The organism is Paenibacillus sp. PvR098, assembly GCF_017833255.1.
Lineage (GTDB): Bacteria > Bacillota > Bacilli > Paenibacillales > NBRC-103111 > Paenibacillus_G.
In genome coordinates, this window is record NZ_JAFIBU010000001.1 from 3883186 (window position 1) to 3998528 (window position 115343).

The following is a 115343-nucleotide window of genomic DNA, read 5'->3' on the forward strand; positions in this document are numbered from 1 at the left end:
CCATCTGGACTTGCGGTTTGCCTAAATAGAGCAGTTCGTTGGTGATGGTCTCAATCCGATCCAGTTCCTCATACATGATGTCTAAAAAAGAGGGCTTAAACGTTTCTTTCTTCATTAATTGAATGAACCCTTTCAGTGACGTTAAAGGATTGCGGATTTCATGGGCAATACCCGCCGCGAGCTCGCCAACCATGGATAGCTTCTCGGTTTCTCGTATGAGTTCTTCTGTTTGTTTTCGTTCCGTAACATCCCTGCTAATCACAACGACCTTATCTATTTCACCTTTGATGCCAAGCACCGGCATGTAATGGGATTCAATCCAAACCCAATGACCGCTTTCATGCAGGTATCGGCATTCCGCTCGGGCCGCTTTTTTCTCTATGACGAGTTCCGTCCAAAGTTGAATCAGCTGAGGATAATCTTCTGGGTGTATCATTTCTTTGATCCCTTTTCCTATAAATTGTTCTGTTCTTAAACCGATGACCGGCAGATAAGAGGGAGAAAGATACACTGCGTTTCCCTCCACGCTCAGAACAGCAATTAAGTCCGAGGAATTTTCCGCAATCAACCGATAATTGGCCTCGCTGTGTTCTAACCTTTCTTTTGATTGGCGAAGTTCTTCCATAACTTTGTAAGATTGCCTAAGGGATTCTATAAAATGATAGGAGAAAATCGAACCCAAAATAAAAGCAACCGCAAAGTGTAAAAGTTCAGGATCAAACAAACTGGAGTAAGCTCCGAGGTACCATAAATAAGCATAAACTTCTATCATGACCGCTAAGGTGATCGTGTACCATTGCTTAGATCTTGGGATTTGTGACTTCATAATAATTTGAGTGATGGTTATCGTGCACATGAGACTCATTAGAAAAGCTACCGGAGAAGAATCGGTAAACATGAGAATACGAAATATAAAAAGCAGCAGGGAGGAAACCAGCGTAGGGATCCAACCCCCATAAAATAAAGCGAGAACAACGACGATTTGCCGCAGATCTGCAACATTGCCGTTGAGCGCCTTGCCAATATACATTAAACAAACGCCGATGACCCCGTAAAAAAAACCGATGATCAGTTTATCTGAGAGCGGAGAAAACCAATTCAAAGGCTTTCTGCGATTGGTAATATACCGTGAAATGAGAAAAAGGGAAGAAAGAAGCAAACTTATATAAATAATTAATTGTAGAACCACACTATTACCCTCCTAATGGTGTATGACAAAATGATGTATGAGCAACGGTAGAAAATTTAATATTTTTCCGATTTGAGATGTTGATAGCTTAGCTGTGTTGTGTATTTATTATATTACAGTATGAACAAGGACAAAATACCTAAAAATAAAGCCTACCCGCTCGAATTGGTATTGCGGCATACGCATAAAGCAATGTGAGCCCTAATGTCATAGTGGAATCAATAAAAAATATGTCTGTATTTTCCTGCTACGAGCCTTACTATGGACGGATAAGGAGAAAATGCCGGAAAGTGTTCATATGTATGTGATGTCGGGGATTTAATCATTCGTTCCTGAATTGCTACTTGATATTAGTAACACCAGCATGTTACTATGAGTTAGTCAATTTGTCGAAAATTGTCATTTTACCAATTGAAAAAGGCAAACCTGTCGAAAGGCAGGGACGCAAAGCCACGGGTCTAAAGTTTCATGCTATGGCAGCCGGGCCGTCAATGGGGGAAAAAGAGACTGCCCCGTTTTTTATAATGGGGACAGTTTCTTTTTTTATTAGGTATCAAAATCAGGGAGGTAATGCCGAGCGCGCTTAACGGAACTTCTGGAAACAAAGGTAGTATACAGTGTACAACTCAGAGGGGGAACACACAAGCATGTTGAAAATGAGCATTAAGTACCGACTAATGATCGCGTTTCTAGTGATTTTAATTTTGCCATGCAGCGCCATCGGATGGTCTTCATATCAGAATGCAAAGAGCCAGATTACCGAGCAAATTGAGCAAAATGCAAGCATCAGCGTTGATTTTACGAACAATCAAATTAAGGATATTATGGCCTCAAGCTTATCAAATATCGATTATTTGGGGAAAAATCTTAATGCTGATTTATCGGCTCCGGAGATCCGAAAAGTATTTGAAACATTTTTGGAGATAAACGCTGAATTTGAAAATGTACATTTTGCAACGCATAACCGTGCAATGTATACATTGCCTGAATTAAAGCTGGCCGCAGACTTTGATCCTTCCAAACGGCCGTGGTTTATTAAGGCCATGGAAAGTAAGGGGAAAGCTGTCGTTAATGATGCCATCGCCTCCGCGGACGGGTCAGGTAATGTAGTGGTAATCCAATCGAAAACATCCGATGATGGTTCTGGGATTGTGGGCGCGACATTGAAGCTATCAAAAATGGCTGAACAAGTGAAAAACATCAAGGTAGGCCAAAAGGGCTATGTCATTATTATGGACAAAGACCAAAAAATCATTATCCATCCGACGGAAAAACCAGGCTCCAAAAGCGAATCCGAATCGACCGCAAAGTTTTACGAGAAAGCCTCTGGAACGGTTGACGTTAATTTTAATGGTGAGCAGAAGAAGGCGGTATTCGTAACTAATCCGGACACCGGATGGAAAATTATTGGAATTGTTGATGTTTCGGAGATCACGGAAGCGACCCGAGGCATTTTCCTTACGACCATCGCAGTTATTGCTGTAGCTATGGCACTTGGAATCTTGCTCGTATTCTGGATTGTCCGTTCCATAACTACGCCTCTAAGAGAATTAATGAATTCGACTGAAGAAATCGCAGACGGAAATCTGACCGAGGAAATCGTAATTCGTTCCAACGATGAATTAGGGCAGCTATCTGTCTCCGTTAACCAGATGGTACATAAATTACGAGGTTTAATCGGGGGAGTGATAGATTCCTCTGAAAGAGTCACTGCCGCATCGGAACAAATTTCTGCAACGACGCAAGAGATTGCCGGCGGAAACGCATCACAGGCAGAAGCCGCGCAGAACATGCAGGAGCTGTTCAACGAATTGTCCGTGGCAATCAATTCCGTTGCAGAAAGCGCAGAGGAAGCGGCTGAAATGGCTTCTAAAACGACAGGCATCGCGCATGAAGGCGGAGATATAGTCAAAAAATCCATAACCGGCATGACCCAGGTCAGCTCGCAAATGACACGACTTGAGGAAGACTCCAATAAAATCGGGGATATTATCGAAGTCATTGACGACATCGCGGAGCAAACCAATCTGCTCGCCCTTAACGCAGCCATCGAAGCCGCACGCGCCGGAGAACAAGGCAGAGGATTTGCAGTGGTCGCGGATGAGGTTAGAAAGCTCGCCGAACGCAGTGGTGATGCAACCAAGCAAATTACAGCTATTATTAAAGGGATGCAGGAAAACACTCGTAAGAGTGTAATGGCTGTTTCTGAAGGCGTGAATCATTCCGAAGAGACAGGGAAAGCCTTTGAAAGAATTATTGAAATGATTAACGAAACGGAACGTAAAGTAGGCGAAATTGCGGTTGCGTGTGAAGAGCAGGCTGCCCAGTCCAACGAGGTGATGCATTCGATTGAAAACATCTCATCCGCAACTGAGCAGGCGGCTGCGGCATCAGAGGAAACGGCGGCGACTGCACAATCACTCTCGCAGCTTGCCGAAGGCTTGAATGAGTCTGTATCTATCTTCAAAATTAAATAAATAACATTGCGTATGGTTATTCCGCCATTGAACGCATATAGTTATCACCGCTTCCTATTGCCATAGTAGGGTTCCTCCTTGGTGACTTTAGCAATTACCAAGGAGGAATCCTATTTTTTGTTGTAAAGAGCTAGCGATAAGAGATTTCAAAGAAAAGTTGGTAAGTGGACTAAAATTAAATAGAAGTAAAAAAGGAGACCTCAGCCGGGTCTCTTTTTTCTTGGCTTACATTTCGGATGTTCCCTTGTATAAGAGGAAGGTAAATGGAAGTCCTGCTTCGTGAGTATCTAGGTCGTACCGTCGAAATCATATACGCCTTGACCGTGAAAACAAAATCATATGAATTCTAAATTATTTTTTAGGAGAAAAGCGTGATAATCACCGTCTCAGCTAAATAGAATACATACTGTTTGGTTAATATTTCCAACACGAAATAAATTGAAGAGAAGGGATGTAAAGCAAATGGCGGACGATATCCATTATGGGAGAATACCTGCTCAAGGAAAGACCAAGGGGAAGATCGGGGTGTTGGTCGAGTCCCATTATGATGAGACCGAGTTTCGGGCGTTTAATGAATATTTTCCTAAGAACGGTTATTCAGTCGATTATATCAGCCATTTGTGGGGGAAAGAATATCTGGACTTTGTGGGCAACGATGGTACAAGCTGTGTCAGGGTGGACGTGGAGGTATCCGACATCCGTACGGAGGATTACTGCGGTATTGTGCTGATCGGTGGTTACGCTATGGACCGGCTGAGATATGAGGCGAATCCGAAGCAAGGTCAGCTCAATCAAGCGCCGGCGGTTCAATTTCTGAGGGCGGCGGTTGAAGCATTGAACCGGGGACAGGTGAAAATCGGAACCATTTGCCACAGCCTCTGGCTCTTCTGTGCAGATCCGCAGCTGCTTGCCGGCCGAAAAGTGACCTGTGCGCATAATGTCATATCGGATGTACAAAATGCAGGGGCAGAGGTTGTTTTCGAGGGAGATCAGACCCAAGAGCTGGTCATTGACGGTAATTTAATCACCGGGAAGCATCCAGAAGTAGTTGAAACCTTTGTCCGTGTATTTTTAGAAGAAATAGAGAAAGCCGTGAACCGTAATCCACTTCCGGAGGAATGTCATCAAGAAAAGAGTCAATGACTACCTCGGCCTAACCGCAGATTACTCCAGGCGGGGTCGGGTATCCAACCCGCTGCCGGCCAGAATGATCGAAGACGGTATACAGTTTGCCGGGTTGAAGAATGCGGTACTTCCGCCGGTCAATGCGTCCTACGTTCGAGCAGATCGAACGGGAAAACAAAGAGTGGTGGCCGACCCACTGCGAAGCGCTTAGACAGGGGCGGGCGGATATTTTAACCGCTGATAATCGGGAGGACTTAGGCCGCAAACTCGTGTTTATGTCCAACAATGAGGTGAAACATTAGATGGCGTTCACAATTGATACGTATGTTGGAAGCTTATCGGTATACGCAGGAAGACCTCACCCGCTAGGGGCTACCCCGGATCAGAACGGCGTCAATTTTTCTTTGTTTTCCAGTCATGCCACTAGCGTAGAGCTTCTCTTATTCGAAGGCCCCCAGTCCGTCGAACCGTTCTTAACGGTTCCTTTCTATCCTATTGAAAACAAAACCTTTCATTTCTGGCATCTCTATATAAAAGGCGCAAAGCCCGGGATGTATTACGCTTATCGGGTGGACGGTCCTTTTGATCCGAAGCAGGGTCAGCGCTTCAATAAAAACAAAGTATTGATAGACCCTTATGCCAAAGGCAACAGCAACGTGCTGTGGAACCGGGTCGATGCATGCACGCCGGAGGATAACCTGACGACCTCCATGCGCAGCGCGATCATCGATGTTGCGGATTATGATTGGGAAGGCGATAAGCCCATCAACCGCCCGATGAGCGAAACGGTCATTTATGAAATGCATCCAGGCGGGTTTACAAAATCCCCTACTTCAGAGGTAGACCATCCGGGTTCATTTCGGGGCATTATTGAGAAAATCCCTTATTTAAAAGACCTGGGCATTACGGCAGTAGAACTGATGCCCGTGTTCGAATTCGACGACAAAGAAGTGTTACGAATGTCTCCGGAAAATGGGGAAATTCTTATGAATTATTGGGGTTACAGCACGGTCAGTTATTTTGCTCCGCACCGGGCCTACTGCGTGGATTCGGAAGCCACCGAGCACATCAACGAGTTCCGCGATATGGTGAAGGCGCTGCATAAGGCAGGAATAGAAGTCATCCTGGATGTTGTCTTTAACCATACGAATGAGGGCAATCATATGGGGCCCACGCTTAATTTTAAGGGACTGGACAACAGCACCTATTATTATCTAAGCGAGAACAAGGAATTTTATATGGATTATTCCGGCTGTGGCAATACCGTCAACTGCAATCACCCGATCGTGGAGAAGATGATCGTCGAGTGTCTGGAATTTTGGGTGCAGGAAATGCACGTTGACGGCTTCCGCTTTGATGAGGGCTCGATCATGACTCGGGGAGAAGACGGACGGCCCATGGTGCATCCTCCCGTTGTGTGGCATATTGAGCTTTCGGAGACGCTGTCCGATACGAAAATCATTGCAGAAGCTTGGGATGCGGCGGGTCTATATCAAATCGGGCATTTCCCAGGGTACCGCTGGGCGGAATGGAACGGCAGGTTCCGCGACGACATCCGCCGGTTCGCCAAAGGGGACCCCGGCATCGTTGGGGAAGCTGCCTCGCGAATCGCAGGGAGTGCGGATATTTATCAATCGAGCGGGCATCTACCGATTAACAGCATCAACTTTATTACTTGCCACGACGGCTTTACATTAAATGATTTGGTTTCCTATAACGGGAAGCATAATGAAGCCAACGGCGAGTGGAACCAAGACGGTATTAATGACAATCTGAGCTGGAACTGCGGATACGAAGGGGAGACCAACGACCGGGAAATTGAAGGTCTCCGCAACCGACAGGTTAAAAACATGGCATCATTCCTCTTGCTATCTCAGGGGGTTCCGATGATCTTGGCAGGGGATGAAATCAGAAGAACGCAGCACGGAAATAATAATGCTTATTGCCAGGATAACGAAATCAGCTGGTTTGATTGGCGTCTTACGGAAAAGAACCAGGACATCTACCGTTTCTTTAAGGAAATGATCGCCTTCCGCAAAAGGCATCCCGTACTGCATCGGAGAAGATTTTTCAACGGTGAATTGAATGACCGGGGGCTGCAGGACATGATGTGGCACGGATGTAAATTGTTCAGTCCAGGATGGAACGATCCGGAGTCTAGGGTGCTTTCCTTTACCTTGGGCGGACTGAATCATGATACCGATATTCACGTCATTCTTAATATGGATTACCGAGATCTTGATTTTGAACTTCCATCTATAAGCAATCGTTCATGGTATCGGGTGGCGGACACGTCGCTGGCGGCCCCCCAGGATATCGTTTCCGACGGCCAGGAAGTACAGTTTAACGGGTCAGTCTATCCGGCAGCAGGCAGAAGTGTTGCTGTTTTCATGTCCAAATAGATGGAGGAATCGAATGAATAACTTGAACTTTACTTTTTCGGATCTGGTTGCGGGCTATGTTACCTCGACAGATTGGAGTGCAAATAAATTTAAGCTTAAGACCACGGACGGCAGGGAATACGAAATTGAGCTGACTTCAACAACGTACGGGGAATTGGTGCGTAATTTCGGTGAGCCGTATTTGGATCGTACCGGCCAGATGCAGGAGCTCATCCAAGCAGGCAGCTACCTGTTTGCCTACGGCGTCTTCTATCCGGAAAGCGGGAGCACGCGTCTGGAAGCGAAGCATCTGGTCTTCAATGGAAAGCAAGGGTCGGAATTCCGCTTTGAGGAGCGTGACTGGTGGGTTCAGCAGCTGCAAAATTTAGCGGACTTTTATTTGCGCTCCCAATTTGAAGGCGGGGAAATCAATTACCGTAATTACCGGACGGCATTGACGCTTGAAGGAAAGAAGATCAATAACACGAACCGACAGGAAACGGATACGATCTCGCGCCTGGTGTACGGCTTTGCTTCGGCCTATATGCTGACCGGGGATGAACGGTTTTTGGAGGCGGCAGAGAAGGGAACCGAGTATTTGCGGGATCATATGCGCAATGTGGATACGCGGGAGAATATTGTTTATTGGTACCATGGGATTGATGTGAACGGCTATGACGATAAGAAAATTTTGGCCTCTGAGTTCGGTGACGATTATCATGCCATCCCGATGTATGAGCAAATTTATGCGCTCGCCGGTCCTACACAGACGTTTCGTATCACAGGAGACAGCCGTATATTAGATGACATTGAGAAGACCATCCACTTGTTTGAAAAATTTTTTCTCGATAAGGAAAAAGGCGGCTATTTCTCTCACATTGACCCGGTTACCTTCAATCCGCGCAGCGAGTCGCTGGATAAAAACCGTGCCCGTAAAAACTGGAACTCTGTCGGCGACCATGCTCCCGCTTATTTGATCAACCTCTGCCTTGCACTGAACGACGACAAGTTCAAAGAAATGCTCGCCTATACCGCAGATATGATTCAGCAGCATTTTCCCGATTATGAGAACAGTCCTTTCGTGAATGAGCGCTTTCACGAGGATTGGAGCCACGATCAGGAATGGAGCTGGCAGCAAAACAGGGCAGTAGTAGGACATAACTTGAAAATTGCCTGGAACCTGCTTCGGATCCATCATGTTCATCCGAACGGCGATTATGTCACTTTTGCAGAGCAAATCGCTCAAATCATGCCGAAGGTAGGAGCGGATCTGCAGCGTGGCGGCTGGTACGATGTCATGGAGCGCAGCCTTTCAGAAGGGCAGGAGAAGCATCGTTTCGTTTGGCACGACCGGAAAGCGTGGTGGCAGCAGGAGCAGGCGATTTTGGCTTATTTAATCATGGCGGGGTCTTTGGGCAATAGCGAATATTTAAAGCTGGCCCGTGAATCTTCCTCCTTCTATAATGCCTGGTTCCTCGATCACGATGCGGGAGGCGTATACTTCAACGTCCTGGCGAACGGTTTGCCGTATTTGCTCGGGAATGAACGGCAAAAAGGGTCTCATTCGATGAGTGGTTATCATTCCTTCGAGTTAGCCTATCTGGCGTCGGTCTATACCAATCTGCTGATCACTAAACAGCCGATGGATTTCTACTTTAAACCCAAACCGGGTGCATTCCGGGATCAAGTGCTGAGGGTTCAACCGGATTATCTGCCTCCGGGAAGTATTGCCATATCAGCTGTCTGGATTGACGGAGAGTCTTACATGGATTACGACGCCGAAGCATTGACCGTCAAGCTGCCTGATCTGAAGAAACCAGTTTCCGTTAAGGTCAGGATTGAGCCGAAAAAATAATAGTCATGAGGGGATGAGGAACTTTCCTTCCTCATCCCCTATCCGGCTGCATGTTAAGTTGTGGAGAAGGCGGATTCGGTGTTCTTACCAAACGAGCCGATGATGAAACAGCTGTTGAAAGAACTGTATTAGCTGAGTGCTATCGCAGCAGACTTGCCAGGCTTATTCTCGGAGTGGTTCCCATAAATGTAGCTTTTGAACGATGCCAAATCGCTAGGCGGTTTGTTTTTTCTCTTTGCCGACGACGGATCTTCTTTTTGGACTTTTTGGGTTTAGGCTCTGTAATAATACGCTTGTAATTTCATTATGTATATTTTTTTTGTAAGCGCATACACTATTTTGAGAAACAGTGAACCTTGGGATTAAAAGTTCGCCGGTCAGATCAGGAGTTTATTGGTTCCTTTGTTCTACTTTCTTTCTTTTGTGGCTACACAGAACGTAGAATGCGTTGACGAAGAGAAGGGAGAGATGATCAAGTGGCGATTCAAAAGAATGTGGGCGAAGATGTTTGTTTATCGGACGGGACAAAGGTAAGAGATTTGTTGGATTTGGATGAAGGGTATATTTCAGCACGAGCCATCGGTGATCCTGAAATTCATCAGATGGAAATTGAAAAGATTTTTTCTAAAGTCTGGATTCCAGTTGCTCATGAATCTGAGATACCAAATAAAGGCGATTATGTTTTAAGGTATATTGGAAATGAAGAGGTAATTGTTTCACGTTCAGAGAGCAATGTTATCAACGTCGTACTAAACGCATGTACTCATAGAGGATCTCCTGTATGCCGCTCGGAAATGGGGAATTCTTCTCATTTTCGATGTCCTTACCATGGGTTTACGTTTAAACAGAATGGAGACCTCATCGGAGTTCCGGCACATAAAGAGGCTTTCGGCGATGCCTTTGATAAAAGCCAATACAGTCTGGTAAAGGCGAGAGCTGCCACATATGCAGGGATTATTTTTGGTACCTTTAATGATTCAGCTCCTCCGTTAGAAGAGCAGCTCGGAAGCTTGAAGTGGTACCTGGATATGATGCTAAGTCATACCAATGGGGGAATGGAAGTAATCGGAGTGCCGCAGCGTTGGACCGTGAAATCTAACTGGAAACTAGGAGCCGACAACTTTGTTGGGGATGCTTACCATACATTTATGACCCACCAATCGGCGGTCCAATTAAAACTTGTTCCGAGTGGCGATCCGAAGTTTGCGTTTTACGGGGTTCATGTTTCTTGTGAGAATGGAAATGGTCTTGGACTGATCGGTGGTCCCCCCGAATATGAAATTCCGCCTTTTTACGGTGTTCCCCAAGATATCGTCGAACAGATTGAACAGAAATTAACACCTGAACATCAAAAAGCGTTTAGACGACTTGCTTATATCCATGGGAACATTTATCCGAACATGTCGTTTGGATACTTCTCTTGGGCAACAGAAGATGGAAAAAACCCGGGTTCATATTTGACATTAAGACAGTGGGTTCCGAAAGGACCACATGAAATGGAAGTCTTTTCATGGGTCCTTGTCGAAAAAGAAGCGCCCGATTGGTGGAAAGAGCTTGCAAGAGAGACGTATGTCCGAACATTTGGTTCGAGTGGCATGCTGGAACAAGATGACACAGAAATGTGGAAAAATATTACTCGGGCTACGAAGGGATATATAGCATCATCGAAATTAAAATTTATTTATCGTATGGGGATTGATCGAAAACCCGAACAAGGTGATTGGCCGGGTCCTGGAACGGTATATCAGGGGGATTATAGCGAGGCAAACCAATTGAACATTTGGCGCCAATGGCAGAAATTATTGACAGAGAACAGTGAATGAGCAATGAGATACTAAATTCCAAAAAAATGCAGAGGAGGAGAGTACATGCTTTCGACTAACATTAGAATTGGAAATCCTATTTATTTTGAAATCCTTGAATTTTTGCAAAGTGAAGCAGAAGTACTGGACAGTGGGGAATTTAGGAAATGGTTAGACATGTTAGATCAAGAGATGCATTACGTGATGCCTGTAAGGACGAATCGCGAGCGAATACGCGGAGAAGGCTTTATTGGAGATATGTATCACTTTGAGGAGAACTATGCTTCCATGAAAAAACGTATTGAGCGGGTTGAGACGGAATTTGCTTGGGCAGAAGATCCGCCTTCTCGCACAAGAAGGTTTATCAGTAATGTTCGTGTCGAGCAAACGGCTGAACATGAATTTAAGGTAAAGAGTTACCTTCTTCTAACCCGTAGTCGAGGCAACGAACCTGATTATAATCTTGTTACCTGTGTCCGTAACGATATCCTGACGCGTACAGGGCAAGAGTTTAAATTAAAAACAAGAGAAATACTGATCGATCAGACGACACTGGGGATGGACAATCTAGCAGTTTTTTTCTAAGAAAAGCATATGAGCACTATAAATTCGCTGCCATTGTTCAGCAGTGTTTCAAGAATTAAATAACCTACTGGGAGGAATCCGAAGTTGACAAAGCGCTTAGAAAATAAAGTCGCGTTTATTACTGGGGCAGCGGGAGGTATGGGGCGAGCAGCGGCAGTTGTTTTTGCCCGTGAAGGAGCGAAAGTGGCAGTAATCGATTTGGATGCAAGAAAAATCGAAGAAACCGCTAGCCTGGTAAACGACGCTGGTGGAGAAGCCATCGCTATTCAATGCGACGTTATCAATGAAGATCAAGTGAAGGAAGCAATTCAGAAGACGATTGATACTTTTGGGAAGTTAACTACGGTTTATAACAATGCAGGGATTGCTCATAAGAACTTTATGATTCCTGTAGAAGAAATAAGTGCGGAAGAATGGGATAAGATCCAAAACGTAAACACTAAAGGTATGTTCCTTGTGGTGAAGCATAGTATTCCTGAACTTATACGAGCTGGCGGTGGAACTATTATCAATAAAGCATCTACTGCTGCCTTAATCAACAGCCCGGGCGGTCCTTCCTATTCGGCTTCAAAGGGGGCCATTATTTCGTTTACCCGTCAAGTCGCTGCATCGTATGCGAAAAAAGGAATCCGTGTCAATGTCATTGCTCCAGGGTATGTGATTACGCCGATGACAAAGGAAATGGAAGAAATTTTACCTGAGTTAGACAAAGTGGCTTCCGATGCAACCCCCCTTGGTCGAGGAGCACAGCCGGAAGAAATTGCGAATATTGCTCTCTTTTTGGCATCTGACGAATCTTCGTTCATCACAGGATCAGTTATTGTCGCCGATGGAGGATTGACGATCATTTAAAACGGGCCGTTTATCAATGAGATTGTTGACTATGAGTATAAGGATTGGAATGCTGCTTTATCAACAAAAATTCAAATATAAAATATAGCAAGGGTGAGGAAAATGCCAGCCGACCCACAAATTATCATCGGTAATGAGTTTACCCAAGTGATTATTAAAAAGATATATACAAGATATGGGGAGAGGTTAGAAATTACTTCGCCAAAGTTAAATCTTTCGATTCTACTTGATCCTCTGGCCCTTGAAAGTTTGACCTGGCAGGAACCTGAAGTGTTTACGGAATTTTTAGCTAAGCCATTCGGTAAATAATTAGGGTTATAATAAAAGGAGTTAATTATGGAGTGTTAACAAATATCCGTGTCCTTTGGAGATATCTATATTTCTCCAAAGGGCACGTTTTCTATTATTAAATAAAGCATTTTTTAACGGGCAGTCTCGATATGAGGAAGTAGTTCAAAATGCCAAAATTACAAGTGATGCCCCAAAAAACCGCTATATAAAGCACATTAGGTTGTTTGCTTATGTATGTTCATGTATACTACAAGGGGTAGTCTCTAGAAAAATAGGGGGGGATACATATTGTATGGATCATATGATATTTGAGGTTGGAACCGCATTGATATTAGTTGCGATTGTTTCTGTAATTGCTGGAAAACTAAAGTTCTCCATCATTCCTTTTTTAATTATACTCGGAATGTTAGTCGGTCCGCATGCACCAACAATCGGTATATTTGACTTCACATTTGTAGAGAGTCAAGGAGTTATTTCATTTCTTGGACGAATCGGGGTTCTCTTTCTTCTATTTTATATAGGACTGGAATTCTCTGTTTCAAAATTGGTCAAATCCGGTCGCAACATTGTATTTGGAGGAACAGTATACGTTCTATTGAATTTTTCAATTGGATTAGGCTATGGGTTTCTGGTCAATTTCCCGTTGTATGAAACTTTAATCATCGCTGGTATGCTGTCTGTATCCTCCACTGCGATCGTGGCTAAAGTTCTGGTTGATCTCAGACGTACCGGGAACTCTGAAACAGAGTTAATTTTGGGCATGATTTTGTTCGACGACCTTTTTCTTGCCGTATTCCTATCGGTCATGTCAGGTCTGCTTCTTGGAGGCGCTACATCCATCGGAGGAATCCTTCTTTCCGTAGGGATGTCTATGGGGTATATGCTTTTGTTCTTCGTTATTGCCAGAAAAGGAACTCCTATACTAAACAAGTTGTTAAATATCTCCTCAAATGAGATATTTATTATTGTCGTGTTTTCTGCGTTGTTTTTCATTGCCGGATTCTCAGAAACCTTACATGTAGCGGAAGCTATTGGCGCATTATTATTCGGCCTTGCTTTATCTGAAACTGAGCATAGTAAGAGGATTGAACATCTTGTTGTTCCATTCCGGGATTTCTTCGGTGCCGTGTTCTTCTTTAGTTTTGGTTTAGGTATTGATCCTCTAACCCTTGGAGATGCTGCCTGGATCGCTATCGGAGCGGTATTGCTTACCATCTTGGCAAATATGATAGCCGGAATGATGGCTGGCCGAAAGGCAGGGCTGTCCCATAAGGCATCTACGAATATCGGGCTTACCATTATGGCGCGTGGAGAATTTACGATTATTGTAGCTAACTTAGGTATAGCCGCAGGGCTAATGCCGCTGCTTAAGCCGTTTTCCGCTCTTTATGTCTTAGTCTTGGCCATTGTTGGACCTCTGTTGGCGAAAGAGTCGAAGCATATTTATAATGGCTTAAATAAAATATTCAAGTGGAACAAATCACAGGAAAAACTTAAAAATGTGGGATAATTTGAACGGAGGATGTTGATAAATGAGTACGATTCGAGAATCCGATCTGCCGGGTATCGGAAAAAAGTTTCAGGTGGAAACAAGATCAGGAGATAAAATAGTTATTGTCATTCATGACGACGGCAGGAGGGAGTTATATCATTTTGAAGATGACGATCCGGAAGAGAGTATCTCTCAGGTTACCTTGGATGATGAAGAAGCCAGACAGATCGCTGCTATCATTGGTGGAATGAGCTATAAACCCAAAGCGTTGGAAACGAATGAAGTGGCCCTCGATGAATTGGTTATTGAATGGTGTAAAGTGGAGTCGTACTTTAAATCGATTAATAAAACCATCGCCGAATTGCAAGTTCGTCAAAGAACTGGAGCCACGATCCTTGCCATTGTGGAGAAACATAAACAGAAAATCAATCCAGGGCCGGATGACCAACTGTCAGCGGAAATGACACTTGTTATTGCTGGAGAAAGAAAGCAAATTAAGTTGCTTAAAGATCTCTTGCTGAACGGATAATTAAAAGTTATCAAGTGAAGTCAAAAAAAGACAGAAAAAGTGCATCCATTAACTTGTTTAACGGATGCACTTTTTCTGTCTTTTTGTTATACCCTATTACGGCCTCGGCATCGTCATCATTTTACGTAAAAGGAGCTAATCCCAATGGATCAGCTCCTTTTACGTAAAAACAATTAGCTTGGATAAAATTTAGACCGATTTGGGTACATTAGTCTGAATAGAAGGTGTTCCTTCCACCGCTTGTTCAGTAACGGTTTCGGGCTGCCCGCCCGGGTGAAATTCATTCTCCGATTTAGCGACGATGACAGTGGCTACACCGTTGCCGATCAAATTCGTAATGGCACGCGCTTCCGACATGAATCTGTCGACGCCGAGCAGCAGGGCCATACCCGCCAGAGGGATGGAAGGAAAGGCGGCCAATGTGGCAGCAAGCGTGATGAATCCCGAACCGGTGACGCCTGCAGCACCTTTGGAGGTCACCATCAGTATGCCAAGCAGCGTAAGCTGCTGCAAGATGGTCATTTCAACCCCGGATGCCTGGGCAACAAACATAGCTGCCATGGACAGGTAAATGGCGGTGCCGTCCAGATTGAACGAGTAGCCGGTAGGAACGACCAATCCGACAACCGATTTGGAACAGCCGTATTTCTCAAGCTTATCCATCATGCGTGGCAATGCGGATTCGGATGAAGAAGTGCCGAGCACCAGCATGATTTCTTCTTTAATGTAAGCGATAAATTTGAATATGCTGAAGCCGTAATATTTCGTAATTGATCCGAGAACGACAATAATGAAAAAGGCCATCGTAAGATAAACAGAACCCATCAGCTTTCCAAGAGAGGTAAGCGATTCAATCCCGAATTTGCCGATCGTATACGACATGGCGCCGAAGGCGGCAATGGGGGATACTTTCATGATCATGTTCACGACACCGAAAAAGGCATGTGAAAGTTTGTCGAACAAATCAATGACCGGCTTGGCTTTCTCTCCCATAGCCGTCAAAGATAAACCGAAGAAGATCGCAAAGAACAGAATCGGCAGCAGATCACCACCGGCCATCGCGGCGACGACATTATCAGGTACGATGGCGACAAGAAAGTCGACAAAGCCGTGATTGGATTGTTCCGCCGCTTTCTCCGTAAACGTGGAAATATCGCCGGTCGCCTTGGTAGCATCGATACCGGCACCCGGTTTGACCAGGTTAACGATCACAAGACCGATTGCCAGCGCGATCGTGGTTACGATCTCGAAATATAAAAGCGCTTTCCCGCCGATACGACCGACTTTTTTCATATCACCCATGTTTGCGATCCCGTGCACGACGGTAAAGAATACAATAGGAGCAATAACCATTTTGATCAACTTGATAAAGACATCACCGAGGACCTTTAGTTTTTCACCCGTTTCGGGGAAGAAATGTCCAAGGAGGATGCCCAGTATGATGGCAATAACGACTTGTACAGTTAAGTTTCTTGGATTGATCCGGAATTTCATGGGACAAGCCTCACTTTCTTTTTTTGAAAACGTTTTTTCTAGTCCCAAGTGTATTAGAGAATGCGGATCAAAACAATAATACGGTCATATTGTATGTTTAGTACTTTTTGGTCAATGGGAATTCTTTCATTAAGTCTTTCCCGATGATTGCGGTAAACTCTTCGTATAGGGGCTCAAAGCGTTCCCTCCAGAGCGCTTTTTCCGCATCGGTAAGTGTCCTAATCTCTAGCAATTGATTTTGAGACAGTGTTTGCAGCCGTTTTTCGTGTAATAAGGCTTCCCGGTTGTTCCAATCCGACGTTTCCGCTAACGCTTCTTCAAGAAGCTGCTGTACTTCAGGAGGCAGTCCCTCCCAGAACTGTTTATTGAATGTGACGATATATCCAAGATAACTGTGGTTGCTTATGGTCATATAACGCTGAACCTGGTACAGTCGTTTGCTGAGAATATTGGAAATGGTGTTCTCCTGTCCATCGACCCTGCCGGTCTTCAGACTGCGATAGATCTCATTAAAAGGGGTACTCATCGTCGAAGCATTCAGCGCTTCAAACTGCCGCTTTAACACCGGGCTTGGCTGAATTCGGAATGTCAAGCCTCGAAAGTCTTCAGGCATTCGCATCGGACGGACGTTATTAGTGACTTGCCGGAAGCCGTTATGCCAGAAGGCGGCCCCCTTCATGCCTTGAGGCTCCAGTGTAGCTAGCAGTCGTTCGCCTAATGCGCCTTGAAGGGCTAGATCCACTTCCTGTTGATTCCGAAAAAGGAATGGGAGATCCATCACAAGCCATATGGGATCAATCCGGTTCATATTAGAGAACGAGGGAGCGATCATTTGAACATCGTCGTGTTGAAGGGCAGCAATTTCAGTATCTTCCGTATACAGCATTCCGTTCGGGAACACCTGGACTTCGACCCGGTCTTGCGATTTCTCTTTGACGAGCTGGGCAAAATGCGCCGCGGCGAGTCCTTTGGGCGTATTCTCGGCGACGACATGGCTAAATTTGATTACAATTCGATCTTTTAGGCCGGTGTACTCCTCATCGTATGGAAATTCACCTCTGATATCAGGTTGAAAACCGATCAAATATGCGGCAAGCAATCCAAACACAAGAAAGATGCCGATTCCCGCAGCGGTTTTTATGTGAACTCACCTCCAGGTTATTGCTATTTCAGCCCTATTATTTCACAATGAAATAGAAAAATAAACCGCACGAAAGGACGGGGAAACGTGAATCGGCTTCGCATCTACTGGAAAATTATGCTTCTCTCGTTCGGATTGGTCCTTTTTTCCCTTCTGATCGGCGGTATCGTCTTGATCGGCAGCCTCACCCGGCTCAAGGAGGATGAACTGAGAAACCGGCTGACGATAACGGCTCAAACGGTCGCTAACCTGCCGGATGTCATCGCAAGCATCGACAATTCCGATGCCGTAGATCATATTGCTCCGGTAGCGGACAAGATCCGGATATTAAATAATGTTGCCTATATTAGCGTACTCGACATGAACCGTAAGCGGTTGTCCCATCCGTTATCGGATCGCATCGGAGGAACGTTTGCCGCAGAAGAGGATGATCCAGCGTTCGCCGAGCACACGTATGTTTCTAAGGTGAGAAGCGAATCTGGTGTCGGCCTCCGAGCTTTTGTACCGGTCATGAACGCCGCGCATGAGCAGGTCGGAGTGGTCGTGGCGGGCGGCTTACTGCCAGGCGTGGATCAGCTAATCCGTGAGGAGAAACGTTCGGTCGCCGTTACCTCGCTGTTATCGCTGCTGTTCGGTATTTTCGGTTCTGTATTACTGGCACGCCATATCAAGCGGCAGATGTTCAATCTCGAGCCGCAGGAAATCGCCAGAATGTTTCGGGAACGTACGGCGGCGTTCCAAGCGATGCACGAGGGGGTCATTGCTATCGACCGAAGTGGAGCCATCACGATTTTCAATGAACGCGCCAAACAAATTTTCGGAGTTGGACGCGATGTGACGGGGGTGCCCATCGGCGATGTCATTCCGGAAACCCGGCTGATGGAGGTGCTTGATTCAGGACAGCCCGCACTGGGCAGAGAACTGAAGTTCGGAGGGACAATCCTATGGAGTAACCTGATCCCGATCCGCGAGACAGGTGATATGGTAGGAGCCATCGGGATATTTCAGGACCGGACGGAAGTGACGAGGATGGCCGAAGAACTGACCGGCGTACGTGAGTTTGTTCACGCTCTACGCGCGCAAAATCATGAGCACATGAACAAAATACACACGGCGGCGGGACTGATTCAGCTTGGCAAACAGGAGGAGGCGCTAAACTACCTATTCGAAATCGCCGAGCAGCAGGAGGAAATCACGCGGTTTCTGCAGCAGAACTTTGACGATGACGGAGTGGCTGGACTGCTTCTAGGTAAAATCAGCCGCGGTAAGGAGCTTGGCATTGAGCTGCGGTTGGATCCGAACAGCAGGCTCAAACGCTTTCCAGAACTTCTTGACCGTCATGACTTCGTACTGCTGTTAGGCAACCTGATCGAAAATGCTTTCGATGCGCTTGTTGCTATGGAAGCTGAACATAAAGAGGTATATATCAGCATCGAGCAAAATGATGAACTGCTATCCATTGCTGTCGAGGACAACGGTTGCGGCATGTCGAAAGAGACGATTGATCGCATGCTGGAGCGCGGTTATTCCACCAAAGACGGAGAGAATCGCGGTATGGGCCTCTATTTGTTGAACGATATTGTAACGAAAGGAAACGGCAAGTTAATGTGTGACTCCTCGATCGGTTTGGGCACATCGATGGAAATCGTATTTCCGATGAAAGGTGGGAAAGGTGATAATGATGAGTAACATAGAGAAACCGCTTTTTCGTGTGCTGCTGATTGAGGATGATCCTATGGTTCAGGAAGTAAACCGCCATTTTGTGGAGCAGGTGGATGGTTTTCAAGTTGTAGGTATGGCAGCCAACGGTCTGGAAGGACTTCAGCTGATCGAGCAGTTGAAGCCGGATCTGGTCTTTATTGACATATTCATGCCCACGCTTGACGGGATTGCTACGTTGCAGCGCATCCGTTCAAAAACGCTTCCAGTCGATGCAATCGTCGTGACGGCGGCGAAGGATACGGAGACTGTGCGTACGATGATGCGCAGCGGAGCGTTTGATTACATCATTAAACCTTTCAAGATCGATCGGGTTCGGCAAACGCTGGAGCGATACCGTGCACAGCACGCGGCGCTTAAGCCGGGTGAATCGGTAACACAGGACCAGCTGGATGGCATACTGATTAGCGGTGAAACCGGGAATGAAGCGGGAATGAAGGAAGCACCGGTTGATACCTTGCAAGTTCCCTCGGACGATCTGCCTAAAGGGCTTAATGCGGCGACACTTAAGCAGGTGCTCAGCGTCATGGAGCTTCAGGGCGGCGGTCTCTCTGCAGAGGAAACGGCAGCAGGAGTAGGCATTTCCCGGGTAACCGCCAGACGATATTTGGAATTTCTTGAGAAACGCGGGATTGTGCGTATTAAGGTGCATTACGGCGGCTTAGGTCGTCCCGTCAACCGATATGAATTGCAGCGTGATCCAAATGACCGAAAATAACATAATGATCAATAGCTTCTCCATCCTTGGTGCCATGAAAAGAGTGCATGAGATTCGGTGGGGATGAATAAAAAAGAAGCCGACGATGTCGGCTACTTTCCTGTCTCTGAACAATGCGAATGAAATTGTTTGTTACGCATTGATTTCTTTACGGTTGGTGATTTCAGCCACAATTTCGAAGGATCGAAGACGTGCCTGGTGGTCAAAAACTTGGGCAATGGCCATGATTTCATCGGCCTGGGTATCGTTTGCAAAATTCTGCAGCTTTTCTTTAACGGTCTCCGCGCTGCCGACGATGGAGGAGCCCAGCTGCTGCTGCAAGCCCGCTTTTTCATAGTCGCTCATGAGATCATCCAGGTTATCGACCGGCGGCTGCAGGGGAACTTCATTACCCCGAATCAGGTTCAGGAATTGCTGCTGTAATGTAGTGGCCAGAATGCGCGCTTCTTCATCCGTATCTGCGGCTATGACATTGACACCGACCATTGCATACGGCTTGTCCAGCACTTTTGAAGGTCGGAAGGACTCACGGTATAACTGAAGAGCCGGCAGGGTGTTGTTAGGCGAGAAGTGGCTGGCAAAGGCAAATGGCAGACCGAGCTTTCCGGCCAGCTGGGCGCTGAATCCGCTAGAGCCAAGCAGCCAGATGGGGATGTTAAGCCCTTCGCCGGGAATGGCCCGCACCTGAGATTTTCCCGCTGCTAAGGACGGGTCAAAATACGCGCGAAGTTCATCCAGCTGCTGGGGGAAATCCTCGCCGTTATTGCCGCTGTCGCGTCTAAGAGCGCGTGCAGTACGCTGGTCGGAGCCTGGTGCGCGGCCGAGGCCAAGATCGATGCGGCCGGGAAACAGAGATTCAAGTGTTCCGAACTGTTCCGCTATGACGAGGGGCGAGTGATTAGGCAGCATAATGCCGCCTGAGCCCACCCGGATTTTTGAAGTGCCTGCCGCCACATGAGCAATGACGACCGAGGTGGCAGAGCTGGCAATGAAAGGCATATTGTGGTGCTCGGCGAGCCAGTACCGGTTGTATCCCCACTTTTCAGCGTGGCGGGCAAGATCCAGCGTATTTCGGAAAGAATCGGAGGGACTGCCGCCGACGACTATCGGAGAGAGATCGAGCACGGAAAATGGGATGGCACTAAGTTTTTTGTTTGTTTGATCGGACATGCTGTCATCTTCTTTCTATAATAATTTATATGGTTTTATTGTTCCCAATATCGGCTAAAATTTGATAAGAACGTAAACGGGCCTCATGATCAAAAATTTCGGTGTGTGCCATAATTTCGTCGGCTGCCGTTTTTTCAATCAGCTCAAGTAACTGCTGCTTAACACCGGATGGATCGCCGATGAGGGAGGTAAACAGCTGGTTTTCTACTGAACTGCGTTCATCCTCACTCCAAAGTGAGTCCATATTATCAACAGGGGGCTGTAATGGAGCCGTTTGTCCGCGGGTTAACAATAAAAACTTTTGATACATGGAGGTAGCCAGCCTTTGCGCTTCCTTCTCCGAATCTGCTGCAACGACCTGTACGGATAATAGGACATAGGGTTTATCAAGCACATTCGACGGACGGAAATTGTCTCTGTAAACGGCCAGCGCCTCCATCATATTGCCTGGAGAAAAATGTCCGGCAAAGGAAAATGGAAGGCCAAGCTTTCCGGCCAATTCCGCGCTGTAGAATGCGGATCCCAGCAGCCAGATCGGCACTTCCGTCTTTTCACCGGGAATCGCGTGGAAGGTATGTGCTCCATTTTCTGTCGCAGTTCCGGGTCCATACAAATAAGCGATAAGCTCTTGAAGCCGCTCTGCAAATTCAGGTTCGCCGGCTGTTCGCTGACGCAATACATTAGCGGTATACCAGTCGGTCCCAGGTGCGCGGCCTAATCCTAGGTCAATACGGCCTGGGAAAAATGTTTCTAGTGTACCGAATTGCTCAGCTACGGATAGAGGAGAGTAATGGGAAAGCAGCATGGCGCCTGAACCGACGCGTATTTTCTCCGTGACGGAGGCTACTCTTCCAATCACAATTGGGGAAGCGGAGCTGGCCATTCCGACCCAGTTGTGATGCTCCGCCAACCAAAACCGTTTATACCCCCATTCCTCAGCTTTTTTTGCTAAATCAAGTGTATGGATCAGGGACTGTTCGGCAGAACCGCCTGCAATAATGGGAGAGGGATCAAGTACGGAAAGTGGTACTTTCGCTAAGTTAGGCATAAATTATATGTCCTTTCCATATCAAATCGAGATTTTACAATAAATCGATAAATAACATCTGCCCAAAAAAGCTTTACATACTTCTCGAGCATAAGGGTGACGCAACTTCCTATCAAAACAAAGAGTTACAAATGTAAACTGATGTATTGTTCAAACTGTCTGATCGTTTCTTCATTTCGGCGGTAATAAGTCCATTGTCCGATTCTTCTCATTTCCACCAAACCGCTTTGCTGTAAAATTGAAAGATATTGGGAGGTGGTGGATTGTGATATTCCTGTTTTTTTAACAATATCACTTACACAAACCCCGCCCTCAAATCCTTCTTCTTTAATAACATGGGCTTGTGTCGACAAAAAAGTTTTCGGATCTTTTAGCATTTGAAGCATACTAACTCTGGTCTGATTAGAAAGTGCTTTAAAAATTTCTACCGCTTTTTTATCATCCATACTTTTATTCAAATAGTACACCCACTTCCTAACATAAGAAGATAGATATTTAGATATCGAGAAATAACGATATATAGATATTATTTTATTTATTATGGTGAGTCAAGTGTTTTATTTAAGTATAACCAGCATGATTGTTGCTTATTAACCAGCAAGGCGATCCGTGGAAAGAGCAGAGACGTGATTCGATTGAAAAGTAAAGTAAAAAAAGGAGAGGGATAAAACATAAAACCCCCATCCTTTTTTCGCTTGAAGGGCTTTTAGAGCAACCATTTTGTGCTGCAGCCCGTATTAGTGTTGAGGTTTCTGAATTTGTAATGGCATGCGGAATTCAATAACCGTTCCGTGTTCCGGAGAACTATCGATATGAAAATACGCACGGTCTCCATAAACAATGATAAAGCGGCGGTAAGCGTTATAAATCCCTGTATGCTTTCGGAAAAACGGATCTGTCGTTTCGCCCTTGCTATGAATAAGCTGCTGAAGCTTCTGCAGCACGTCGCCGGATATGCCCGTCCCCGTATCATGAACCTTCACTTGAACATATTCCTCGTGCAATACTTCAACTTTTACTTTCAGAATAAATTGTTCGTTGCTCATATAGGGACTCCAGCCGTATTTGATCGCATTTTCAATATAGGGCTGGATACTCAGCTTCATAACCGGGATTCCGAGGGCGTCAGGATCGATCTCGAACAGCGCATTCACATTTTTACCGTTGCGGTAGTAATGGATGGTCATAAAATTTCGGATGTATTCGATTTCTTCTTTTAATGAGGCCCATCCGTTATCGTTCTGCACGGTATACCTCATCATCCGAGACACGGATTGCACCATCTCCCCGACAGCTTCACCGTTGTTACGTACGGCATAAGATTCAATCGTCTCTAACGTGTTAAACAGAAAATGGGGATTGATTTGAGCTTGCAGCTGCAGCAGCTCCCGTTCCTTTTCCTTTATTTTGGCCTGGTATACCTCACGCTCCATGTCCTGCAATTTGATGAGCATTTGATTGTAGCTATGAATTAAATAGCCGACCTCATCTCCGCGATTGGTGATCGGAATCGGGACATACCTGCCTCGGCCCAGGTTATGCATGCCCTGTTGTAAGCTGTAAAGCGGCCGAAGTATTCTCTTCATAACAGGGAAAGCGATGATTAGTGCGATCCCTAAGCTGATTGCGGCAATGAAAAGGGTCAAATAGTAGGTTTGTCGTACCCCTTCTTTAATTCGGCTGAGGGGTGCGGTCCAAAGCAATTTCCACTCACTGTTTAGAAGATCCACATAGCTGGCCTCATATTCCGTTCCTCCAGATGTGAACAGAAATTGTTTTCGCTCCGGAGTACCGCTATGAAGCGTATTACGTAAATCCAGCAGAAGCTCATGATCCAACGGCTCATTGGAAACTGTAACTCCGGAAGCCTCATGGTATAAAGTGAGCTGCCCATCGGATTCATTTTTATTGGTGCTGAGCATATTTTTTAATTTGGCTTCGCGAATTTCGATAATAATCCAAGACATCGTCTCACCCGTATTGACGTTAATGATAGGTCTAATATAGGAGAAAGCGCGGTCCTTGGCATGCAAAATATAATTCAGAGGCCGCGGGGGGACAAGCTGTGGGGTATTCATAGTGAATACAGACTTATAGAAGGGGTCGGCATTAAAAGAAAACGCCGGATCCAGACGCTTCTGATACGAATCGAAATAGACTTTGCCCATTCGGTCTAAATAAAGTACGCCCAGCACTTCCGGATGAAATTGAAGCGAATTTTTAATAATAGGACGGAACTGGATGATATACCTGGCTTGCTCAGCCAAACGGTCGGCAGGGGTATTTAAGTATTTCTGGAATTGGGTGTTTGTAAACAGATTGTCGAACGATTGATCTAAACTTTGTAAATAACTGGACATTTCCCGCGAGACAAACTGCGCATATTGAGTGGAAATCGACGCGGAATAGTTCGTGCTGGAACGCAGCATAAAGAACTCAGAGCTGAAATTGACCAGAGAAACGGGAATAATGGATATAAGTAAGAGCAGTATGAATAATTTGAGCTTTAATGATAAATGGTTTAGTATACGCTTCAGGGATTGAAAGAACGACAACTTGATGTTCCCCCTCGGATTTATTCCATCCATGCAAGCTTAGGGTTGCTTGAAGGAGTTGAAAATATTTATGAAAATCTGTGTGGTTGACGATGAGAGGGAAGTACGGATCAGTATCATTCAGAAGTTGACTTTACTTTTCCCTCATGAGCAAATCTTTGACGTAGAGTTTGGACGTCAAGCGCTGGAGCAGATTGCTCTGGTTCAGCCAAACCTCGTGTTCTTGGATATCCGAATGCCTGAAATTGACGGAATCGAGATTCTTCGTCAGCTGAAACTAATGTATCCTACGATGTATGTAGTGATTATATCAGGGTATGATGATTTTGAATATGCGAGAAAAGCGCTGCATCATGGGGCCATGGATTATCTCTTAAAGCCTGCCGACCGCGTACAGCTGCGGGAGATCGTGGAGAAGGTTCAGCATCATCTCAAGTCGGCCTTTGAAAAAGAGCTTGACGTGCTTCTTTCCAAAACACCGAATGCCCTTAAAATTCTCAAAAATATACAGTTATTTAATGTGAGTCTCTGGTTTGATGAGCGTCAGTGGAAGACGATCATTTTCAGTGATCATTTAGACTTCCTGAAGCTTGAAGCCGCCCCACAGGATATTCTCCTTACATTCGGGGTGGATTCCGAGACGCAAGGAATGATTATGAAAGCCGATTCGGATCAAGGCAGAGGCAGCTTTCGGGAAAGGGAATCGTTCATGCGCGTATTCCTGCTCGAAAATCAAAGGAGACAGCAAGCTCAATTCTTTCAAGTCCCTGTTTCCGAATACATCACAAAACCTAATGATCAGAAGCATGGGGTGAAGCAGGCCGCTAAACTGCAGCGGAAGATGGTCAATCACGCCAGAGCGGGTGATTTCTCAGAACTGGAAAGCTCTCTGGACGCCTGGTTTAAGTGCTTGGAGAATATGGGTTACGGGGATTTGCAGAGAGAATGTGCTCTTCTCATGGCACTGCTTGATGAAGGGCTAAGTAAACATGAGGTCATCGTTCTGGAGGAAGACACACTGTATTATTGGTCGGAGTGGGTATCCAAACATAGAACCTGGAGCGAGCTCAAGGAAACCATCCGAAAACTCGTGCTCGGCGGAGTCAAAGCTTTAAAGAGTCTGGAGCAACAGGACCACGATACCGGATCCAATCATTGGTTTAAACAAGCATTACAGCTGATTGAAGCCTCCCATGATCCGAATCTCAGTCTGGATTCTGTTGCAGAGGCCGTGAATGTCCATCCGGTCACGTTAAGCCGAATATTCAAGCAGCAAATGGGGATGAATTTCGTAAGATATTTAACTCGCAAGCGGATGCAGCTTGCCAAAACCTTGCTGCTTAGCACGAATAAAAAAATCAATGAAATCTCGGAAGAGATCGGATATGCGGATTATCCGTATTTTCGAAGTTTATTTAAAAAGGAATTTGGCTATTCCCCGTCTGAAATTCGCAGAAACAACGGGATTACGTCGGATTAAAAGGAGCGTTAAATATGAAGGCTAAATGGGGTGTCCTCTTAACGCTTATTTTCATGATGATAACGACAGGCTGTTTGGGTTCAAGGCTAAATACGACAGCTCCGGACCAAGGACTCACTCAAGCTCCGCGCCCAACGATTCGTGTCCTCTATGCAACCAATGAAGCGGGTTCAGAGGCCGTTATCGCTGCAGCGGAGAAATATGAACTGAAAACTGGCATTCACATTGAAGTCAGCACGTTGCCCTATAACAATTTGCAGGAAAAAGTGTTTTCGGAGCTCGCGCAGAGGAGCGGCTATTATGATCTGATGGCCGTGGATACGCCATGGATGCCCAAAATTATAAAGCACCTGGAGCCGATGGGCGCCTATATTCAAAATACGAAATCGCCGTATACCATTCAATTGGATGATTTTATTGCCAAGGTGTTTTTGGATACGTCCGTTTATAAGAAGGATTCTCCTCAGCAGGAGCCTCCGCCGCTAAATACCATCAGCTTGGAAGCCATTACCTCAGCCGGGTTCGATGTATGGAGCCTTCCGATTCAATCCAATGTCCTAACGGTCAGCTATCGGAAAGACTTGTTTGACGATCCCCAATATAAAGATGAGTTTCAAAAGGTATATAACCGGGAATTGACCATCCCACAAACGCTGGAGGAATATTTGGCTATTGCGAAGTTCTTTACACGCGATACGGATTATGACGGGAAACCGGACTTGTATGGCACCACCTTGATGGGCAGTAAGCATGAGGCTAATTTTGTCGATTTCAAATCCTTTCTCAGTGTGTATGGGGGACAGATTTTTGACGAGAAGCTAAAGCCTGTTTTTCATAATGAAAAGGGAGTTCAGGCTCTAAAGACCTATGGAGACTGGATTCATCTGCATAAGGTAACTCCGCCGGACGTGTTAGACTATACTTGGGATGAGGTTCCCATTGTTTTTGGATTCGGACAATCAGCCATGGGCATGAATTATCACAACATGAAGCTCGATCCGCGGGTGAAGGGCGGACAAGTCGGCTACTTCATGTTCCCCGGCGTGAAGGTCGACGGTACCCTTGTAAGAGGGCCTCATTTCGGTTCTTGGGGAATCGCTATAAACCAATATTCATTGCGTAAGCAAGAAGCTTATGAACTCGCGGAATATTTGACAGGCCCGAACACCCAAAAGGAGTACTTACAATTTAACCAGCATGTCACCCGTAAATCAGCCTACGAGGCTTCGAGAAAAGTATCCGATGCAACCTTGCGGGAGTATTATCAGGTACTCGGTAATTCGTTAAGCGTCGGCGTAGGTCGACCGAGAATTACAAATTACGATGAGGTGTCGGAAGCGGTACAAGCGGCGATTCATGATTATTTGACAGGCAGGAAGGATGCGAAAACCGCGCTTACCGAGGGGGCTGGGCGAGTAGAAGCGTTGATGAAGCAGGCTGGTTATTACGATTAGGATAGATCAAATGAGGAGGGTGTCCCAAAAGTGAAAATTAAAGACCCGCGGGACACGGCTGATATTCAGGAAAAATGTTTGGTAAGCATCTTCGGATGATAGCTGTCTCGTCCACCTCCAGGGTAAGCCGTGTCAAAGATGGCGTCGTCGAGCCGATTCACGGCTTCATTCACGACGCGAACGAGGTGATTTTGAGGGATGCCTTCTTCTAAATCCATTGGAAGGCATAGTTGATCCATGGTATATTGAATGTACAAAGAAACCGCTCCTTTTGTTATGGTTGGTCGCACATCCATTTCACCAAGGAACGGTTTCTTTTTGTTGACTAAATTACAAAGAGGGTGCGGCTTTGGATGCAGTCGGATTAAAATCTTCCCCCTGCGGGTTAAATTATTCGGCTACTTCGGGTGAAAACAAAACCTTATACTTGGCTTATCCAAGTGAAACAAGCTTAGCTTGGAAGGGAATATAAAAATATTTTATTAAAGTGAGGGGCAGCAAATGAAGAAAAACATGACAACTGCGTTCATTCTAATGCTTGCACTGAGTCTAACGCTTATGGGCTGCGGGAAGCAAGGTTCCACGGGCACCGATAGCGCGGCGCAAACAAATACGAATTATGTAAACGTTTCCGGACCGCTGACCATCAACCCAAGCATTCCTGATTTGGAGGTTTTGGATAAAGGGCCTAATGGGGAGCAAGCCGTTTCCGCCAAGTCGCTGCAGCTTACGGAAGAAGAGCTCCAGAAGATCAAAGACGGAAAATACAAAGCAGCCATTGTAATGCACTATTCCGGAACGGACTATATGACCGCAGCGGTTAATGCAATGAAAGATACCTTTGCGAAGATGGGTATTGAGGTTGTTGCCGTTACCGATGCACAGTTTAAAGCGGAGAAACAAGTGAATGATATTGAAACGGTTTTGGCGAAGAAGCCTGACATCATGATTTCCGTTCCTGTCGATTCGGTCTCTACAGCAGGCGCATATCGTAAAGCCGTTCAGCAAGGGGTAAAGCTGGTGTTTATGGATGGCGCTGCAGACGGACTTGCAGCGGGCAAGGACTATGTCAGCGTAGTATCCGGTGACAACTATGGTAACGGTGTGCTGGCCGCTGACATTATGGCTGAAAAGATCGGCGGCCAAGGGAAAGTAGGCTTGGTTTATCACGACGTAAACTTCTTTGTAACGAAGAACCGTTCCGATGCATTCGAAGCGACGATCAAAGCGAAATACCCGAACATTGAAATCGTTGCTAAGGGCGGCATTACGGACCCGAATAAAGGGCAGGAAGTCGCGGCGGCTATGCTCACAAGAAATCCTGACATCAAAGGGATTTTTGCCCCTTGGGATGTCCCGGCTGAAGGCGTTATGGCTGCAGCACGTACCGCAGGCCGCAATGATCTTGTAGTTACAACCGTGGACTTGGGTACGAACGTAGCTTTATCCATTGCTTCTAATGGCATTGTTCAAGGACTCGGAGCTCAGCTTCCTTACGATCAAGGTGTAGCTCAGGCGATCCTGGCCGGTTATGGGATTCTTGGAAAAGAGGCTCCTGCTTATGTAGCTTCCCCTGCGATTAAAGTAACGAAGGAAAACGTATTGGACAATTGGAAGCTAATCTATGGCGTGGACGCTCCGGCAAGTGTTCAGAATGCTTTGAAAAAGTAAATTGACATTACGTAAAATAAATTTACAGATAGAGGCAGCTGATTGCTGGTCTGCGGCCTCTATCAAAAATGAAGAAGGTGAATGATTGTGGATCAGCCTATACTTGAAATGAAGGGGATTTGCAAAGCCTTCAATGGAATTACAGTGCTCGATCAAGTGGATTTCTCAGTGAAAAAAGGCGAGGTACATGCCTTAATGGGAGGGAATGGCGCCGGTAAATCGACATTAATGAAAATACTTACTGGCGTATACAATGCCGATCAAGGCGATATTTTTATCGAGGGAAAACAAGTCAGCATCAAAAGTTTCGAAGACGCGCAAAAAAACAAGATATCGATGATTTTTCAAGAGTTTAGTTTAATTCCGACCCTTACGGTTGCACAAAATATTTTTCTGGCTCGAGAGTCAAAAAACGTTTTAGGGCTTCTGAATGATAGGGAAAGTGAAAGAAAAACGGAAGTGCTGCTGAAGGAATTAGGCGTGAATATAAAGCCTACGGACCTGGTGCAGAATTTGGGCGTAGGTTACTGGCAGATGACCGAGATTGCTAAAGCACTGTCGCAAGAAGCCAAAATCTTAATTATGGATGAGCCGACCTCATCGCTCACCAAAACCGAAACGGAAGTTTTATTCTCATTTATCAACAAATTGAAAGCAAAAGGTTACTCCATCGTGTATATTTCCCATCGTATGGATGAAATCTTTCAAATATGTGATCGAATCACCATTATGCGGGACGGTCGATACATTACAACGGAGACTTGCGCTGAGACCGATCTGGATACCGTTATCCATCATATTGTCGGCATGGAGTTTGACAAAGCCTTTGAGTGGAAGGAACGGAGTTACTCAACTAACGTTCCCCCTGTTCTGGAAGTGAAGCGCGTTACCTCGGGAACAAAGGTGCAGGACGTGAGCTTTAACGTTTATCCCGGTGAAATTGTAGGGATCGCCGGTTTGATGGGAAGCGGAAGAACGGAACTGGTGCGAACCATTTTTGGAATCGATCCCAAGCAAAGCGGGGAAGTGCTGGTTAACGGTAGAAAGCAAAGCATCAAGGACGTGCAGGACGCGATAGAAGCGGGGATTGCCTTAATTCCCGAGGACCGCCGGATGCAAGGGTTAGTGCTTCAGCATAGCGTTAAAGATAATATGACCCTGCCCATTTTGTCCAAATTGAAAAAAGGGCTTCTGCTGGATAACCAAAAATCAAATGAGATCAGCAAGAAATTTGTTGAAAAATTAAATATTAAGACCGACCACATCTTTAAACAAGTAAACCTGTTATCCGGAGGGAATCAACAAAAGATTGTGCTGGCCAAATGGTTGGCTAACGACCCTACCGTACTTTTGCTTGACGAGCCGACGATCGGTGTCGACATCGGAGCAAAAACAGAAATCATGGAAATCATTCGGGCCATGGCCGACAGCGGCAAGGCGATACTCGTTGTTTCTTCAGAACTCCCCGAACTGCTTGCGCTAAGTGATCGAGTGATCGTTATGCATGAAGGACGTGTGAAAAAGGAGCTGAAGCGTAAAGAGATTCAATCAGAGGAGGAGTTGCAGTATGCAATCCAAGGTTTCTAGTGTGCAGCAGGCATCGAGCGGTTCATTCCTTAGCAAATTCGAATGGCGTAATTATATTGTCTACTTGGCCTTTATCGGCGTATTCATTTATTTTTCCGTTTCGTTGTTCGACGAAGGATTTTTAACATCAGGCAATTTGCTGAATATCGTCAGACAAACCACGACGATCACATTAATGGCACTTGCCATGACGTTCGTTATTAGCACAGGGGAAATTGATCTTTCGGTTGGTTCCATTACTGCGCTATCCGCGTTAACAGGCGCTTTGGCTCTCCAAGCCGGTTTCGGAATATTAGGCGGGTTTGTTGCCGGCGTAGGTACCGGCGTTCTTGTCGGGTTGATTAACGGTTTGCTGGTAACCAAAGTAGCGATCCCGTCCTTCCTGGTTACGCTCGGTACGATGGGAGCGGTCAAAGGAGCCGCGATGTGGATTACCGATACGGCGCCGGTGCCTATTGTTGATACGAATTTTAACTTTATTTTCGGCTCGGGTGACATTGGTCCGATTCCGGTGCTTCTGATTTGGACGATTATTTTTACGGTCATAGCTCATGTATTGCTTCGCAAGACTTCCTTTGGCCGACAAACTCTGGCTACAGGCGGTAATGAGAACGCAGCCCGATTCTCAGGCGTGAAGACGAAGAGAATTAAGCTTCTGGTGTTTCTAGGCACCGGCTTTATGGCTGGATTAGCGGGGCTTCTCTATGCGGGTCGTATGAACGCGGGAAGATTTTCCTTTGGTGAAGGCGATGAGCTTTCCGTTATTGCGGCGGTCATCTTAGGCGGAACCAGCTTGTTTGGCGGAGTAGGTACGGTGATCGGTACGGTTGTAGGCTCTTTGATGATCGGTACGATTAACAACGGGCTGATCATTATGGGGCTGGACGTAAGCCAACAAATGATCATTAAAGGGTTAATTATTATTTTAGCCGTTGCCTTCGGTAAGAAAGCGCTGAAGAAATAAGGAAAGATCGGAGGACGAAGCATGAAGGACACCATTAAAGTAGGCGTCATTGGCAGCGGGTTTATCGGACCTACCCATATTGAAGCCATTCGTAGATTGGGATTTGTAGAGGTCGTCGCTCTTGCTGAGCATGGCCTGGAAAAGGCTAAGAGTATAGCAATGAAATTAAGTATTCCCCGCGCTTACGGAGATTACAAGCAGCTGCTGAACGATCCCGATATCGACGTGGTCCATAATTGCACGCCTAATCATCTGCATTATCAAATCAATAAAGAGATCATCGAAGCGGGAAAGCACGTCTTGTCTGAAAAACCGCTGGCGATGGACCGCCGGGAATCCGCGGAGCTGCTTGCTTTAGCAAGAAAGCATGGGATTGTCCATGGAGTGAATTTTAACTATCGGCAATATCCAATGATGAAACAGCTCTCGGAAATGATTAAGCAGGGGGAGCTTGGCCAGGTGAACCTGGTGCATGGCAGCTACTTGCAGGATTGGCTCTTGTTCGACACCGATTATAATTGGCGCTTGGCTAAGGAAGTCGGGGGTAAATCCCGCGCTGTTGCTGATATCGGCTCGCACTGGTGCGATACGGTTCAGTATGTTACCGGAAAAAGAATCGTAGAAGTGTTCGCTGATCTTTGGACGGTTCTTCCAGAACGAAAAAAGCCAAAGGCGAACGCGGCAACGTTCGGAGCCGCTTCTCAGGAAGATGCAGGCTATGAATCTGTTGAAGTCAGCACGGAGGATTACGCTTCGGTTCTTGTTCATTTTAACGATGGAAGCAAAGGGGTATTCACCGTTTCACAGGTCAGCGCAGGCCGAAAAAACAGGCTCAGCTTCGAACTGAACGGAAGCCATAAATCCGCATTCTGGAATCAAGAAGAACCGGCGCAATTATGGATTGGCTACCGCGATCAGCCGAATCAATGGTTAATGGCGGACCCATCTCTTTTCTTAGAGGAAGTAAAGCCCTCGATTCACCATCCGGGGGGACACAGCGAAGGCTGGCCGGATTCTATTAAAAATATGATGCTGAATTATTACAACTTTATACGTAACGGCAAGAATCCTTTACAAGATAAAACCGATTTTGCAACCTTCGAGGATGGACATGTTTCGATGTGTATTACGGATGCGATATTGCAAAGCCATGAGGAGAAGAAATGGGTTAAAGTTCAGCTAAACGAGGAAGGTCATTCTAAATAACCATACTATTGGAGGAATAAACGATGACAATGAAAGCGGTATTGTTTCCGGGCGACAGAAAAGTAGAAGTGAAGGAAGTTCCCATCCCGACACCAGGCTCTCATGAAGTGCTCATCCGAATGAAGGCATCCGCCATATGCCGCAGCGATATGAGCTTGTACTATGGGAATCAGGGTGTAGTCGGAGATGCGGGCAAGTCGGGCTGCGTCCATCCGGGACATGAGCCGGCAGGAGAAATTGTCGAAGTAGGAGAGGGTGTCACCCGATTCAAGACAGGCGATCGCGTTGCCGTCTATTTGGCTATAGGCTGCGGAGAGTGCGGGCACTGCAGGAGCGGCTACAAAATGTTCTGTAAGGAATGGAAATGCATCGGTTTTGACCAGCATGGAGGAGATGCGGATTACATGGTGGTACCGGCTGAAAACTGCATGAGAATTCCGGATGGGATGAGCTACGTAACCGCAGCCGTTTCCACAGATGCTGTCGGCACTTTGTACCATGCCCAAAAAAGGCTTGCCATTAACGGTCGGGATACGCTCGTTATCTTTGGACTTGGACCGATGGGCGGCGCAGGCGTCATGGTCGCTAAAGGCTTAGGCGCAACCGTCATTGCCGTCGATATGCTGGATGAGCGTTTAGAGGTCGCTAAAGAGCTTGGAGCAGATTACACCATCAATGCCAAAACGAATGTATTGGAACAAATTATGGAGATCACCAAAGGACGCGGAGCCGATGCGGGAATTGATTGCTCCGGCAGCCCCATTGCGCAAAATACCGTATTGGATAGCCTTCGGGCACATGGCAGAGCCGCATTTATCGGAGAAGGCAAGGAAGTCACCATTAAGCCTAGCGAGCAGCTGATTCGTAAGCAAATTACATTGATGGGCTCTTGGTATTTCCCGATCTTCGAGTACGATGAAATCACGAAATTCATTATGGATAAAGGGCTTCCGGTAGAGAAGTTAGTATCTCACACCTTTAAGCTGGAAGAGGCGGAAACGGCGTTCCGCATGTTTGATGAAAGAAAAACGGAAAAAGCCGTGTTTGTTTGGGAATAATTTAACAAAAAGTAAAATAAACGAGGAGATGTTGTAGATGAAAGGCATTTCATTCAACACTTGGCCTTACAGCGGTTTTCCGGTGTGGGTACCTTCTTACCCGCTGGAAGAAACCATCCGCAGAATTGCTTCCTTCGGTTATGACGGCATTGAAATCGGCTGCGCCAGTCCGCACGCATGGCCTGATCATGTAACGAAAGAACGTCGTCGGGATATATTAACGCTGCTAAAAGAACAGAATCTTAAAGTTGCTTCTATGCTGCCTGCTCCCGGGGGCGGGCCTGGTAACAACCCGAGCTCGCCTCTGCTGGAAGAACGGAAATTTACCATCAACCATTATAAAGATGTTCTGCGTCTAGCCCATGATTGGGAATGCCCGACCGTGATTTATATTGCCGGCTGGGTCGTGTACGGCACTTCGCAATCGGATGCTTGGAACTACAGCTTGGAGGGACTCGCGGATATCGCGGGCTACGCGAAAGAGCTGGGCATCACGATGGTCGTGGAGCCGACTCCGACCGATAGCAATCTGATTGAAACAGCGGATGATGCTCTCCTGTTAAGCGAACAAACTGGCATGTCCAATGTTAAGGTGATGTTTGACACATTCCATGCCCTATACCGTAATGAAGTTGCCAGCGACTATGTATACCGGATGGCCGATAAGCTCCACCATATCCACATCGCTGACAGTGAACGATTGCCTCCGGGACAAGGCCGTTGCGATTTTACGGAAGTATTCAAAGCCCTGAAAGCGATCAATTATGACGGGTATTTGTCTATGGAGGTTGGCTTTCATACAAGACAGGCTGAGCCGGATTGGTACGCGAGAACCTCTATTGAGTATGTGAAAGCGAAATTGAAAGAACTAGATTGGCAAAAGTAATCTCTTCAGAGAGAAGTGCAATTCATGTAGTGGAAGGATAACCGGTTACACAAAAGGGGCTAATCCATAGGATTGGCTCCTTTTGCGTAAAGTGAACAACGACGATCAGAGAAGATTTATATGAACCGAAGACGGATGCTTGCCTAAAACTATGCTATGATACGTATAGTAGAAGCATGGATAAAGGGGATCTTGTGATGCAGCAAATCCAACAATTTAAAGCGGAGTTCTTCAAGGCGTTAGCTCATCCGATGAGGATCCGCATTCTAGAAGTGTTAAGCGAGGGAGATAAGAATGTCAACGAACTGCAGACGATACTAGGCTCTGAGGGTTCGGCCGTATCTCAGCAGTTGGCTGTTTTGCGAAATAAAAATGTGGTTTACGGGAAAAAAGAAGGGACTTCCGTTATTTATTCTTTACGGGATCCGTTAATCAAAGACTTATTGGCTGTAGCCAAACAAATTTTTGATAATCATCTGGTGGATGCGATATCCTTGCTGGAAGACATTCGGAAAGAATAAGACATTCATTAAACGAGCAAAAAATTCAAGTTGCGTGATGAGTATAATAAGAGACTAATTTTGCCCGGCTGTTGCTGACAAGCCGGTTATTTTTGTTGTTGACAATCGAAAGAAGGGAGGAGTAGTATTTCATATATATTCAAATAATCAAATATTCAGAGAAAAGAAGGTTGGTCCCATGCAGCGAATGGGCAGATTTAAAGGTTATACCCTGACTGCTTTTCGCAATGATATGATTTCCGGGCTGATCGTAGGGGTTATTGCCATTCCGCTTGGTATGGCATTTGCCATTGCATCCGGTGTCAAACCGGAGTATGGGATCTATACGACCATCGTAGCGGGAATATGCATTTCATTGTTTGGTGGCTCTAAATATCAAATTGGCGGGCCGACCGGTGCGTTCATCCCGGTACTTTTTGCGATTGTGATGGAGTACGGCTATGAAAATTTGCTGATTGCCGGCTTCATGGCCGGAGTTCTTCTCGTTCTCATGGGCATATGCAGGCTGGGTATTTTAATCAGATATATTCCCAGACCTGTAACGATTGGTTTTACCGCCGGAATAGCGATGATTATTTTCAGTGGTCAGATCGCCAGTTTTTTGGGATTACAGGATATCGAAAAGCATGAAGATTTCCTTTCTAATATGAAAGAAATCGCTGCCCATCTCTCGACCTTTGACGGGTATAGTATCTTGACAGCCTTCATTTGTTTGGGGGTCATTCTTCTAACATCCCGATATACACCGAAAATCCCGGGTTCTCTAATTGGGCTCATTCTTTCAAGCGCGGCTGCTATTTTATTTTTTGATGGTAAAGTGCCAACGATCGGTTCTGCATTCGGAGCGATCCCGGACAGCCTGCCTCACTTTCAATTTCCGCAGCTGACTTGGGAAAGGATCGAGATGCTGCTCGGACCAGCTCTTATCATAGCGATGTTAGGGGGAATTGAATCTCTATTGTCCGCGGTAGTTGCTGATGAAATGACGGGTAGCCGGCACAACAGTAACCGGGAATTAGTGGGTCAAGGAATCGCGAATATCGTTACCCCGTTGTTTGGAGGCATACCAGCAACGGGCGCGATTGCACGGACGGCAACCAATATCAAAAACGGCGCAGTTTCTCCCATGTCCGGCATCATTCACGGGTTGACCGTACTGGGGGTACTCCTTCTATTTGCGCCGTTTGCTTCCCGCATTCCATTGGCGAGTATGGCACCCATTTTGATGATCGTTGCATGGAATATGAGCGAGCGCAAAGCATTCGCCCATATCCTAAAGATGAAAAGCAGCGATACCTTGATCCTTCTCGTTACTTTTATATTAACGGTTCTCACTACGTTGACAACTGCTGTAGGTCTTGGTTTGCTGCTAGCCATTTTATTATTTTTGAAGCAGATGGGCGACACGACCTCCATAACGAAAGTCCTGCCGGGTTATTCCTCCAAGCGAGGGAAGAAGAAGCTGCATCGAACGAAGAGGCCGGATTGTCCGCAAATGAACATTTATCATGTGGAGGGGCCGCTTTTTTTCGGTATGGCTCATGCTTTGGAAAAAAGCATCCCGGGTATCCTGCAAAGTAAGAAGAAGATACTGCTGTTTGAGATGGGAAAAGTGCCTTTCATGGATGTTACCGGGGCAGCGGATTTTGGTCGTCTCATTATACATGTTAGGCAATCGGGCGGAGTGGTTCTATTATCTGGTGCAGGGGGACAACTCGTATCAACTCTGGAAAAAACAGGGCTGCTCTACGATATTGGTCGAGAGCATCTATTTAATCGGATGGGCGAGGCTGTCGCATTTGCGTTAACGCAAATGGATAGCTCCCGGTGTGCGGGCTGCAAACAATTTGCTTTCCGAGAATGCGCCGCTTTATCGAATGTTGAAGCGGGAAGGGTCACAACGGCATCTGGCGCCGAGGATTAGGGTCATCTATGGAATGAGCTGCTGTCTCCTTACAGATAAATAAACGAATGCTTTTGCCTAAACCAACCTGACGGGAGAGCGTTAGGTTGGTTTTTGTTTCTTCTTCTGATGCACAAGCGATGCTTTATAACGAGTATAACGAGCTCAAAGCTTGACGGAAGATTCGAATGAAGTTTGTTCGCAAATCATTAGCAAAGGCAGAGGAACAGCTTTTCTTTTTTTTTGCTATGAACTGTGTTAATCTCAATTATTGAAATCAATACAGTTACACATAGGAGGAGAAAAGAAGAATGTTCCAAAAAAGACAATCCTTTTTGGTATTAACATGTCTGCTGATCTCTTGCTTACTTGTGGCCGCTTGCGGTAATACACAGAAGCAGGATGCGGGCAAGGCGGCAAATCAAGCTGGGGAGCAGCAGGGTGAATTCTTGATCGGCGTCATTCCTGCGCAAGGCAGTAATCAGATGCAGCTCGGTGCGGAAAAGCTCGCCAGCCTTTTGGCGGAGAAACTGGGACGCGGCGTGCGTGCGGAGGTGTATCCGGATTATAACGGTGTGGTGGAAGCGATGGGCGCCGGTAAAGTACAGATGGCTTATCTGGGACCGCTTACGTATGTGGAAGCGCATGAGCGGTACGATGTCAGGGCGATTATGACCCAGCTGATCAACGGAAAGCCGTTTTACCATTCCTATTTGATAGCGCCGGCAGATTCTCCTTATGTGTCTATCGATGATGTCGTAAAGCATGCGGGGGATATCCGGTTTGCGTTCGGAGATATCAGTTCTACCTCAGGAAGTCTGATTCCTAGTATTGCCTTGAAGAAAGCGGGTGTGTTTAAGTCCCAACAGGAGCATAAATTTAAAAGCGTTACTTATACTGGGGATCACACGGCGACGGCGCTGGCTGTCCAAAACAAGCAGCAGGATGTCGGAGCGATCGACAGCGCGTATTACAACAATCTGGTGAAGCAGGGTAAGGTAGATGGAGCCAAGATCAAAACCATCTGGCAGTCGGAGGATCTTTTCCAATATCCTTGGGCGGTCGTGAACACCATATCGGATGCTGACATTAAAGCGATACAGGAGACCATGCTTGCCATTACGGACCCAGACATCCTTAATGCGTTTGGCGGAGCCAGCGGTTTTACGCAGGCCAGCAATGAGGACTATGCAGCGATCCGGCAGGCGGCCATTGAAGACGGGCGCCTTAAGCCGAAGCAATAAACAGTAATGAAAACCATGGTTCTTCTCGCAGTCATCGCTGTCCTTCTTCTGTGGTCGGGAGCGGGAGTGGGATTAACGGCTGCATCGTTTGGCGATCTCGGCAATACGTTCCGCTTTATCTTTGAGCATTGGTTCCCGATGGATTTCTCCGATTGGCGGGCCGCGCTGAAAGCAATGATCGATACGCTTGAGATCGCCGTGTTCAGTACACTTATCGCTCTATTGATCGCTCTTCCAGCGAGCTTTCTTGCGGCACGGAATTGGGCTCCCTATCGCTGGCTCTATGATTCCACGCGGTTCTTGTTTAATTCCATTCGTTCCATTCCGGAGCTTGTTCTCGCCCTTATTTTTATTCCGACGCTGGGACTGGGTCCCATGCCCGCTGTCCTGGCGCTGATCATACACAACGTAGGCGTATTCGGCAAATTGATATCCGAGATGATTGAAGCGGCGGATGAGGGGCCGCAGGAAGCGGTAAAGGCTCTCGGAGGCACACGGTTTCTCGTTGCGGTTTACGGGATTTTTCCGCAAATTGTTCCGCTCGTTCTCTCCCAGTATTTTTACCGGCTTGAGGTGGCCATTCGTACAACGCTGATCCTCGGTATCGTTGGTGCTGGCGGAATCGGTCAGATGCTTTATAATGATTTTAAGCAGTTTATGTATCAGAAGGTGACGTTTGAGGTTCTGCTTATTATGGTGCTGGTCATGGTTGTGGATTACCTGGGCGCGTTGATTCGAAAGCGGGTGAAGTGATATGCTGGAGCTAAAAGGGATAAGCAAAAGATATAAGGGAGAGAAGACACCCGCACTTGACCGAATCGATATGCGTATTATGCCCGGAGAATTTGTAGCTGTGCTTGGCCGCAGCGGGGCGGGGAAATCGACGTTAATCCGATGTGTTAACCGGCTTGTTGAGCCGGACGCCGGCGAGATCGTTTGGAACGGCCGGACGATCACCGGGATGAATGCACGAGAGCTGCGCACTGTCCGCGGCGAAATCGGCATGGTCTTCCAGCACTTTAATCTGCTCCCGAGGCTGTCGGTACTGACGAACGTGATCGCCGGACGTTTTGCGGAGATGCCCCGCTGGCGCAGCCTGCTTGGCATATTTTCAGCTGAAGATCAGGCCCGCGCACATGCAGCGCTTCGCGAAGTCGGGCTCGAGCATCTGGCTCGGCGCCGGGTAGAGGAGTTAAGCGGCGGGCAGAAGCAGCGCGTGGCGACCGCACGCGTGGTGATGCAGCAGCCCTCGCTTCTGCTTGGCGATGAACCGATTTCGAGCCTGGACACGGTTACGGCTGAACGGGTCATGACGTTTATCGCCAAGCTTCACCGGGAACGGGCCATGACGGTAGTGCTCAATCTGCATGATGTAACGATGGCCCGCGCATACGCCACAAGAATTGTCGGCGTGACCGCAGGCCGTATCTCATTTGACGGTGCTCCTGCGCAGCTGGGGGATCAGGAGCTTCACATGATCTATCCGCCTGACGACGAGGACGGCGGTCATATTATAACGTAGAAGGGGATGGCATATCATGTCTCAATCCGATCAAATTAAATTGACCAGCCTGTCGAGCAAAGGGGGCTGCGGCTGTAAAATCGGCCCGGCCGATCTTTCCCAGGTGCTTCGAAATCTGCCTGCAGCGGAGCCGAACCCCAATTTGCTTGTCGGGCTGGATACGAGCGATGACGCAGGCGTATACAAGCTAAGCGACGAACTGGCGATTGTGCAGACGGTGGACTTTTTCACGCCGATCGTTGATAATCCGTACGACTTCGGACAGGTGGCCGCGGCCAACGCCATCAGCGATATTTATGCTATGGGCGGCAAACCGCTCACCGTGCTTAATATTGTTGCTTTTCCGATACACACGCTGGACAAGCAGGTACTGGCCGACATTCTGCGCGGTGCTGCGGACAAAGTAAAAGAAGCGGGTGCAACGCTTGTCGGCGGGCATTCCATTGATGACAAGGAGCCCAAGTTCGGGCTTGCGGTTACCGGTCTTGTTCATCCGGACAAGGTGCGGACCAATGCGGGAGCGAAGCCCGGCGACAAGCTGATTCTGACCAAGCCGATCGGCGTTGGTATTCTTACCACATCCATTAAAAAAGACCAGCTTACCGAGGAAGAAGTTAAGCGGGTTACCCGGGTCATGACCACGCTGAATAAGACGGCGGCTGAGACGATGGAGCCTTTTGACGTGCATGCTTGCACGGACGTGACCGGCTTCGGCCTGCTGGGCCACGCATCGGAAATGGCCAAAGGGAGCGGTGTGGGCATTCGCATCTTCAAGTCGCTTGTACCGGTTCTGCCGCGGGTGCGCGAGCTGGCTGAGGCGGGTTTCGTACCCGGCGGCACGAAGAACAACTATGCTCATCTTGAGGGCTCGGTTACGTTCTCCGAGGAGCTCGACCAAATCGATCAATGGATTCTGTGCGATGCGGTTACTTCGGGAGGCTTGTTGATCTCTGTCGAGCCAACGCAGGGCGATACACTGCTCGACAAACTGCGCGGCGCGGGTGTAGAAGCACAGCTCATCGGCGAGGTTACCGCCGAACAGGCCGGACATATTCACGTCACCGCGTAGGATCACCTAGAAGGAGTGGCAACCATATGTTTCAAGATCTGACCGTAGCGGAACTTCTCGAGCTTCGACGCAAAGGAGAAGTCACGCTCATTGACGTCCGGTCGCCGTCCGAATTTGCGGAGTCGACGATTCCCGGCAGTATCAACATTCCGCTTTTCGATGATGCGGAAAGGGCGGAAGTCGGTACGCTTTACAAGCAGGAAAGCGTGAATGCGGCCAAAGATAAAGGGTTGGAAATCGTATCGCGCAAGCTGCCTGATTTTATCCGTACCATCGGGGAAACCGAACACCAGAGCAAGGTGGTGTTTTGCTGGCGTGGAGGAATGCGGAGTAAAACATCCGCTACCGTCGCTACCCTGATGGGTCTGCGGATGTTCCGACTGACCGGAGGGTTTCGCGCTTACCGCAATTGGGTTGTGGAAACGCTGAAGAGCTACTCGGAGCTGCCCCCCTGTTACGTGATTAACGGGTATACCGGCACAGGGAAAACGGAGCTCTTAGACCGGTTAGCAGAGCGCGGGTACCCTGTCATTAATCTGGAGCAGATGGCGCAGCACCGGGGTTCGATATTCGGCCATATCGGAAAAGCGCCGAACAATCAAAAATCGTTCGATTCACTGCTGGTCCATGATCTAATCCGCTGGGAGAACTCGCCTTATCTGATCATCGAAGCGGAGAGCAAACGGGTGGGTAAAGTGTTTTTGCCCGAGTTTCTTGTGAAGGCGAAAGAGCAGGGAACGACGCTATTCTTAGAAATCCCGCTGGAGCAAAGGGTTGCGAACATTTTAAATGATTATAGGCCCCAGGAGCACAAAGAGGATTGTATCCGCTCCTTCGAGCATATCGAGAATCGAATCCATACGCCCGTAGCGGCGGAAATCCGCAATTCACTTGCGACCGACCGGTTTGACGAGGTGGCGAGGCTATTGCTGCTGCATTACTACGATCCCCGCTATCAACACGCGACGGAGCAGTATGAGAAGGGAAGAATCACTGTCCGCGCGTCCAATGTGGATCAAGCTTTGAAGGAAATCATCCGGCAGCTGCCTCCGCTCCCGTCTCCGTCCTGAAAGAGTGAATAAGGCTCCAAAGGGCAAAGGGCATTCAACAGAAATGGCTATCCTATGAATGGTAGAAATACAACCGTTCATGAGATAGCCATTTTCATTCCTCACACGATGATGGGCATACCTTCCTTAGGCGTGGTGATTGATAAATACTTCTTGTTGTTTATCAACGGCGTTTTTTTGAAACTAGGGGGAACCTTCGAAACCTTCCATGGAGACGGGTTAGTTTAAATATTCTGCGAAATACGGACGGTTTGTTTAATTTGAGAAAAATAAATGGATCTGGTTGACTATTTACTTCAAAAATCCAGGGTGTTTTATGGCGGTCCATTCCGACGTCAAGGCCGATTTCTTTGATCCGCGGAAACCCGGATTGCATATGTTTGGCCACAACCATACCCATCAAAGAAAGCCGATTTTCCAATTGCTTTCGTTGTGGGCCTCGTAAATGAGGGGAGAGCAAAATCCGTAAAGCCAGGGGGGTCCCACCGCTGTGATAATTGGTCACGATCCGGTTCGGATGCGCCAGACGACCAATGGTGCCGGTATGTTCCCAGTGTCCCCGTTCGTTCTTTTGCACCATGATGCGGACATCGAACGGACGTCCCTTGTAACGTAACATTCGGATCCCTTTTTGAATTAAATACGTTTTTTTTCCAAAGACCCTTCGAAGCGAATGAAAAAAAGGGTCAAAAGAAGAAAAGTTACGCTGCGAGGTGTCCAGTTTATACCGATAGATACGTTTGGCTCCGGACTGGAACATTTCCGCTTTGACGATGCCTTTACCCCCGGTCCCTCTATTCGGTTTGATATAAACCATTCCGTATTTCTCCAGCATAATACGGAGCTGAAGGGCGTTTGCGTTTCTGGTGTCGGGTACATAGAATCGGAGACGCGGGTGGAGCTTCAATAAAACAGTCTTCCCGAGTTTGGTGTTCGGGTAACGGGGCATCTGCTTCAACTCCCAATCTTGTGTTAGTATATTCTATGGCTGGTTTACCGAAAGTTGCCATCCGCAATCTAAAAGGGCTGGAGCAGCTCCGGAGCTGTGGGTTTTTTAATAGCCTCGTTCATCCTTAAGCTTATAGTGGCGTTTGTCCTTGTACATTTCTTGATCGGCCAGCTCGATCATTTCATCAACTGAGACTTTCATGCCAGGTTGATACTGGAATAAGCCATAGCTGACCGAAACGTCATACGGTTTGCTGTCCGATTGATTGATGTGGTTCAAATCTCCGCGTATTCGTTCCCATATGTTGTAGACATCGGATGGGTTATTATGGAAAATAATGATAAATTCATCGCCGCCATGTCGGAAAAGAAAATCGTTCTGCCCCAGGTTATTTTTTAAGACTTGACTTGCGATAATGATCAAGTGGTCGCCTTCGGCATGACCGTATCGGTCATTAACCTCCTTCAGATTGTTGATATCTACGAAACAGACGATAAACTCTGTTCCTTGCTTTTGAGCGTGAATAAGCTCATTGTGCAGCAAATCCATCCCTTGTCTTCGGTTCATGACACCGGTCAGCGCATCGATGGAAGCGTGCTTTGTAAGCTCATCTTCCATTTTTTTGAGTTCCGTAATATCGGTTATGCCTGCCAGAACACACTTTTCGTTTTCGTAGTCCATGATTTCATAATTGATCATAGCCCATTTGTTCATGTGGGGGGATACTTTTAGTTTGCAAACATAGTTTTTAATACTGCCTGTTTGGGTTAACTCTTGAATGAGGGTAAGTCTCTCATCCCCATCAGGATAGGTGACCGTTGCATCAAGCTTATGGATCTGACTTGGGTAAATCCGGAAAAACTCTACAGCTTTCGGATTAATCAGAGCGATGGAGTCATCCTTTATTCTGGAGAGAACCAGAGGGTAAGGGTTAACAGTAAACAGTGTTCGGAAATTCTTCTCACTTTCTTTCAGTTTTAGATGCTGAATAAAATCTTTTCTTTTGTAATTATAGAAAGCATATGCGATGAAAAAAGCGATGACGGCCGTCGCTGTTGTATTAATCTGCTTCATTGTAAACGTATATTCATCTTTGCTTACTTTAGAAAGCAGCACCAGAAAAACCATGTGATTGAACAAAAGGATAATTAGAAAATTCCGCGGTTTTAAAGGAATAACCACGGCAACGCTAATCAGGATGATGATGTAGGCATCCACATTTCCTGTCAAGCCTTGGCTGTTAATGGAAGAGAGAACACCCATCAAAATATACATGGCGGCATAAGTGTTTATAAGGAAAGTAGGCCAGGTGGAATGTGAGAACGAGTCTTTATGTTGATAGATTCTGTATATATACAGGAATATGATGGACACAAGGGGACCGGCTATGTGTATGGTAATGAGCGTATATCGAAAGGCCGAATGTTCCAGATCTTTTAGCAGGATAAAATCGGTATAAAAATAATAAGGGTAAAAAAGAATTAGAATGATGGATACTATTCTGATTCGATCCAGTATGTGAAGAAGATGCGATTTTGTAAAAAGCAGGTTCTCTTCTGATGTTAATGAAGACGAGGAATGAAATAAACGCAATTCAATCAAACCTTTTTGTATGATGTATGTTGTATTTTATCATAAATATCATAGTATTGTGTGATTTTTCCAGCATTAACTAAAATATACCCAAGGACCGTCCGGAGACTCATAAACCCTTCTACGAACAGTTGAGACGAATTGCTCCTACAGTCATATTGGAATTTACGACAGACTGGCGTATCAATAATGAAACCGTAGCGCTTATGCGGTTATATAACCAAAAAATTAGAGTGCAGGGTTTAATCGATCACCCATTGAACGAATTGCTGTACTCCGATCTTGGATTAAGGCTGGGGAGCTGTGTGCCGTTAAACCAAATGAGCAAGGAATTTGAGCTGGATAGCCTGCCTCCTTTTCAGACCGACCATCTCTTTATTAGTCCACGTCAGGCTAAGGCGGGGGAAGACGATGAAGCCTATGCAAGCCTTCAACAATGCGCTGTATGGAACGCGACCAAAGCGGTTTGGAACAAACGGACTCGGTTGATTCCCAATTGGATCGGTATGAGCTGGTCACCGGTCGGAAGAAATCAGATTATGGATGAATTGTTGGAGTGGCAGGCTTAAGGCGTTACCGTTTCTAAGGCCGTGGGGATGTGTCCTTACGGTCTTTTTCGTGGTTGAACAGCGAAAACAAAAGGATTTTGGCAGTCATTAACGAATGCTTTATCAGAAAGGAAACCCATGTGATCGGTTTCTAAAAGACATGGACTTGGGAACAGCTTTTGCGACAATTTGTCCCCATTGAACTTAGATTGATAATGAGCGAGGTGAACAGGCACATGCTTGAGATTTTGAAAGGGCTGCAGCAATGCTGGATCAATAAAGGACGAGCCGCGTTAGCGACGATCGTGCAAGTGGACGGCGCGGCATACCGACGTGAAGGAGCAAGGTGTCTGGTCTTGGAAAGCGGAAGCATCTTCGGTATGCTCAGCGGCGGCTCTTTCTGTTCGCAGTCCGGACTTACGAGCAATACCGTAAACGGCGTTGCCGTAAAGGTGCTCGTGGAGGCAGTGAAACCGAGGCCTAGACAGCTTCACTCCCCTATCGGATTGGGTATCGGGGCCGAATCAACGGAGGATACCGCTTTAAGCATTCCTTCCAAGCTGGCTTGCCACAAGAATGCACGCGGCGGTCAATCTTTGCTAATACGTAAGGAGCCCTTGCAGGAACGGCCGCATGCGGATGGGCTTCTTGTGGTGAACCTATGAAACCATCGATGTGGTTAGTCGTTCTTGCTGCCGGTTATTCCAGACGGATGGGGACCCGAAAGCTCCTGCTTCCGATCGGGAAGGAATCGATGCTCCGTTACATGGCCCAAAAAGCCTTGCAGATCAAAGCTGCCGGGGTCGTGGTTGTCGTTAATGCCGAATTTCCCGAATTAGCTGCCGACATTCAAGATTTACCTCTAATTATACTTTCCAATCAGGAGTCCCATCTCGGAATGAGCTCTTCCCTCCGTTTAGCGGTGGATTACCTTACCCGCATTTCGGCGGATGCAGGGTGCGTTCTTCTGGCCGACCAGCCGGGCATCGATCCGTCCGTTATCGATCAGGTACTGCAGCGTTACGAGAATACCGGAGCGCCGATTGTCCAAGCCGCTTATCAAGGGAAGCCGAGCCACCCCGTATTGTTTGGACGATCGGTATTTCCAGAACTGCAGCAGATTTCCGGAGATCAAGGCGGGCGAGAGATCATCAAGAAGCATTCGGAGGAGCGGCAGCTCATCCATGTGCAGAAAGCCGAGCCGGAAGATATCGATGTATATGAGGATTACCAGAGATTGAAGGGACGTTTCTACTAAATAAAATAAGAATCGAATCGGTCATCCGATGTAACGTTTGGTGAGCATGGTAAATCGTAATTTGAAGAAAGCGAATGTGGATGTGCATACGAGAGCACTTGCTAAACATTCGGTAGAACAGAAGGGTGAGGTTAACGTCACATTCGAGGCGGCTGAGAATGCCATGGGTATAGGCATTCATTCGTCGTGAGAGCAGATGTAAAAATATGGATATCATAAAGGGGATAGCGTATGCTGCATCTCCTTTATGATATCATCTTATAGGTTCATCACTTTTGTTTCCTATGAGCTGGGTTTAGCTCAATCCCGGTGGGGCAAGAAGGGGGACGCGGCTCCACAAGGCAGCGTGAACCGGAACGTGGAGCCCTGATGTTCCACACTCTCAGCCCAGATGGTTCCATTCATTAACTCAACCAACTTTTTACATATGGCGAGCCCGAGTCCCGTTCCTCCATATTTACGGTTCAGAACCGGATGCAGCTGGGAGAAGGATTGGAACAGCTGTCCCATTTTGTGAGTGGGGATCCCAATTCCAGTATCGATCACCGCAAAATCCAGGATCAGCACTCTCTCGTTTGAAGCAGGATGCTTATCTATCGTGAGCTGGATACTTCCTCGGTCCGTAAATTTAAGCGCATTCCCGATCAAGTTGACCAGGACCTGACGAATTCTCAGAATATCTCCCGTCACCATCACAGGGAGATCGGAGTGAATACGGCAGCTTAATTCAATGTTCTTCTCATTGGCCTTCGGTCTAAGCAATTCGACGATTTGATTTATTGTTGGCCTGAGTTCAAACAATTCCATGTTTAAAGCCATCTTACCGGCTTCAATTTTGCTAAAATCAAGCGCTTCGTTCAAAATATAAAGAAGCGAGTCGCTGCTTTGGCGTATGATGTCGGCGTAGTCCCGCTGCTCGTCCGTAAGTTCAGTATCAAGGAGCAGATCAATGATACCTATGATACCGTTCATGGGAGTACGTATTTCATGGCTCATCATAGCCAGAAATTCCGATTTGGCTTGGGTGGCGCGTTCAGCCGATTCCATAGCTTTGATGATTTCTCTTTCGTTGGTAATGTCCTTGAACACGACCACCGCGCCCTTGATTTCTCCTTTTTGAATAATGGGATTGATATTGTATTCCACCAAAAAGCTTGACCCGTCTTTTCTCCAAAAAATTTCCTCCTGTACGGAGCGGGGGCGGCCGTCCTGTGTCGTCAGATAGATCGGGCATTCTTCGACGGGGTAATGGCTGCCATCGGGTTTGGTATGATGGAAGCTCTCATGGTTGATCATACCTTTAAAATCGGACGGAAGATAACCTAGCATGTCCGAGGCGGCCTGATTGAGGAAGGTGGTGTTTCCTTGAATATCGATGCCGTAAATTCCTTCGGAAACGGCACCAAGAATCAGGGCATGCTCCTTGCTAAGCTTCTCGATTTGATTTACGTACTGCTTTTGTTCGGTAATGTCATTGGCAATACCGTATACGCCCACGATTTCATGATCCACGATGATCGGCACATTCGTTACGCTGATGTGAATTCGTTCTCCGTTTTTGCGGATGATCACAGTCTCGTATTTTTGCGGGTAGCCCTGTTTGGCCAGTTCATAATACTTCATCGTTTTGGACAGATAGCTGTCATCAATGATCGGCTGGAATGTTACCCGTAGGAGCTCTTCTTTGTTGTATCCTGTCAGTTCCTCAAGATTGGAGTTAACCGTCAAATAACGTCCTTCCAGATCCAATGAATATACGCTTGCCGGATTGTATTCGAATAAAGATTTGTAGCGCTGTTCGCTTTCTTGAAGGCGCTGCTCCGCTTCTTTACGGTCTGTTATGTCTCTGGAGATCGCTACGATTTCTTTGATCTCCCCCATGTTCGTATATCTACCGGTGCTCTCAAACCATATATAACGCCCGTCTTTTCGGCGGATCCGATAACCGACCGTATACATCCCCCGAGACACGAGATTAGTTGATAAATAGGTGTTGACCGCATCGATATCATCAGGGTGAATATGATCATAGGCGCTGGTGCCGATAAGCTCCTCCGGTTCATAGCCTAGGAGCGTTAGTCCTGATGGCGAAGCATATAAGAAGGTCGCCTGCTTGTCGGCCGTATGTGTTGATATGAAGTCCAGGGAATTCTCCGAGATAAGCCGATATTTCTTCTCGTTTTCCCGGACAAGATCTTCCATGCGTTTGCGTTCCGTAATATCCCGGCCAATAGCCAGAATCTTCTCAATTTCTCCCTCCTCGTCCCGAATATGTTTTACCGTGGTTTCAAACCAGACGTAATGGCCTGATTTATGAAGAATCCGGGCAGTGGAGAGATATTCGTCGGAAGTGTGCGGGAAATTGGCCGCGGCGTCCTCCGGGTGGTAAATATCAAGAAAATTCGTTCCAATGACTTCTTCGGGTTCATAACCGAGCAGCTTGTGCACGGAAGGAGAAATGAATTGACAAATTCCCTTCGGTGAACTATATGTAATGATATCTTGTGCATTCTCTGAAATCAGCTTATAGAGACTTTCTGAATGCTTAAGCCTTTTTTCGGCTTCTTTCTGGAGCGTAATATCTTTGGCCAGTCCATAGGCGCCGACGATCACCGAGTTCAAGATGATCGGTACATAAGTAATCGATACATCGATGACCCTCCCGTCTTTGTGCATAAAATCAATTTCATAACTGGTTGGTTTACCCTGTAATGACTCATGAAAGCAGCACTCTCGTAAGTGAGCATTGCTATTGTTATGAAGAAAGAGATGCTCCTGCTTCAGATGTATAAATTCCTCTACGGTATATCCCGTGATCCGCTCGGTTGCGGGGTTTGCATCAATGTAATTTCCCTCCACATCCATCACATAGATGGCGTCGGGGTGGTTGATGTATAAAGACTTGTAGGTTCCGCCTTCTAAAATTGCTTGTTTTAGTAGTGACGTTTTGTCCTCTTCCAAAACCGACTTCCTTTCTATATGGTATTTGTTTATAGGAAACTGCAAGGGTATACATACCCACCCGGCGGCTTCTCTTCTATTCATCATACAATGATTCTTGCTTTGCGGAAAGATGAAATACGTCTTGGAGGCTTGTTGTCGATATTTTAATAAGATTCTGAAAATGATTGACTAAAATATCCCGTGGACGGTATAATGTACGGTGTATACACAAAGAATAGAAATAAAAGAAAGTGTGATCACAATGCCTCGTTTTAATTTAAAACCAATCGATAAACAAATAACAACAAAAGAGAGAGCATATAACGAAATAAAAGATGTAATTTTAAACGGGTATATTTCGTCAGAGGAAATATTCACCGAGGTGAAGCTGGCCGAATTGTTAAATACATCCCGTACGCCTGTTCGGGAAGCGCTTCAAGATTTATTGAAAGAAGGCTTAATTGTTACGATTCCCCGAAAAGGGATGGCAGTACGTAACGTAACGGAAAGTGAAGCTGAACAAATTTTCTTGCTGAGAACTACGATTGAAAGCGAAGTCATTAAGAAATTGACTGAGATGATTACTCCTGAGCAGCTGGAGCAGCTTAGACAAATTTATCAAAATCAAGAAGAAGCGATGCAGCAGGATGATGAAATTGCTTTCATCAGCTTGGACCAATCCTTCCACATCACATTAACTAAATTTGCAGATTATCATTTGATTGAGCAGGTATTATTAAACTTGCATAATTTATCCCAATTGATTGGTTTGAGAGCGATTAAAAAGAGGAATCGGATGAAGGAGGTTTTAGCAGAACACGAATACATTATCCTTTGTATGGAAAAGAAAAATTCTGATTTGGCGGCAAAGGCCATGATCCATCATTTGAGTAAAACAAAAGAATCGTTGAAAACGTAATCAAGTATAAAAACAGTAACACGAAACCCATATCATAATTTGTAAGCGCAGTCAATATGGGAAAAGACATAACATAGTTCGACAAAATTTTACAAATTTCTACTGTATGTTAGGTAACTTTACATGAAAACGAAAAATATGTTGACAAGACTTTCGTTCTATATTACTATTTATTCCATCAAGACTTGCTGTTACTGAATGCATATAAATCGACAAGTTTTGCAGTCATCCACAATAGGTCGAGCAATTCGATTCCGGATTTTTCCTTCAATACACGTTTTTATTCCAAATTACACTAGTAACTGATAGTCAATAACATAAACGCTGATATTCGATAAAGGAGAGATATACATGTCTAAAGTTTTAACAGAGTTAACTCCAGAAATAGTTGAAGCTTTGCAAGGGCAGACGATTGTGCTGCTCAATGTGGTGGAGAAGGAAAGCGGGGCCATTTATTCGACAGCATTGTCCTGGGTATTTGCTGTAAATGCATCAACCGTTCGCTTCGCAATCGATGCGAAATCCGACTTTATTAAAATTATTGAACAAGATCCGTCAGTGCTTATGAACTTTGTGGCGCAGGAATCGGTTTTCTCCTTAACTGGTAAAGCTTCTGTAAAGGTGGCTAAAACAGAAGAGCTTACTTTGAAGCTCGCCTTGCTGGAAGTTGAAGTAGAAGGTATCCGAGATATCATCTTCTACGGCGGTAAAATTACGACAAAGCCTGAATTTGTTAAGACGTACAATGCAGATTTGGCTAAAAAATTGGATAATGAAGTCAAGGAAGCCATTTATAGCGTTTAATTTTAATTTTCAATGTATACACGACACAGTGCACAAAAACCAAAATCCAATTTCACCTTCGGAAAGGAAGAATATAATCATGAGAAACGGTAAACAGTATGTGGAATCTCTGAAGGATAACAGAAACATCTATATCGGTGGAGAGCGCGTGAAGGATGTGATCACCCACCCGGCATTCGCAGGAATCGTGGGTACATTCGCCAAGCTGTATGATATGTCCTCTGATCCGGCTAATAACATGACATACACGACCGAGGATGGTACGGTTGCCAATAAAATGTTTATGATTCCCAGAAGTAGCGAGGATTTGGCTGCACGCCGTGAAGCGATGTACAAATGGGCAGAGGCAACCTGCGGTTTTGCCGGACGCAGCCCGGATCATGTAGCCTGCTTCTTGGCAGGTTTTGTGAGCCATTCTGAGGTATTCGGCGACCGGGCTCAGCAAGTTATTGATTTTTATAAATATGCAAGAGACAACGACCAGTTCGTCACATATGTCATCATTCCGCCGCAAATCGACCGCAGCAAAGCGGCTAACGAACAGGAAGAGAAATTCTTGCCAGTGGGTGTGTACGAGGAAAGAAAGGACGGTATTGTCGTACGCGGTTCGCAAATGCTCGGTACAAGCGCAGCAGTCAGCAACTATTTGTTCTGCAGCTGTATTACACCGCTTCGCCCGGGAGACGAGGATTACGCTATTTCGTTCGTAGTGCCAATGGGTACGCCAGGACTGAAGCTTTACGCACGACCAAGCTTTGCGGCGGACAAACCGAGCACCTTCGACTATCCGCTGTCGACGCAGTATGATGAGAGCGATGCTCTAGTCGTATTTGACGATGTATTCATCCCTTGGGAGCATGTATTCGCATACAAAGACATTGAAGCAACTCGCGCACAGTTCCACTCCACTCCTGCTCACATCCTGGGCAACAACCAAGCGCAAACCCGCTTGTCCGCGAAGCTGAAGTTCGTCATCGGCGTGGCAAGAAAAGTAACAGAAATGAATGGTACCGATAAATTCCCGCAAGTGCAGGAGCGTCTTGGGGAGCTGGCATCGCAAGCAGCAGTGGTTGAAGGCATGCTGATGGCATCTGAGTATCAGTGCAGTATCGACAAGAACGGGGTAGCTCGTCCGAATGCGCGTTATCTGTATGGTATTGTTGGTATGCAGGATACGATTTATGCGTCGGTCATTCGTATCTTGAGGGAATTGGTAGGCGGCGGCGTGCTGCAAGTGCCTTCATCCTATAAGGAAATGGTAAATCCGGAAACGAAAGACGACATGGAAAAATATATTCGTTCCTCCACAGGAGCTAAGGCAGAAGAAAAAGTAAAACTGTTCAAATTGGCTTGGGACATTATCGGATCTGAGTTTGGCGGACGCCATCAGCAATACGAAATGTTCTACAATGGAGCTCCATTTGTAGTTAAAGGGTACTCCTTCCGCAATTACGGATACGGGGAGCCGGTTGCTATGGTAGACCGCTTCTTGGCAAGCTATGGCCTGCCGGAGAATGAAGAGTTGAAGTCAGAAAAACAAAATATCGAGGTTGGCTAAGCCGTAACTACGGAAAAGAAAGGAACTGAGACCCATGAAAGTCGCTTCCATTCAATTGGAAATCAAAGATAGCGAAACCAAAGAACAAAGAATCGAACGGGCGGATGCTCTATTGGATCAAGCTAAAGGCAGCGATTTGATTGTTCTGCCTGAAATTTGGGCTACCGGTTATTTCTCATTTGACAAGTACCATTCTGAAGCTGAGCCTATGGACGGTCCGTTCATTAAACGGTTCTCGGCTAAAGCAAAAGAATTGAACGCGTACTTGTTTGCGGGAAGCTTCGTGGAAAAGGATCAAGATAACTATTACAACACCAGTGTGTTATTTGACCGTACAGGAAGCATCGTAGGAACGTACCGCAAAATGCATTTGTTCCGCTATGGTTCATTGGAAGGCGAATTGTTAACCGGTGGGGAAGACGTTGGGGTATTCGATACCGAATTCGGACGCGTCGGACTCACAACCTGCTATGATTTGCGGTTCCCTGAATTATACCGTAAGCAGGTGGATGCAGGCGCCAAGCTGCTGCTCGTTACATCGGCATGGCCGCATTCCCGCTTAACACATTGGCAGTTGTTTAACTCAGCTAGAGCCTTGGAGAATCAATGCTTCCTCATCTCATGCAATTGCGTGGGAACGACTAGAAACGTATTCATGGGAGGTCACAGCCGTGTTGTTGACCCTTGGGGAACCGTTGTCGCATCCGGTGGGGATCACGAAACAATTGTGAAAACCGAAATTCAACCCGAGCAAGTGGATCAAATTCGGGACGTCTTCCCTTCATTAAAACATCGCGTTCTATAAAGATTAAGCTGGGAGGCTCAAGGCATTCATGGAATTTCAGTACGAGAGAGCTCTAATCAACTGGGCACCGCAAAGACTTGTTATCGCGGGATATACGAATAAAGACCAGGAATCGGTTAGGCACCATATTGAAGAATTAAAAGAACTCGGAATACCGGCCCCACGGCAGGTACCTATGATGTACGACTTGGACCCGGAATTACTAAACAACACTGACGTGATCAGCGTTGTAGGCAATGACAGCAGCGGCGAGGCGGAAGTCGTATTGCTGGATATTGACGGCACTTGGTACATCGGTTTGGGCAGCGATCATACGGATCGTGTACTTGAAGCTGTATCGATTCAAAAATCAAAGCAAGTGTGTGCGAAAATGATTTCCAAACAGCTCTGGTCGTTTGAATCGATTGCTGAGCACTGGGATGAGATTGAGATGAACAGCTGGGTTCAGGTTAACGGGAAAGAGCTACATTACCAGTCTGGGGTGTTAAGCGCATTTTTGAATCCGATGGAACTGCTTGAAATTGTCAAACAACGCGGCTATGACAGCCCCGGAATTGCGCTTTTTTGTGGAACTTTGCCACTAAAAACCGATAAATTTTACTTTGGAGGTATTTTTAAGGCGGAGCTCCATGATAAGATAAACAATAGAAAAATTACCATAAATTATGAAACTAAAATTCTAAAGGACTCTGAGGTGGACTAACCATGGCTAAACCGGAACTGGAATTTATCGATTACACGAAATTTGAGGAAAAACCATTCACTAATGTAGAAGGATTGTCGGAACGGGTTATTGCAAAAGACCCTGAAACTGGCGTAGCAACACGAATTCTGATCTTTCAACCAGGTACAGACACCAGCCCGAACGGTGTACAAATTCACGATTTCTGGGAAGAGCTTTATGTGATTGAAGGTTCTTTGATCGACTTGTCGCTGAATCAGGAGTTCACTGCAGGAATGGTAGCTTGCCGTCCTCCAGGTATGAAACACGGCCCTTGGACATCTCCAAACGGCTGTAAAACATTCGAAGTACGCTATTATTCTAAAGGCCAATAATTAGAATTATTATATCATTGCTGTGGGTGAGGGAATCCCGTTGGAGGCAGCCGAAAGCATACAAATCGCTGCTGCATATAGGGGTTCCGTGCCCCTAAGCAATGATGCTGTCACATTTACCGCAAATCCCTTTAATTATCTTGCCAGCCACTGACGGTACCTGAAGAAAAGTCACGACCTTTGGATTCCATTCGGACTGGGTTACCAGCCTTGGACATAGAACTGTCTTACTGAAGCAAATCCATCTTTTCTAAATTGCTAGGAGGGTCAAATAATGAAAAAAATATTCAAAACGACAGCAATAGGGGTTATCATCGCATCGTTACTTGCAGCTTGCGGAAGCGGGGGCGGCGAGAGCGCTGGAGGGACTACAGACGGTGCTTCTGGTGGGGACAGTCAACAAAAAATGGTTTTGAAGTTCGCTAACATTACAAAAGAGGGAAGCGGACTCGCACGAACAGCAGAAAAAATCGGTGAAGAGCTTAATGCAAAAACGAATGGCAGAATTACTGTTCAATTGTTCCCTGGGGGACAGTTAGGTAACGAAACCGATATGATGCAGCAATTAAACACCGGATCTTTGGATATGGCGATCATTACCACGGCTCAACTGAGCAGTTCTTCCCCTGCTTTCGGCGCATGGTTAATGCCTTTCCCGGTGAATGACCATAAACAAGCTTACGAATTGTGGACCAGTCCGGAATCCATGGCATTATTTGATACATTAACCAATGATAATGTAAAAGGATTGGGGTATGCAAGTTCCGGTTTCCGTTACTTTTTGGCTACGAAGCCTGTCGTTGGATTGGCAGACTTGGACCGTTTTAAGCTGAGAACGACACCGAGCCCAACCATTCTTGACTTTTTGACATCCATCAAGGTTAGCCCAACGCCAATGCCGTTAACTGAGGTTTACACTGCATTGCAAACGGGTGTAATCGGTGGTGTCGATATTGATACGGAATCTATCATTTCCGAGAAGTTAACCGAGATTGCCAAAAACATGACTCCGAGCAAGCACATGTATTGGGCAGGAGGCATTCTGATAAACAAAGACAGATGGAATGGTTTGTCCGACGAAGACAAGAAGCTTATTGAAGAAGCGGTTAGCGTAGCTATGAAAGACAACGTGGAATATGTAACAAAGAATGAAGATGATCTGATCGCAAACGCCAGCACCAAATTTGGACTTACTACTCATCAATTAACCAATAAAGCAGAATTTGACCCATATATCAAAGCTGTTCAGGATAAGTGGATTGCAAAGTCTCCGGAAATCGGCAAGTTTTTAGAAAAAGCTAAAGAGATTTCGAAAGAGTAGGTACCTTCTATGGAAGAAATCCAACAAACTCCACCCAAACCAAATATCATTTCTACTATCGCTAACGTCATTGACAGATTTCTGATTTGGGTCAGTGTAGCCATAGGAGTCGCCTTAACGTTTAACATGATTATTGCTGTTGCTTTTCGATATGTGTTAAACAATCCGATTTTCTGGGCTGATGAATTGTCTTTGTACTTATTTTGTTGGATTACATTTTTAGGAGCATGTTTAGGGGTTAAACGTTCTGATATGGCGGCGGTCACCATCCTCATTGACCGCCTTTCCCCTAAGCTCAGACTGATTACGGATATTTTTATTCAATTAAGCACCTTACTGTTTGCATCGATCATTGGCTACTATTCTATACTATGGGTTAAGAGTCCCAGTGTGGTCAATCAAGTTTCGGCTACGATTCCCATCAATTTGTGGATTTTGTATTCCGTCGTCCCCATAGCTATGCTGTGCATTATTATCTTTACTATTGATCATATCAACAAACTAGTGCAGGCATATATTTTTAGGGCAAGGAGGGATGCAAAATGACTACAGCAATCGGTTTTTTTGCATTGATGTTTATTGGGGTGCCGATTGCGATCGTATTGGGTCTTACGACACTGATCTATGTGTTATCAACAGGCAATCTCAGTATTTTACAGTCTATGCCGTCCAAGCTGTTTAACGGATTACAGAATTTTGGGCTTGTAGCGATCCCGATGTTTATTTTATTGGGGGAATTTATGAATCAAGGTGGGATTACGATCCGCTTGCTTGATTTCGCTAAAGTCATTTTTGGACATTTTCGCGGTGGGCTTGCCTATGTTAATATCGTCGCAAACATGTTTCTCGCTACGATTATCGGATCATCTACCGCACAAACGGCGGTCATGAGCAAAACGGTGGTTCCGGTGATGGAAAAGGAAGGCTACAGTCGTGATTTCGCCAGTGCCCTTACCGCATCGGCATCCGTTGTAGCTCCGCTCATTCCCCCCAGCATGCCGTTCATTATTTACGGGGTAACGGCGGGCGTATCGATCGGCAGCTTGTTTTTGGCAGGGATTCTCCCCGGTATTATTTTTGGTCTAGGCTTTGGATTATATATCTACACCATTGCCAAAAAGCGCAATTTTCCTAGGTCCGATCGTTCCAATTGGTCTCAGGTACTGAAGGGTACTCTTTATGTGCTTCCTGCCTTGAGTATTCCGGTACTTATTATGGTTGGGATTACTACAGGTATCTTTACAGCTACGGAATCGGCGGCCGTTGCGGTTCTGACTGCATTACTGGTTGGTGGTTTTGTTTATAGAGAGTTGAAATGGAGCCATTTGCCCGGCATTCTGTTGCGAACCATCATCACCACCTCGTCAGTAACCTTTTTATTGGCAATGTCCGATATTTTCGGCTGGGTACTTAATTTCAACCAAATTCCTCAGTTGATTGCCGATGCATTCTTAGCCATAGCGGAAAACCAGTTTGTCTTTCTATTATTGGTGAATCTCTTGCTGCTGCTCATAGGTACCGTTCTGGAGGGTGTGCCGGCTCTGATCCTGTTAACTCCTATCCTTGTACCTATAGCTGTTACTTATGGGGTTGATCCTATACACTTGGGTGTGATCATGGTCATTAACTTAACCTTAGGGTTAATTAGTCCACCGGTTGGTTCCGTCCTATTTGTGACCTCGGCGGTTGCGAACGTCAAAATCGAGCAGCTTACTCGAAGCTTGATACCGTTTTTGATCATATCTTGTATCGTTCTGTTGCTTGTCACCTATGTCCCTTGGACTACTTTAGGCCTTCAAAAGCTGTTAGGCCCTTAAATATCCGAAACGAGTAGCCCGTCGGCTTAACGCCCGACGGGCTTTGTGCTGTTATTTCAGTACGTTCCGGAATTCCTGGGTGAGCAGGGGAACAACTTGGAATAAATCCCCGACGATGCTATAATCAGCCGTTTTAATTATAGGGGCTTCCGGGTCTTTGTTGATGGCAATGATGATGCGCGATTGGCTCATACCGGCCAAGTGTTGGATGGCGCCGCTGATGCCGCAGGCAATATAAATTTCTGGAGTGACGACCTTGCCGGTTTGGCCGATTTGCAAGGCATAATCGCAATAGCCGGCATCACATGCACCCCGCGATGCGCCAACGGCTCCGTTTAACACCTCCGCCAGCTCCTCGAGCGGCTTGAAGCCGTCGGCGCTTTTGACACCACGTCCGCCGGATACGACGATTTTCGCTTCCGTCAAATCGACCTTGCCGGATGTTTTGAGCACAACGTCTTTCACCACGGATCGGAGGGAAGGTGTAGGGGAGTAAGTCGTTCTCACGACTTGAGCCTGCTGTCCCCCTGATGCCTGGGCTGCAGGGATGTTGTTTGGCCTAACGGTCACGACCCATGGGAAATCGGCGAACACTTTTTTCTCAAAGGCTTTGCCCGCATGGAGCGGTCTGGTGAACATGATCTTTGCGCCCGATCGCTCGATTGAAGTCACATCTGACATTTGTCCCGCATGCAGCCTGGCGGCGATGGCCGGGGCAAGATCACGCCCGACCGCCGTATGTCCTATGAACACGGCGTCAGGACGAACTGTATCGAAAACACCGAAGAGTGCGGAGAGGTAAGCCTCAGCGTTATAATGCTGCAGGCTGTCATGTTCGATCAGATGGATATCCGACAAGGGATAGGCGGCTAGTTCCTCGGCTAATGACTCCAACTGGGTTCCCATGATAATGGCCGTAATGCGATCTCCCTCTAGCGAAGCAATTTGCGCTGCTTGAAGTGCTTCCAAGGTAACCTGACGCAATGTGCCCTCACGATGGTCTGCAATGATCGTGTACGTTCTGCTCATGATTCGATCCTCCTCCATCCGCTGTTTAGATAACCTTCGATTGAGTGCGAAGCAGCTCGACCAGCTTGGCTGCCTGTTCAGGCAGTTCGCCCTGCAATATTTGACCTGCCTCTCTAGCCGGAGGAAGAAATAGCTCGATCTGCGACGTTTTGGGTTCGAGCGCCTCTGCGGCTATCGTCAGATCATCGAGAGTCAGCTGCTGAAACGGTTTCTTCTTCGCCTTCATGATTCCTGGCAGCGAAGGATATCGGGGTTCGTTGAGCCCCTGCTGGGCGGTGAACAGGGCCGGAAGGGACACCTGAAGAACTTCTAGATCACCTTCGGCGTCTCGGGTTACATTGGCGTTTCCACCGGGGAGTTCCAGCTTGATGACAGAGGACACGTGGGGGATTTGCAGCAGCTCAGCCAAACGTACGGCAACCTGGCCCGCCCCGTTATCGATGGAAAAATGGCCGCCGAGGATCAAGTCGTAGGTCTTATCTGCGAAATAAGCGGCTAGTACGCTTGATACGACATATTCGTCCTGAGAGACCCGATCATCTGAGATCAGGACGGCTTCGTCGGCGCCCATGGCAAGAGCGGTCCTCAGCGATTCAGAAGAGCGTTTCGGCCCAACGGAGATAACAACCACCTGTCCACCGGACTGCTCCCTAATTCGGATTGCCTTTTCTACTGCATATTCGTCATAAGGATTGATGATGAATTTGACGCCCTCTTCCAAGACCCTTCCATTGGCTATGACAATCTTTTCCTCTGTATCAAACGTTTGCTTCAGTATCACATACACCTTCATACGGATTCCCCTCTCCAAGGTAGATGGTATATGAAATCAAGGCCTTAGGGCCTTAAGGAAAAACTCGACGGTTGGATCGATCTGTCCGCTGAGTGAATATTTGCGTCCTGAGATCAGCCAAGAGGTGACCGCTTCGTCCATCGCTCCGAAGATGAGCAGGCGCGTTAATTTGACATCCAGACCTTTGCGGAAGGTTCCTTCTTCCATGCCTTTGACGAGTACGGTCTCTATTAATTGAATATATGGTTTGACAGCTTGACCTATGGCTTTGCGGAGCTCCAATGAGCTCTGCCGCAATTCGATCTGGGTAACGTAAGCGAGGTCCGTGTTTTGCTCCAGCTCGGTGTAATGAATTTCGCATATTTTGCGGAGCGCTTCATCGGCCGTTGACGATGCTTGGACGCTTTCTTTGAACTTACCCACTAACTCGCCCAACCGTTCGCGAAAAAGCGACACAAGAATATCCTCTTTATTTTTGAAATATAAATAAATGGTTCCGTCGGCCACTCCGGCTTCACGAGCGATTTTCGACACTTGGGATCCGTGGTAGCCGGTCTCAGCGAAGACTTTGACAGCCGCATCCAGGATCAGGTCAAATTTATTTATTTTTTTACTTGTCATCTTCGCACCCCGGTGATAAGATTTATATAAATTATGAATGAATACTCATTCATTTTCTGATTCCATCTTATGAAATCCGCTCAGTGTTGTCAACCGTCCTGAATAAATTGAATAACAAAAGGTGTAAGGGGTTACATTTGAACCTTCGTGAAAGGATGGGTGTTCATGCTCTGGTTATGGATGCATTACCTATTGTTCCTGCTGGTTTTGGGGTATGCCCTTTCTTTGTTTTACCGGGCCGTTTACCACCGGTATATGTATTTGAAGCTCGGTCAACCTACAGGCTGGCCTTTGGACTGGAAGATGAGGGTAAGTGAGCTTGTCTCTCAGGGACTGGGCCGCGAAAAGCTGTTGAAAGACCGGAAAAGCGGAATGATGCATATGGTCATCTTTTACGGATTTATCATTTTACAGTTCGGAGCCCTAGATTTGATTTATACGGGCTTGTCAGGCGGACACCCGCTGCCGATTCCCGGTTACCCGGTATTCGCACTCTCGCAGGAAATTACGGTTGTTCTCGTACTGCTTGCCACTGGATACGCGGCTTTCCGCAGATATGGTGAGAAGCTGCAGCGGCTGAAAAAAGGCTGGAAGCCGAGTATTGTTCTTTTCTTCATTACCTTCCTCATGCTCTCTGTATTGTTCTCGCTCGGCTTCGAGCGCGTATGGTCAGGCCAAGAAGCGTCCGCCTACGCCCCCATCTCCTCCTTGATCGCTTCCTTGTTTACAGGACTTTCTACCGGCACAGCCAAAGCCATGTTTTTTGTATCCTGGTGGGTGCATCTGCTCATCCTGTTAGCTTTCCTCGTCTATATTCCACAGTCCAAGCATTTTCATATTGTAACCGCACCGATTAATATATTTTTGCGGCGCAGGGAGCCGGTAGGGCGTCTCAGCAAGCTCGATTTGGAGAATGAAGAAGCCGAATCGTTCGGGGCAGGCAAAATCGAGGATTTCACCCGGAAGCAGATGCTTGATTTCTATGCCTGTGTGGAATGCGGCCGCTGCACGAACGTATGCCCCGCGTCGAACACGGGCAAAACTCTCTCTCCGATGCACCTGATCGTTAAGCTCCGCGATCACCTGACAGAAAAAGGCGCAGCCATGACCTCCAAATCGCCTTGGATGCCTGCTTTTGCATTCCATAAAGGCAGTGCACATAGTGTCGATTCTGCAGAGATGGAATGGAATCCTCCGCAGGCAATCACGGACATCGGTCCAACACTGGCATGGCAGAAAGCAGCCTGGCGGCAAACAGAGAAAAAACCGGAGGAGATGGAGCTGATCGGCGATGTCATGACCGAAGAAGAAATTTGGTCATGCACGACCTGCCGCAACTGCGAAGATCAATGCCCGGTCGGCAATGAGCATGTCGATAAAATCATCGATCTCCGCCGTCATCTCGTTCTTATGCAGGGCAGTGTTCCGCAAGAGGGGCAGCGGGCCATGCAAAACATTGAACGGCAAGGCAATCCGTGGGGCATTAGCCGCAGCGACCGAAGCCAATGGACGAAGGATATCGGGCAAATTCCCGTGCCGACCGTCAAAGAGAATCCAGATTTCGAAATCTTGTTCTTCATCGGTTCCATGGGCTCCTATGATAATCGCACGCGCAAAGTATCGCGGGCACTCGTTCGCCTTCTGCACGAAGCAGGTGTGAAGTTTGCGATTCTGGGCAATGAAGAGAAAAATTCGGGAGATACGCCGCGCCGTATGGGCAACGAATTCTTGTTTCAGCAGCTGTGCATGGAAAATATCGAAACCTTTCAGAAATATGGCGTCCGCCAAATCGTTACCACATGTCCACATACGTTCAATACATTGAAAAACGAATATCCCGAATTCGGGATGGAGGGGGTGGAGGTGCTTCACCATACGCAGCTGCTCGACTGTCTGGTCAGAGAGGGGAGGCTGACGCCGAAATACGCCGTGAATGAACGTATCACCTATCATGATTCCTGCTATCTGGGGCGTTATAACGATGTGTACGATCAGCCGCGGGATATTTTACGGGCGATCAAGGGGGTGGAGCTGGTCGAAATGGAGCGGACACGGGATAACGGGATGTGCTGCGGCGCAGGCGGCGGGATGATGTGGATGGAAGAAGCATCGGGTAAGCGCGTCAACATAGCGCGTGTGGAGCAGGCGCTGATCACAAGTCCGACCGTCATCAGCAGCGCATGCCCTTACTGTCTGACGATGATGGAGGACGGGACCAAGCTGAAGGATGTGGATGACCGCGTGAAGGCGCGGGATATCGCGGAGATTTTGGAGCAAGCGGTATTCGGTCATGCCAAAGCCCCAGAACAAGAACAATAACAGGTACAGGAGGTATGAAGGCTCATGGCAACAAAAATCACCAAAGCCGCCGTGATCGGATCGGGAGTTATGGGTGCCAGCATTGCCGCTCATCTTGCCAATGTGGGCATTCCTAGCCTGCTGCTGGACATCGTTCCGACAGCATTGACGCCGGATGAAGAAGTTAAAGGATGGACGTTTGAGCATCCGGCAGTTCGCAACCGTCTGGCGGCAAATGCGCTTGCCAGGCTGACCCAACTCAAACCTTCGCCGCTGTATGATCATACCTTCGTCAGCCGGATTACCCCTGGTAACCTGGAGGACGATCTCGACAAAATCCAGGATGTCGATTGGGTCATCGAGGTGGTCGTGGAAAACTTTGAGGTGAAGCAGGAGCTGCTTGCTAAGATCGAAAGTCACTGGAAACCGGGGATTATCGTCAGCTCAAACACGTCAGGCATTTCCATCGACGCTATGACCGCTAGCTGCGGCGAAGCGTTCAAAAGGCATGTTCTCGGGACTCACTTTTTCAACCCGCCGCGTTATATGAAGCTGCTGGAAATCATTCCGGGTAAAATGACCGATCCGGAAATCGTGAAGCAAATGACGGATTTTTGTGTTAAAAGGCTCGGCAAAGGCGTCGTCCTAGCCAAGGATACTCCGAATTTTATCGCGAACCGGATCGGGACTTACGGCTTGTTGGTCACACTGCAAGCCATGCTCGACAAAGGCTATACGGTTCATGAAGTGGACGCCGTTACAGGCCCAGCCATGGGCCGGCCGAAAAGTGCCACCTTCCGTACCTTGGATATTGTCGGACTGGACACCTTCGTGCATGTGGCGAACAACGTGTTTGAAAAACTGGATGAAGGTCCGGAGAAAACGATCTTTGAAGTGCCGCAGGTGCTGAAGGATATGGTGTCCCGCGGGTGGATCGGCGAGAAGGCCGGTCAGGGCTTTTATAAGAAGGTCAAGGGAGAGCAGGGCAGTGAGATCTTGTCCATCGACTTGAGTGAGATGGATTACAGTAAGGGCTCAAAGCTTGCCGCTGCCTCGCTTGAGGCAGCCAAAATGGCTAAAGGAACCAAGGAAAAGACCAAAGCGCTGCTAAGCGGCAAAGATCGCTATTCGGAGCTCACGTGGGACATTTTGAAAAAAACGCTGCTTTACTCCGCTGAGAAAGTCGGTGAAATCGCGGATTCGATTCTGGATATCGACAAGGCGATGAAGTGGGGCTTCAATTGGGAGCTTGGGCCGTTTGAAACGTGGGATGCGATCGGGCTTGTACAATCGGTCGAGCGTATGGAAAGAGAAGGCGAGACCGTGCCGGCATGGGTCAAGGAATGGATTGCATCGGGGAACGAGTCGTTCTATCACCATGCTAACGGGACGGTCTCCTACTTATATAAAGGGGAATATAAAACGGTCGATCAACCTGCAGAAATTATTTCCCTGAGCAGCTTGAAGGAACAGAGCAAGGTGATCCGCTCGAACAGCGGCGCCAGCTTAATCGATGTGGGTGACGGCGTGGCCTGTCTGGAATTCCATTCGCCGAACAACGCGATCGGTGCCGATATCCTGTTCATGATCCAGCAGAGCGTGGAAGAGGTGCGTATAAATTACGATGCGCTGATTATTGCCAACCAGGGCCGCAACTTTTGCGTAGGCGCCAATATTATGTTGCTGCTAATGGAAGCGCAGGACGAAGAGTGGGATGAGATCGACCAAATCATCCGCATGTTCCAGAACACGATGATGAAGCTGAAAACCTTTGAGAAGCCGGTGGTGGCCGCTCCACACCACATGACATTAGGCGGAGGCGTGGAGGCTTGTCTGCCAGCTGACGAGGTATGCGCATACACGGAGACGTATTACGGTCTGGTGGAAGCCGGGGTCGGATTAATTCCGGCAGGCGGGGGCTGCAAAGAATTGACGCTGCGGCTAAGCCGGGCGAATCCGAATCCGGAAGTGGATTTGCAGCCGCACCTCAACGAGCTGTTTATGAATATCGGCACGGCCAAGGTGTCGACCAGCGCCCATGACGCCCAAAAAATCGGTTACCTTCGTTTGTCCGACCGGGTTGTAACAAACCAGGATCACCTGATCCATGAAGCCAAGCACTCTGCACTTCGGCTTGTTCAATCGGGATATGCGCTGCCGCCGAAAGAAAATATCCGAGTGGTGGGAAAGAACGGCAAAGCCGTGCTGCAGCTTGGTGCGTATTCTATGCGGCAAAGCGGGTATATCAGCGACCACGATTTGCTGATTGCAAATAAGCTGGCTCACGTGCTTGCCGGTGGAGACGTACCTTCGGGAACCTTGGTGACCGAACAATACATGCTGGATCTGGAGCGAGAAGCGTTCCTGAGCCTTTGTGGCGAACCGAAAACGCAGCAGCGTATGCAACACATGCTCTCCAAAGGCAAACCGCTGCGCAACTAAGCCTATCCAAGTGAGGTGAACGTTTATGAGAGAAGCCGTGATTGTTTCCATTGCCCGCACTCCGGTAGGCCGGGCGAAAAAGGGCAGCTTTGCCCAAACCCGAGCGGAAGATTTAGGAAAAACGGTGCTTCAGGCTGTCGTTGACCGAGCTCCGGGCGTGAAGAAAGAGGACGTCGAGGACATTATCATCGGGTGCGCGATGCCGGAAGGGGAGCAGGGCTTGAACTTCGCCCGAATCATGTCGCTGTACGCCGGATTTCCTTCATCAGTGCCGGCTATGACGATCAACCGGTTCTGCTCGTCCGGCCTGCAGTCGATCGCTCTCGCGGCCGAGAGCATCATCACAGGGAGCGCCGACATGATCATCGCAGGCGGCGTAGAAAGCATGAGCCACGTGCCGATGACAGGCTTCAAGCTGGCGCCGCACCCGAAGCTCATGGAGGAGATGCCGGAGGTCTACATTGGCATGGGCCATACGGCGGAGAATGTCGCTGACCGTTTCGGCATCTCTCGCGAGGCTCAGGATCGCTTCGCGATGTTGAGCCACCGAAAAGCGGCAAGAGCCATCCAGTCGGGCGCTTTTAAAGAAGAAATCGTACCGGTCCACACAACGCTTGGGGGCTTTGGCGAACACGGCAGGCCTTGGGAAAAGCCGGTCGTTCTGGATATGGACGAAGGGGTCCGCCCCGATACCACATTGGAGGGACTGGCCAAGCTTAATCCCGCGTTCAAAGCAGGCGGCTCCGTCACTGCAGGGAACGCTTCACAGATGAGCGACGGTGCGGCTGCCGTGCTTGTCATGAGCAGGGAGAAAGCGGAGGAGCTGGGACTTAGGCCGCTCGCCGCCTTCCGATCGTTCGCACTGGCTGGTGTGGCCCCCGAAATTATGGGGGTCGGACCGGTAGAGGCGATCCCTAAGGCGCTTAAGCGCGTGGGTCTCGGCTTGGAGGATATTCGTCTCTTCGAAATTAACGAAGCGTTCGCTTCCCAATGCCTTCATATTATCCGCGAATTAAATCTGGATGAGAGCTTGGTGAATGTCAACGGAGGCGCGATTGCTCTCGGTCATCCGCTCGGCTGCACGGGCACAAAGCTGACAGTCAGCCTGATCTGCGAGCTGCGCCGTCGTGGCGGAGGGTATGGTGTTGTGTCTATGTGCATCGGCGGCGGCATGGGGGCGGCTGGAGTGTTTGAAGTGTACCCGGAATAGCGGTATGAAATTTTATACGATGGAGGAGAGATGGATATGGCAGACAAAGTGATTGGCGGAAGCTTTGTCATTGACGACTTGGATTTTCAAGCGGTTGTCACACCGGATGATTTGACGGATGAGCAGCGCATGATTGCGGAGATGACCGCTGATTTCGTGGAAGGCGAAGTGCTCCCGGTCGATGAGGAAATCGAAAAGCTGAACTACGACTTGACCTTGAGGCTGTTGAAACAGAGCGGCGAGCTCGGACTTCTTGGAGCAGATGTGCCGGAAGCGTTGGGCGGACTCGGACTTGATAAAGTCAGCACTACGCTGATTAATGAGCGGCTGTCCAAAGCTTCTTCATTCGCCCTATCCGTGGGTGCCCATGTCGGCATCGGTACGCTCCCGATCGTCTATTTCGGTACACCGGAGCAGAAAAAGAAATATTTGCCTGATCTGGCCAGCGGCGCGCTCATCGCAGCCTATTGCCTCACAGAGCCGACATCCGGCTCGGATGCGCTTGGCGCGAAAACGACGGCACGTCTTTCAGAGGATGGCCAAAATTACGTTTTGAATGGGACGAAGCAATTCATCACTAACGCGGGATTCGCGGATATCTTTATCGTTTATGCGAAAGTGGACGGAAAGCACTTCAGCACCTTTATCATAGAGCGGACAATGGAAGGCGTAAGTATCGGCCCGGAGGAAAAGAAAATGGGCATCAAGGGCTCGTCAACCTGCCCGCTCATCCTGGAAGATGTAAAGGTCCCCGTGGAAAATCTGCTTTGGGAAGTAGGCAAAGGCCATTTAATTGCCTTCAATATATTGAACATCGGTCGTTTCAAGCTGGCTGCCGGCTGTCTTGGCGCGTCGAAGGAAGCCATAGAAATATCGGCCAAATATGCCAATATACGCACTCAGTTCGGCAAGCCCATCTCTTCCTTTCCGCTCATTGGGAAGAAGCTGGCCGAAATGAATGTGCGCACCTATGCGCTCGAAAGCATGGTGTACCGTACGGCAGGCTTGATGGATGCAGGCTTGAACGAGATCGACCACGCCAGCCCGGAAGCGGGAGTTCAATCCGCCAAGGCAATCGCTGAATATGCTCTGGAATACTCCATCAACAAGGTGTTTGGGTCGGAAACGCTTGATTTCGTGGCGGATGAAGGTGTGCAAATCCACGGCGGCTACGGTTTTATCCAGGAATATAAGATCGAACGCATTTACCGTGATTCACGGATCAACCGCATCTTTGAAGGGACGAACGAGATCAACCGGCTGCTCATTCCCGGCACACTGATCAAACGCGCCATGAAAGGCGAGCTTCCGCTCATGCAGAAAGCCCAGGCGCTTCAGTCGGAGCTGCTGCAGCTCGTTCCGGGACTAATGTTCGAAGGCGCGTTGGAGGAAGAAACGCACCTCGTTTCCATGGCCAAAAAAATATTTCTCATGGCGGGCGGCTATGCCGTACAAAAATTCCAAATGCAGCTCGAGCAGGAACAGGAGGTGCTCAGCCACTTGGCTGACATGATGATTCAAATTTATGCCATGGAAAGCGCGCTCCTTCGAACCCGTAAACGTATCGCAAAGCAGGGCGAAGATAAAGCGGTGTGTGCTATCGATATGACACGAGTCTTCGTTCACGAAGCGTTCGAGGCGATGGAATCGCTTGCCAAAGAGACGTTATCGGCCATAGATAGCGGAGATATGCTGCGTACTCAGCTCTCCGTATTAAAGAAGCTGACACGCCGTACGCCGGTCAATACCATAAAGCTGAAGCAGCAAATTGCCGCCCGTGTGATCCAGTCGGAACAATTCGTGTTCTAACCCGATTTCATACCAAAGAGGTGATCGGTCGTGACACAAAAGCCATGGTTACTGCATTACCCAGAGGAAGTGCCCCCGACTTACACATATCCCAAACAAAATCTGGCCGATTTTCTGGTGCAATCGTCAGCCAAGTTTCCGCATCAACCTGCCTTGCATTTTATGGGCAAAGAAATGAATTACGCCGATCTGCTTGAAGCGGCATACCGCTTTGGTCATGCGCTTCGCAAGCTGGGTACAGTCCGGGGGGATCGGGTGGCGATTATGCTGCCCAACTGTCCACAATTGGTTATCGCCTATTATGGAGCACTGCTCGCAGGTGCAATCGTTGTAATGACCAACCCGCTGTACATGCAGCGGGAGCTTGAGCATCAGCTGAACGATTCAGGCGCCATATTGATGGTTACCCTTGATTTGTTGTTTCAGAAAGTGAAAAGCGCTGTAACCGGGACGAAGGTTCGTCATGTCATCGTCACGTCGATTAAGGATTACCTTCCTTTTCCGAAAAATATGCTTTATCCGATAAAAGTGATAAAGGAGGGGTTAAACCGCGAAGTGCAGTATGGCGAGGGGGTTCATGCTTTTCTGAAGCTGATGCACCTTTCCTCGAATAAAACTATTCATACGGATGTAGACGCCGACAATGATATAGCCCTGCTTCAGTATACGGGAGGCACGACAGGCCTTTCCAAGGGGGTGATGCTGACTCACTATAACGTCATCGCCAATACGGTCCAAACCAGCTTGTGGGCGTATAAAAGCATACCCGGCAAAGAACGTTATTTGGCTGCGCTACCGTTTTTCCATGTGTTTGGTCTGACCGTACTGATGAACCAGGCAATCATGCTGGGCGGCTGCTTGATTCTGGTCCCCAAATTCGAGGTGAACCCTATTCTTTCGCTGATTCACAAGCTGAGACCGACGGTGTTTCCCGGTGCGCCGACGATGTACATTGCGCTGATCAACCATCCGGATGTAAGTAAATACAATCTGTCATCGATCCGAATGTGCATCAGCGGGGCGGCGCCTTTGCCTCTTGAAGTACAGGAACGGTTTGAGGCAATGACTGGTGGAAGGCTTATTGAAGGCTATGGTCTGACGGAATCATCGCCTGTCACGCATGCCAATAATATATGGGAAAAGCGAAAGATGGGCTCGATTGGCATTCCTTTTCCCGATACTCAGGCTAAGGTGGTTCACCCGGTAACGGGAGAGGAACTTCCGGTCGGTGAGATCGGGGAGCTTGTGGTGAGCGGTCCGCAGGTGATGAAAGGCTATTGGAATAATCCCGAGGAAACGGGCCGCGTGCTGCGGGAGGGCTGGCTGCATACGGGAGATATGGCGCGAATGGACGAGGACGGGTATTATTATATCATGGACCGGATGAAGGATGTGATCATTGCGGGCGGGTTCAACATCTTCCCGCGGGAGATCGAAGAGGTGCTGTTCGAGCATCCGGATATTGAAGAAGCCGTGGTCCTAGGCCTGCCGGATCCCTATCGGGGGGAAACGGTCAAAGCTTATATTGTCCTGAAGGAAGGGGTATCCTTAAAGGAAAAGGAACTTGAGCATTGGTGCAGGGAGCGCTTGGCCGCTTACAAGGTCCCGCACAGGTATGAGTTCCGCAGCGAATTGCCCAAAACATTGGCCGGGAAAGTGCTTCGAAGAAAATTGGTTGAGGAAGACGCTCAGCATCAAGATTGGAAGAACAAGTAGGAATCTGTTCCTGCCGGAAGCCCAATAAGGAGAGAACACAATGAACATGGAACAAACCAAGAAAGAATTCGAACGCATGCTGGAGCAGGCGCAGCATACCTTTTGGGGCTATCTGGGTTGCGAATTGATTGAGCTGGATGAACGCAAGATTATTATCACGTTGGATGTACAGGAGCACCATCTGAATTTCATCGGCATTCTTCATGGAGGCGTGCATACGAGCCTGCTGGATTCCGCAATGGGACTCATGGCTATGGCCGCCCGCCCTGGCAGCGATATAGTGACCTCGGGATTAAACATGCATTTTACCGCGCCTGCCGGGAAAGGTAAAGTGACGGCGGTTGCGGAGATCGTTCATATGTCAGCCAGAACGATTACGACCAAGGGAACCCTCATGAACGAAAATAACATCCTATGCTCGATGGCTACCGCGTCGTTCCGGGTCATCGACAAAAAATGAAGTGTCAGCCACTTGGTTTGAAGGGTCAAACTGGAAAGTGGTATAATATGGATTGTAGACCGGGACCTTAAGCGGAACGGTCTATTTCTTTGTGTGGGAATATAACATGTCGGACGGGAATGACTTAAAGGAGGGAGAAGTCTATTGTTCATTTTAACGACCTTGAACCTGCTCGATAATGAATTGGAGAGAATCGGACTGGCGTTATCCCGGCTTTCGGACGAGCAGCTATGGCACAAGCTGAAGGACGAAACAAACAGCGTCGGGAATTTGTGCCTGCATCTGGCAGGGAATGAGTATCACAGTATTGTAAGCAGTATTGGAGGAGAGCCTTATGTGCGAGAGCGCTCGGCTGAATTTTTGATGGAAAACGGATATACGCGCAGGGAACTCTCGGAGCGCCTGTACTCCGTGAGGGAGAAGTCGCGTGAAGTGCTTGCCGCACTCTCCGAGGAAGATCTTTACCGCGAGGTTTATGTTTATTATCCTCCCGAAGCGGGGATTGCATCCTACACCCGGAAAATGATGGATCTGCTGTACCATGTCACGGCACATTATGCTTATCACACCGGGCAGATCGTATATATCACCCGAATGCTTCAGAAACATAATGAGCATTTACTGAAATGGAGACATTAACATCTGGCACACATCATAAATTTCGGGGAAATTCGACTCCGTTGTAAAAAAGATCAGAGTCTTAGAAGGAATTTGGTGAAGGATGTCGAATGTGTATGGGATTTGGCTCAATTTCAACACAGAGAAACTGGAGGGTTAACCAATGAAAAAAGCATCACTCTTCGCATTAACTGCGCTCCTGTTCGTAACCACTGCTCTTGCAGGCTGTGGGAATAAGGAAGCGGCACCAGGCAACGCAGCAGAACCTGCAAAAACAGAAGCCGAAGCGGTATCAGTAGAAATTGGCATGCTCAAGCTGGCCAGCTCCGCGCCGTTGTTTATCGGAATCGAGAAAGGATTCTTTAAAGAAGAAAATATTGACGCGAAAGCCAAATGGTTCGAAGCAGCGCAGCCGATTGCTGTGGCTACCGCTGGCGGAAGCGTGGATGTGGGCGCTACAGGGATTACCGCAAGCTTGTATAACATGGTGGCTGGCGGCCAAAAGCTCGTTATTGCTGCGGACAAAGGCAGAGAGCAGAAAGGCTATTCTTCTACAGCCTTGATGGTTCCGAGTGATTCTCCGATCAAGGCGATCGAAGAATTGAAAGGAAAGAAAATCGGAATTACACAGACCGGATCAACCTATCATTATATGGCAGGCCGGCTGCTTGAAAAGCATGGTTTAACGCTACAGGATGTTCAATTGGTGCCTCTGAACAGCATTAAGGGCTTGATGGAAACGCTCAAGAGCAAGCAGGTGGATGCGGTGATGCTTAATGAGCCGAACATCACCGCTGTAGTGAAGGAAGGTTACGGTAAAATCGTAGCGCAGGTAGGCGACGAAATCGAGTATCAAACATCCGGTATTTTCTTGTCTCCTAAGCTTGCAGGCAATCAGGATGCGGCTGTACGTTTTATGAAGGCGTATGCCAAAGCTACACGCTACTACTATGATGCAGTCCTGATCAAAAAGGACGGCGAGCTCGTACCTGGAGCCAATTATGACGAAGTCGTTAAAATCGTCGCCAAATATACGGATCAACCCGAAGAGAACGTGAAGCAAGGACTTCCTTATATCGACCGTGACGGAAAGCTTCTGGCAGAAGATATCAAGACGCAGGTAGATTGGTATGCCAAAGAGAAGCTGATCGACAAAGTGATCGATACGAATGAAATTGTGAATACCGCTTTGCTGGACGAAGCTCTGAGCAAGTTGGGGAATTAATGCCATGAGAATCGTAGTGGACAACGTGGAAAAGCGGTTCGTCGACTCGAAGAAACGAGAGGTAACCGCTCTTCGAAACATTAATTTTACGATTGAAGAACAAGAATTTGTGGTACTTGTCGGCCCCAGCGGCTGCGGGAAATCTACTCTTCTTAATATTGTCGGCGGGCTGTTATCTCCTACCGGCGGAGAGGTTTACTTTGAGGGTTTATCTTCTGATGAACCTCCTCGGCTAGGTATCGTCTTTCAGGAAATCGCACTTTTTCCGTGGCGGACGGTCTACGAGAATGTCGTGTTCGGTCTGGAAGAGCAGGGCGCGAGTAAGCAGGAGCAGCAGGAAAAGGGCAAGCATTATATCGATATGGTCGGGCTCACGGGGTTTGAATCGGCCTATCCGAAGCAGTTGTCGGGCGGTATGCGTCAACGCGCGGGTATCGCCCGGGCGCTTGCTGTCGAGCCGGATTTGCTGTTGATGGACGAGCCGTTCTCAGCACTGGACGCGCAGACGCGCACCCTGATGCAGGAGGAGCTGCTCTCGATCTGGAATCGCACCCGGTTAAGTACATTATATGTCACGCACAATATACAAGAGGCGGTATATTTGGCTGACCGGGTGATTGTACTTTCACGTCACCCTGGGCAGATCAAAGAAGTGATTCATATCGATTTGCCTAAGACCGGAAGGGATCAGGAGGAGCATCGAGTCGCTTTTGAGCGGTACGCAAATGAAATCTGGCAGCTGATCCGGCATGATGCACAGGAAGCGCTGAAGGAGGGATAAGGCATGACTCAAACATCAAGTGAATCGATAACCGAAGCGCCTTCCCATGCTTCGGCGCAAGGGCAGAAGCGGCATATTATACGAAATCGCGTTTCCTTCTTGGAGCAGAAGGTACCGGGGTACGCTTCCGTACTAGGTATTTTCAGTCTACTGTTGCTGTGGGAATTGATTTGCAGGCTGGGGCTCGTGCCTCCGCTGTTCCTGCCGGCTCCGTCGTTGATTCTATTGGCGGGCTGGGATATGCTGTCGAGCGGTGAGCTTCACCAGAACATTCTTGCCAGTATGTCCAGGATTGTTATCGGGTATGGCATAGGTGCTGTATGCGGCATCGTGATCGGCCTTATTCTAGGCTTTTCACGCTGGGTGGATGCCGTACTTTCGCCTATTGTGTATTCCATTTATCCGATTCCGAAAATCGCACTCCTGCCTTTGATTATTTTATGGCTCGGGATTGGGGAAGCGCCGAAGTTCACGATGATCGCCCTTGGTGTATTTTTCCCGGTTGTGATCAATACGTTCTCGGGAGTCAAGAACGTAGACCCCATTTGGATCAAAGCAGCGGTTACATTCGGGGCCAGTCATCTGAGCGTCATTCGGAAGGTCATTCTTCCAGGAGCGCTGCCCATGATCTTCGCCGGTCTAAAGCTTGCGGCTGGGACCTCCCTGCTGCTATTGGTATCTGCAGAAATGATCGCAGCTCAACAAGGGATCGGTTCGATGATTTTGCATTACGGGAATCTGATGATCACGACAAAGCTCATGGTTGGGGTTCTGATCTTGTCCTTGTTAGGGCTTTTCTTTAACCGGGGACTTCAGTGGCTTGAAGGCAAGCTGCTGCCGTGGAAATAAATCGATAGTATGTAAATGAGCACTCCATAAGCACCGCCGAGAGGTTTTCTTATCGGCGAGTGCTTTTTTTGTTGTTCACGGTATAGGTCATCAAATCGCGACTTTGAAATGTTGACCATGGAGCTGTTCACAGGCATGGCATGTGCCGGATACTTCAAGATAAGCGCTCTGGGGACGGAAGCCATCACTGATTTTTTCCAGGTCTGGAACAGCTGCCGCAAAGTCTGTGATCGTCCCGCAATGTACGCAATATAAATGATGATGCGGGGCGGTATTCGTATCGTACCTTGTAACATCGCCGTGAAGGATATGAAAATCCTTGAGCAGCCCCAGTTCTTTTAATGTGCGCAGATTTTTGTAAATGGTCGTCATGCTTACATATTTCGGATACTCGGCATAGATCGATTCGAATAGTTCTTCAGCCGTGGGGTGAGATAATTTCAAATATAAATGTTCCAGAATGAGCTGTCGCTGCGTTGTCATACGAATGTTGGCTGTTTGTAAGTGCCGGGTGGCATCGTTAATTGTAATGATCATAGTGTCCTCCAATTAAATTAAAATTAGACTTAATCTAACTATTAATTTAACTTTATCAGCATATTGACAGATGATCATGAAATTACCATGAAGCTTTGATGAAGAAAGAATGAAGGGCAAAGGCGGAAGCTGTCCAATTCTGACTGGGACATTTGGCATAGATAATGTCGAAAGCGCTTTCTATTGAAGAGTGGTTCGCTCGCAAAAAAACATACTCGAAAATGAGATGCCGTTGCGTTTTGATTTGAACGTTAGTCAATTTATTTGCGGCTCATGGAGTCGTTAAGTGTGATATGGATACTATCTCTTTATACTAAACGAATGATCCTTAAAATTGTTGATGACCTTTGTATGAATGGTTCCTTATTAAAAAGCTTCATTGGAGCGAGTGACAGGTTTGTTCAACAGTAAGTTATTAGATAGGTGAACATATAAGGAAATTTATGGATAAATATGGTTGTTATTAAATATAACATAAAATATGTAGCTATCAAATTGTAAGCGTAAACACCATGAGAGTCGATCAGATTTTTCGCCTAAAATCGACAATATGTTACAATACATTACATCATGATGAAAAATATATTGACAATGACTATGACCTGTAATACTATTTATTCAAATTTAAAAACCGTTATTGAAGCATAAAACAGATTACTATTTCAGTGCATTTATGTATACACAATACAATAATTTGTGAGCCATTTTTAACTTTATTTATGTATACACAATCCACAATACAGTATTTTCCACCATCGGCATGATATTGAAGCCCCGATGTAATGAAAATAAATGGTAACCCCGAACCAAATGATGACATGCACAAATCTATTCCTTTTTTGAACTAATTTGTGGAGGTGAAGCATCGTGGGAAACTGAAGTGATTTGTTACTTAACGGTAATTCATAACCTTTGATGCCCGCTAGAATTCCAAACCAACAATTAGCACAGTAAATACAAAATGGGAGGATTCACTTTTATGAAAAAGCTCGGAGTGTTTAGCTTTATATTAGCCGTTGTTTTGTTTATTACTGCCTGCGGGTCAACTGGAGGAGGAAACACATCGGGTTCCTCTAATGCTTCAACAGATTCTCAAAAACCGGACTCCGGCAATTTATTGTTTGCGACCAATACGCAGGGAAGCGCTTGGTATATTTACGGAGCGACGATGGCCGAGCTTTTACGTCCTGTAATGAACGGTCGTACGGTTGACGTGCTGCCATTTGCCGGTGGCATCGGCAATGCGAAAATGCTGGATGAGAGGAAAGCGGATGTCGCCTTCTCCTTCTCGATTACAAGTAAATGGGCTTATGAAGGAAATGTGGCATACCAGAAAAAACAAGAAAATTTACGGGGTTTGGTTGGAGCGCTTGATCAGTACTATATCGGAATTGTCGCTTCAAAAGCATTTGTTGATAAACACGGAATCAAGACGGTAAAAGACATTGTTGATAATAAAGTTCCTGTAAGAATCTATACCAATAACAAGGGAAGCCTTGCGGAATTTTCGACTAGTCAAGTATTGGAAGCCTATGGGGTTAACTACGACACCATTAAGCAGTACGGGGGGAAAGTAGAGTTAACGTCGAATGATGTCATCCAATCCTCCTTCCAAAACGGTGAAGCTGATCTTCATATTTTGGTTATGCCGAAAGGGCACCCGACGATCAGTGAATTGTCGATCCATACACCAATCGTGTTCCTGCCAATGGAAGATGAAACTGTAAATAAATTTAAGGGCTTTGGATATACTGATGTCCATTTTCCAAAAGGATTGTACAAGGGCCAGGACTATGATGTACAAACTGTAGGCTTCTCCACTATGATTTTGACGACATCCGACCTGAATGAAGAAGCGGCATATAACATTACCAAAACGGTTATTGAAAACAAAGAAAAGCTGGATGGTGCTCATGACGCTTTGAAGGATTTCAACCCGGAAAATGCAATGAAGCCTGAAAGTCTCAATGTACCGCTGCACCCGGGTGCAGAGAAATACTATAAGGAGAAAGGCCTACTTAAGTAACTGTAGGCAAAGGATGACAACCTATGAAAAAGTTTGTTAACTTAACTTCTGTTATCGCGATTGGTTGGTCATTATTTCAATTGTACACAGCGAGTTTCGGAAGCTTTACCAGTATGACACAAAGGGCCATTCACGTAGCTTTTGCCTTAGCGCTTACGTTTTGCCTAATGAAACAGGGTGAAAAAGAAACCGGGAAGCTTATCAAATATTTCAATTGGCTTCTTGCCATGGTGTCCCTTGGCATAGGTGCATATATTGCGGTGTCAGCTGAAAGGCTGACCTCCCGTATTCCTTACGTCGACGAGATGACTTCAACGGATTGGATTTTGGGTGTCGTATTGATCGTTTTGCTTCTCGAAGCTTCCAGAAGAACCGTTGGTGCTGCTATGACGATCTTGGCACTCATCTTTATTGCCTATGGGCTTTGGGGGCAAAATATGCCCGGGCTTTTACAGCATCGCGGGATGAGCTTCGAAGATATGGTCAATCTTCAGTTTTTATCGATTGACGGTATTTTTGGGGCTCCAGTGGGAGTTTCCGTGGACTTCGTCTTTTATTTCATTCTGTTTGGCGCCTTCTTGGAAGTCTCCGGAGGCGGTAAATTGTTCATTGATATTGCCCATAGTGTTACGAGGAAGTTAGTCGGCGGATCCGCCAAAGCGGCAGTAGTGGCAAGCAGCTTGATGGGTACGATTAGCGGAAGTGCGGCGGCCAATGTGGCGAGTGTAGGGATATTCACTATCCCGCTAATGAGAAGAACGGGCTTTAGCGCCAAATTTGCGGCGACCGTAGAGTCACTCGCCTCCACTGGTGGTCAGATCCTGCCGCCAATCATGGGGGCTGCCGCTTTCATCATGGCTGATATGCTCGGGATACCGTACGCCGCAATCTGTCTGGCTGCTTTGATTCCGGCCGTACTTTATTATGTGGCGATTTACATTACGGTAGATTTGAAGGCAAAGAAGGAAGGTCTCGGCACGGCGGAAGAAGTCGAGGAATTTGCTGAGAAGAAAGAAAAGATTTCTAAACGATTGCATTTATTAATTCCGCTGCTTGTTTTAGTCGTGTTTATCTTTCTTGGTTTCACTCTTCAAAAAGCGGCATTCTGGTCTATTATTGCAATTATTTTAGTCTCTTGGCTCAGAAGAGATACTCGAATGACCCTGATTCAACTGTTCGAAGCTCTCGCAAGCGGGGCAAAACAATCCATTCAAGTGGCCATTCCGTGCGCTGTCGCGGGGGTTATTGTCGGAGTCATTGTATATACCGGACTTGGGCTCAAGTTCACCAGTCTTATCATTCAATTTTCCTTCGGCAACTTTGTGATTAGCTTGCTGCTCATTTCCCTTGCGTGCATTATTCTGGGCATGGGAATGCCGACAACCTCCGCTTATATTATGGCGGCTGTATTGATGGCCCCGGCCCTGCAGGAATTTGGTGTAGAGAAGCTTACGGCGCATATGTTTGTATTCTACCTGGCCTGCTTGTCCATGATTACACCACCGGTCGCTTTGGCTACATATAGCGCTGCCGGAATTGCAGGAACCAAACCGTTTCAGACGGGCCTGTATGCTTTCTACTATGCGATACCATTGCTCCTAATTCCGTTTGCTTTTATCATGAGTCCGGAACTATTAATGATGGGAGAATGGTACGAAATCGTGATGATTACTGCCTTTACTTGCGTAGGGATTTACTCCCTGTGTGTTGGCGTCGTCGGATTTTTATTCGAGAAAACCAGTATGGTGGTAAGGCTTGGTTTCTACGCAGCATCCATTTGCTTAATTGTGCCGGAAATCACGTCCAGTATCATCGGTTTAATCGCATTCATCGCTCTTTCTTTCCTGCAAAAATTTCGTTTTAAACAACAGAGGGCACAAACTAAAATGATCGCATAAGGAGATGCAACAATGAATAATGAATCATTAAGATCGTGGCTTCGTCATATGAACGAGACAGGTCAACTGGCCGTAGTGGATCAAGAGGTGTCCACCACCTTTGAAATTGCTGCATTTACGAAGCGTTTTGACGGTGAAAAGGCTGTGTTTTTTCCAAAGGTTGAAGGTCATGATATGCCTCTAGCCGCAGGTATTGCCAGCACCAGAAAACAATTCGCTGAGGCAATGAATTGTAAAGAAAACGAAATGATCCCTAAATTTTTAGAAGCTATTGATCATCCGCTTCCTTCCAAACCGGTTAGCAGTTCGGAGGCTCCGGTTCATGAGGTAGTCATAGAGAATGATATTGATCTACTGGAGATGTTCCCTATTCCGCTTCATCAGGAAAAGGATTCCGCTCCTTATATTACAGCCGCACTTGCGATTGTACGGGATCCCGAAACAGGGAATCAGAACGTTTCGATTCACAGATTGCAGGTTTCCGGCAAAAACCGTTTAGGTGCCTTAATTCTGCCTAGACATACATTTAACTTCTATAAAAAAATGGAGGAAAAAGGACAGCCTTTAGAAATCGCGCTTGTGATCGGCGTAGACCCGATTTTGATGCTGGCCTCCCAAGCCATCGCTCCTCTGGGCCAGGATGAAATGGAGATCGCCGGAGCGCTCAAAGGCTCACCGATTCCGGTAGTGCGCTGTAAAACGGTCAACATTGATGTTCCTGCGAACGCAGAGATTGTTTTGGAGGGTAAAATTCTGCCTCACGTAAGGGAATCGGAAGGACCCTTCGGCGAATTCCCGGCGTATTATGGCTTGCAAAGCGACAAAGAAGTCATCGAAATTCATTGCGTGACTCACCGTAAAGATCCCATTTACCAAACCTGCTTGGCCGGTTCCATTGAAAACCTGCTGCTCGGCGCTATCCCTCGGGAAGCCTCTCTGCTGCGTTCCATGAAAAATACCGTTTCCACGGTAAAAAATGTGCATTTGACCATGGGCGGAAAGTGCCGGTTTCATCTGGTCGTTTCTATGAAGAAACGCAATGAGGGCGAAGCCAAGAATGCGATCTTTGCCGCTTTTGCCGGGCATTACGATGTGAAAAAGGTCATTGTGGTCGACGAGGAAATTGATATTTTTAACATGGAAGAAGTGGATTGGTGTGTAGCAACAAGGTTTCAGGCCGCCACCGATTTAGTTGCTGTTCATGGAGCGCTGGGGTCGAAATTAGATCCGTCTACGGATAACGGAGTAGGCTCCAAGCTTGGATTTGATTGTACCGTACCATTAGACGCTGAGCCGATGGATTATGAGGTAACACGTATACCTAATTATGAAGAATATTTGAAGGATGCCAAAATCTCTGATAAGCTGCCTGCCGGTATCTTACAACCAAGATTACTAGAAGTATAAAGAATCGGGGTAGACAACATGAATAATAAAATTATTGTCGGAATTACGGGCGGCTCCGGAGCAATTTATGGCATTAGAATGTTGGAAGCCTTGAAGGAGTTGGGAGCCGAAACGCATCTCATCATCAGCGAATGGGGAGAAAAAACGATCCAGATGGAGACGTCCTATTCTCTCCAGCAAGTGAAGGAAATGGCCGACGTTTACCACAGCATTAAAAACCAAGCCGCTTCGATTTCTTCAGGGTCATTTCGCGTTGATGGCATGATTATCGCTCCCTGCAGCATGAAGACATTGGCCGGGATCGCCTCCGGCCTTGCTTCCGATCTCATTTCCCGTTCGGCGGATGTCATGCTTAAAGAAAGAAAAAAGCTCATTCTCTTAACTAGAGAATCGCCGTTAAATTTGATTCATATCCGAAATATGGAAACCGCGATATTGGCAGGAGCTATGATATTTCCGCCAATGCCCGCATTTTATAATAAGCCGCAAACTTTAGACGATATCGTCAATCATACCGTCGGGCGTGTACTTGACCAATTTGGCTACGATCCGGAATGGGTCAAAAGATGGGGTAAGTAAACACAAACTGGGAGGATAAAGGTAGATATGGAATTTCAGTGCGGGAGAACTCCGTTGAACTGGGCACCACAAAGACTTGTCATCGCAGGATATACAAATAAAGATCAGGAAGCGGTCAAACACCATATCGAAGAATTAAAAGAGCTGGGGGTGCCGGCTCCCCGGACGGTTCCCATGATGTATGATCTTTCGCCGGAATTACTAAGTAACTCTGACTGTATTAGCGTTGTTGGCAATGACAGCAGTGGCGAGGCTGAGGTTGTTCTATTGGATATCGATGGTACTTGGTATATCGGTTTGGGCAGTGATCATACGGATCGGGTGCTTGAGACCGTATCGATTCAAAAGTCAAAGCAGGTTTGCGCGAAAATGATTACCCGAGAGCTATGGACATTGGAATCGATTGCGGAGCACTGGGACGAGATTGAACTTAATAGTTGGGTTCAGGTTGACGGGGAAGAGGTATTATACCAGTCCGGAGCGTTAAGCGCATTTTTGAACCCGATGCAGCTGCTTGAAATTGTTAAACAACGCGGGTATGACAGTCCCGGCATTGCACTTTACTGCGGCACATTGCCTTTGAAGAGGGAATTTCACTTCGGAGGTATGTTCAAAGCGGAACTGCACGATAAGAAAAACAATAAAACACTTACCTTAAGCTATGAAACTAGAGTCTTAAAGGATTCAGAGATGGACTAACTTATGTAACCGGATACGCCCTTTTGTTGGCTATTATGGAGCAATCCCTTCTAGTCACTAAGGGGTGTTTTTGTTTTTCGACAAGATCTTTCTATGTCTCTATTGTAATTTATAATTATTTCAATATAATAATAGTTATTAGAATGACATCGAGGTGCTGCTGTATGACGATATATGATTTTGAGGTTGAAAAAACAAATGGGGACAAAGTATCTTTGTCAAATTATAAAGGAAAAGTGCTTTTAATCGTAAATACAGCAAGTAAATGTAAATTCACGCCGCAATTTGATGATTTGCAAAAGCTTTATGAGCAGTATCGTGAATATGGATTTGAAATTCTCGGCTTTCCTTGTAATCAATTTGGCGAGCAGGAGCCTGGAAGCAATGAAGAAGCCGCTTCCTATTGCCAGATTAATTATGGCGTGAAATTTCCGGTGTTCTCCAAAATTGAAGTAAACGGAAGTCAGGCGAGCCCGCTGTTCGAGTATTTAAAAAAGGAAGCTCCCTTTCAAGGGTTTGATGAATCGAATATCAATGCAAAGCTGCTCAAAATGATGATTAGTGAAAAGAATCCGGAGTGGTTAGTCGGCGATTCGATTAAATGGAACTTTACGAAGTTTCTAGTGAACCAGGAAGGAGAAGTTTTGCGAAGATACGAGCCTTCAGAAGAGCCGGCTGATATTACTAACGATATAGCAAGGTTGGTTCAAGCATAAATGGCCCCCGGTTGACTGCAAAAGTGTTAGAAAGTCATTATCATTTCAGCGGAAAGTCTACCACAATTCCAAGGCAGGCTTTCTTTTTCATCACATCCATTATAGCGAAACAATAACTCGACGAATTTCCCGGGAAATGGACATCCTTCCATAGACTTTCACTTCATTGTCGAAAAATCGCAACTTTATGCGCATAAATAGAGAAAATTCGAAAGTTGTTGACAATTTGTAAAACTATTTTAAGCTTATTTTAATAATCGTAATTTATCCTATCAATATATAAGTAAAATTGATATGTAGGGACGGTGTTAGGGATGAAAGTGTTCGTCACTATTCAAAACAAAGAGATCCCCGTTTTCGCCGACAGCTTGAATAAAAAAACATTAAAACTTTTGAAGACGGCGTTGGACAATAAGGTGGAGACAGGAAGACATGCTTTGAAGAAATGCCTTCAAACGTTAATTAGCATTGAAGTAGTGGGATGCGAAGCCATCCTTCATTCGCTGAACGAAAGGGATTCGTTGGCTCTCTCGCTTTATTAACATAAGATCATAGTCATGTAAAAGGTCCTTCGCTTTGTGCGGAGGACCTTTTTTGGCGAAATTTTCTCTGCAGGAGCCCGCCGCGACGTTCTTTCTTGTCCGCTGCCGCTGCGATAAACCCCAGAGGATACACCGTAATGCTCCTTAAATACTCTATGGAAGTAAGAATACCCTCCAAAGCCGCAGCTCTCGGCAATCTGCTCTAAAGTTATCGACGTGTACTTCATCCGTTCCATGGCGGCGGATAAGCGGATTTCAAGGGCATACTCCATGATTGTCTTACCAAACCTTGAACAAGTGAACGGCTCTAGATACGCTTAAGCCTGCGTACCGGGCCACTTCCTCCACTTTGAACGTTATGGTCGCGTTCTCCTCAACAAACCGTTTCATTCGAAAAGCAATGAAGGAGCGACCGTATGCCGGAACATTTTCCTTTACAGCTCTTTCAAGATATAAGCACAAGGCCCTCAGCAAGTAGCCGGACAGCTCGTTGGTATCGCCAGGGGGGTGGCTCCGCTGTTCAACAATGATCTGCCGCCATAAGCCCAAGAGATGCTCGTCAAGGCCGATGCGGGCTTTCTGTGATTTGCCGGAACGGCTCCATCATTCATCTACCTGTGGTGCGAGAACGGTGTGATCAAAATCGGCACGCATCCGGAGGATCAGGTCATATCGAGCTGCGAGACGGTTCGGTAGAGCGTTATAAAGTTGGAGCTATCGCAACCAATGAGAAGCAGACGAGCAGCGGAGTAATTGATGCTTTTGTACAGTCCATTATGACGAACACCCCTCCGAGCATTTCCGGAGAGGAAGGCATGCGTTCGTTAAACGTGATCCTGGCTGCCTTCGAAGCGCAGGTTAGTGGTAAAGTAGTGTCTCTATAAAGAACCCAAAGGCAGCTTTCCGACTTCGGAGGCTGCCATTATTTTAGGACTATGGTTTCTAGTTATGGGTTAGCGGGTAATTGATTACATATTATCTAATCCTAACCCGAATGAGGTGAAGCCCTATGCCGTATTCGCATATTTTGGTCGCTTTTGACGGATCCAAAGAAGCGGACAAAGCGTTGGCTTCGGCGATGCAATTGATTAATGTTATGCCGGGCGCGAAGCTTGAGGTCATTCACGTGTTTAATATGCCGGTCATTATTTTTGGCGAAGCCATGATTACCCCACCGGCGGATTCAAGCCGAATTGAGTATGAGCATGCCGAATTGATCGTAGAGAAAGCGAAGCAGACGCTTTCCGGATTAGTCCGCGGGGAAGTCTTTATGAAGCAAGGAGAACCGTCCAAAACCATCGTAAGCTATGCCCAGGAAAGCAACTGTGATTTAATCGTGATCGGAAGCAGGGGACTAAGCGCAATCGGAGAATTCATGCTGGGCAGCGTAAGCCACTATGTATTGAAGCATGCCAAGATTCCGGTACTTGTAGTAAAGTGACAGAAGCCTCCAGACTATAGAGGACGGGATTCCGCATACGGGTCCTGTCCTTTCATTTTATTGAAGGTTTTTTTACCTGAAATTAGTTTTTTTTATATTTGAATAGAAGGATAAAGTGCACCGGACATAGAATGTTATCATTATTCATAACCAGTAGTTGGAAAAGATGCAGGAGGCTTGGAATGGCTAACGACAATCTTATTAATCACCCCTTGTTTCTCCTAAGCTTCCATCATTCGCCGACAGGCATGGCTCTTGTGGCTTCTTCAGGCCGTTGTCTGGCAGCCAATAAGGCTTTATATGGGCTTTTAGGTTATTCAGAACCGGAATTAACCGGACGGATGATGGTTGACTTATGCCACCCTGACAGCTTGGATCATATGAGTGATTTTTGGAATAGCCTGCATTTGCTCTCAGATGAAAGCGCTATCCATCGAGCTGAATTAAACTGGCTTCACCGCGAAGGATATCATGTACCGTTAAGTATAACGGCTTCCAAATACATAGGGGAACAAAATAGTTCGGAAGCCTATTACATTTTATATTTGAACAGGTTCGAGGTTAATCATTCGCTGCAGAGTGAGCGGGGGGACTTCTCCAGAGAACACGGCAATAGCCTGAACAGCTTGAAGCAAGATCGGGGATGCCAGCAGCTTTATGAACTGATCGCGGTTAATTCGCAAGATATTATTACGTATTGCGATTTGGATGGCGTAATCCTTTATACCTCTCCGGCGGTGTACCACCAATTGGGGTACCAGGCGGAGGAGCTGGTCGGGAAAAGTTCTTGTGATTTGATTCATCCAGAGGATCTGCTGCAAATACAAAGCGCATACGATAATGAGGATTCGGATGAAAAAATACATATTTGTCGGGCCTTGCATAAACAAGGTCACTATATTTGGATGGAAAGCTCCGTCAAACTGGTAAGAGACCCAAATGGCCAGGTAAGTAACATATTGACGGTGGGGCGCGATATCTCGACCAGAAAACAGTCGGAGGAGGCGCTTCTAAAGAGCGAGGAAAAATACCGGATGCTCATTGAAGAAATGCCGGAAGCGCTCCTCATTCAGCAGGACGGCAAATGGGTCTGTGTGAATGAAATGGCTGTGAAGCTTCTGGGCGCCGCGGATCGAAGCGACCTGCTGTATAAACCGATCAACGATTTTATCGATCCCGACGTTCTTGAAGCAGCCTACAACCTGAGCGATACCATTAGAAATGGTGCATTTGTTCCGACATTCAAAGGAAAGTTTATGAAGGTGCAGGGAGAGTCTGTCGAGGTGGAGTTCTCGGCCGTTCCCACCTGGTATGAGAATCAATTTGCTGTCCGAATCATAGCAAAAGATATAAGTGAAGCCCGCAAGGCGCAGGAGCTTCTGCAAAATTCGGAGAAGCTGTCGCTCGTCGGACAGCTGGCCGCGGGAATTGCCCATGAAATCCGCAATCCGCTGACTGCGGTCAAAGGCTTTATCCAGCTTTTGAAATCGGGGGTGGCAGACAAGCAGCTATATTATGACATCATCTCATCGGAAATCAGCCGGATCGAACAAATCCTGGGCGAAATGTTGATGCTGGCCAAGCCGAAGGCGGTTCAATTCATGCCGGTGGACATTCACCGTTTGCTGGCGCACGTCACGACCTTGATCGAATCCCAGGCGGTGATGAACAGTATCGAAATCGATAAAGAATGCGAACAGGGCCTTCCATTCATCGATGGTGATGAGAATCAACTCAAGCAGGTGTTCATTAATCTGATGAAAAATGCGATTGAAGCGATGCCGAGTGGCGGTAAGCTTACGGTTCGGGCGAACAAGAAGGGCGAGAACCGGATCGTCGTCCGGGTCATCGATCAAGGCACCGGCATACCTGCCGATCAGTTGGAGCGGATCGGTCATCCGTTCTTTACGACCAAGGAACACGGAACAGGGCTTGGGATGATGGTCAGCTTCCAAATCATTGAAAGCCACGGCGGCCAGGTATCCATCTCAAGCGAGATAGGGCAAGGGACCACGATCGAAATTGTTTTGCCGGTATCGGTCAACGGCGGTAAGCCATAGGCTAGGAAATATGAAGAGCGGATCGGGTTTCCCCGATCCGCTCTTTATATTTCCTCTATCATCTCAAACTCCCCTTCGGCGTAGCCTTCCGTCAAGATCCCCCCGTAAGGCTCCAGAAGTGAAAGAGAATAAACGGCAAGGGGCTCCTTGCGATCCAGCTTATAGTAAGCGTTGAGCGCTTCAAGCAACTCCTTGCTTAATCCGGGGTTAAACCGCTCTAGGCCGCGGTACATCCATTTTCCGTCGCCGAGCCACTGTCCTCCGGTGCGCAGCGCGAAGGCGGCAAGGCCTTCGGCCAGCTTGGCTGCAATAAATATGCCTTCGCCGCGATGGTCTGTGCCTAGCAAATCGTGCAGGGCTTCACCAATTTCGTACCGCGCCCGGTCCAGCTCCTGACGCGTCCAAGCGGGAGGACCTGCTATTAAGTCCCGCCTAGCCTCATCAGCCAAGCCGCAAACGGCTTCGTGTCCGCGAAGCACTATGCCTTCCGCGCACATTCGGAGCAGAGATGGAATGGCGCTTTCAATGGCTTGATCAAAGAAATAACGGTACGTCTCTCCCGTAAGTACGAACGCCTCGATGACCCAACCGAATGCTTTGTACGTCCTGCGAAAGGGGCCTGGACCGGATTCGTCAATAATGACGATATCCAGGTCCGAAGTGTCGGTCGATCCGCCTTGTACGACACTTCCGGCCAGAATGGCTGCTTCGCAAGCCGGAAAATGCAATGCTATAAACCGCTCTGCGGCTTCCATATAAGATGTTTTCATCATGGTCCCGCCTGACTGATAAATTTCAATCCCTTAGCATGATTTGCTTGCGATAAACAGCGCGTAGCTGATATAGTCCCGATTGTTCAAGATCAACTCATCATGCTCCAGAGAGGTGCGCCAAATGGAAGCGTCGAAGATGGCTTGCTGATCAATGATTTGATGAAGGTCCGGATGGATTGACTGGTCTTCGGTCAGATGCTCTTGGAATGCTGATCGGTCTTGCACCTCCGATTTTTTAAAACGAGCTTCAAGCAAATCCATCCATGCCTCTTCCGTAAGCAGTCCGCCGAAACTGAAAAATGTGGTCAGCTTCATGTAAATATCGGCTGGTATATTCCCGGATACGATGACTTCGCGGTCATAAAGCACGCCGCCGGGTTTCAGTACGCGATGGTATTCTTTTATCGCTGCGGGAATATCAGCAAAATTCGTTACGGATTCTGCAAGGACAATATCAAAGGTGTCATCGTCAAAGGGAAGAGCTGTGATGCTGCCCTCCGCAAACTCAAGCTGCAGTCCTTCGTTCGCGGCGCGGATCCTTGCCTTGGCCAGCATTTCGGGCCGAATGTCCAGCCCTGTGACGGAATGTCCCTGCTTAGCCAAGTGACAGGATGTTCTGCCGGTGCCGCAGCCGACTTCGAGCACCCGGCTTCCTGGAGGAAGCGGGTACCGGCGAAGCTGTTCCAATGTGGCTGTGAATCCGCCCGGGTGTGCGCTTCCAGCACCCAAGCGGGTTAACATATCCAAATACTGCACCCGTTCATCACCTACCCATCTAAGATATGGTTTTATTTTATGAAAAAAAGGGAAAAGGGATATGGATAGATGTCCCCCCTGCCTCCACTTTTTCATCGGTTGTACAGGAATATTAGGGATAAAAGCGGAAAATGCTAAAGCTTGTATTTTCTGATAAAAGGAACGGAGGAGCAGCTATGAACAACCTCATGCTTGTCTGTCTAGCGGTATGGATTAGTTTGGGAATATCCCCATCGAACTCCCCTGCTGCGGCCATTCGTCCGCCAGACTATTTGACTGTCATTGTGATGGCTACACCGCAATCGGAGATGAGGACGGAATTAACGGTGCAGTCAGGCCCGCTGATGAAACAGCTTCGCCGCTTGACGGCGAAGCTGCAGCATCACTCGGTGCTGACGGACACCTATATTAAACTGCATGGACCGGGAGGTGAAGCCCTGTACGCAGTCGACGATCAGGGTGACTGGTATGATGCGAACCGTAAGGAAACCGTGCAGCTGAAGCCCGCCGTAAAGGAGAAGCTGCTTGGGTATATCCGTGCAGCACGAGAGGCTCATTACGGAAAGCTGGTGCCCTGGGAGGAGGCCAAAAAAACCGTCTTCAGAAAGTCCGTCGCCCAAGTCGTGGATCTCGAAACGGGTCTTCGGTTTCAGGCGCAGCGCCGAGCAGGAAGCAGCCATGCGGATATGCAGCCGCTCACCAAAGCGGATACGGAGGTTATGAAGCAAATCTACAATGGGGAGTGGAGCTGGAGACGGAGAGCCGTGCTTGTGCAAATCGACGGCCATTCACTTGCCGCATCGATGCATGGCATGCCTCATGGCGGTGACGGCATACCGGACAACGCTTTCTCCGGACACTTCTGCATCCATTTCCTCGGCAGCTCCACGCATGGTTCGAGGAGTGTAGACCCTGACCATCAGTGGATGGTCTACAAGGCGGCGGGCCGTTTGGACGAGGCGTTCAGGCAAGCGACTCCTTATGAGGTCATCGACAGCTTTTTCATTGCGCTGAATCAGCAGGATTCCGAGCTGCTTAGAAGATCGTTCGCAGATCGGGAGAATCCCGCGCTGAACTATTTTCTGCAAACCATGAGCCAGATCAAGTCGATCAGGAAGACGAAACCTTTTACTGAAAAAGACACCAATGGGCAAAATGGGTTCGAGCTTCTGGTCGAAGTGACCGTGAACGCGTTAGGAAAGCGGCCGGAGAAGCAATCGTTCTCTTTTGTACTGAACAAAGCCTCCGCCGATGGTCCTTGGCAAATTGTATCCGTCACATGGACGGCGCAGAGGCTCAACTAAGTGAATTAAATATAGGTCTTTAGAATGATTTTTTTGTACTATTTGTTGTGTTTTGTCAGTTGACAAAAATGTTTGTTTATGGTAATTACGTAACATAGTGGGACTAAGAACGTAAACCGGGGAATGGGGTATGATACGGGAGGATCTACCGGGAAAAAGGAGCATAGGTCAGGTAATCTTCCCTTACCCCATGAGAACAGGGATAATCTGGAATATAGCAAGGATATCCGGCATGACCGACAACTGATATCATGTTAGCATTATTAATGATAGCGATCAAAATCATTGGAGGGATGTGGGACGACTTGAGGCAATGGTTGAAAATTCCGCTCATTCTTTTGTTGTTTGCGGCAGTGGCAGGATGCGGAACTGTAGATGATGCCGGAGCTCCGCAAGGAGACAGCCCGGCTGCCGCCGGAGGCAACAAAGAGGGTACATTAGCCAAAGCGCAAGAACAAGGTTATGTCACAGTAGGATTTGCGAATGAAAAACCGTATGCTTACCAAACGGCGGACGGGGAACTGACCGGTGAAGCGGTCGAAATTGCAAGGACGGTATTAAAAAATTTAGGAATTAATGAAATGCGCGGCGAATTAACCGAATTCGGTTCGTTGGTTGCAGGCTTGCAAGCCAAACGATTCGATCTGATTACCGCGGGAATGTTCATTAATCCTGACCGTTGTTCGGCTGTCGCTTTCGCCGATCCGGAGTACAGCATCGGGGAAGCGATTGCCGTCAAGAAAGGAAATCCTTTAGTACTACATAGTTACAAAGATATTGCCGAGAACAAGGATGCCAAGGTGGCGGTCATGGCCGGAGCGGTGGAACTCGGGTATTTGGAGGCATCCGGCGTACCGAAGGAGCGCATGCTGATCGTCCCTGATCAGGCATCCGCCATCAGCGCACTGCAAGCAGGCCGCGCGGAAGCGATTACAATGACAGGTCCTGCACTTCAGTCCATGCTGGATATGGCGAATGACAGCAATTTGGAACGAGTTGCCGATTTCGAACAGCCGACGGTGGATGGCAAAAGCGTCAGGGGTTACGGGGCTACCGCCTTCCGGTTGGATGATCAAGCGTTTAAGGACGCTTTCAATACGGAGCTGAAGAAGCTTAAGGATTCGGGCAAGCTGCTTACCATCTTGCAGAAATTCAGATTCACGGAGGATGAGCTTCCGGGAGACATGACGGCCGCGGAGCTGTGCGGCGGGTAACATGGACGTTACCGTAATGAGTATGCTGCCGCTGCTGCTGGAAGGGGCTAAGGTGACGGTCCTGGTGGCCGTGCTTTCCGGAATCGTAGCTTTTGCGGCAGCGGTGACGGCGGGGCTTTGCAAGCTTTCCAGATGGTGGGTCGTACGGACGGCAACGGCGGTTTACGTTGAAGTGTTTCGCGGAACTTCACTCTTGGTGCAGCTGTTCTGGCTTTACTTTGCACTGCCATTCCTTGGGGTGGAGCTTCCGAAGCTGCTGGCGGCTGTGCTCGCGGTCGGGCTCAATTACGGCGCATACGGATCGGAGATTGTCCGAAGCTCAATTCTTGCGGTCCCCAAAGGGCAGTGGGAGGCAGCGATCGCGCTGAATATGACACCTTATGAGCGGATGACGCGAATTATTTTTCCACAAGCTTTTCTTCGTATGCTGCCCCCGTTCGGCAATTTGATGATCGAACTGATCAAGTCAACTTCCCTGGTATACTTCATCACGCTGGCCGATCTGACTTACCAGGCGATGCTGCTTCGTAACAATTACTACCCGATGACGCCGTACATTTTTTCGCTGCTGCTTCTGTTCTATTTTGTCATGGCCTATACCGTGTCCTTATGCACCCGGTGGGTCGAACGAAAAGCGGCGGCGGGGAGGATGTAGCGATGTGGAATTGGGAATATAGTCTGCAAATCTTGCCGGAACTGCTGATCGCTTTAAGGATGACGATTACGGCAACAGTAGGGGGATTTGCCCTAGCCTGTGTAGGCGGTCTGCTTCTGGCTTTGGCTGCCAGATCGCGCCGGAAACCGCTCGCTTTGGCGGCAAAGGTTTTGACGGAGTTTGTGCGAAATACGCCATTACTGGTGCAAATATTTTTACTGTATTACAGCCTGCCTTTAATGACCAATATCTCGCTATCGGCTTTTACCGTTGGCATGATCGGCTTGGGCCTTCATTACAGCACTTATTTGTCCGAAGTGTACCGTTCTGGCATCGAGGCCATCCCCAAGGGGCAGTGGGAAGCGGCCACTGCGCTCAACTTCTCTAAAGCGAGAACGTGGTTCTCCATCGTACTGCCCCAGGCGATTCCGCCTATCGTGCCGGTGATGGGCAATTACTTGATCGTGATGTTTAAAGAAACGCCTATCCTTTCAGCGATTACGCTGGTGGAACTATTGCTTACGGCCAAAAATATCGCTTCGGTTTCGTACCGCGTGTTCGAGCCCTATACAATGGTTGGCATACTGTTTCTGCTGATCAGTTTTCCGGCTTCCCTGCTGGTTAGAAGGTTGGAAATCAAGCTGAATCGTCAAAGAGGGCTTTGACCTCAGGCGAGAGACAGGAGATGAAACCAGATGACGGGTTGTCCTATAGTAAGATATTTGAATATTCGAAAAAATTTCGGTGATATCGAGGTACTAAAGGGAATAGACCTGGATATCGCGCCTGGCGAGAAGGTAGCCATCATCGGCCCGAGCGGTTCGGGCAAAACAACGCTTGGCCGCCTGCTGATGACATTGGAGGAACCTACCTCCGGGTCGATTGAGATTGGCGGCGAACCGCTTTGGCATATGGAATCGGGCGGTAAGCAGGTTCGCGCGAATGAGAAGCATCTGCACCGGATGCGCAGCAGCATCGGGATGGTGTTTCAGCATTTTAACCTGTTTCCTCATATGACGGTGCTTCGCAATGTGACGGAGGCCCCGATGCGGGTGTTGAAGCTTAGCGCGGAGGAGGCGCGGGAGCGCGCGGTGTTCATGCTGCGGAAGGTGGGGCTGGAAGAGAAGCTGGAATCCTACCCCGCGCAGCTTTCAGGAGGACAAAAGCAGCGCGTGGCGATTGCACGGGCTCTGGTCATGCGACCGAAGGTCATGGTGTTCGATGAGGTGACCTCCGCGCTTGATCCCGAGCTGGTGGGCGAGGTGCTTGAGGTCATCAAAGAAATTGCGGAAGAGGGCGAAATGGCGATGATTCTTATTACCCATGAGATGGAGTTTGCCCGCGAGGTGGCCGACCGCGTCGTGTTCGCCGCCGACGGCGTTATCTTGGAGGAAGGAACGCCCAAAGAGCTTTTTGAGAATCCGCAAAGTGAACGGCTTCAAGCTTTTCTTAGACGATTCCGATCAACTGTAGGTGTATAAAAAGGAGGGATTGGATGCCGCAAACGGGCGCGAGCATCATTCGATACCGAAAGCCTGACAAAGAGGACGGAGGTAAAGTGTGGGAGCTGATTCGCTCCGCGGGGACGCTGGATCTCAATTCGGCTTACTGCTATATCATGCTTTGCGATTATTTCCGCGATACTTGCATCGTGGCGGAGCAGGACGGGAAGCTGGCGGGCTTCGTATCTGCATTTCGTCCCCCCGGCCATGAGGATACGCTGTTCGTCTGGCAAATTGCCGTAGCTTCAGAGCACCGCGGCAGGGGGATCGGTAAAGCGCTGCTTCAGGAGCTGCTGGCTGGCTGCGGAGACCATGCCATACGATTCGTGGAAGCGACCATAAGCCCCTCGAACCAAGCTTCCCGAAGTCTTTTCGGTAGTATAGCCAAACTGTATGGTAGCGTTTGCAAAATGGAGGAAGGTTACCCGGCCGAGATTTTTCCGGGAGGCGGCTCTCATGAAGAAGAATGCATATATCGCATTGGACCGCTTCAGATCAAATAGATATCGGTTTAACTATAACTAGGAGGATGATGAATAATGACGCAAACAATGACAGAAACGACGGAATTGACTTCTATGCACGTTTTTGAAGAATTGGAATCGGAGGTGCGGAGTTATTGCAGAAGCTTCCGTACGGTATTTTCGAAAGCGAGCAACGATAAGCTTTGGGATGTCAATGGACGGGAATATATCGATTTTTTCGCCGGTGCAGGCGCATTGAACTATGGGCATAACAATGAGCAGATTCGACAAAAGCTGGTTCAGTATTTGTTAGAGGACGGCATCACCCATAGCTTGGACATGGCTACTAAAGCAAAAGAGGATTTCCTTACCCGTTTCCGTGATGTGATTTTGAATCCGAGAGGCTTGCAATATAAAGTAATGTTCCCGGGACCAACGGGAACCAATTCGGTGGAAAGCGCAATGAAAATCGCCCGTAAGGTGACGGAACGTGAGACGGTGCTTTGCTTTACGAACGCGTTCCACGGGATGACGCTGGGGTCGCTCTCCGTTACGGGCAACAAGTTTAAGCGAAAAGGCGCCGGCGTGGCCTTGGGCCATTCCGTGTTCATGCCCTACGACGGTTATTTCGGTGCTGATACGGATACAGTTGCTTATATCGAGAAGCTGCTTGATGATCCAGGCAGCGGCGTTCCGCTTCCGGCAGCCGTCATCGTGGAGACGGTGCAGGGCGAGGGTGGATTGAATGTAGCCTCGCTCCCATGGTTGAAACGATTGGAAAAGCTGTGCGAAAAACGGGGAATTGTGTTTATCATCGATGACGTCCAGATGGGCTGCGGCCGGACGGGGACGTTCTTCAGCTTCGACGAAGCGGGGATTCGTCCGGATATCGTTTGTTTGTCCAAATCCATCGGCGGCTACGGACTCCCAATGGCCTTGACGCTAATCAAGCCTGAGCTGGATATATGGGCTCCGGGAGAGCATAATGGCACGTTCCGGGGGAACAATCTGGGCTTTATCGCCGCAACGGAGGCGCTGTCCTATTGGGAATCCGATGCGTTCTCGATTCAAGTGAAGCGCAAAGCTAAACGGATGCGTACGTTTCTGGAAGAACAGGTGGAGGCCTATCCACAGCTGCAAGGGGAAGTGCGAGGCAAGGGTTTCATCCAAGGGATTGCCTTTGCGAAAGCAGGAACAGCCGAATTGCTGTGCGAAGCTGCTTTCCAGCGCGGAGTCATCATGGAAACTTCCGGACCCGACAGCGAAGTGGCGAAGCTGATGCCTCCGCTGACGATTGAGGATGAGGTATTTGAACAAGGGCTGCAGCGGGTCGCTGAGAGTATGAAAGAGCTGGCGGCCGGGATTCGGAATTCGTCTCAAGGGAAGGGAGCGTAAAGAGATATGATCGTAAAACATCTGGAACAGGTTCTAAATACGCAGGACGATGTCGACACGCCGACTTGGACTTCCCGCAGATTGCTGCTTCAAAAGGACGGCATGGGGTTTTCAATGCACGACACCGTCATTAAGGCGGGTACGGAAACGTTGATCTGGTATAAGAACCATGTGGAAGCAGTTTATTGCATTGAAGGCGAGGGAGAAATTGAGGTGATCGGCGGACAAACGTACCCTATCCGGCCGGGAACGCTCTATGCGTTGGATGAGCATGAAAAGCACTACCTTCGAGGGAAGACGGATATGCGTATGGTTTGCGTATTTAACCCTCCATTAACGGGGCGCGAGGTTCATGACAAGGACGGCGTGTATCCGGTGTCTGCCGAGGTTGCCGAAACGAGAGGCTGAAGGTGAGCTCAAAATAATAAAAGGAGCTGATAAACGTGGCTTATAATGGGGCAAATGTTCGGACGGAAGATCAGATGGTAACGGTGAATACCCGTTCTACCGGAAGTATAGAGGATGCGTATCCCTCCAGAATCAAGTCGGCTGTGGAATTTATCAAACGCAAGGATCCTGTAATCTATTCCGATTGGACGAAGGACAGCCCGGTTGCCCGGGAGCAATCAAATTTCTACGAGAAGAATGGTTACTTGTTCCTCGAGAGCTTTTTCACGGATGCCGAGGTGAATGATTGGCGTGAAGAGCTCACAAGGCTGTGGGAGGCAGGCCGACATTCGGATGCGGAGGAAGTGATTCGTGAACCGGGGAGTAATGAAGTGCGCTCGGTGTTTGCGGTCCATCGCGACAACCCAGTGTTCAGCTCGCTATCCCAGCATTCCAGGCTCCTTGAAATCGTTCGGTATTTGCTGGGAAGCGACGTGTATATGCATCAGTCCCGCATCAATTTTAAGCCCGGCTTTAACGGTAAAGAATTTTATTGGCACTCCGACTTCGAAACATGGCACGTGGAAGACGGCATGCCCAGAATGCGGGCGCTTAGCTGCTCGATTGCGCTTGAAGACAACAGTTATTTTAACGGTCCGCTGATGGTAGTGCCCGGCTCCCACCGGACGTTCGTTACCTGCGTGGGCGAGACGCCGGATGACCATTACCGAAGCTCGCTTCGCCGTCAAGAATACGGAGTGCCCGATCAAGTAAGCTTGACCGAGCTTGTCCGCCAAGGCGGCATTGAGGCCCCGGTTGGCAAAGCGGGTTCGATCCTACTGTTCGACTGCAATCTTATGCATGGCTCTGGCAGCAACATTACACCGATGCCGCGCAGCAACGTATTCTTGGTGTATAACAGCACGGAGAACCGGATTGTCGAGCCGTTCTCCGGCCAAAAGCCTCGTCCGGATTATATCGCCGCCCGTTCATAGTATATCAGGGTCTGTAAATCGACCGATTCTATTGCCTGATGGCCCCCTGTAAGTTATAGTAAAAAGAAATCATCCACGCAGAGGGGGATGACCGTTGAATTGGGCTGAACGGTTGAAATTTGCTTTTGGACTGCTGGTGGCATTATTCGGGCTCATCATGCTCGGCGGGTCGGTCGCAAGTGAAGATATGGAGAGCGGACTGCTGTCGGAGCTGGTGCTGGTGCTTCTGTTTGCGGTGCTGCCCTTAACTCTCGGCGTTTGGTACGCGGTACGGGTCGTCCACAAGTCAAAAGCGCGGAGGCAAGACGAGTTGGAGAATGAAATTTTGCGACTCGCCGCCAGGCACTCGGGCCGATTGACCGCTTCTGAGGTAGCGATGAATACACGGCTGTCGGTGACCGAGGCGCAGAAACTTTTGGAGGGCTATGTGAAGAACAAGCTCGTTACCTTGAAGATTTCCGGCACCGGGACGTTGGTGTTTGAGTTTAGCGATTTGATCCCCGAGGAAGAGAAGCGGGAGGCCGCTCGTGTGGCCGATTTGTTGTAGCGATTTGAATGGTAATGGATAAAAAGCAATGATGGACAAAAGCAGCCTGCGGGCTGCTTTTTCTGTTATCTTCTATTGGCACAATATCGAACTAATATTCTTGGCCTTGTAAATTAAGGATATTTTTATGAAGTAAGTTCATATATGACGGATCCTGTCAGGGTAAGTCCGTATACTGGAATTTAGGAGGAGAACATGGTCTGCACCGGAAATTTCTTATTTAACAAAGTGTACCCGATAAGCGATGGGCATCGTTGTGCTAAGATGAGGTAACGGATGATGGAGAAGAACACAGATAGAAAGTGGAGAAATGAAAGGAGAAAAAAATGATAGAAGCAGCAACAGCTTCAAAACCGCCTGACGCCGCGTCTATGGAGCTGCGCAGAACGGCGCCTTGGATTATGTTCATTATCTTTTTTAGCGTGTTGAATGAAACGTTGTTTAACGTGTCCACGCCTAGCATCGCTGCACAATACGGCCTTACGCCGTCGGGAGTCAGCTGGATGTTGACGACATTTATCATCTTTTTTGGTATTGGTTCTGTCATTTATGGGAAGCTCTCGGACATTTACAGTTTGAAGAAGCTGATTGTAATTGGCATCCTGATTTATAATGTGGGGTCGGTGCTCGGTTTCGTCTTTCAATCTTCTTACGCACTTGTTATTTTTTCGAGAGCGATTCAAGGAGCGGGAGCATCGGCCATACCGGCGCTCATCATGGTGGTCGTAGTAAGATATTTTTCCATAGAGGATCGGGGAAAAGTATTCGGCATTTTGAATTCAACGATCGCTTTGGCCATAGGCGTAGGACCCGTGATCGGCGGTTTCGTGTCCGCTGCATACCATTGGTCGTTCTTGTTTCTGATCCCGCTGTGTACGCTGATCTCCATCCCGTTCTTCCGTAGGTCGCTTCCCGAGGAAGAGGTGCGTGAGGGGAAGGTGGATGTGCCCGGAGCGATCTTGATCGGACTTGGGGTGGGCGGCATGATTCTGTTTTTCTCTGAGCTCCGCTGGTACTGGCTGGCTGCCGGGGGGGGGGCTGCTCGCTTGGTTTGTTATTCACATCCGACGGGCCAAGCATCCGTTCATCGAGCCTTCTTTGCTGCGCAACCGACTGTTCCGCAGCGGATTGATTGTCGGTTTTATTATTTTCTGTACGGTTATGGGTATTATGTTTGCTGTCCCGCTTATGCTGAGCGGCGTCAAAGGACTGAGTACGGATATGATCGGCTGGGTGCTGTTTCCTAGTGCAATCAGTGCGGTCTTATTCGGACCGATTGGCGGAGGCTTGGCGGACAAAAAAGGAAATCCTTTTGTCGTAACGATCGGCGTTGCTCTGCTCATCAGCAGTCTGCTGCTCGTTTCCACCTTGATTTCGTTTCAACCTTGGCTGATTTCCATTTCCATGGTGCTCACTTACATTGGTTTTTCTTTCATTCAGACGGCGATTGCGAACAGTGTATCCCAGACGCTATCGCCACAGGAAACGGGTATCGGAATGGGGCTGTTTAATCTCGTCGGCTTCATTTCCGGAGCGGTCGGAACAGCCGTGGTTGGCCGGGCGCTGGATGAGAAGCTGTTCAGCTTTCCCTTGAACCCGCTTGTGACGGATTCCGGTGCTTGGATGTATAGCAACCTGCTGCTCTTGTTCTCGCTCATCATTATGGTCGGAGCCACTGTGTATTATCTGAGCTACGGCAGAGCGGCAAAAAGTTAATATGACAAAAGCAAGAGCCCTGTGCGTGGCGGCACAGGGCTCTTGGTCTTACCTGAAACAGAAAAATGATTCTACGCGGCGCAAATCAAGTCCGAAGTATACCCAGAATCCGTAAGGCCCGTAACCGTACCAACGGTAACCGGCCAGAGAGTTACGGTCCACACGTGTAAGATATATCCAATATTGTTCCCCGTTGGTCTGCCAGATGTAGACGAACCGGAACCGGCATCTGCGGATTCCGCCGGGGTCCACCGCATATAGTTGAACCGGTTTTTGCGGTATGAAGGAAGGAGGGGCGGATTGGGGAGCGCCGGTTTGGCCTGCTCCAGGGCCCGGCATCCCGCCTGGGAATCCGCCCGGCTGAGTACCCGGGAATCCGCCTGGGAACCCACCCGGCTGAGTACCGGGCATCCCGCCTGGGAATCCGCCCGGCTGAGTACCCGGCATCCCGCCTGGGAATCCGCCCGGCTGAGTACCCGGCATCCCGCCTGGGAACCCGCCCGGCTGAGTAACTGGCATCCCGCCTGGAAATCCGCCCGGCTGAGTACCCGGCATCCCGCCTGGGAATCCGCCCGGCTGAGTGCCCGGCATCCCGCCTGGGAATCCGCCCGGCTGAGTACCCGGCATCCCGCCTGGGAATCCGCCCGGCTGAGTACCCGGCATCCCGCCTGGAAATCCGCCCGGCTGAGTACCCGGCATCCCGCCTGGAAATCCGCCCGGCTGAGTACCCGGCATCCCGCCTGGAAATCCGCCCGGCTGAGTGCCCGGCATCCCGCCTGGAAATCCGCCCGGCTGAGTACCCGGGAATCCGCCCGGCTGAGTGCCCGGGAATCCGCCCGGCTGAGTGCCCGGGAATCCGCCCGGCTGAGTGCCCGGGAATCCGCCTAGGAACCCACCCGGCTGAGTACCCGGCATCCCGCCTGGGAATCCGCCTGGAAACCCGGGGATACCTCGGTACGGATCGTAATAAGGATCGAAATAAACCATTTGCACATCTCCTTTTATCTTAACTAGGCAGGCGTCGTTATGTACGAATGCCTATTGACAGTACCAATATATGTCATGGGTACTTAAAGGTGACTAAGAAATGGGAGATGCTCGGTTCTTTTCAACTGCACTCGTCCTTACTGGAGACTGCGTCTGGGAACTTCAGATGATAAACATAGCTACGATTGTCGTTACGATCAATCCTAACACAACTGGCTTCAGGTTCCGCCTTGCCAATTCAAAAGGATCCACGCCGCAAATCGCGGCAGCAGGAATGAGCGCCCAAGGAATGAGCGTGCCCCCGCCGACCCAGATCGCTGCGATCTGACCGAGCGCAGTCAGCGTGGCAATACCGCTGCCGATGGCGGTGGAGAACAGGTTGGCGATGGAGCCGGCCAAAGAGATCCCGGAGAAGCCGGAGCCGTCCAGCCCGGTGATAGCGCCTACCGTTGTCAGGGTAATGGCGCCGACCGCTTGGTTCAGCGGAACCGTGTTTGCTAATGCATAGCCGAGGTCGTTCACGATTCCATGGGAGCTTTCTGGGAGTACTTTACCAAAGATCTCTGTGAACGCTGAATCACCCAAGTAGAAGAAAGCTGCTATTGGGATGACGGGCCCGAATACCCGAAAGCCGAACAGGAAGCCCTCAATGAGATCAGCGGTCGCTCGCTCCAAGCCTTGCCCGCGGTGAGCGAGCAGCGAGATGAGCAGCATCGCAAGCAAGGCTGTGCCGCCAACCAGAGCGGTAGCGTCCCCCCCCTGCAGATCGAATGCGAACATCGCCGCGACGTCGGCAACGAACAGAAGCGGAATCAGAATAGCCAGTACCCTCCGGCTAACAGGAGTAAGCTTTGAAGCTAGCTCTTCCTTGGGAGTCGTGCTAACCGCTGCCGGCGCTTCTGCCAAGCTCCCGGGTGCAAGCTTACCGTTTCGCATGTCGCGCCGCAGCATCCAAAAAGCGGTGATCGTCGTCACAGCACCCATCACAATGACAAGGGGCACGCTAGCTTCTAGTACATCGGCTACGGGAATGCCCGCCGCATCGGCGGTCAGCTTCGGCGCTCCTTGAATAATGTAGTCACCCGACAAAGCGATACCGTGCCCGAACAGATTCATCGACATCGCTACGCCTAGCGCTGGAAGACCCACCCGCAGGGCTACGGGGAGCAGAACGGCCCCTACTAAGGCTACTGCTGGAGAAGGCCAAAAAAAACAAGAAATCACCATCATGAGGATACCGATGACCCAGTAGGCCAGCGAGGGCGTCCGGATCAACCTGGTAAACGGCGAAATCATCACTTCATTGATGCCTGTGTGAGTCAGTACTTTACTCATCGATACAATGATCGAGATGATCAGAATGGTGCCGAGCAGCTCTTGAATCGCATAAATAAAGCTGTTGAACACTCCGCTGACCGAAGCGTGCAGAGATTGCGTAGAGAGCAGACCAAGAACCAAAATACCCGTAATACACAAAATACTTGTGTCCCGTCGCATCACCATAAAACCGATGATCAACAAAATAAATGAGAGATACACCCAATGCAGCGAAATTAACGAGACGTCCACACTCATCCACCTCCATTAGACAAAAGCCTACTGCTTTTGTAATACAGCGTATGCAGAGCGGGGGAAAGGGTGAGAACATGCTCTAATGAGAAGATAGCTTGGGATGAGCGAGATCTTATACAACGACAAACAAACCCAGTCTCACTTTCACTGGAATATCTTTTCCAATTTAGTGGGGCCAGGTTCGTTATGGGCAAGCTAACTGATAATTTTTTAAACGGTTTGCAAAATAAATTTCTCTACGACATGCTTGATTCCGTCGTCATTGTTGCTCAGCGTGACGTAGTCGGCGATTTCCTTCAGCGCGTCAACGGCGTTCCCCATCGCGACACCGAGTCCGGCTGCCTCCAGCATCTCGCGATCGTTCCAGCTGTCGCCGATCGCGATGATTTGCGATAGCTCCAGTCCAAAATGCTCCGCCACATGAGATAAGGCGTGTCCCTTGGTCCCCTCCGCATGTACGATCTCCAGAAAATGAGGCTTTGACTTCGTAATATGCACTTTGCCGCCAAGAAGCTCGCGCAATTGCAGGGCCACACGGTCCAGCACCTCGGGGTCGTCGATGATCAGCAGTTTGGTGGACGGCATCGAGATGAGTTTTTCAAAATCGGGGTAAACGGAATACGGAATATTAGATAGTGCTGCGTACGCTTCTGCCTTCTCGTTGTTTTCCTTCACGTACAGCACATCGTCCACATAAGTTTGCAGATGGAGGCCATGACTACCGCAGAACTCGAAGATGGTTCTGGCAGCATCCACGGGCACGGTCCTTTTGTACAGGACCTGACCGTCGATCGCGTTCTTGACAAGCGAGCCCTGATACGTGATCAGCGGCACATTCAGCGCGAGCTGGCCGGCCAGCTGCTTGGCGGAAGCATACATGCGGCCGGTAGCCAGCGTAACGATAACGCCTTGAGACATAGCGGCGGCGAGCGCCTGCCTGGTTCCTTCCGTAATTTGTTTCTCATCGTTAATCAGCGTATCGTCTATGTCGATAGCAAGCATTTTGTACATCGTCTTACCCACTCCCGTTTTCTATAATAGCCCTCATTATATCGCAACCTAAGGTGGATGGAAACGGATGGTTTTGCTGCTGATCGCATGAACACCTTGTGTTGACAATAAACGAACGAAGGAGTATATTTATCTTAAATTAAAGAATATTAAATTTAAGATATATGTTTTGGGGATGAATAAAATAAAATGAATGATCTGAACGGGTTGCAAGCACTGGATAATCGGGAGCTATCATTAAAATTGCTGGTTGTGCTTTCTAAGGCATACAAAGTGGTGATGGACCGCGCGATGAGGGATATGAAAAAATACGGTCTTTCCGCGACGGAATTTACTGTGCTGGAACTGCTGTATCATAAGGGAAGAATCCCCCTTCAGCAGATCGGTGACAAAATTTTGGTGACCAGCGGAAGCATCACCTACAATATCGACAAGCTGGAAAAGAAAGGATACCTAAACCGCGTTCCGTGCTCCGAAGATCGCAGAGTGACGTACGCCGTCATCGCTGATAAGGGAACCGATTTGTTCCATACGATTTTTCCGGATCATGCGAACGTGATTGAGTCTATCATGCAGGGGCTCGCGCCCGAGGAAAAAAGGGATGCCATCGAGCTGTTAAAAAAACTGGGGCTGGAAGCCCAGAAAATCGAGTGAAGGTGTTTTGATCTATCTGGTGGACAGGTAAAAATATAGAGGAGTGGATCATATGCCGCAGCAAACTGCAGGAATTCATCATATTACAGCTTTTGTAACAGACGCACAGGAAAACGTTGATTTCTACGCCGGGGTGCTTGGCCTCAGGCTCGTCAAAAAGACGATTAACTTTGACGCGCCGGAGGTGTACCATCTGTATTTCGGCAATGAGACGGGAAGCCCGGGCACAGCGATCACTTTTTTCCCATGGGCTAATGCAAGACGGGGCCGTATTGGTGGAGGTCAGGTCGGAACGACCACCTTTGTCGTTCCGCCAGGCGCATTGGGCTTTTGGGAGGATCGCTTGCAGAAATTGAATATATCGTATTCACGGACGGAGAGGTTCTCCGAAGAATATCTTCAATTTAAGGATAGTGACAGCCTTCAACTTGAGCTTGTAGAGCGGGAAGAAGGTCCCCGGAGTCAATGGTCGTTCGGGGGTGTTACGCCGGACAAAGCGATTAAAGGCTTTGGAGGTGCCGTGCTCTTTAGTACTGCTCCTGACCAAACCATGAACCTGCTTGAGCATGTGATGGGGCTTGAAAAGGAAGGGGAAGAAGGGGGCTTTGTCCGGTTTCGGGCCGTAGGCGATCTGGGCAACGTGATTGATGTCAATGCTGTGGCTATGGGCTCAGGCCAAGGCGGTGCAGGTACCGTTCATCATATTGCATGGCGTGCGAAGGATGACCAGGATCATCAATTATGGAGAAATCATATTTTGCAGAGCGGGTTTCAACCGACCCCTATTGTGGACCGGCAATATTTCAATGCGATTTATTTCCGTGAAGAAGGGGGAATCCTTTTTGAAATCGCTACGGATCCCCCAGGATTCGCGCTGGATGAGGATGCTGACGCATTAGGAGAAAAGCTGATGCTTCCCGAATGGTTTGAACCGCAACGTGCCGCTATTGAACAGGGGCTGCCGCCTATTCAAATTCGTGTTTTGGGAGAGGATAAATAATGAAGCATATTTTTCAAAAGGGAACGGATCTTGCTGCACCAACACTAGTGCTCTTACACGGAACGGGCGGTACAGAAAGCGACCTGCTGCCGCTGGCTGAGATCATTGCGCCGGCTGCCTCCGTACTCAGCGTACGGGGCAATGTGCTTGAGAACGGCATGCCGCGATTTTTCAGACGACTCGCGGAGGGCGTATTTGACGAAGAGGATCTGCTGTTGAGGACGCAGGAGCTGGGCGATTTTCTGGACAAAGCCGCAGATGAATATGGATTGGATCGTCTAAATATGGTGGCCGTCGCATACTCTAATGGAGCGAATATTGCGGGAAGTCTCTTATTTCATCACAAAGATTCGTTAAAAGGAGCCATTCTTCACCATCCGATGGTGCCGCGCCGCGGCGTCGAGCTGCCGGATCTGTCCGGAACACCCGTCTTTATCGGTGCGGGAACAAACGATCCAATCTGCACTCCTCAGGAGACGGAAGATTTACAAGCGTTACTAGCAGGCGCAGGCGCATCCGTTACGCTGCACTGGGAACATCGGGGCCATCAGCTTACGAGCTCGGAAGTGCATGCTGCTGCGGCTTGGTACAACCAGCATTTTGCCAAGTAATACGAAAGTAACAATGAGCCGAAAGGGGAATGGACTTTGATATCTATTGATCCGGCAAGCCAGAGCGATAAGGATAACTATAAGCTGCTTATTGGGAGCATTATACCTAGGCCAGTTGCGCTTACCACAACCCTCTCGAAAGAGGGGGTCTTGAACGCGGCGCCATTCAGTTATTTTAATATTGTTACATCAAGTCCCCCCATGGTATCCGTCTCGGTGCAGCGCAATAAGGGTCTGCTTAAAGATACGGCTAGGAATGCGCAGGACACGGGCGCTTTTGTCGTTCATATCAGTGACGAAACGTACGTTGAGGAAATGAATCAAACGTCAGCGAGCTTAGGGCCCGAGGAAAGCGAGGTTCAATATGCAGGTCTTACTCCGATCCCAAGCGAGAAGGTGGCGGTCCCGGGTGTAGCCGAAGCGAAAATCCGGATGGAATGTGTGCTTGAACGATCCATTCCGCTGGGGGGGACAGAAACGGCTCCCGCGTGCGATTTGTTAATTGGCCGGGTCGTGTGCTTTCATATCGCGGAGGAGATCTTTCAGAACGGACATATTGATCCGGAGGGGCTTAAGCCGGTAAGCAGGCTCGGCGGCAGAGACTATGGCAAGCTGGGAGACATATTTTCGATTGAGCGGCCCGTTTAAGCTAACGAACGAGAATGAAGCGGACAAAAAAAGAGACCCACAAGCAACGGGCCGTGGGTCTAAAGTGTATATATTAAAAAGGGGGGTCACTAATAAGTATAGCCGAATATTATTATAGAAAGATGTTTATTAGATTTCAGTTGTGTTACAAATTTCATTCCGCGTAAACAGTTGACTTTCTAATATGTTGAAACTATAATGGTTACAACAAGAGGGTGAAACATATGAAAAAAATCAGCAGTCGCTTTTCCATCGCAGTTCACATCTTGTCGCTTGTATCGCTGAGCTCATTACCATGTACATCCGATTTCATAGCATCAAGCGTCAATACGAACCCGGTTATTATTCGAAGAATTATTGGACAGCTCAAACATGCCGGCTTGGTTTATGTTAAGGCCGGAACCGGGGGAACATACCTGCGAAAAGAACTGGATCAAATTACGTTACTTGACGTCTATAAAGCGGTTGAAGTCGTCGAGAAAGGCGATCTTTTTAATTTCCATGAGCATCCTAACCCGGTTTGTCCGGTTGGAGCTAATATCGAATCGGTTCTTCGAAGCAATATGCTGAGGGCTCAGTCTGCAATGGAACAAGAACTGGCTCAAGTTACTTTGAAGCAGCTGGTGACTGAACTTGGCGAGAAAAAAGGCTCTTGAACGAGCTCATTTTTTTCATATGTGTTGTAACCGATCTGGTTATAATATACTCACTCCTATTAACTACAATCCACTGAAGGGAAGGATTTTCTCATGTCTATTTTTATTACCGGCGCTACAGGTGAACTCGGAGGTCTCGTGATTGAGCACCTGCTCAAAAAAGTATCTGCCAACCAAATTGTTGCTGTTGTCCGCAATATGGATAAAGCCTCAGCTCTTGCCGATCTTGGAATTGAAGTTCGACACGGGGATTACCTGAATCCGGAATCTCTTCAAAAAGCGTTTGCCGGTGCCGACAAATTGCTTTTTATCTCCAGCCCGGACTCGGATGATACGCTTCGCATCGTTCAGCATGCGAATGTTGTCAAAGCAGCCAGAGATGCAGGCGTCAAACATATTGCTTATACGAGTTTTGCCTTTGCCAAGGAGTCCAATATCCCGCTTGCTCAGGTTCATTTGGCAACAGAGCATGCGATTCGGACAACGAAAATTCCTTATACTTTCTTGGGCAACTCTTTATATACCGAAGTTTTTGTGAATCCGGGGTTAGGCGCATCCTTAGAGCATGGCGCCATTGTTACAAATACCGGCACCGGGAAGCTGAATACGGCTACCCGCAGCGATCTTGCCTTGGCTGCCGCGGCAGTTCTTACAGGGGAAGGACATGAGAATAAGACATACAATCTAGTTTCGGGCCAAACCTGGACTTATGATGAGCTGGCTAGCATTGTTTCTGAAGTTTCGGGCAAACAAATTGTGCATAAGGCCGTATCCTTCGAAGAGGAAAAAAACATTCTCTTGGGCGCTGGGTTCCCTGAACCGGTTGCCAACCTGTTTGCAGGTATCTACCATGCGGTTTCCGTAGGTGAAACGTCCAAAACGTCTAATGATTTGTTGGATCTGATCGGCTCTACGACACCACTGAAAGAAACCGTAAAGCAAGTATTGCAAGGATAATAAATATTCATTTAAAAGGATTGGAACAAAAACAGGTCACCGCTCGTCTGATAGTGGTGACCTGTTTTTGTTTATCGCTTTTTCAATTCGAAAAATTCACAGACATCCCGCTGATGATACGTCACGTCGCTTACTCCGGATTGGGTCACAATGAATGTATCGGTAAAACGTATAATGATTCCGCCTGAATCCACGATATGGTCATCTTGGAAAACGCGAATAGCGACTTGCCGATCCATCGCTTCCTGAAAGTCTTGTTCGGTTAATAATCTGCGTTGAGCCATTCGTTTGAGCTCCTTCATTATCAGTATTAATTACGCTAGGTTTTGCGCATAAATAAACGGAGCAAATTGTCAGGGGCATTTTTTCCGTCGAAGGGAAGTCCTCTTGCTTCCGCAAGGATCATCGCTTGGACGTACGTTAAAAAATAATAAGCAAGCTCCCTTGGATCTCCTTCGATAAAATGACCGCTTGCCTGACCTTCAGCAAATATAGAAGCGACGAGCTCTACATTCGCGGCCATAACGGCTCTTACTGTACTTTTTAGTACTTCTGACACCGCATCGGAGGTAAGAAACTGGTCCACGAAAATTTGATGAAACAGTGCCTCCTCCAAATTGTTGATGTTGATGTTATGCAGAAGAAGAACGATCTTCTCGTACCCGTTGAGCGGTTGGGAGACGACATATTCCAAATCCTTTTTAAAGCCTTTTAAGCTTTTGTCGATCAAGGAAATATAGATTTCCTCTTTCGAGCGGAAATAATTATACACCAGTCCGTGGCTCATGCCTGACTTTTTGGCAATATCGGAAATTTTAGTTGCGCTAAGACCCTTTTTGGCAAAAAGTTCTACCGCGGCGGATAAGATGAGCTCGGAGCGTTCTTTTCGGTGTTCTTGATCTCGCTTAGGATTTCTTGGCATAGAAACCTCCGCCGGTTGAATTTTCTATATCATAGATGGAGCTTTGCCGCACTGTCAAGCTTAGACTCCTCTGATGCAATGCTCAGAAAATGTTCAATCTTACAAATTGACTTTTAGTTAATCTGTGAACTATTCTTTAGAATAGAATTGAATTTTGTTTAGGGTTAATACAGATACTAGGATAGGGATAGAGGAGAGTATTGATGAAACAAAACAACAACACAGCGTTGATCATGCTGATGATCAACATGTTTATTGCCATGCTGGGGATTGGGTTGATCATTCCCGTGCTGCCTGATTTTCTTAAGGCATTTGACGCTGCCGGCCAAGCAGCGGGTTATTTGATTGCGGCTATGGGCTTAACACAGTTTTTGTTTTCTCCTATTGCGGGAGAATGGTCCGATAAGTACGGCCGAAAGGTCATGATTGTATCAGGACTTGCCCTGTTCAGTTTTTCCAACTTTTTATTCGCTGTAGCTGACGAGATGTGGCTGCTTTATGTCTCGCGGTTGATCGGAGGCATCGGTGCCGCAGCTATGATTCCCTCCATGCTGGCATATATAGCCGACATTACCAGTGAAGAGGACCGGGGGAAAGGTCTTGGCATGCTGGGCGCTTCGATGTCGCTTGGCTTTGTCATCGGACCGGGAATCGGCGGGTTTCTTGCTGAGCTCGGCATCCGTGCTCCTTTTTATGTATCTGCAGCCGTAGGCGGCTTCGCGATGCTTCTTTCGTGGACTTTGCTTCGGGAGACCCGGTCTATGGAGGAGCGACAGTCGGCCAGACTCTCAACGGACAAGAAAGAGAACATTTGGGGGCAGTTCGCCAAATCCTTCAAGGCGCCATATTTGATACTGCTGGTGCTCATTTTCACATTGACGTTCGGGCTTGCTAATTTTGAAGCGGTCTTTCCGCTTTTCGTGGATCAGAAGTATGGCTATACCTCTCGAGACATTGCGGTGCTGATTACTGTAGGAGCCCTGATTGGCGCGGTGATTCAAGCGGTGCTGATCGGTAAGCTGATTAAACGTTTCGGCGAAAAGCTATTGATCAACCTAACGTTTTTATTATCCGCCGTGTCATTGGTGCTGATGCTGCTGTCAGGGAACTTCTGGTACATCCTTGTGCTAACCACTTTATTCTTCTCCTTTACATCGATCCTGCGTCCTGCGATCAATACGCTGCTTTCGAAAATGGCGGGAGACGAGCAGGGATTTGTTGCAGGGATGAATAATGCTTATATGAGTATCGGCAATATTTTTGGCCCGGCCTTGGCCGGCATTCTGTTCGACGTTCATGTCAATATACCTTATTTGTTCGGGGCAATGGTTCTGATTATCAGCTTGACCATGTCTTTAAGCTGGGGTAGAAGCAAGATGAGCGTTGCGGTTAAGTAAGCGTGCAGAAGCAAGTTAAAAACCATTTGAAGACAGGGAACCGGCATGTGCAGCCCATAGTGGATCTGCGCGGCAGCTATCCTTGTCTTTTTTTCCTTATAGAATACGCAATAATAATTTTGATAGCTGAAAATCGCACTCATTCAACATGAGAAAAACACTAGGGATCTTAAGGCCCCCAAGTGTTTTTTTTTAATTACATAAATGCATTAATATGTTGCAAAAGATCAATTATACACATCAATCATTCGGGTGTATGCTGAATAGAAAAATGAATCCGGAAGGATATGAAATCAAGTGAGTGCGACATCGAAGAAGCATGCGGATTGTAGTTTGGAAAAAAACTCCTTGAGTGGAGGTATGATGGATACGGAGAGCCAGGGATACTTGAAGCGCGGAAGCAAAGAGTATCGGCGGGGAAGCTTTGCTTTATTCGCCGCGGGGGTGGCTACTTATGCGGTTTTATACTACGTTCAACCATTGTTTCCGATTTACTCCAAGGAATTCGGCTTATCGCCAGCGGCTGTTAGCTTGTCTTTATCCATTAGTACGGTGCTGCTTGCCGTCTCGCTGCCGTTTGCAAGTTTTTTATCCGATCGTATCGGCAGAAAAACGCTTATGGCGGTTTCACTCCTTGTGTCTTCGCTTTGCTGTTTAGGAACCGCCTTCGTTCCTAATTTTACAAGCCTGCTTGTCATCCGCGCGATCCAAGGTATAGCCCTTGCCGGTCTCCCTGCCGTGGCGATGACTTATCTAGCTGAGGAAATGGAGGCCAAAAGTTTGGGGTTCGCCATGGGATTATATATAAGCGGGAATACGGTGGGCGCATTGTTCGGAAGGATCGCAGTCAGTACGGTAGCCGATGTGTACACATGGAGAATGGGCGTAGGCTTAATGGCGATGGTCAGTCTGATAGCAAGTCTGTATTTCTGGTGGAACCTACCGCCTTCCAGGCACTTTAAGCCACAGCGAATGGAACCGAAAGCCATCCTCCGGCTTTTTGCCGTCCAGTTCCGTGATTCCACTTTGATTCTCCTTTTTGTGTTAGGTGCGATTTTGATGGGGAGCTACGTTACTCTAAACAATTATTTGGGGTTCCGGCTGCTTGGAGCACCATTTCATCTGTCTCAAACGGTGGTAGGATGGATCTTCATTCTAACCCTGGTGGGCACGGTTAGTTCTTCATGGATGGGAAGAGTAAGCGACCGCATTGGGCTGCGAATGGTTTTGTGGATTAATGTCATATTGATGCTGATTGGAATCCTGCTGTCGCTCTCAGCGCACTTGGCTGTTTTAATCATCGGTGTGGCGGTGTTCACCTTTGGATTTTTTGGGGGGCATTCGATAGCCAGCTCCTGGGTAGGAAGCAGGGCTTCCGTAGGAAGAGCGCAGGCATCTTCTTTGTACCTGCTGTTTTACTATGTAGGATCAAGTCTTGGGGGAACCATTGGCGGGTTGTTCTGGAGCCGGTTTGATTGGGCAGGTATTGTCGGTATGATTACCGCCATGATTGCTTGTGCCATGCTGGTTTCCTTTGTATTAACTGCTGTTTTGCCGGAGAAATCTAATCAGTATTCTCAAAATAATTCATAACAAATTGCAGAAAACGTACGGTTGGGGGAGACAGGTATCGGTCTTTCATCCAAGCTACGCCGATGATCCGGTAGCATTCGGGGGAGCTTACTTTTAGCTTGACCAGTTTCTGGGCGGTTAATCCGCTTACATCAGGAATAAGGGCAACGCCTAGTCCGGCAGCAACCAAACCCGCCACAGTGGGAACCTCCTCGCCCTCAAATGCGATTTTGGGAGTAAAGCCGGCTTCCATACACAGACGGTCAATGACGTTTCTAAGCCCATAGCCCTTTTTAAAGGAGATCATCGGTTCGTCGGCAATTTCCGCCAATACAATGGATTCACGGTTTGCCAGCGGGTGATGAGCGGGGACAAAAACAAACAGCTCCTCACTCCATAATTGTTTCCATTCCACCGAAAGGTTTACTTCATCCAGAGAAGAAAGCAGACAAAGGTCAATCGATCCTTGAATGAGCTGCTGCAGCAGGAAAACGGTGTTACTTTGATTCAGTTGAAATCGAATATTCGGTGAGTTGGCGCGAAACGTGACAATCAGGTCAGGAATGAGCTGGGAGCCTAGCGTATGGAGAAACCCCAGCATGACTTCTCCTGCTTCTTCATCGAGCATGTTCTGAATTTCAAGTTTCCCTTCTTCATGTTCTTTCATAATACGGTGAACCCGCTTTAAAAAAAGCTCTCCGTACCGGTTCAGCTTGATAGACCGGCCTACCCGATCAAACAGCGGAACGCCCAGTTCTTCCTCCATCCGTGAGATAGAGCGGCTGAGTGCGGACTGCGAGACCGACAGGAATTGGGCTGCCCGTGTCATATGCTCCATTCGGGCTACGGTTTGAAAATATTCAAGCTGCTGCCACTCCAATTTGCAATCACCTGACCTTGATCTTTCTGTTACGCATGATTATATCATAGTATACGGAGAAGATAGTATCCTCCCTCCCCGTAGGCGATTTTGGCTCCAGCGGGCAAGAGCTTCGACTACACACTCATCAGTTTTTTTATCAATTCGGTTTTCCCTTTTACACTAGCTTTCTGATAAATCCTCCCCAAAATCGACATGTGACGCACCTGGCACTTCTTTAAATCCTAAACTTTTCACAACGTCCTGATAATATGGAATAGGAGATGAAATGATAAAAGTTCCGCCCTTTAATAGATAAGACATCACCAGATGGAAAAAGGTATGACGGGCTTCCGAGCTGGGATACTTCCACAGATCAATATGATAAAGATACAAACCTGCTGGAGACCCGGAAGGAACACCATATTCGAGCCGCTGCTCATTCGTCAATGTCCGAAAATAGTGTTTGGAAATCGGGCTGTGTTCCAAATAAGACAGCGTGTCTTTATGAATAGGGATAAATACGAGTAATGCGACGGTTTCTTGATGTTCGTTTTTCATTAGCCGTTACGAAGACGATACTTTCAGGCCTGACAATACGATTACTCGGGCCGAAATTATTGCGATCATCAGCAGATTAGTTGATCTTCAAGCCGTTAAGAAAGGCAGCCACAAACCTTCTCGGATATTGATGGTTCCTGGAACGCGGCTCAAATCCACGAGGCTTCTGCAGCTGGTTTAGTGCAGGGTCGTGATGGAAGTACCTTTTCTCCTGACTGGTTCTTCTACTATTTTCTATATCGAGGAATTAGTATTGAAAGGCTAGACTTTTGGTCACATACCGCCTCCTCTGTTATAATAAAAAACAAAAACCTTTTCGCCGCGGCGCAAGGATCATGACTTATGAGGTGAACCATGAAAGCTTACTTGGATTTACTAAAGGATGTATTAGAGCATGGCGTACAGAAGGAAGATCGCACCGGAACAGGGACCCTCTCCGTATTTGGCAGGCAGATGCGAGTGGATTTATCAGAAGGCTTCCCTTTATTGACAACAAAGAAGCTCCATATTAAATCGATTGTTCATGAACTTTTGTGGTTTTTAAGCGGGAGTACGAACGTAAAATATTTGCGTGATAATGGTGTAACCATATGGGATGAGTGGGCCGACGAAGAGGGGAACCTGGGAAGAGTGTACGGGGCTCAATGGAGAACCTGGCATGCGCCAAATGGACAAACCATCGATCAAATTGCAAATGTCATTAAGCAGATTCAGAACAATCCGGATTCCCGGAGGCACTTGGTCAGCGCTTGGAATCCTGCTGAAGTGGATAGCATGGCGCTGCCTCCTTGTCATTACGCGTTTCAATTCTATGTGGCGAACGGCCGGCTATCCTGCATGTTTCAGATGCGGTCGATCGATACGTTTTTAGGGCTTCCATTTAACCTGGCATCTTATGCATTGTTGACTCATATGGTGGCCGAGCAATGTGATCTCGAAGTTGGAGAATTAATTTGGACTGGCGGCGACGTTCATATCTACTCCAATCATATTGAGCAGGTTAAGCTGCAGCTGACTAGAGAGCCCTACCCATTGCCGAAGCTTGTCATCAAACGAAAGCCGGATTCCATTTTCGATTATCAATTCGAGGATTTTGATTTCGTGGGATATCAGTCTCATCCTGGAATTAAGGCACCGATAGCCATTTAATCTTTATAATGAAAAGACGAATCATAAAGACCTTATGAGGAAGGATAGAGGGGAAGATTCGAGTGACGATATCGTTAATCTTGGCGATGGATGAAGCGCGCGGGATCGGAAGAAATAATAAACTGCCATGGCGGCTGCCGGCGGATTTGGCTTTTTTTAAGAAGACGACCTTGGGGCACACCATTCTGATGGGACGCAAAACCTATGAATCGATCGGCAGGCCTTTACCGGGGCGTCATAACGTGATTTTGACAAGGGATGCTTCGTTCAAGGCTGAAGGCTCCGAGGTCTTGCATTCCGTAGAGGAGGCAGCCGCAGCGTATGGGCGCGGGGGGAGCAAAGAGACAGAAGAGCTCTTTGTGATCGGAGGCGCGGAGGTGTACGGTCTGATGCTGCCGTATGCGGATCGAATGTATATTACCGAAATCGCCCATCGCTTTGAAGCGGACGCTTTCTTCCCTGACGTTGACCAAGAACAATGGAGGGTCGTGTCACGAGAGAGAGGGATACGGGATGACAAAAATCCGTACGATTTCGAATTCGTGATCTATGAACGAGTGAGCAAGCAAGCCGATTCGGGAGTATAGCATGAAAAGGAATGAAGCGGGCCGTTTATGCGCATCTTAGGGTTGAACCGTGTGCACATCCAGTTAACCCGAGAGGAAGATGCCGAACATGACACAGGTCAATCAACATCAGATGCCGATCCGGCACGTCATCGACAACGCGGAGAAAGCGATGCAGATCGCCAAGGACGCTGAGATGGCCGTGCGTCACGCCCAGCTTCAATCCGACCCGCATAAGCTATCCGCAGCAATTGCGGAGATGGAAGGGGCTCAACGCGCATTGGAGAAAGCGCAAAGCCAAATGGAAGCGCAGGACCATGAGCACCATCATCAAGAGCTTGCTCAAGTGCAGCACCAGTTGAATCAGGCGCTGCAAAGCATGGATGTGGTCGCTTCGAATACGGAGCAGCCGAGACAGGTGCGCTGAATCGGCTGTCTATCGAAAAAAGAATGAGATATCCCTGAGGGCAAAATCAGGAGATGCTTGTGCGAAAATAGGTAACTTGTAAGGAAAGATTGCTTTACTAACTCCATCCCGTTCCGCGACTTGGAACGGGATGTTTGTATTTATCGAGGGGGCTGGCTGCATTGCTGTAACTCCGGTAGTATTGGCGTGGCTCGGAAAGCTTTGGGGGATGTAGCGGCCGATAAGCGGACACGCCGCCGTGTCCGTGATTTCGTAGTCTATCGTTTGACATTGTCAAAATGGCTATACATGCTGATATGCCAAAATGAGAACGAACGTGAGCAGTACGCTGACCAGAGCATACTTCCATTGCTTCAACGAATAGTTCATGCTATGCTTCTTCCTCTCTGATTACAAATTCGGATCTTGCATCCGCCGAAGCTCCTTGAGCGAATAAAAGGTACCCCTCCAATAAATTCCACCCTGTCGAATCGTCAGCCATACCGAACGGACCACGATGTAACAAAGTAAAGCGATGCTCACTGGAAGCGCAAGCACCTCAGTCCCGCCTTTACCAACGATGGAGCGGATCAGCAGGAAGTACACGGTAAGCATCAGAAGGAGGGATGCGCCGAATCCTGCAGCCGCCCAGCCGGAAGCCAATACGACGCCTGCAAATGGGAACAAAAACAGCGCCAACTGTCCGATTACGCCGAGCACAGCGATGCTAATCCGGTAGCTGAAGCCGGAAAATATATTTTTCTCCAGCCCTTGAACGGCATCCCTTAAACTACGATACCATTCGACCGAGATATGATGCGCGCCGGAGGCAAGTCTTTGGCGCAGGCGTGCTCGCTTCACCTGCTTCCCAAGCTGGAGGTCGTCGTCCGGACGCATCGCGATGGCCTTGTGCGTGCCGATTCTTTCATAGGCCCGCCTCGTCAACAAGTTGAAGGCTCCGACTCCCATACCGTGCCGGTGTTGTAAATCATCATTCACCCGCCAAGGACGAATAAACAAACATAAAGTAAAAAAGAAATACTGCACGAACGCTTTCAGCCAAAACCCTCGTGCGATAATCCGGGGCGCCAGCGTCAAGTGATCTGCATGCTGCTCCTGCAGATACCGTACCGCATCTGCGACTGTATTCGGGTCGAACTGCACATCTGCATCGGTAAAGAGCAGATACTTGCCGCGAGCCTGCAGATAGCCTTGATATAAGGCATGATTTTTGCCAAGCCAGCCTGGAGGCAGCGACGTAATATGAATGACCCGCAGCGGGACGGTGATGCCATCCCGGCTTTCCGACCAGCGGCGAAGCTCGTCCAAGCGGTGGCCGGTCGCATCCTGCGAACGGTCGTTCACTGCGATAATTTCGAGCTTCGGATACGTTTGGTTGAGCAGATGCTTCACCGTATCTGCGATAGAGGATTCCTCCTCTTTGGCAGCGATGATGACGGATACCAGCGGCGTATCCGGAGAAGCAGAGACGGCGCCCTTGAATGCGGAGGCCGTATGTTCAGTTGGGTTCCCTCGATTCCCGCGTCCGCTCGATTTCTCTATATTAAATCCATGGTTCCCCGCTGAACGGGGAAGGGTAGACATCCATTTACGGGCCCGAATCGTATCCCACAGCATGAACAGCCAATAACCCAGCGCAGCTAGCGCCCAGACTTCTATAATCCGCATCGATCTACACCTTCGCTTTCCGCCGATCCTGGATGAAATAAACGATAGTTTAGTTGAATTATATCACGCTCAGAAGACGCACAACAAATCTTGAACCAACGATAGCCATGCGGTATGCTACAAGTGTACATCATCATCATCAGCAGCAGGGCGGTCATTGACAATGATGACGCAGATGGAAGGGGAAAAGGAATGACTAGTGAGCAGGTCCAGCCGCTCTACCGCAAGAAGCTGAAAGCAGGCGAGCTTCCCGATTTTTTGGAGATGATCCGAAGCCAAGGTATTGGGGCGCAAAATCTGTTGTTCTTGTGCATCGGTACGGATCGCTCTACCGGCGATGCGCTCGGTCCGCTTGTCGGGACCATGCTGCAGGAAGCGGGCTATCCGCATGTCGTCGGATCGCTGGAGTTTCCGTTCGATGCGAGCAACATGCGGGAACGGCTGCAAGAAATACCCCCAGGACTGAAAATCGTCGCTATTGACGCCTGTCTGGGTCAGGCGGTGTCGTTAGGGTGGTATCAAGTATCCAATCGTCCGATTGAGCCGGGTAAATCCGTGGGCAAGCAGCTGCCGCTTGTCGGCGATTATTCGATCGCGGCCATCGTTAATGTGGATCAGGGGCAAAAATATGCAATTTTACAGAGTACTTCATTATATAGGATCATGACCATGGCGAGGGAAATCGCGAAGGCTATATTCACCGTATTTCCGCTGAAAGCCGGATCGGATCGGGAGAAAGAAGGCGGAGCATGAGGGACGGAGGCATACGTTTTGGAGGGGGACAACACCCAAATGGGTTTCAGAACAGAGGGAAAGCGAGTCTAAAGGATGTGTCTGTTGCGCGGATTTACCAATTGTTCAAGGGATACCGCTTGCAGCTTTCGGCCATTCTCGTTCTCGCTCTTGTCGGAGGAGCCATCGGGCTCGTTCCACCGCTGATTATGCGGGAAATCATTGACACGGCGCTGCCTGAGGGAGACCGACGGCAGCTGCTTTATCTGGTCGCTCTCATGGGGCTGCTTCCGCTGGTGAG

The 115343-nt window shown here is 48.0% G+C and carries 110 protein-coding genes, 4 pseudogenes and 1 riboswitch (2 of these 115 only partly in view); of the genes and pseudogenes, 87 read left to right on the top strand and 27 right to left on the bottom strand.

Annotated elements, in window-relative coordinates:
* Window positions 1-1189, bottom strand: partial view of an ATP-binding protein gene (locus JOE45_RS19170; RefSeq protein ID WP_210022818.1) — the 5' portion only. It extends 458 nt beyond the left edge of the window; the window shows 1189 of its 1647 coding nt (coding positions 1-1189); the start codon lies at window positions 1187-1189; its stop codon lies off the left edge, out of view.
* A gap of 409 nt (window positions 1190-1598) precedes the next feature.
* Window positions 1599-1682, top strand: a riboswitch (cyclic di-GMP riboswitch).
* Window positions 1683-1953: 271 nt separating this feature from the next.
* Here JOE45_RS19170 and JOE45_RS19175 point away from each other — a divergent pair.
* From JOE45_RS19175 to JOE45_RS19220, 10 genes and pseudogenes are all read left to right on the top strand, one after another.
* A pseudogene (locus JOE45_RS19175) lies at window positions 1954-3666 on the top strand (methyl-accepting chemotaxis protein); the annotation flags it as partial.
* Between the two features lie 462 nt (window positions 3667-4128).
* Window positions 4129-4809 (top strand): DJ-1/PfpI family protein, encoded by a 681-nt coding sequence (locus JOE45_RS19180; protein ID WP_210022816.1) that lies wholly within the window; start codon window positions 4129-4131, stop codon window positions 4807-4809.
* 284 nt (window positions 4810-5093) lie between these two features.
* On the top strand, window positions 5094-7193 hold the full coding sequence (glgX, locus tag JOE45_RS19185) for a glycogen debranching protein GlgX (protein WP_210022815.1): 2100 nt from the start codon (window positions 5094-5096) through the stop codon (window positions 7191-7193).
* 13 nt (window positions 7194-7206) lie between these two features.
* On the top strand, window positions 7207-9027 hold the full coding sequence (locus JOE45_RS19190) for an AGE family epimerase/isomerase (protein WP_210022814.1): 1821 nt from the start codon (window positions 7207-7209) through the stop codon (window positions 9025-9027).
* A 476-nt stretch (window positions 9028-9503) separates the two neighbouring features.
* Entirely contained in the window at window positions 9504-10850 is a 1347-nt protein-coding gene (locus JOE45_RS19195; protein ID WP_210022813.1) for an aromatic ring-hydroxylating oxygenase subunit alpha, read from the top strand.
* 45 nt (window positions 10851-10895) lie between these two features.
* Window positions 10896-11414 (top strand): aromatic-ring-hydroxylating dioxygenase subunit beta, encoded by a 519-nt coding sequence (locus JOE45_RS19200; protein ID WP_210022812.1) that lies wholly within the window; start codon window positions 10896-10898, stop codon window positions 11412-11414.
* An 84-nt stretch (window positions 11415-11498) separates the two neighbouring features.
* Entirely contained in the window at window positions 11499-12266 is a 768-nt protein-coding gene (locus JOE45_RS19205) for an SDR family NAD(P)-dependent oxidoreductase (RefSeq protein WP_210022811.1), read from the top strand.
* 102 nt (window positions 12267-12368) lie between these two features.
* Entirely contained in the window at window positions 12369-12575 is a 207-nt protein-coding gene (locus JOE45_RS19210) for a dihydrodiol dehydrogenase (RefSeq protein ID WP_210022810.1), read from the top strand.
* A 274-nt stretch (window positions 12576-12849) separates the two neighbouring features.
* Window positions 12850-14067, top strand: coding sequence for a cation:proton antiporter (locus JOE45_RS19215; RefSeq protein WP_210022809.1), 1218 nt, complete (start codon window positions 12850-12852; stop codon window positions 14065-14067).
* Window positions 14068-14089: 22 nt separating this feature from the next.
* Window positions 14090-14578 (top strand): cation:proton antiporter regulatory subunit, encoded by a 489-nt coding sequence (locus JOE45_RS19220; RefSeq protein ID WP_210022808.1) that lies wholly within the window; start codon window positions 14090-14092, stop codon window positions 14576-14578.
* A gap of 189 nt (window positions 14579-14767) precedes the next feature.
* Here JOE45_RS19220 and JOE45_RS19225 read toward each other — a convergent pair whose 3' ends face one another.
* Both JOE45_RS19225 and JOE45_RS19230 read right to left on the bottom strand, forming a co-directional pair.
* Entirely contained in the window at window positions 14768-16072 is a 1305-nt protein-coding gene (locus JOE45_RS19225; protein ID WP_210022807.1) for a dicarboxylate/amino acid:cation symporter, read from the bottom strand.
* Between the two features lie 97 nt (window positions 16073-16169).
* Window positions 16170-17213 carry a DctP family TRAP transporter solute-binding subunit gene (locus JOE45_RS19230; RefSeq protein ID WP_210023567.1) on the bottom strand — a complete coding sequence of 348 codons (1044 nt, stop codon included), beginning with the start codon at window positions 17211-17213 and terminating at the stop codon, window positions 16170-16172.
* Between the two features lie 87 nt (window positions 17214-17300).
* On the opposite strand from JOE45_RS19230, the gene JOE45_RS19235 reads away from it, so the two are divergent.
* Both JOE45_RS19235 and JOE45_RS19240 read left to right on the top strand, forming a co-directional pair.
* Complete coding sequence (locus JOE45_RS19235; RefSeq protein ID WP_210022806.1) at window positions 17301-18902, top strand: ATP-binding protein; 1602 nt, start codon at window positions 17301-17303, stop codon at window positions 18900-18902.
* A complete protein-coding gene (locus tag JOE45_RS19240; RefSeq protein WP_245247397.1) occupies window positions 18895-19650 on the top strand; it encodes a response regulator in 756 nt (251 codons plus the stop codon). Before JOE45_RS19235 ends, JOE45_RS19240 begins: the two co-directional genes overlap by 8 nt.
* Window positions 19651-19782: 132 nt before the next feature.
* On the opposite strand, the gene JOE45_RS19245 is transcribed toward JOE45_RS19240, so the two are convergent.
* From JOE45_RS19245 to JOE45_RS19260, 4 genes are all read right to left on the bottom strand, one after another.
* Complete coding sequence (locus JOE45_RS19245; RefSeq protein WP_210022805.1) at window positions 19783-20820, bottom strand: LLM class flavin-dependent oxidoreductase; 1038 nt, start codon at window positions 20818-20820, stop codon at window positions 19783-19785.
* A gap of 25 nt (window positions 20821-20845) precedes the next feature.
* On the bottom strand, window positions 20846-21868 hold the full coding sequence (locus JOE45_RS19250; protein WP_210022804.1) for an LLM class flavin-dependent oxidoreductase: 1023 nt from the start codon (window positions 21866-21868) through the stop codon (window positions 20846-20848).
* 125 nt (window positions 21869-21993) lie between these two features.
* Window positions 21994-22314: an ArsR/SmtB family transcription factor gene (locus JOE45_RS19255; protein ID WP_210023565.1), complete on the bottom strand. Its 321-nt coding sequence runs from the start codon at window positions 22312-22314 to the stop codon at window positions 21994-21996.
* A gap of 291 nt (window positions 22315-22605) precedes the next feature.
* Window positions 22606-24423, bottom strand: a complete 1818-nt coding sequence (locus JOE45_RS19260; RefSeq protein WP_210022803.1) for a sensor histidine kinase — start codon at window positions 24421-24423, stop codon at window positions 22606-22608.
* A gap of 70 nt (window positions 24424-24493) precedes the next feature.
* On the opposite strand from JOE45_RS19260, the gene JOE45_RS19265 reads away from it, so the two are divergent.
* Together JOE45_RS19265 and JOE45_RS19270 are read left to right on the top strand one after the other, a co-directional pair.
* Window positions 24494-25903: a response regulator transcription factor gene (locus JOE45_RS19265; RefSeq protein WP_210022802.1), complete on the top strand. Its 1410-nt coding sequence runs from the start codon at window positions 24494-24496 to the stop codon at window positions 25901-25903.
* A 14-nt stretch (window positions 25904-25917) separates the two neighbouring features.
* Window positions 25918-27357 carry an ABC transporter substrate-binding protein gene (locus JOE45_RS19270; protein WP_210022801.1) on the top strand — a complete coding sequence of 480 codons (1440 nt, stop codon included), beginning with the start codon at window positions 25918-25920 and terminating at the stop codon, window positions 27355-27357.
* Between the two features lie 77 nt (window positions 27358-27434).
* Here JOE45_RS19270 and JOE45_RS19275 read toward each other — a convergent pair.
* Window positions 27435-27614: pseudogene (locus JOE45_RS19275) on the bottom strand (transposase); the annotation flags it as partial.
* Between the two features lie 244 nt (window positions 27615-27858).
* Between JOE45_RS19275 and JOE45_RS19280 the strand changes: the two are divergent.
* The 13 genes from JOE45_RS19280 (at window position 27859) to mnmH (ending at window position 42058) form a co-directional block, all read left to right on the top strand.
* Window positions 27859-29028 (top strand): substrate-binding domain-containing protein, encoded by a 1170-nt coding sequence (locus JOE45_RS19280; RefSeq protein WP_210022800.1) that lies wholly within the window; start codon window positions 27859-27861, stop codon window positions 29026-29028.
* An 81-nt stretch (window positions 29029-29109) separates the two neighbouring features.
* Window positions 29110-30615, top strand: coding sequence for a sugar ABC transporter ATP-binding protein (locus JOE45_RS19285; RefSeq protein WP_245247078.1), 1506 nt, complete (start codon window positions 29110-29112; stop codon window positions 30613-30615).
* Window positions 30596-31579, top strand: a complete 984-nt coding sequence (locus JOE45_RS19290; protein ID WP_210022798.1) for an ABC transporter permease — start codon at window positions 30596-30598, stop codon at window positions 31577-31579. The genes JOE45_RS19285 and JOE45_RS19290 overlap by 20 nt, the downstream gene beginning before the upstream one ends.
* Window positions 31580-31600: 21 nt before the next feature.
* A complete protein-coding gene (locus JOE45_RS19295) occupies window positions 31601-32785 on the top strand; it encodes a Gfo/Idh/MocA family protein (RefSeq protein WP_210022797.1) in 1185 nt (394 codons plus the stop codon).
* A 23-nt stretch (window positions 32786-32808) separates the two neighbouring features.
* Window positions 32809-33843, top strand: a complete 1035-nt coding sequence (locus tag JOE45_RS19300) for a zinc-dependent alcohol dehydrogenase family protein (RefSeq protein ID WP_210022796.1) — start codon at window positions 32809-32811, stop codon at window positions 33841-33843.
* A gap of 37 nt (window positions 33844-33880) precedes the next feature.
* Window positions 33881-34729 (top strand): sugar phosphate isomerase/epimerase family protein, encoded by an 849-nt coding sequence (locus JOE45_RS19305; protein ID WP_210022795.1) that lies wholly within the window; start codon window positions 33881-33883, stop codon window positions 34727-34729.
* A 194-nt stretch (window positions 34730-34923) separates the two neighbouring features.
* Window positions 34924-35250, top strand: coding sequence for an ArsR/SmtB family transcription factor (locus tag JOE45_RS19310; RefSeq protein WP_210023564.1), 327 nt, complete (start codon window positions 34924-34926; stop codon window positions 35248-35250).
* 178 nt (window positions 35251-35428) lie between these two features.
* A complete protein-coding gene (locus tag JOE45_RS19315; protein WP_210022794.1) occupies window positions 35429-37174 on the top strand; it encodes a SulP family inorganic anion transporter in 1746 nt (581 codons plus the stop codon).
* 290 nt (window positions 37175-37464) lie between these two features.
* Window positions 37465-38397 (top strand): phosphate/phosphite/phosphonate ABC transporter substrate-binding protein, encoded by a 933-nt coding sequence (gene phnD, locus JOE45_RS19320; protein WP_210022793.1) that lies wholly within the window; start codon window positions 37465-37467, stop codon window positions 38395-38397.
* 6 nt (window positions 38398-38403) lie between these two features.
* Complete coding sequence (phnE, locus tag JOE45_RS19325) at window positions 38404-39150, top strand: phosphonate ABC transporter, permease protein PhnE (protein WP_210022792.1); 747 nt, start codon at window positions 38404-38406, stop codon at window positions 39148-39150.
* 1 nt (window position 39151) lies between these two features.
* The gene (phnC, locus tag JOE45_RS19330) at window positions 39152-39919 is read left to right on the top strand and encodes a phosphonate ABC transporter ATP-binding protein (protein WP_210022791.1); all 768 of its coding nucleotides are present in this window, start codon (window positions 39152-39154) and stop codon (window positions 39917-39919) included.
* Window positions 39920-39935: 16 nt separating this feature from the next.
* Window positions 39936-40988 carry a selenide, water dikinase SelD gene (selD, locus tag JOE45_RS19335; protein ID WP_210022790.1) on the top strand — a complete coding sequence of 351 codons (1053 nt, stop codon included), beginning with the start codon at window positions 39936-39938 and terminating at the stop codon, window positions 40986-40988.
* Between the two features lie 26 nt (window positions 40989-41014).
* Window positions 41015-42058 (top strand): tRNA 2-selenouridine(34) synthase MnmH, encoded by a 1044-nt coding sequence (gene mnmH, locus JOE45_RS19340; protein ID WP_210022789.1) that lies wholly within the window; start codon window positions 41015-41017, stop codon window positions 42056-42058.
* A gap of 163 nt (window positions 42059-42221) precedes the next feature.
* Here the strand turns inward: mnmH and JOE45_RS19345 are convergent, their stop codons facing one another.
* A complete protein-coding gene (locus JOE45_RS19345; protein ID WP_210022788.1) occupies window positions 42222-43007 on the bottom strand; it encodes a YheC/YheD family protein in 786 nt (261 codons plus the stop codon).
* Between the two features lie 105 nt (window positions 43008-43112).
* Window positions 43113-44381, bottom strand: a complete 1269-nt coding sequence (locus JOE45_RS19350; protein ID WP_348632561.1) for a sensor domain-containing diguanylate cyclase — start codon at window positions 44379-44381, stop codon at window positions 43113-43115.
* A gap of 425 nt (window positions 44382-44806) precedes the next feature.
* On the opposite strand from JOE45_RS19350, the gene JOE45_RS19355 reads away from it, so the two are divergent.
* The 4 genes from JOE45_RS19355 to JOE45_RS19370 all read left to right on the top strand — a co-directional run bounded on the left by JOE45_RS19355 (window position 44807) and on the right by JOE45_RS19370 (window position 46596).
* Window positions 44807-45169, top strand: coding sequence for a TroA family protein (locus tag JOE45_RS19355; protein ID WP_210024694.1), 363 nt, complete (start codon window positions 44807-44809; stop codon window positions 45167-45169).
* 215 nt (window positions 45170-45384) lie between these two features.
* Window positions 45385-45813 carry an XdhC family protein gene (locus tag JOE45_RS19360; protein WP_210022786.1) on the top strand — a complete coding sequence of 143 codons (429 nt, stop codon included), beginning with the start codon at window positions 45385-45387 and terminating at the stop codon, window positions 45811-45813.
* The gene (locus JOE45_RS19365) at window positions 45810-46406 is read left to right on the top strand and encodes a nucleotidyltransferase family protein (RefSeq protein ID WP_210022785.1); all 597 of its coding nucleotides are present in this window, start codon (window positions 45810-45812) and stop codon (window positions 46404-46406) included. The genes JOE45_RS19360 and JOE45_RS19365 overlap by 4 nt, the downstream gene beginning before the upstream one ends.
* Window positions 46407-46446: 40 nt before the next feature.
* Entirely contained in the window at window positions 46447-46596 is a 150-nt protein-coding gene (locus tag JOE45_RS19370; RefSeq protein ID WP_210022784.1) for a hypothetical protein, read from the top strand.
* Window positions 46597-46706: 110 nt separating this feature from the next.
* On the opposite strand, the gene JOE45_RS19375 is transcribed toward JOE45_RS19370, so the two are convergent.
* Window positions 46707-49367 carry a PAS domain-containing hybrid sensor histidine kinase/response regulator gene (locus JOE45_RS19375; RefSeq protein ID WP_210022783.1) on the bottom strand — a complete coding sequence of 887 codons (2661 nt, stop codon included), beginning with the start codon at window positions 49365-49367 and terminating at the stop codon, window positions 46707-46709.
* Window positions 49368-49569: 202 nt separating this feature from the next.
* On the opposite strand from JOE45_RS19375, the gene JOE45_RS19380 reads away from it, so the two are divergent.
* The 9 genes from JOE45_RS19380 to JOE45_RS19420 all read left to right on the top strand — a co-directional run bounded on the left by JOE45_RS19380 (window position 49570) and on the right by JOE45_RS19420 (window position 57629).
* On the top strand, window positions 49570-50268 hold the full coding sequence (locus JOE45_RS19380) for a GntR family transcriptional regulator (RefSeq protein WP_210022782.1): 699 nt from the start codon (window positions 49570-49572) through the stop codon (window positions 50266-50268).
* Window positions 50269-50619: 351 nt separating this feature from the next.
* Window positions 50620-51072 carry a PNPOx family protein gene (locus JOE45_RS19385; protein ID WP_210022781.1) on the top strand — a complete coding sequence of 151 codons (453 nt, stop codon included), beginning with the start codon at window positions 50620-50622 and terminating at the stop codon, window positions 51070-51072.
* Between the two features lie 79 nt (window positions 51073-51151).
* On the top strand, window positions 51152-52630 hold the full coding sequence (locus JOE45_RS19390) for a 4-hydroxyphenylacetate 3-hydroxylase family protein (protein WP_210022780.1): 1479 nt from the start codon (window positions 51152-51154) through the stop codon (window positions 52628-52630).
* Window positions 52631-52664: 34 nt separating this feature from the next.
* The gene (locus JOE45_RS19395) at window positions 52665-53435 is read left to right on the top strand and encodes a carbon-nitrogen family hydrolase (protein WP_210022779.1); all 771 of its coding nucleotides are present in this window, start codon (window positions 52665-52667) and stop codon (window positions 53433-53435) included.
* A 28-nt stretch (window positions 53436-53463) separates the two neighbouring features.
* Complete coding sequence (locus tag JOE45_RS19400) at window positions 53464-54138, top strand: DUF2848 family protein (protein WP_210022778.1); 675 nt, start codon at window positions 53464-53466, stop codon at window positions 54136-54138.
* A 2-nt stretch (window positions 54139-54140) separates the two neighbouring features.
* Window positions 54141-54491: a cupin domain-containing protein gene (locus JOE45_RS19405; protein WP_210022777.1), complete on the top strand. Its 351-nt coding sequence runs from the start codon at window positions 54141-54143 to the stop codon at window positions 54489-54491.
* Window positions 54492-54765: 274 nt separating this feature from the next.
* Window positions 54766-55812 (top strand): TRAP transporter substrate-binding protein, encoded by a 1047-nt coding sequence (locus tag JOE45_RS19410; protein WP_210022776.1) that lies wholly within the window; start codon window positions 54766-54768, stop codon window positions 55810-55812.
* A gap of 9 nt (window positions 55813-55821) precedes the next feature.
* A complete protein-coding gene (locus tag JOE45_RS19415; protein ID WP_210022775.1) occupies window positions 55822-56358 on the top strand; it encodes a TRAP transporter small permease in 537 nt (178 codons plus the stop codon).
* Window positions 56355-57629 (top strand): TRAP transporter large permease, encoded by a 1275-nt coding sequence (locus JOE45_RS19420; protein WP_210022774.1) that lies wholly within the window; start codon window positions 56355-56357, stop codon window positions 57627-57629. The genes JOE45_RS19415 and JOE45_RS19420 overlap by 4 nt, the downstream gene beginning before the upstream one ends.
* 51 nt (window positions 57630-57680) lie before the next feature.
* Here the strand turns inward: JOE45_RS19420 and JOE45_RS19425 are convergent, their stop codons facing one another.
* Genes JOE45_RS19425 through JOE45_RS19435 form a run of 3 tightly spaced genes read right to left on the bottom strand, consistent with a single transcriptional unit; the run spans window position 57681 to window position 60072 of the window.
* Entirely contained in the window at window positions 57681-58658 is a 978-nt protein-coding gene (locus JOE45_RS19425; protein ID WP_210022773.1) for an electron transfer flavoprotein subunit alpha/FixB family protein, read from the bottom strand.
* A gap of 25 nt (window positions 58659-58683) precedes the next feature.
* Complete coding sequence (locus tag JOE45_RS19430; RefSeq protein WP_210022772.1) at window positions 58684-59451, bottom strand: electron transfer flavoprotein subunit beta/FixA family protein; 768 nt, start codon at window positions 59449-59451, stop codon at window positions 58684-58686.
* Window positions 59452-59487: 36 nt separating this feature from the next.
* Window positions 59488-60072, bottom strand: a complete 585-nt coding sequence (locus JOE45_RS19435) for a TetR/AcrR family transcriptional regulator (protein ID WP_210022771.1) — start codon at window positions 60070-60072, stop codon at window positions 59488-59490.
* A gap of 165 nt (window positions 60073-60237) precedes the next feature.
* On the opposite strand from JOE45_RS19435, the gene JOE45_RS19440 reads away from it, so the two are divergent.
* The 10 genes from JOE45_RS19440 to JOE45_RS19485 all read left to right on the top strand — a co-directional run bounded on the left by JOE45_RS19440 (window position 60238) and on the right by JOE45_RS19485 (window position 73480).
* Window positions 60238-62391 carry a (Fe-S)-binding protein gene (locus JOE45_RS19440; RefSeq protein ID WP_210022770.1) on the top strand — a complete coding sequence of 718 codons (2154 nt, stop codon included), beginning with the start codon at window positions 60238-60240 and terminating at the stop codon, window positions 62389-62391.
* Between the two features lie 24 nt (window positions 62392-62415).
* The gene (locus tag JOE45_RS19445) at window positions 62416-64812 is read left to right on the top strand and encodes a 3-hydroxyacyl-CoA dehydrogenase/enoyl-CoA hydratase family protein (protein ID WP_210022769.1); all 2397 of its coding nucleotides are present in this window, start codon (window positions 62416-62418) and stop codon (window positions 64810-64812) included.
* A gap of 25 nt (window positions 64813-64837) precedes the next feature.
* Window positions 64838-66022 (top strand): acetyl-CoA C-acyltransferase, encoded by a 1185-nt coding sequence (locus tag JOE45_RS19450; protein WP_210022768.1) that lies wholly within the window; start codon window positions 64838-64840, stop codon window positions 66020-66022.
* Between the two features lie 36 nt (window positions 66023-66058).
* Window positions 66059-67831 carry an acyl-CoA dehydrogenase family protein gene (locus JOE45_RS19455; RefSeq protein WP_210022767.1) on the top strand — a complete coding sequence of 591 codons (1773 nt, stop codon included), beginning with the start codon at window positions 66059-66061 and terminating at the stop codon, window positions 67829-67831.
* A gap of 30 nt (window positions 67832-67861) precedes the next feature.
* Window positions 67862-69547, top strand: a complete 1686-nt coding sequence (locus tag JOE45_RS19460; protein ID WP_210022766.1) for an AMP-binding protein — start codon at window positions 67862-67864, stop codon at window positions 69545-69547.
* Between the two features lie 40 nt (window positions 69548-69587).
* Window positions 69588-70007 carry a PaaI family thioesterase gene (locus JOE45_RS19465; RefSeq protein ID WP_210022765.1) on the top strand — a complete coding sequence of 140 codons (420 nt, stop codon included), beginning with the start codon at window positions 69588-69590 and terminating at the stop codon, window positions 70005-70007.
* A 144-nt stretch (window positions 70008-70151) separates the two neighbouring features.
* Complete coding sequence (locus JOE45_RS19470) at window positions 70152-70646, top strand: DinB family protein (protein WP_210022764.1); 495 nt, start codon at window positions 70152-70154, stop codon at window positions 70644-70646.
* Window positions 70647-70788: 142 nt separating this feature from the next.
* Window positions 70789-71850, top strand: a complete 1062-nt coding sequence (locus JOE45_RS19475) for an ABC transporter substrate-binding protein (RefSeq protein ID WP_210022763.1) — start codon at window positions 70789-70791, stop codon at window positions 71848-71850.
* 4 nt (window positions 71851-71854) lie between these two features.
* Window positions 71855-72631: an ABC transporter ATP-binding protein gene (locus JOE45_RS19480; protein ID WP_210022762.1), complete on the top strand. Its 777-nt coding sequence runs from the start codon at window positions 71855-71857 to the stop codon at window positions 72629-72631.
* Window positions 72632-72634: 3 nt separating this feature from the next.
* Window positions 72635-73480 (top strand): ABC transporter permease, encoded by an 846-nt coding sequence (locus JOE45_RS19485; protein WP_210022761.1) that lies wholly within the window; start codon window positions 72635-72637, stop codon window positions 73478-73480.
* A gap of 90 nt (window positions 73481-73570) precedes the next feature.
* On the opposite strand, the gene JOE45_RS19490 is transcribed toward JOE45_RS19485, so the two are convergent.
* On the bottom strand, window positions 73571-74017 hold the full coding sequence (locus JOE45_RS19490; RefSeq protein WP_210022760.1) for a Fur family transcriptional regulator: 447 nt from the start codon (window positions 74015-74017) through the stop codon (window positions 73571-73573).
* Window positions 74018-74996: 979 nt separating this feature from the next.
* Here JOE45_RS19490 and JOE45_RS19495 point away from each other — a divergent pair.
* The 7 genes from JOE45_RS19495 to JOE45_RS19525 all read left to right on the top strand — a co-directional run bounded on the left by JOE45_RS19495 (window position 74997) and on the right by JOE45_RS19525 (window position 81884).
* On the top strand, window positions 74997-76043 hold the full coding sequence (locus JOE45_RS19495; RefSeq protein WP_210022759.1) for a TAXI family TRAP transporter solute-binding subunit: 1047 nt from the start codon (window positions 74997-74999) through the stop codon (window positions 76041-76043).
* A 23-nt stretch (window positions 76044-76066) separates the two neighbouring features.
* A complete protein-coding gene (locus JOE45_RS19500; protein ID WP_210022758.1) occupies window positions 76067-77941 on the top strand; it encodes a TRAP transporter permease in 1875 nt (624 codons plus the stop codon).
* A 12-nt stretch (window positions 77942-77953) separates the two neighbouring features.
* Window positions 77954-79348, top strand: coding sequence for a UbiD family decarboxylase (locus JOE45_RS19505; protein ID WP_210022757.1), 1395 nt, complete (start codon window positions 77954-77956; stop codon window positions 79346-79348).
* Between the two features lie 18 nt (window positions 79349-79366).
* Window positions 79367-79927: a UbiX family flavin prenyltransferase gene (locus JOE45_RS19510; protein ID WP_210022756.1), complete on the top strand. Its 561-nt coding sequence runs from the start codon at window positions 79367-79369 to the stop codon at window positions 79925-79927.
* 54 nt (window positions 79928-79981) lie between these two features.
* Complete coding sequence (locus tag JOE45_RS19515; RefSeq protein ID WP_210022755.1) at window positions 79982-80626, top strand: DUF2848 domain-containing protein; 645 nt, start codon at window positions 79982-79984, stop codon at window positions 80624-80626.
* 164 nt (window positions 80627-80790) lie between these two features.
* On the top strand, window positions 80791-81342 hold the full coding sequence (locus JOE45_RS19520; protein WP_210022754.1) for a glutathione peroxidase: 552 nt from the start codon (window positions 80791-80793) through the stop codon (window positions 81340-81342).
* 314 nt (window positions 81343-81656) lie between these two features.
* Window positions 81657-81884, top strand: a complete 228-nt coding sequence (locus JOE45_RS19525) for a 3-dehydroquinate dehydratase (RefSeq protein WP_210022753.1) — start codon at window positions 81657-81659, stop codon at window positions 81882-81884.
* Here the strand turns inward: JOE45_RS19525 and JOE45_RS23645 are convergent.
* Window positions 81881-82156 (bottom strand): helix-turn-helix domain-containing protein, encoded by a 276-nt coding sequence (locus JOE45_RS23645; protein WP_348632562.1) that lies wholly within the window; start codon window positions 82154-82156, stop codon window positions 81881-81883. The genes JOE45_RS19525 and JOE45_RS23645 overlap by 4 nt on opposite strands.
* Window positions 82157-82163: 7 nt before the next feature.
* The gene (locus JOE45_RS23650) at window positions 82164-82433 is read right to left on the bottom strand and encodes a hypothetical protein (protein WP_245247081.1); all 270 of its coding nucleotides are present in this window, start codon (window positions 82431-82433) and stop codon (window positions 82164-82166) included.
* Between the two features lie 66 nt (window positions 82434-82499).
* On the opposite strand from JOE45_RS23650, the pseudogene JOE45_RS19535 reads away from it, so the two are divergent.
* The 3 genes and pseudogenes from JOE45_RS19535 to JOE45_RS19545 all read left to right on the top strand — a co-directional run.
* Window positions 82500-82768 (top strand): annotated as a pseudogene (locus JOE45_RS19535) (Gfo/Idh/MocA family protein); the annotation flags it as partial.
* A gap of 125 nt (window positions 82769-82893) precedes the next feature.
* Window positions 82894-83325: a universal stress protein gene (locus JOE45_RS19540; protein ID WP_210022752.1), complete on the top strand. Its 432-nt coding sequence runs from the start codon at window positions 82894-82896 to the stop codon at window positions 83323-83325.
* 182 nt (window positions 83326-83507) lie between these two features.
* Entirely contained in the window at window positions 83508-85385 is a 1878-nt protein-coding gene (locus JOE45_RS19545; protein WP_210022751.1) for a PAS domain S-box protein, read from the top strand.
* Between the two features lie 44 nt (window positions 85386-85429).
* Here JOE45_RS19545 and JOE45_RS19550 read toward each other — a convergent pair whose 3' ends face one another.
* Both JOE45_RS19550 and JOE45_RS19555 read right to left on the bottom strand, forming a co-directional pair.
* On the bottom strand, window positions 85430-86155 hold the full coding sequence (locus tag JOE45_RS19550) for a nucleotidyltransferase domain-containing protein (RefSeq protein WP_210022750.1): 726 nt from the start codon (window positions 86153-86155) through the stop codon (window positions 85430-85432).
* A gap of 33 nt (window positions 86156-86188) precedes the next feature.
* The gene (locus tag JOE45_RS19555; RefSeq protein ID WP_210022749.1) at window positions 86189-86914 is read right to left on the bottom strand and encodes a methyltransferase domain-containing protein; all 726 of its coding nucleotides are present in this window, start codon (window positions 86912-86914) and stop codon (window positions 86189-86191) included.
* A 176-nt stretch (window positions 86915-87090) separates the two neighbouring features.
* On the opposite strand from JOE45_RS19555, the gene JOE45_RS19560 reads away from it, so the two are divergent.
* From JOE45_RS19560 to JOE45_RS23910, 12 genes and pseudogenes are all read left to right on the top strand, one after another.
* A complete protein-coding gene (locus JOE45_RS19560) occupies window positions 87091-88218 on the top strand; it encodes a hypothetical protein (RefSeq protein ID WP_210022748.1) in 1128 nt (375 codons plus the stop codon).
* A 305-nt stretch (window positions 88219-88523) separates the two neighbouring features.
* Window positions 88524-89432, top strand: a complete 909-nt coding sequence (ehuB, locus tag JOE45_RS19565; RefSeq protein ID WP_245247082.1) for an ectoine/hydroxyectoine ABC transporter substrate-binding protein EhuB — start codon at window positions 88524-88526, stop codon at window positions 89430-89432.
* Between the two features lies 1 nt (window position 89433).
* Window positions 89434-90087 carry an ectoine/hydroxyectoine ABC transporter permease subunit EhuC gene (gene ehuC / locus JOE45_RS19570; protein WP_210022747.1) on the top strand — a complete coding sequence of 218 codons (654 nt, stop codon included), beginning with the start codon at window positions 89434-89436 and terminating at the stop codon, window positions 90085-90087.
* Between the two features lie 2 nt (window positions 90088-90089).
* Window positions 90090-90752, top strand: coding sequence for an ectoine/hydroxyectoine ABC transporter permease subunit EhuD (gene ehuD, locus JOE45_RS19575; RefSeq protein WP_210022746.1), 663 nt, complete (start codon window positions 90090-90092; stop codon window positions 90750-90752).
* Window positions 90753-90782: 30 nt separating this feature from the next.
* Entirely contained in the window at window positions 90783-91568 is a 786-nt protein-coding gene (gene ehuA, locus JOE45_RS19580; protein WP_245247083.1) for an ectoine/hydroxyectoine ABC transporter ATP-binding protein EhuA, read from the top strand.
* Between the two features lie 14 nt (window positions 91569-91582).
* Window positions 91583-92092 carry a diaminobutyrate acetyltransferase gene (ectA, locus tag JOE45_RS19585; RefSeq protein ID WP_210022745.1) on the top strand — a complete coding sequence of 170 codons (510 nt, stop codon included), beginning with the start codon at window positions 91583-91585 and terminating at the stop codon, window positions 92090-92092.
* A gap of 36 nt (window positions 92093-92128) precedes the next feature.
* A complete protein-coding gene (gene ectB, locus JOE45_RS19590; protein WP_245247084.1) occupies window positions 92129-93448 on the top strand; it encodes a diaminobutyrate--2-oxoglutarate transaminase in 1320 nt (439 codons plus the stop codon).
* A gap of 6 nt (window positions 93449-93454) precedes the next feature.
* Window positions 93455-93856: an ectoine synthase gene (locus JOE45_RS19595; RefSeq protein WP_210022744.1), complete on the top strand. Its 402-nt coding sequence runs from the start codon at window positions 93455-93457 to the stop codon at window positions 93854-93856.
* 74 nt (window positions 93857-93930) lie between these two features.
* Complete coding sequence (gene thpD / locus JOE45_RS19600; RefSeq protein ID WP_245247402.1) at window positions 93931-94830, top strand: ectoine hydroxylase; 900 nt, start codon at window positions 93931-93933, stop codon at window positions 94828-94830.
* A gap of 94 nt (window positions 94831-94924) precedes the next feature.
* The gene (locus tag JOE45_RS19605; RefSeq protein WP_210022743.1) at window positions 94925-95377 is read left to right on the top strand and encodes a hypothetical protein; all 453 of its coding nucleotides are present in this window, start codon (window positions 94925-94927) and stop codon (window positions 95375-95377) included.
* Between the two features lie 401 nt (window positions 95378-95778).
* Window positions 95779-96213 (top strand): annotated as a pseudogene (locus JOE45_RS23905) (MFS transporter); the annotation flags it as partial.
* Window positions 96214-96475: 262 nt separating this feature from the next.
* Entirely contained in the window at window positions 96476-97093 is a 618-nt protein-coding gene (locus JOE45_RS23910) for an MFS transporter (protein ID WP_245247464.1), read from the top strand.
* 48 nt (window positions 97094-97141) lie between these two features.
* On the opposite strand, the gene JOE45_RS23655 is transcribed toward JOE45_RS23910, so the two are convergent.
* From JOE45_RS23655 to JOE45_RS19625, 3 genes are all read right to left on the bottom strand, one after another.
* Window positions 97142-98080, bottom strand: a complete 939-nt coding sequence (locus JOE45_RS23655) for a hypothetical protein (RefSeq protein WP_245247085.1) — start codon at window positions 98078-98080, stop codon at window positions 97142-97144.
* Window positions 98081-98242: 162 nt separating this feature from the next.
* Window positions 98243-99649, bottom strand: a complete 1407-nt coding sequence (locus tag JOE45_RS19620; RefSeq protein ID WP_210022742.1) for a hypothetical protein — start codon at window positions 99647-99649, stop codon at window positions 98243-98245.
* A 213-nt stretch (window positions 99650-99862) separates the two neighbouring features.
* Window positions 99863-100663: a Cof-type HAD-IIB family hydrolase gene (locus JOE45_RS19625; protein WP_210022741.1), complete on the bottom strand. Its 801-nt coding sequence runs from the start codon at window positions 100661-100663 to the stop codon at window positions 99863-99865.
* A 189-nt stretch (window positions 100664-100852) separates the two neighbouring features.
* Here JOE45_RS19625 and JOE45_RS19630 point away from each other — a divergent pair, with 189 nt between their 5' ends.
* The 6 genes from JOE45_RS19630 to JOE45_RS19655 all read left to right on the top strand — a co-directional run bounded on the left by JOE45_RS19630 (window position 100853) and on the right by JOE45_RS19655 (window position 105189).
* Window positions 100853-101317, top strand: a complete 465-nt coding sequence (locus JOE45_RS19630; RefSeq protein WP_210022740.1) for a MarR family winged helix-turn-helix transcriptional regulator — start codon at window positions 100853-100855, stop codon at window positions 101315-101317.
* Window positions 101318-101369: 52 nt separating this feature from the next.
* Window positions 101370-102317 carry a ring-cleaving dioxygenase gene (locus JOE45_RS19635; protein WP_210022739.1) on the top strand — a complete coding sequence of 316 codons (948 nt, stop codon included), beginning with the start codon at window positions 101370-101372 and terminating at the stop codon, window positions 102315-102317.
* Complete coding sequence (locus tag JOE45_RS19640) at window positions 102317-102928, top strand: alpha/beta hydrolase (protein ID WP_210022738.1); 612 nt, start codon at window positions 102317-102319, stop codon at window positions 102926-102928. Before JOE45_RS19635 ends, JOE45_RS19640 begins: the two co-directional genes overlap by 1 nt.
* A 36-nt stretch (window positions 102929-102964) precedes the next feature.
* Window positions 102965-103576: a flavin reductase family protein gene (locus JOE45_RS19645; RefSeq protein ID WP_210022737.1), complete on the top strand. Its 612-nt coding sequence runs from the start codon at window positions 102965-102967 to the stop codon at window positions 103574-103576.
* 224 nt (window positions 103577-103800) lie between these two features.
* On the top strand, window positions 103801-104232 hold the full coding sequence (locus tag JOE45_RS19650) for an Rrf2 family transcriptional regulator (RefSeq protein WP_210022736.1): 432 nt from the start codon (window positions 103801-103803) through the stop codon (window positions 104230-104232).
* Between the two features lie 93 nt (window positions 104233-104325).
* Window positions 104326-105189 carry an SDR family oxidoreductase gene (locus JOE45_RS19655; protein ID WP_210022735.1) on the top strand — a complete coding sequence of 288 codons (864 nt, stop codon included), beginning with the start codon at window positions 104326-104328 and terminating at the stop codon, window positions 105187-105189.
* Window positions 105190-105260: 71 nt separating this feature from the next.
* Here JOE45_RS19655 and JOE45_RS19660 read toward each other — a convergent pair whose 3' ends face one another.
* Both JOE45_RS19660 and JOE45_RS19665 read right to left on the bottom strand, forming a co-directional pair.
* Entirely contained in the window at window positions 105261-105473 is a 213-nt protein-coding gene (locus JOE45_RS19660) for a hypothetical protein (protein WP_210022734.1), read from the bottom strand.
* A gap of 35 nt (window positions 105474-105508) precedes the next feature.
* Window positions 105509-106111: a TetR/AcrR family transcriptional regulator gene (locus JOE45_RS19665; protein WP_210022733.1), complete on the bottom strand. Its 603-nt coding sequence runs from the start codon at window positions 106109-106111 to the stop codon at window positions 105509-105511.
* A gap of 203 nt (window positions 106112-106314) precedes the next feature.
* On the opposite strand from JOE45_RS19665, the gene JOE45_RS19670 reads away from it, so the two are divergent.
* Entirely contained in the window at window positions 106315-107508 is a 1194-nt protein-coding gene (locus tag JOE45_RS19670) for an MFS transporter (RefSeq protein WP_210022732.1), read from the top strand.
* Between the two features lie 363 nt (window positions 107509-107871).
* Window positions 107872-109101, top strand: a complete 1230-nt coding sequence (locus JOE45_RS19675; RefSeq protein WP_210023557.1) for an MFS transporter — start codon at window positions 107872-107874, stop codon at window positions 109099-109101.
* On the opposite strand, the gene JOE45_RS19680 is transcribed toward JOE45_RS19675, so the two are convergent.
* Window positions 109073-109960: a LysR family transcriptional regulator gene (locus JOE45_RS19680; RefSeq protein WP_210022731.1), complete on the bottom strand. Its 888-nt coding sequence runs from the start codon at window positions 109958-109960 to the stop codon at window positions 109073-109075. The two genes, JOE45_RS19675 and JOE45_RS19680, sit on opposite strands and share 29 nt — an antisense overlap.
* 162 nt (window positions 109961-110122) lie before the next feature.
* Window positions 110123-110500, bottom strand: coding sequence for a hypothetical protein (locus JOE45_RS19685; RefSeq protein WP_210022730.1), 378 nt, complete (start codon window positions 110498-110500; stop codon window positions 110123-110125).
* Between JOE45_RS19685 and JOE45_RS24270 the strand changes: the two genes are divergently transcribed.
* The 5 genes from JOE45_RS24270 to JOE45_RS19710 all read left to right on the top strand — a co-directional run bounded on the left by JOE45_RS24270 (window position 110499) and on the right by JOE45_RS19710 (window position 112642).
* The gene (locus tag JOE45_RS24270; RefSeq protein ID WP_210023556.1) at window positions 110499-110681 is read left to right on the top strand and encodes an S-layer homology domain-containing protein; all 183 of its coding nucleotides are present in this window, start codon (window positions 110499-110501) and stop codon (window positions 110679-110681) included. The genes JOE45_RS19685 and JOE45_RS24270 overlap by 2 nt on opposite strands.
* Complete coding sequence (locus tag JOE45_RS24275; protein ID WP_210023555.1) at window positions 110627-110839, top strand: hypothetical protein; 213 nt, start codon at window positions 110627-110629, stop codon at window positions 110837-110839. The genes JOE45_RS24270 and JOE45_RS24275 overlap by 55 nt, the downstream gene beginning before the upstream one ends.
* Window positions 110840-110854: 15 nt before the next feature.
* On the top strand, window positions 110855-111649 hold the full coding sequence (gene thyA, locus JOE45_RS19700; protein ID WP_210022729.1) for a thymidylate synthase: 795 nt from the start codon (window positions 110855-110857) through the stop codon (window positions 111647-111649).
* Between the two features lie 62 nt (window positions 111650-111711).
* Window positions 111712-112236, top strand: a complete 525-nt coding sequence (locus tag JOE45_RS19705) for a dihydrofolate reductase (protein ID WP_210022728.1) — start codon at window positions 111712-111714, stop codon at window positions 112234-112236.
* Between the two features lie 88 nt (window positions 112237-112324).
* Window positions 112325-112642 carry a hypothetical protein gene (locus tag JOE45_RS19710; protein WP_210022727.1) on the top strand — a complete coding sequence of 106 codons (318 nt, stop codon included), beginning with the start codon at window positions 112325-112327 and terminating at the stop codon, window positions 112640-112642.
* Between the two features lie 390 nt (window positions 112643-113032).
* Here JOE45_RS19710 and JOE45_RS19715 read toward each other — a convergent pair whose 3' ends face one another.
* On the bottom strand, window positions 113033-114310 hold the full coding sequence (locus JOE45_RS19715) for a glycosyltransferase family 2 protein (protein WP_210022726.1): 1278 nt from the start codon (window positions 114308-114310) through the stop codon (window positions 113033-113035).
* 192 nt (window positions 114311-114502) lie between these two features.
* Between JOE45_RS19715 and yyaC the strand changes: the two genes are divergently transcribed.
* Both yyaC and JOE45_RS19725 read left to right on the top strand, forming a co-directional pair.
* Window positions 114503-115063: a spore protease YyaC gene (gene yyaC, locus JOE45_RS19720; protein WP_210022725.1), complete on the top strand. Its 561-nt coding sequence runs from the start codon at window positions 114503-114505 to the stop codon at window positions 115061-115063.
* On the top strand, window positions 115060-115343 hold the beginning of the coding sequence (locus tag JOE45_RS19725) for an ABC transporter ATP-binding protein (RefSeq protein ID WP_210022724.1). The gene runs 1549 nt beyond the window's last position; only the first 284 of its 1833 coding nucleotides appear in the window; it begins with the start codon at window positions 115060-115062; its stop codon lies off the right edge, out of view. Before yyaC ends, JOE45_RS19725 begins: the two co-directional genes overlap by 4 nt.

Excerpts from the sequence above, each read along its gene's own strand:
- JOE45_RS19255 (WP_210023565.1), bottom strand. The coding sequence starts at position 22,314 with ATGGATGATAAAAAAGCGGTAGAAATTTTTAAAGCACTTTCTAATCAG.
- JOE45_RS19640 (WP_210022738.1), top strand. The coding sequence starts at position 102,317 with ATGAAGCATATTTTTCAAAAGGGAACGGATCTTGCTGCACCAACACTA.
- JOE45_RS19390 (WP_210022780.1), top strand. The coding sequence starts at position 51,152 with ATGAGAAACGGTAAACAGTATGTGGAATCTCTGAAGGATAACAGAAAC.
- JOE45_RS19440 (WP_210022770.1), top strand. The coding sequence starts at position 60,238 with ATGCTCTGGTTATGGATGCATTACCTATTGTTCCTGCTGGTTTTGGGG.
- JOE45_RS19670 (WP_210022732.1), top strand. The coding sequence starts at position 106,315 with ATGAAACAAAACAACAACACAGCGTTGATCATGCTGATGATCAACATG.
- JOE45_RS19300 (WP_210022796.1), top strand. The coding sequence starts at position 32,809 with ATGACAATGAAAGCGGTATTGTTTCCGGGCGACAGAAAAGTAGAAGTG.
- JOE45_RS19425 (WP_210022773.1), bottom strand. The coding sequence starts at position 58,658 with ATGAGCAGAACGTACACGATCATTGCAGACCATCGTGAGGGCACATTG.
- JOE45_RS19210 (WP_210022810.1), top strand. The coding sequence starts at position 12,369 with ATGCCAGCCGACCCACAAATTATCATCGGTAATGAGTTTACCCAAGTG.
- JOE45_RS19405 (WP_210022777.1), top strand. The coding sequence starts at position 54,141 with ATGGCTAAACCGGAACTGGAATTTATCGATTACACGAAATTTGAGGAA.
- JOE45_RS19685 (WP_210022730.1), bottom strand. The coding sequence starts at position 110,500 with ATGAAAAACGAACATCAAGAAACCGTCGCATTACTCGTATTTATCCCT.
- JOE45_RS19490 (WP_210022760.1), bottom strand. The coding sequence starts at position 74,017 with ATGATCATTACAATTAACGATGCCACCCGGCACTTACAAACAGCCAAC.
- JOE45_RS19595 (WP_210022744.1), top strand. The coding sequence starts at position 93,455 with ATGATCGTAAAACATCTGGAACAGGTTCTAAATACGCAGGACGATGTC.
- JOE45_RS19625 (WP_210022741.1), bottom strand. The coding sequence starts at position 100,663 with ATGTACAAAATGCTTGCTATCGACATAGACGATACGCTGATTAACGAT.
- JOE45_RS19465 (WP_210022765.1), top strand. The coding sequence starts at position 69,588 with ATGAACATGGAACAAACCAAGAAAGAATTCGAACGCATGCTGGAGCAG.
- JOE45_RS19355 (WP_210024694.1), top strand. The coding sequence starts at position 44,807 with ATGCGGTTATATAACCAAAAAATTAGAGTGCAGGGTTTAATCGATCAC.
- JOE45_RS19415 (WP_210022775.1), top strand. The coding sequence starts at position 55,822 with ATGGAAGAAATCCAACAAACTCCACCCAAACCAAATATCATTTCTACT.
- JOE45_RS19660 (WP_210022734.1), bottom strand. The coding sequence starts at position 105,473 with ATGGCTCAACGCAGATTATTAACCGAACAAGACTTTCAGGAAGCGATG.
- JOE45_RS19280 (WP_210022800.1), top strand. The coding sequence starts at position 27,859 with ATGAAGAAAAACATGACAACTGCGTTCATTCTAATGCTTGCACTGAGT.
- thpD (WP_245247402.1), top strand. The coding sequence starts at position 93,931 with ATGGTAACGGTGAATACCCGTTCTACCGGAAGTATAGAGGATGCGTAT.
- JOE45_RS19445 (WP_210022769.1), top strand. The coding sequence starts at position 62,416 with ATGGCAACAAAAATCACCAAAGCCGCCGTGATCGGATCGGGAGTTATG.
- JOE45_RS19665 (WP_210022733.1), bottom strand. The coding sequence starts at position 106,111 with ATGCCAAGAAATCCTAAGCGAGATCAAGAACACCGAAAAGAACGCTCC.
- JOE45_RS19360 (WP_210022786.1), top strand. The coding sequence starts at position 45,385 with ATGCTTGAGATTTTGAAAGGGCTGCAGCAATGCTGGATCAATAAAGGA.
- JOE45_RS23655 (WP_245247085.1), bottom strand. The coding sequence starts at position 98,080 with ATGGTTTATTTCGATCCTTATTACGATCCGTACCGAGGTATCCCCGGG.
- JOE45_RS19305 (WP_210022795.1), top strand. The coding sequence starts at position 33,881 with ATGAAAGGCATTTCATTCAACACTTGGCCTTACAGCGGTTTTCCGGTG.
- JOE45_RS19715 (WP_210022726.1), bottom strand. The coding sequence starts at position 114,310 with ATGCGGATTATAGAAGTCTGGGCGCTAGCTGCGCTGGGTTATTGGCTG.
- JOE45_RS23645 (WP_348632562.1), bottom strand. The coding sequence starts at position 82,156 with ATGGAGTATGCCCTTGAAATCCGCTTATCCGCCGCCATGGAACGGATG.
- JOE45_RS19200 (WP_210022812.1), top strand. The coding sequence starts at position 10,896 with ATGCTTTCGACTAACATTAGAATTGGAAATCCTATTTATTTTGAAATC.
- JOE45_RS19290 (WP_210022798.1), top strand. The coding sequence starts at position 30,596 with ATGCAATCCAAGGTTTCTAGTGTGCAGCAGGCATCGAGCGGTTCATTC.
- JOE45_RS19435 (WP_210022771.1), bottom strand. The coding sequence starts at position 60,072 with ATGACAAGTAAAAAAATAAATAAATTTGACCTGATCCTGGATGCGGCT.
- JOE45_RS19215 (WP_210022809.1), top strand. The coding sequence starts at position 12,850 with ATGGATCATATGATATTTGAGGTTGGAACCGCATTGATATTAGTTGCG.
- JOE45_RS19395 (WP_210022779.1), top strand. The coding sequence starts at position 52,665 with ATGAAAGTCGCTTCCATTCAATTGGAAATCAAAGATAGCGAAACCAAA.
- JOE45_RS19180 (WP_210022816.1), top strand. The coding sequence starts at position 4,129 with ATGGCGGACGATATCCATTATGGGAGAATACCTGCTCAAGGAAAGACC.
- JOE45_RS19710 (WP_210022727.1), top strand. The coding sequence starts at position 112,325 with ATGACACAGGTCAATCAACATCAGATGCCGATCCGGCACGTCATCGAC.
- JOE45_RS19510 (WP_210022756.1), top strand. The coding sequence starts at position 79,367 with ATGAATAATAAAATTATTGTCGGAATTACGGGCGGCTCCGGAGCAATT.
- JOE45_RS19250 (WP_210022804.1), bottom strand. The coding sequence starts at position 21,868 with ATGCCTAACTTAGCGAAAGTACCACTTTCCGTACTTGATCCCTCTCCC.
- JOE45_RS19430 (WP_210022772.1), bottom strand. The coding sequence starts at position 59,451 with ATGAAGGTGTATGTGATACTGAAGCAAACGTTTGATACAGAGGAAAAG.
- JOE45_RS19400 (WP_210022778.1), top strand. The coding sequence starts at position 53,464 with ATGGAATTTCAGTACGAGAGAGCTCTAATCAACTGGGCACCGCAAAGA.
- JOE45_RS19485 (WP_210022761.1), top strand. The coding sequence starts at position 72,635 with ATGACTCAAACATCAAGTGAATCGATAACCGAAGCGCCTTCCCATGCT.
- JOE45_RS19505 (WP_210022757.1), top strand. The coding sequence starts at position 77,954 with ATGAATAATGAATCATTAAGATCGTGGCTTCGTCATATGAACGAGACA.
- JOE45_RS19365 (WP_210022785.1), top strand. The coding sequence starts at position 45,810 with ATGAAACCATCGATGTGGTTAGTCGTTCTTGCTGCCGGTTATTCCAGA.
- JOE45_RS19420 (WP_210022774.1), top strand. The coding sequence starts at position 56,355 with ATGACTACAGCAATCGGTTTTTTTGCATTGATGTTTATTGGGGTGCCG.
- JOE45_RS19265 (WP_210022802.1), top strand. The coding sequence starts at position 24,494 with ATGAAAATCTGTGTGGTTGACGATGAGAGGGAAGTACGGATCAGTATC.
- JOE45_RS19410 (WP_210022776.1), top strand. The coding sequence starts at position 54,766 with ATGAAAAAAATATTCAAAACGACAGCAATAGGGGTTATCATCGCATCG.
- JOE45_RS19385 (WP_210022781.1), top strand. The coding sequence starts at position 50,620 with ATGTCTAAAGTTTTAACAGAGTTAACTCCAGAAATAGTTGAAGCTTTG.
- JOE45_RS19315 (WP_210022794.1), top strand. The coding sequence starts at position 35,429 with ATGCAGCGAATGGGCAGATTTAAAGGTTATACCCTGACTGCTTTTCGC.
- JOE45_RS19295 (WP_210022797.1), top strand. The coding sequence starts at position 31,601 with ATGAAGGACACCATTAAAGTAGGCGTCATTGGCAGCGGGTTTATCGGA.
- phnD (WP_210022793.1), top strand. The coding sequence starts at position 37,465 with ATGTTCCAAAAAAGACAATCCTTTTTGGTATTAACATGTCTGCTGATC.
- JOE45_RS19550 (WP_210022750.1), bottom strand. The coding sequence starts at position 86,155 with ATGAAAACATCTTATATGGAAGCCGCAGAGCGGTTTATAGCATTGCAT.
- JOE45_RS19500 (WP_210022758.1), top strand. The coding sequence starts at position 76,067 with ATGAAAAAGTTTGTTAACTTAACTTCTGTTATCGCGATTGGTTGGTCA.
- ehuA (WP_245247083.1), top strand. The coding sequence starts at position 90,783 with ATGACGGGTTGTCCTATAGTAAGATATTTGAATATTCGAAAAAATTTC.
- JOE45_RS19540 (WP_210022752.1), top strand. The coding sequence starts at position 82,894 with ATGCCGTATTCGCATATTTTGGTCGCTTTTGACGGATCCAAAGAAGCG.
- JOE45_RS19225 (WP_210022807.1), bottom strand. The coding sequence starts at position 16,072 with ATGAAATTCCGGATCAATCCAAGAAACTTAACTGTACAAGTCGTTATT.
- yyaC (WP_210022725.1), top strand. The coding sequence starts at position 114,503 with ATGACTAGTGAGCAGGTCCAGCCGCTCTACCGCAAGAAGCTGAAAGCA.
- JOE45_RS19560 (WP_210022748.1), top strand. The coding sequence starts at position 87,091 with ATGAACAACCTCATGCTTGTCTGTCTAGCGGTATGGATTAGTTTGGGA.
- ehuD (WP_210022746.1), top strand. The coding sequence starts at position 90,090 with ATGTGGAATTGGGAATATAGTCTGCAAATCTTGCCGGAACTGCTGATC.
- JOE45_RS19190 (WP_210022814.1), top strand. The coding sequence starts at position 7,207 with ATGAATAACTTGAACTTTACTTTTTCGGATCTGGTTGCGGGCTATGTT.
- JOE45_RS19475 (WP_210022763.1), top strand. The coding sequence starts at position 70,789 with ATGAAAAAAGCATCACTCTTCGCATTAACTGCGCTCCTGTTCGTAACC.
- JOE45_RS19675 (WP_210023557.1), top strand. The coding sequence starts at position 107,872 with ATGGATACGGAGAGCCAGGGATACTTGAAGCGCGGAAGCAAAGAGTAT.
- selD (WP_210022790.1), top strand. The coding sequence starts at position 39,936 with ATGTCTCAATCCGATCAAATTAAATTGACCAGCCTGTCGAGCAAAGGG.
- mnmH (WP_210022789.1), top strand. The coding sequence starts at position 41,015 with ATGTTTCAAGATCTGACCGTAGCGGAACTTCTCGAGCTTCGACGCAAA.
- JOE45_RS19480 (WP_210022762.1), top strand. The coding sequence starts at position 71,855 with ATGAGAATCGTAGTGGACAACGTGGAAAAGCGGTTCGTCGACTCGAAG.
- JOE45_RS19345 (WP_210022788.1), bottom strand. The coding sequence starts at position 43,007 with ATGCCCCGTTACCCGAACACCAAACTCGGGAAGACTGTTTTATTGAAG.
- glgX (WP_210022815.1), top strand. The coding sequence starts at position 5,094 with ATGGCGTTCACAATTGATACGTATGTTGGAAGCTTATCGGTATACGCA.
- ectA (WP_210022745.1), top strand. The coding sequence starts at position 91,583 with ATGCCGCAAACGGGCGCGAGCATCATTCGATACCGAAAGCCTGACAAA.
- ehuC (WP_210022747.1), top strand. The coding sequence starts at position 89,434 with ATGGACGTTACCGTAATGAGTATGCTGCCGCTGCTGCTGGAAGGGGCT.
- thyA (WP_210022729.1), top strand. The coding sequence starts at position 110,855 with ATGAAAGCTTACTTGGATTTACTAAAGGATGTATTAGAGCATGGCGTA.
- JOE45_RS19285 (WP_245247078.1), top strand. The coding sequence starts at position 29,110 with ATGATTGTGGATCAGCCTATACTTGAAATGAAGGGGATTTGCAAAGCC.
- JOE45_RS19525 (WP_210022753.1), top strand. The coding sequence starts at position 81,657 with ATGAAAGTGTTCGTCACTATTCAAAACAAAGAGATCCCCGTTTTCGCC.
- JOE45_RS19495 (WP_210022759.1), top strand. The coding sequence starts at position 74,997 with ATGAAAAAGCTCGGAGTGTTTAGCTTTATATTAGCCGTTGTTTTGTTT.
- JOE45_RS19450 (WP_210022768.1), top strand. The coding sequence starts at position 64,838 with ATGAGAGAAGCCGTGATTGTTTCCATTGCCCGCACTCCGGTAGGCCGG.
- phnE (WP_210022792.1), top strand. The coding sequence starts at position 38,404 with ATGAAAACCATGGTTCTTCTCGCAGTCATCGCTGTCCTTCTTCTGTGG.
- JOE45_RS19520 (WP_210022754.1), top strand. The coding sequence starts at position 80,791 with ATGACGATATATGATTTTGAGGTTGAAAAAACAAATGGGGACAAAGTA.
- JOE45_RS19240 (WP_245247397.1), top strand. The coding sequence starts at position 18,895 with ATGAGTAACATAGAGAAACCGCTTTTTCGTGTGCTGCTGATTGAGGAT.
- JOE45_RS19455 (WP_210022767.1), top strand. The coding sequence starts at position 66,059 with ATGGCAGACAAAGTGATTGGCGGAAGCTTTGTCATTGACGACTTGGAT.
- ectB (WP_245247084.1), top strand. The coding sequence starts at position 92,129 with ATGACGCAAACAATGACAGAAACGACGGAATTGACTTCTATGCACGTT.
- JOE45_RS19635 (WP_210022739.1), top strand. The coding sequence starts at position 101,370 with ATGCCGCAGCAAACTGCAGGAATTCATCATATTACAGCTTTTGTAACA.
- JOE45_RS19270 (WP_210022801.1), top strand. The coding sequence starts at position 25,918 with ATGAAGGCTAAATGGGGTGTCCTCTTAACGCTTATTTTCATGATGATA.
- JOE45_RS19220 (WP_210022808.1), top strand. The coding sequence starts at position 14,090 with ATGAGTACGATTCGAGAATCCGATCTGCCGGGTATCGGAAAAAAGTTT.
- JOE45_RS19245 (WP_210022805.1), bottom strand. The coding sequence starts at position 20,820 with ATGTCCGATCAAACAAACAAAAAACTTAGTGCCATCCCATTTTCCGTG.
- JOE45_RS19650 (WP_210022736.1), top strand. The coding sequence starts at position 103,801 with ATGAAAAAAATCAGCAGTCGCTTTTCCATCGCAGTTCACATCTTGTCG.
- phnC (WP_210022791.1), top strand. The coding sequence starts at position 39,152 with ATGCTGGAGCTAAAAGGGATAAGCAAAAGATATAAGGGAGAGAAGACA.
- JOE45_RS19630 (WP_210022740.1), top strand. The coding sequence starts at position 100,853 with ATGAATGATCTGAACGGGTTGCAAGCACTGGATAATCGGGAGCTATCA.
- JOE45_RS19545 (WP_210022751.1), top strand. The coding sequence starts at position 83,508 with ATGGCTAACGACAATCTTATTAATCACCCCTTGTTTCTCCTAAGCTTC.
- JOE45_RS19655 (WP_210022735.1), top strand. The coding sequence starts at position 104,326 with ATGTCTATTTTTATTACCGGCGCTACAGGTGAACTCGGAGGTCTCGTG.